Raw genomic sequence first — 113,252 nt, 5'->3', positions numbered from 1 at the left:
ACTCCTGGGTACGCTGGGCCAGGTTGCGTACCTCATCTGCCACCACGGCAAAACCACGGCCGGCTTCACCGGCGCGGGCCGCCTCGATGGCAGCGTTGAGTGCCAGCAGGTTGGTCTGTTCCGCAATCGAGCGGATCACCTCCAGCACCGAACCGATCTTCTCGCTGTTCTGCGCCAGGCCCTGGACTTCGGCCATGGCATTACTCATGTCGGCGGCCAGGGCATCGATGCTGTGGGTCGTGCGATCGATCACCGCCAGGCCTTCGCGGGTGGCCTGGTCGGCGTCGCGGGCGGCCTGCGCTGCCTGCGCTGCGCTGCGGGCGACATCCTGGGCGGTGGCGCTCATCTCGTGCGAGGCGGTGGCCACCTGGTCGACCTGACGGTACTGCTGCTCCATGCCGGCGCTGGTCTGCGTGGCAATTGCCGAAGACTGGTCGGCGGTGCCTCGCGCGGCCTGCACCGAGCGTTTGACCTCGGCGATGGTCGGCTGCAGCTTGTCGAGGAAACGGTTGAACCAGCCGGCCAGTTCGCCCAGTTCATCCTGCTTCTGGTAGGTCAGGCGGCGGGTCAGGTCACCTTCGCCGCTGGCGATGTCCTTGAGCATGCTTGCCACGCCGAGGATCGGCCGGGTAACGCCACGGGCCATCAGCCACACCATCAGCAGGCCGGCAATCGCCGCCGCCAGGCCCAGGCCAAGTTCCAGCAGGGTACCGCTGGTGTTCAGCGCGTCCAGTTCCTGTTTCAGCGCATCGGCCGGCCCGGTCAAGGCGTTTTCCGGCACGTCCAGCAGCACGCCCCAGGGCTGGGCGTCCGGGATCGGCCGGAACGCCGCCAGCACCTTCAGGCGCTGCTGGTCGTGCACGATGGTCAGCTTGCCATCGGCCAGCTTGCGCACCAGCTCGGCACCTTTGGCTGTGTCGACCTGGTCGAAGCGCTGGGCCAGCTTGCTGGCATCGGCGCTGTAGCCGGCCAGCAGGCCGACCGGGCTGAGGATGCCGACCGTGGTGCGGCCTTCGTACAGGCTGCGGCTGGCCTCTTGGCTCAGGGCCTGCAGGCTGTTGAGGTTGATGTCGATGGACAGGGTGGCGATCACTTTGCCGTCGACCGTCAGCGGGAAGACGATGCTGGTCATCAGCACCTGCTGGCCATCGATTTCATAGAAATACGGCTCCACCACGCACACCTTGCCGGACGTGCGCGGGCACACCCACCAGGTGTTGGCCGGCTGGCCGCTGGGGCCTATCTCGGTGTTGGCCATGTCATGCTCGGGCAAGGCCATGGCCGTCAGCTGGCCGACACGCGGTTGCGACCAGTACAGGGCGAAGCGCCCGGTTTCATTGCTGCCCAGCTCCGCCTTGCCGGCGAACAGGCTGTCCTTGTTGTCCAGGGCGTTGGGCTCGAACACCAGCGACAGGCCGAGCAGGTCGGGGTTGGCCTGCAAGGCTGCGCGCACCTGGCGGGTCATGTCCTCGCGCAGGTCGAAGGCATCGAGAAAACGCTTTTCCGCCTGCTCGCGCAGGAACAGCACCTGACGGGCGAAACCGGCGCCGTACTGGTAGGCGTCCATGAACTGGCGGCGGATGTTCAGCGCCTGCACCTCGCCCTGCGACTCGATGCGCGACTGCGCCGACTCGGTCAGCATCTGCATGCTGCTGGCCTTGACCAGGTCCGAGCTGTGGTCCATGCGGTACAGCGACAGGCCGACGAGCAGGGTGACGATGCCGGCCAGGCAGAGGCCGGCGAGCAGGGTGATCTTCCACTGGATGGAGAATTGTCGCAAAGGCATGGGGGCGTATCCCTTTTTTGGACAGTAAGGGTTATGGCTTTGGATCTGGGTTGGGCTGGGGCTTGGCTGGGGATGTGTGTCGCCTGGAAGATCGAGCGCCGCAACATGGCGCTTTTGACATCTGCCGCCCACTGCTTCAGAGTGCGCGCTTTTTTTCTGTCGCAATGAGGTAAGCCAACCATGAATGCAGTGATCGCCGCGGTCGGCATCATGCTGATACTCAGCCTGTCCCGCGTGCACGTGGTCATCGCCCTGATCATCGGGGCCCTGGCCGGGGGGCTGGTGGGCGGCCTGGGCATCGAGGGTACGCTCAAGGCCTTCAATGGCGGCCTCGGCGGCGGGGCCACGGTGGCCCTGTCCTATGCACTGCTGGGCGCCTTTGCCGTGGCCATCGCCAAGTCCGGTCTGGCCCATGCCCTGGCCGACCGCGCCCTGGCCATGATCGACCGTCAGGGCCATGCCAATGGCGGCAAGGTCAAATGGTTGCTGGTCGGCCTGATGCTGGTGGTGGCGGTATCGTCGCAGAACATCCTGCCTATCCACATCGCTTTCATCCCGTTGCTGGTGCCGCCATTGCTGTACGTGCTGACCCGCCTGCGCATCGACCGCCGGCTGATCGCCTGCGTGATCACCTTCGGCCTGATCACCCCTTACATGTTCTTGCCGGTGGGCTTTGGCAACATCTTCCTCAACGAAATCCTGCTGGCCAACGTTGCCCGCGCGGGTGTCGACGTGAGTGGTGTGAATGTCACCCACGCCATGGCCATCCCGGCCGCTGGCATGTTGGCCGGCCTGTTGCTGGCGGTATTCATCAGCTACCGCAAGAAGCGTGACTACGACCTGGCGCGCATCGAACAGGTGGAGCAGGTGAGCGTGCAGTACAACCCGCTGACCCTGCTGGTGGCCGGGCTGGCGATTGCCTCGGCGTTCATCGTCCAGTTGTGGCTGGACTCGATGATTATCGGCGCCATGGTCGGTTTCCTGATCTTCTCGCTATCGGGCATCGTGCGCTGGAAAGACACTGACGACCTGTTCACCGAAGGCATGAAGATGATGGCCATGATCGGCTTCATCATGATTGCCGCCTCTGGCTTTGCCGACGTGATGAAGGCCACCGGTGAGGTGAAGAGCCTGGTGGAAGCCTCGGCGCAGTGGATCGATCACAGCAAGGGCATCGGTGCGTTGCTGATGCTGCTGGTGGGCCTGCTGGTGACCATGGGCATCGGCTCGTCGTTCTCCACCGTGCCGATCCTGGCCGCGATTTTCGTGCCGCTGTGCGTGCAGCTGGGCTTCGACCCGCTGGCCACCGTGTGCATCGTGGGTACCGCCGGTGCCCTGGGCGACGCGGGTTCGCCAGCCTCGGACTCGACCCTGGGCCCGACCTCGGGGCTGAATGTGGATGGCCAGCACCACCATATCTGGGACACCGTGGTGCCTACCTTCATCCACTACAACCTGCCACTGCTGGCGTTCGGCTGGTTGGCGGCGATGACGCTGTAAGGCGGGGAGGGGCGTCAGCCCTTGTCGGGCGGCGGCGAGATGCGGTTGAGTACGGTGCTGCCGTCTTTGCTGCGGGTCAGGTAGACCGGCAGCACCTTGGGCAGGTTGTTGACCAGTCGCCCCACCTCTCGGGTGTTGTAGATGCCGCTGATGCGGATGCGGCCGGTGCTGGCATCGGCCAGCAGCAATGGCGCATCGAGGTAGCGGTTGATCATTGGCAGCGCCTGTTCCAGGCTCAGGTTGTCGAGGACCAGCTTGCCGTCGCGCCAGGCCAGGCTGTTGCTGTAGTCGTCGCTCTGCTCCAGTTGCGGCTCGAAGTCGCCCTTGTGATAGCTGGCCTGCATCCCTGGGCCCAGGCGGTAGCCACCGGCGCTGCCGGCGCTGGACACCAGTACCGAACCTTCTACCAGGGTGACCTTGACCTGGTCCTGGTATTTCCACACGTTGAACTGGGTGCCGGTGACGCGGGTCTGGCCACGACCGGCATGCACGATGAACGGGTGGCTGCTGTCGTGCTTTACCTTGAAGAATGCCTCGCCACGCTTGAGCGTGACCTGGCGTTGGTCCTTGTAGTTGAGGTAGGTGAGCTCGGAGTTCAGGTTGAGCTGTACCGTGCTGCCGTCGCTCAGTTGCACGGTCTGCATGTGCGCGCCGGCTTCGAAGTGCTGGTAGTGATTGGGCAGCCAGCCTTGTTCCCAGCCCACCCAGCCGGCCAGCGGCAACACCGCCAGGGCGATGGCGGCAGCAGACGCCAGCGGCCGCCAGTTGCGCGGGCGCGCAGCCGGGTGCACGGGCGGGTTGAAGTCGATGACGGTGGCGTTGCGCGGCAGCAGGTCGGCGGTTTGCCAGATTTCCAGCATCGCCTGGTATTCCTCGATATGCCGCGGGTCGGCCGCCAGCCAGCGGGCGAACGCCTCGCGCTCGGCCGCCGTGCAATCTTCGGCGTGCAGGCGCATGCACCAGTGCGCGGCGGCGTCGGTGATGGCATCGTCTGGGCTGGGATTGAGGCGGTCGTGGTTCATTGCGGCTCCGGGTTTTGCGCATTCTACCCTTGCAGGAGGGCTCCCGAGAACCGAGGTAATGGCGAATGACTATCAGTTGTGCCGGTTTTTCGTCGGATTGGCAATGGTTTTCCAGCGTTTGAGAACCCTTCGCGCACGCAAATTCAGGCTGAAATCGTTGGGGCTGCTGCGCAGCCCAGCGCGACAAAAGGCCGCTCCCACAGGTATCGCACCAACCCAACGGGCAGCGCTGTACCTGTGGGAGCGGCCTTGTGTCGCGAAAGGGGCGCACAGCACCCCCAGCGGCTCATCAGAACTGCGCCGCCTCCAAACCATAAAGGCTGCCACTTCCTGCCCGAATACTCGCTTCCAGCCCCAACTCCCGCGGCAAGACCCGCTGGAAGAAGAACTCGGCACACGCAAGCTTGGCCCCATGAAACGCGGCATCCTCGTCGCGCTTGGCCAATGCCACCGCCGCCATCCGCGCCCACATATAGGCATACGCAGTCAGCCCGAACAGCTGCAGGTATTCCACCGCCACCGCGCTGACCAGGTTGGCATCCTCGCCGGCACGCGCCCGCAGCCAGGCGCTGGTCGCCTCCAGCCGCGCCAGGCTCGCTTGCAGGGCCTCGCGGTGCAACGGTGCATCCACGCTGAAGGCCCGTACCTCGGCGGCAAAGCTGGCCAGCGCCTGGCCACCGTCGGCCAGCACCTTGCGCCCGAGCAGGTCGAGGGCCTGGATGCCGTTGGTGCCTTCGTAGATCTGCGCGATGCGCACGTCGCGCACCCGCTGCTCCTGGCCCCATTCGCGGATGTAGCCATGGCCGCCATACACCTGCTGGCCGAGCACGCAGCTTTCCAGGCCGTTGTCGGTGAAGAACGCCTTGGCCACCGGCGTCAGCAGTGCCACCAGGCGCTGCGCATGCTCACGTTCGCCGGCGTCTTCGGCGTAGCGCGCCAGGTCCAGCTGCTGGCCAACGTAGGCGGCAAACGCCCGGCCGCCTTCGGTGAGGGTGCGCATGGTCAGCAGCATGCGCCGCACATCGCCGTGGTGGATGATCGGGTCGGCAGCCTTGTCCTGTGCCTGCGGGCCGCTGGCGGCGCGGCTTTGCAGGCGCTCGTTGGCGTAGCGGGCGGCGCTCTGGTAGGACGCCTCGGCACAGCCGATTCCCTGGATGCCGATGGACAGGCGTTCGTAGTTCATCATGGTGAACATCGCCGCCAGGCCCTTGTTCGGCTCACCCACCAGGAAGCCGACGGCGCTGTCGAAGTTCATCACGCAGGTCGCCGAGGCCTTGATGCCCATCTTGTGTTCGATCGAGCCGCAATGGGCGGCGTTGCGCGCACCCAGGCGGCCATCGGCCTCGACCAGGTACTTGGGCACCAGGAACAGCGAGATGCCCTTGGCGCCGGTGGGCGCATCCGGCAGCTTGGCCAGCACCAGGTGGATGATGTTCTCGGTCAGGTCCTGTTCGCCACCGGTGATGAAGATCTTGCTGCCGCTGATGCGATAGCTGCCGTCGGCCTGGGGTTCGGCGCGGCTGCGGATCAGCCCCAGGTCGGTGCCGGCATGGGGCTCGGTGAGGCACATGGTGCCGGCCCAGCGGCCTTCGTACAGGGGCGGCAGGTAGGTGGCCTTGAGCGTTTCGCTGGCGTGGGCATCGATCGCCAGGCAGCTGCCAGCGCTCAACGCCGAATACAGGCTGAAGCTGCAATCGGCGGCGTAAAGCATTTCTTCGAACAGCACACCGAGCATTTTCGGCATGCCCATGCCGCCATGTTCGGGGTTGCCGCCCAGGCCGACCCAACCGCCTTCGCGGTAGGTGTGCCAGGCCTCGCGGAAACCGTCAGGGGTGGTGACTTCGCCTGCGTCGAAGCGCACGCCTTGCTCGTCACCGTTGCGGCTGAGCGGGGCAATCAGCTGGCCGGTGACTTTGGCTGCCTCCTCAAGGATGGCGTCGGCGGTTTCGGCGTCGATGCGCTCGGCCAGGGCCGGCAGGCGGGCCCACAGGGCCGGGGCGTTGAACAGGTCATGCAGGACGAAGCGCATGTCGCGCAGGGGGGCGGAGTAGGTGGTCATCGGTAGCTCTTGAAAAGTGGGAAATCCGGGCTGGCCTCTTCGCGGGTGAACCCGCTCCCACAGGGATCGCACCAAACCTGAGCCTGTTGCTGTAACTGTGGGAGCGGGCGTGCCCGCGAAGAGGCCACTACGGAATCAAAGGGCTTTGGCCCGGTCGCGCAGCACGTACTTCTGGATCTTGCCGGTGGAGGTCTTGGGTAGTTCGCCGAAGACCACGGTCTTCGGCACCTTGAACCCGGCCAGGTGCTCGCGGCACCAACTGGTGATGTCGGCTTCGCGGGTGTCTTCGCGGCCCGGCTTGAGGGCAACGAAGGCGCACGGGGTTTCTCCCCATTTTTCATCCGGGCGTGCTACCACTGCGGCTTCCAGCACCGCCGGGTGCTTGTAGAGGGCGTCCTCGACCTCGATGGTGGAGATGTTCTCGCCACCGGAAATGATGATGTCCTTGAGCCGGTCCTTGATCTCGACATAGCCGTCGGCGTGCCACACGGCCAGGTCGCCGGTGTGGAACCAGCCGCCACGGAAGGCTTCGGCAGTGGCCTCGGGGTTCTTCAGGTAGCCCTTCATCACCGTGTTGCCGCGCATGAAGATCTCGCCCAGGGTATTGCCGTCACGCGGCACCGGCTCGAGGGTTTGCGGGTCGGCGACCATCAGGCCGTCGAGAGTCGGGTAGCGCACGCCCTGGCGGGACTTGATCCGTGCGCGATCCTCCAGCGACAGTTCATCCCATTCGTCATGCCAGGCACACACGGTCACCGGGCCGTAGACTTCGGTCAGGCCGTAGGTGTGGGTGACCTGGATACCCATTTCTTCCACGGCGCCGATGACCTTGGCAGGTGGCGCGGCACCGGCGACCATGGCCTGCACCGGGTGCTCGATGGCCGCCTTGGCCGCCTCGGGCATGTTGACCAGGGCGTTGAGCACGATCGGCGCCCCGCACAGGTGGCTGACCCGGTGTTCGCGGATCAGGTTCAGAATCTTCTGCGGGTCGACCCGGCGCAGGAACACATGGGTGCCCGCCAACGCGGTGATGGTCCACGGGTAGCACCAGCCGTTGCAGTGGAACATCGGCAGGGTCCACAGGTACACCGGGCGATGGCCCACGGCCCAGACCATCTGGTTGCCCAGGGCATTCAGGTAAGCACCACGGTGGTGGTAGACCACGCCCTTGGGGTTGCCGGTGGTGCCAGAGGTGTAGTTGAGCGAGATCGCCTGCCACTCGTCATCGGGCCATTCCCAGGCAAAGTCCGGGTCACCCTCGGCGAGGAACGCTTCATAGTCCAGTTCGCTGACCGCACGGCCTTCGCCGTACTCCGGGTCATCCACATCCACCACCAGCGGCGGGTGTTCGAGCAAGGCCAGGGCCGCCTCGATGACAGTGTGGAACTCGCGGTCGGTTATCAGCACCTTGGCTTCGCCATGCTGCAGCATGAAGGCGATGGCCTCGGCATCCAGGCGTACGTTCAGGGTATTGAGCACGGCGCCGGTCATGGGCACGCCAAAGTGGGCTTCGAGCATGGCCGGAATGTTGGGCAACATCACCGCCACGGTGTCGCCACGGCCGATTCCCCGGCCCACCAGGGCGCTGGCCAGGCGCCGGCAGCGTTGGTAGGTTTGCTGCCAGTTGCGGCGGATGGCACCGTGGATCACCGCCGGATAGTTACCATACACGGCAGCGGTGCGTTCGATGAAACTCAGCGGGGTGAGGGCGACATGGTTGACGGCAGCGGGCATCAGGCCCTGGGCATAGATCGACATGCGGTAATCCTGTAAGGGAGGCAGGCACGACCTGTGCGCTTGGCCCCCGGTGGCTGATTGTTAGCTCTGTTCAGGGTGCAGGGAGGCGGACGGTGGGCCGCTCCCCTTGTCGCAGTTTTACGCGAGTCGCTATGGTATTAGGAATATCGACTATAGCAATATAGTAAAACTACTATAACAACGAGCCGCCTATTGTGGACAACACTGCCTATCCCTTGCTCGCCAAGGACCCACAACCCAGCCTGATGCTGGCCGGCGATGCCAGGCCGCTGGCACTCAACCCGGCGTTGCAGGCCTGGGTCGATGAAGGCCCGGCACTGGCCAGTTGGCTGCCGGGCAACTGTGCCGCCCTGGTGCGCGCCTGCCTGCGCCAGCACCGGGCGATTGCCGATGTCGAAGTGCAGGTCGGCGAACGCATCGTGCTGTGGAGCTTCATCCCTGACGACCAGCGCCAGCAGGTACTGGCGCGTTGCCGCGAAGCCAGTGACGAGCGCCGCGACGCACGTGAGGCCAGCCGCGCCCGGCGCCTGTACCGGCTGATCATCGAGAACACCACGGACCTGATCTCCCGACACAGCCCCGATGGCCGTTTCCTCGATGCCTCGCCGGCGGCATTTCGCCTGCTTGGCCTGTGGCCCGAGCAGTTGCGTGGCATGGCCGTGCATACCCTGCTGCATCCGCGCGAACGCCGCCAGGTATTGCGCCAGGCCGCCGCCGCCCTGGATCAGGACGGCTACCACACCATGACCTGTCGGGTGCGCCAGGCCACAGGCGGTTACCGTTGGTTCGAAATCGCCAGCCGGGCCATCCGCGAAACCTACACCGGCGCAGTGGTGGAGGTGGTCAGCGTGTCCCGCGACATCACCTTGCGCATCGAAGCCCAGGAAAGCCTGGCACACAGTGCCCGGTTGGCCACCCTGGGCGAGCTGGCTTCGGGCATCGCCCACGAGATCAACCAGCCGTTGGCCGCAGTGGTCAACTACGCCAACGCCAGCCAGCGCTACCTGCAGGGCCTGGAGCGCGACCCGCAGGCCCGAGAGCGGGTAGGGCAGGGCCTGCAGCGCATCAGCGAACAGGCCACCCATGCCGCCGAAGTGATCCGCCGCCTGCGCGCCTTTCTGCGCAAAGGGCCGCGCCGCCTGCAGGCGCTGGACGTGGCCGAAGTGGCGGGCGAAGCCATGCGCTTGTGCGCCTGGGAGGCCGCGCGTGACCAGGTGGTGGTCGAGCTGCGCATGAGCGCGCAACTGCCCTCGGTGTATGCCGACCGGGTACTGCTGGAGCAGGTGCTGTTGAACCTGCTGCGCAACGCCATCGATGCCAACCGTGAGCAGCATGGCGAGCGGCCGTCACGTATCCTGCTCGGCGCCGCACGCGATGGCGACGGCGTGCTGGTCGAGGTGGCCGACCAGGGCCCGGGCGTGGCGCCCGAGTGCCTGGATGAAATCTTCACGCCGTTCACCACCAGCAAGGCCGACGGCCTGGGCCTGGGCCTGAGCATGAGCCGCAGCCTGATTGAAGGCTTTGGCGGCAGCCTGTGGGCGCGAGCCGGTGACAACGGCGGTCTGGTACTGTGTTGCCGCCTGGCGGTCAGCAGGGGATAAGGGGAGATGGCGGTGCAAGCGAAAGTGTATGTGGTCGATGACGACCAGGGTATGCGGGATTCGACGGTGTGGCTGCTGCAGTCGGTCGGCTTGCAGGCACTGCCGTTCGCCAGCGGGCAGGCGTTTCTCGACGCCTGCGTCGACGATGGGCCGGCCTGTGTGCTGCTGGATGTGCGCATGCCGGGGCTGGGCGGGCTGGCGGTGCAGCAGGCGATGCGCGAGCGTGGCCTGGGGTTGCCGGTGATCTTCGTCAGCGGCCATGCCGATGTACCGATCGTGGTGCGGGCGTTCAAGGCTGGCGCCTGCGACTTCATTGAAAAACCCTACAACGACCAGTTGCTGCTCGACAGCGTACAGGCCGCGCTGGAGCGTGCCGGGCGGGCACGCCAGGGCGACCAGGCACTGGCCGAGGTGCAGTTGCGCATCGATGGCCTGACACCGCGCGAGCGTGACGTGTTCGTGCCTTTGGTCCAGGGCTTGAGCAACCGCGAGATTGCCGAACGGCTGGGCGTCAGCGTGAAGACGGTGGACCTGTACCGGGGGCGGGTGATGAAGCGGCTGCAGGCGGATAGCCTGGCCGAGCTGGTAGGCATGGCCATTGCCTGCGGGGCGGTGGAAGCATTGGGCCTGCAAGCGCGGCAGTGACAGCAGTCGCAGTTCCCTGTGGGAGATGACCCAGCCCTCTGGTTTGCGCTGGCGCGTAGATGACTGAAATCGCAAGCAGTCTGCGTTCCCTGCGGGAGCGGCTTTAGCCGCGAAGAATCCAACGCGGTGCATGGCACCGGCTGCGCCGGTGTTCGCGGCTAAAGCCGCTCCCACAAAAGCCTCCCTCGGCAAGCGAGAAAAGGAGAGAATCATGAAATTTTACATAGCAGCCTAATCAAGGCTTTGACATTCACTGCCTAAGCAGTAATATTTTTACACAAATACTCGAGCAGTCTCCCATGGCCCATTTCTCCCCCGAAAACTTCCAGACCTGCGCCATCGGCATGCTGCTCGGCCGCGCGGCGATCCTCAAGGACCGCATTCTCGACTGGCACCTCGAATCCGAAGGTGTCACCGCCGCGCAGTTCAAGGTGCTGATCATCGTCACCCAGTACCAGGTGGATACCCCGGCCGAGCTGTGTCGCTACCTGGGCCTGGACAGTGGGTCGATGACCCGCATGCTCGACCGCCTCGAGCAGAAGGAGCTGATCGTGCGCAACCGCTGCGCCGACGACCGCCGCCTGGTGCGCCTGGCCCTTACCGCCGATGGCCAGCGCCTGGCTGACCGCCTGCCGGAAATCGGCGCGGCGGCCATGAACGAGTTGTGCGGTGCGCTGGCACCCGAAGAGCTCAAGACCCTGGAAGGCCTGCTGGCCAAGGTCCTGCTTGCTGCCGGCGACCCGTTGACGATCCGCCGCTTCGGCGATCGTTGATCCCTGTCACGAATTATCCAAGGTATTGTCATGGCCACTCCCGCAGACACCCCGACTTCCTCCGCCGCGCCCGAGCCGTCGCGCAAGCGCAAGGCCTGGCTGCTTGGCCTGCTGTTGCTGCTGATTCTTGCCGGTGTCGGAGCCTGGGCCTGGTACAGCCTGGTCGGGCGCTGGCACGAAAGCACCGACGATGCCTACGTCAACGGCAACGTGGTAGAGATCACCCCGCTGGTTACCGGCACCGTCACCAGCATCGGCGCCGATGACGGCGACCTGGTCCATGCCGGCCAGGTATTGCTGCAATTCGACCCGGCCGACAGCGAGGTGGCCTTGCAGTCCGCCGAAGCCAGGCTGGCGCGTAGCGTGCGTCAGGTGCGCGGGTTGTACAGCAACGTCGACTCGCTCAAGGCCCAGCTGGAAACCCGCCAGGCCGAACTGCGCAAGGCCCGGCAAGACTTCAACCGACGCAAGGTGCTGGCCGACAGCGGTGCGATTGCTGCGGAAGAATTGTCCCATGCCCGCGATGACCTGAGCGTGGCCGAGGCTGCCGTCAACAGTGCTCGCCAGCAACTCAGCACCAGCAGCGCGCTGGTCGACGACACCGTGGTGTCCTCGCACCCTGAGGTGATGGCTGCCGCCGCCGACCTGCGCCAGGCCTACCTCGACCACGCTCGCACCACCCTGGTGGCGCCGGTCACCGGCTACGTCGCCAAGCGTACCGTGCAACTGGGCCAACGCCTGCAGCCGGGCACCGCGACCATGGCAGTGATCCCGCTGGACCAGGTGTGGATCGACGCCAACTTCAAGGAAACCCAGCTGCGCGACATGCGTATCGGCCAGCCGGTGCAAATCAGCGCCGACCTGTACGGTAGCGAGGTCAGGTACAGCGGTACGGTCGACAGCCTCGGCGCTGGCACCGGCAGCGCTTTCGCCCTGTTGCCGGCGCAGAATGCCACCGGTAACTGGATCAAGATCGTCCAGCGTGTGCCGGTGCGCATCCACCTCAGCCCCGAACAGCTCAAGGACCACCCGCTGCGTATCGGCCTGTCCACCGTGGTCGAGGTCGACCTGCACGACCAGAGCGGGCCGGCCTTGGCCCAGCAACCACCGCAGCAGGCCAGCTACACCACCCAGGTGTATGACCGCCAGCTGGTCGAAGCCGACAACCTGATCGCCCGGCTGATCCACGAAAACAGCGCACCCGGCAAGACGGTCCAGCGATGAGCAACAGTGCTGCTGCCCAGTTCACGCCGCCGAGCCTGCTGCTGACCACCATCGGCCTGTCGCTGGCGACGTTCATGCAGGTGCTCGACACCACCATCGCCAACGTGGCCTTGCCGACTATTTCCGGCAACCTGGGGGTGAGCTACGAGCAGGGCACCTGGGTCATCACCTCGTTCGCGGTGAGCAACGCCATCGCCTTGCCGCTGACCGGCTGGCTCAGCCGGCGGTTTGGCGAGGTGAAACTGTTCATCTGGGCCACGCTGCTGTTCGTACTGGCCTCGTTCCTGTGCGGTATTGCCCAGTCAATGCCGGAGCTGGTCGGTTTTCGCGTGTTGCAGGGCGTGGTAGCCGGGCCGTTGTACCCGATGACCCAGACTTTGCTGATCGCTGTCTACCCGCCGGCCAAGCGCGGCATGGCCCTGGCGTTGCTGGCAATGGTCACGGTGGTGGCGCCGATTGCCGGGCCGATCCTCGGGGGCTGGATCACCGACAGCTACAGCTGGCCGTGGATTTTCTTCATCAACGTGCCCATCGGTCTGTTCGCCGCTGCCGTGGTGCGCCAGCAGATGCGCACCCGGCCGGTGGTCACCAGCCGCCAGCCGATGGACTACATCGGCCTGCTGACGCTGGTCATCGGTGTCGGCGCCTTGCAGGTGGTGCTGGACAAGGGCAATGATCTGGACTGGTTCGAGTCGTCGTTCATCATCGTCGGTAGCCTGATCTCGGTGGTGTTCCTGGCGGTGTTCGTGATCTGGGAACTGACTGACCGTCACCCGGTAGTCAACCTGCGCCTGTTCGCGCACCGTAACTTCCGCGTCGGCACCATTGTGCTGGTCGGGGGCTATGCGGGGTTTTTCGGCATCAACCTGATCCTGCCGCAGTGGTTGCAGACACAGATGGGCTATACCGCGACGTGGGCAGGCCTGGCGGTGGCACCAATCGGCCTGTTGCCGGTGCTCATGTCGCCGTTCGTGGGCAGGTACGCGCACCGCTTTGACTTGCGTGTGCTGGCCGGGCTGGCGTTCCTGGCGATCGGCAGCAGTTGCTACATGCGTGCCGGGTTCACCAGCGAGGTGGACTTCCAGCATGTGGCGTTGGTGCAGCTGTTCATGGGTATTGGTGTGGCGCTGTTCTTCATGCCGACCCTGAGCATCCTGCTGTCCGACCTGCCTCCACACCAGATTGCCGATGGCTCCGGGCTGGCGACCTTCCTGCGTACCTTGGGCGGCAGTTTTGCGGCGTCGCTGACGACCTGGATCTGGATTCGCCGGGCGGACCAGCACCATGCCTACCTGAGCGAGCACATCAGCCAGTTCGACCCGGCCACGCGGCATGCCCTGGAGCAACTGGGCGGGGCCAACCCGCAGGGCTATGCGCAGCTGGAGCAGATACTCAACGGGCAGGCGTACATGATGTCGACGGTGGATTACTTCACCCTGATGACCTGGGTGTTTGCCGGGTTGATCCTGCTGGTGTGGTTCGCCAAACCGCCCTTTACCGCCAAGGCGGGGCCCGCGTCGGCAGGGCACTGAGCCGGGCCAGAAGCAGGCCCGGCAAATCCCGCGTCAGGTACTCGCTGCGTACCAGGGACGCTGTATGCGCAGCACCAACCGGTCGATTTGCGGCACCAGCAGGTTGGCGGCCAGCACGGCGAAGCAGAGGCCGTCGGCATAAAGCCCGAATTCGCGAATCAGTTCGGTGAGCGTGCCAACGGTCACGCCGAAGAGCATGCGACCGGCACGCGTATTGGGGCTGGTGACCGGATCGGTGGCGATGAAAAAGGCGGTGAAGAGGTAGCCACCGAGACTGAGGTTGTACACGGCTTCCTGCAGGCTATGGCCGGCGGCCATACACAGCAATACGGTGCTCGCGAGCATCGCCAGCGGAATCTCGATTCGGATCACCCGTAGCGAAGCCAGTATCAGGCCGCCGGCGATGTAGCCGTACCCCGACAGGTTGTGGGTGATATGGGTGAATTCGTTCTGCGCCAACTGGGTGGCGCCGGCGAACGCATCGAGATCAAGGCGTGGCACCAACTGTAGCTGTTGTAGAAGAACCGTCTTGGCGCCCAGGGTTGCGGTCCAGGGGGTATGGTTCGAGGGTGCAGGGTACAACTGCTGGTAGAAGCAGATGGCAACGATCCCCAGACCAACCATGGCAGGGTTGAGGCGGTTGCGGCCAAGGCCTCCACTGGCATGCTTGCATAGCGCAAGAGCGGCAAAGCTGGCCAGGGCGATCATCCACAGTGGCACCAGCAGCGGTAATGCCCGAGCCAGGATCAGGCCTAGCACCAGCCAGCTGAGGTCGCTCAAACCCTCGCGGACATTACGCCCGCGCAGGCGCAGCAGGGCAGCTTCGAAGCCCAGGGCGAACAGCACGCACCAGAAGGTCTGCAACCAGACCACAACGCCAAATTGCCAGGCATACAGGACGGTGCCCGGCAGGAGGCACAAAATGACCAGCAGCATCACCGTGCGCAGCCGCTGCGGAATGGGATGGCGTATCAGGCTCATGCGCGCATCTCCGTCTTGCTCTGGCGGAAGCGTTCGCGCAGCGGGATATTGCTCGGGCAGATGCTGCTGCAGCTGCCGCATTCGATACAGGCATCCAGGCGCAGTTCCTGCAGGCTGGCCTTGTCCAGGCGTTCGGCAGCAGCATAGAGATCCAGCGGCCTGAGCGACATCGGGCAGACATCCACGCAGCGCGTACAGCGAATGCAACTGCCTGCGGGGCGGGTTGCCGGCAGGTAGCGTTCAGCGCCGAATATCAGGCAACTGCTGGTCTTGCTGACGGCGGCGGTGGCGTCCGGTAGCGGCTGCCCCATCATCGGGCCGCCGACCTGGGTCAACTGTCCTGTGGGGGCCGCGCCAGCAATCGCGCGCAGTTCGCTGACCGGGTAACCCACCGGCACCCGGACATTGCCGGGGTGCTCGCAATCCCCGGTCAGCGTGAGCACGCGGCTTATCAGTGGTTCACCCTGGAAGACGGCCTGGCCCAGTGCATAGAGCGTTGCGACATTGAGTGCGAGGACGCCGATATCGGCAGGTCGGCTCCCTGGCGCCAGGTTGCGGCCACTGAGGCTCTTGATCATCAACGGCTGCCCACCTGCCGGGTAACGCTCCGGAAGCGGACATATCTCGACCTGGGTGTGCGCCTGGCGAGCGGCGGCACGTAACGTGGCCATCGCCTCCGGTTTGTTGGTTTCGATACCGAAGCGGGTCGTGGTTATTCCCAGCAGCGTGGCGACATAGTCGGCGGCCTCGATCAACGCTTCGGCATTTTCGCGCATGAGACGATCATCGCAGGTAAGGAAGGGCTCGCATTCGGCACCGTTGATCAGCAGCAGGTCGGGCTGCCGGGCGTCGGCCAGCTTGAGGGCCGTCGGGAAACCCGCCCCACCAAGGCCGACGATGCCCATCTGCAATGCGCGTTCGACCAGTGCCTCTGGCGTTTGCGGCAGCCCCTGCACCGGGCGTTCGACCCACTCATCCAGGCCATCTGCGTTCAGAATGACAGCCATGACTGGCTCGGCCGAGTCGGCCGCGAAGGCGAGATCAATCCGTTCCACGATGCCGGAAGTGCTGGCATGCACCCAAGCGGTGGTGTCGTCACCAATACCGATCACTTCGCCCTTGCGCACATGCTGTCCCGGCTGCACGCAAGGCTGGACAAACCGGCGACCCCGCCCGAGCGGAATCGCCAGCTGGATTTTTCCGACCGCGACCGGGGCAACCGGCGTGGCGTTGGACAGTTCCTTGTATCCCTTGAGCTCAATGCCTCCGTGCCAACTACGCTGAGACGATGAGGCGATGGCCAGCAGGCGCCGCCAGAGAGGTTTCTGTTGTGGCTGACGCTGGGCGCGGATGCGGCTCTGCAGGCGTTCGACGCTCTGCAACGAATGGCTAGACATATTCTGTCCTCCAATTTTGGGGCAAAGAACGCCCGTGTGCGCTTATGCGCACAATGGTTTTTATTGCTTCCGGGACGTTTAGCGGAAAGGGAGGGGGATGGTTGATCACCCGCGCACTTCTGAGTGTAAAACGAGGAATTTGTTCGGTTTTTAACCAGACTTGCTGATGAACGGTAGGCCAATTGCCATCTTGCAATTTCTGGTGAAATAGCCTGCGCCGCGAAAGGGCGGCCAGACTCTGCGAGGTGTCGAATGATGCGCGCAAGCCTGCTGGTGATGCTGTTGATGTTGTTGTATGGCTGCGGCGAAAGGATCGAGCGCTTTTCCGGGCCGACCATGGGGAGCACGTACTCGATCCAGTACGTACCCACCGCGCAGACGCCCGGTGCGCAGCAGGTAAAGGCCGAAGTCGAGATGATGCTCGAGGCGCTCGACAGGCAGTTTTCCAACTGGCGCGGCGACTCTGTGGTTTCCCGCTTCAACGCTCTGCCGGCCGGCGCCTGTCAGGCGGTGCCGGAAGAGATGCGGCACTTGCTGGTGTACGGTGAGTCGCTGTTCCGCGAGAGTGGCGGGGCTTTCGACCTGACGGTTTTGCCATTGTTGAACCTCTGGGGCTTCGGCCCGCAGTCACGAGGGCGGCAGGTGCCGGACGCCGAGGCGCTGGCACGGGAGCAGGCCCGGGTAGGGCTCCAGCACTTGCACCTGGAGGGAGAAAAGCTGTGCAAGGATGTCGCGGCGCAGCTGGATTTCGACAGCATGCTCGCCGGCTATGCCGTGGATCGGGTCGGCGAGAGGCTTTCGGCCCTGGGTATCCAGGCCTATCTGGTCGAGATCACCGGCGAACTCAAGGGGGTCGGCCGCAAGCCGGATGGCTCGCTCTGGCGCATCGCCCTAGAGGTACCGAGTGGCGAGGGCGAGCAGCAAGTGGAGCGCGCCATTGCCCTGGATGGCTACGGCGTTGCCACCGCCGGCGACTACCGCAACTACTTCGAGGAAGGTGGCCAGCGCTATTCGCACACCTTCGATCCACGTGTCGGCAGGCCGGTCAGGCACGCACTGGCGGCAGTGTCGGTGGTCGACCCTTCGGTGCTGCGTGCCGATGCCCTGGATACATTGTTGATGGTGCTCGGCCCGGAGGAAGGCTATGCCTTCGCCGAGCGGCATGACGTCGCCGCCTATTTCATCATGCACCAGGGCCTGGGTTTCGTTGCGCGGGCGACGCCGCGATTCGAGTCGTTGTTTCCGAGGCAGAGCCAGACCAGGCAGTAATTGAAGGAATACACATCGCCCAGGGGCAAAAGCCGATGGGGCGGCTGAGCTGACCTTGGTCATTCCCATGCGCAGCCTTTTCCCCTATTGTCGATGCTCCCTTCCCAAACGATTGGCATATCCATGGAGAAAGTCATCGTGATCACCGGTGCCAGCCGTGGCATCGGCGCCGCCACGGCACTGCTGGCCGCCCGCCAGGGCTACCGCATCTGCATCAACTACCACACCAACGACCAGGCCGCCGAGAACATCCTCGACCAGGTTCGTGCCCTGGGTGCCGAGGCCATCACCGTACGCGCCGACACCAGCGTCGAAGATGAGATCATCCAGCTGTTCCAGCGCGTGGACGAAGAGCTCGGCCCGGTCACCGCACTGGTCAACAACGCCGGCACCATTGGCCAGCAAAGCCGGGTCGAGGACATGTCCGAATTTCGCCTGCTCAAGGTCATGAAGACCAACATCGTCGGCCCCATGCTCTGTGCCAAGCACGCGCTGCTGCGCATGGCGCGCCGGCACGGCGGGCAGGGCGGGGCCATCGTCAACGTGTCGTCGGTAGCCGCACGCCTGGGCTCGCCCAACGAATACGTGGACTATGCCGCTTCCAAGGGCGCCCTCGACACCTTCACCGTTGGCCTGGCAAAGGAAGTGGCAGGCGAGGGCGTGCGGGTCAATGGCGTACGGCCAGGCTACATTCATACCGGGTTCCATGCGCTGTCCGGCGACCCCGACCGGGTCAGCAAGCTTGAGCCCGGCTTGCCCATGGGCCGTGGTGGGCGCCCCGAGGAAGTGGCCGAGGCGATCCTCTGGCTGCTCTCGGACAAAGCCTCGTACTCCACCGGCAGCTTCATCGACCTGGGCGGCGGGCGCTGAGCGCGCCCGTCAATCTTCCAGCAGCGAGCGTACCCGTTCGGCCAGCACTTCCAGCTCGAACGGCTTGGTCAGCACCTGTGTGCCTTGCAACAACTGGCCGTCACTGAGCGCCGCGCTTTCGTCGTAGCCAGTAATGAACAGCACCTTGAGGTCGGGGTAGCGCTCGCGGCAACGTTCAGCCAACTGGCGGCCATTCAGGCCGCCGGGCAGGCCGATATCGCTCAGCAGCAGGTCTGGCCGCTCGCCATTTTGCAGGTGGGCAAGGGCGGCCGGGCCATTCTCGAACGCGTCGACCAGGTAACCCAGTTCCTCCAGCACCTCGCAGACGACCACGCGCAAGGCAATCTGGTCTTCGATCAGCAGGATACGCTGTGCGGCCGTGCTGCCACTTTCCAGCAGTGTGCGCCGCGGCCTGGGTGCCGGGGCTTCGGGGAGCTCGTGGTGGCGGGGGAGCAGTAGCTCGATGCGGGTGCCTTCGCCAAGCGTCGACAACACCCGTAGCTGCCCGCCCGACTGGCGCACGAAACCGTAGGTCATCGACAAGCCAAGGCCCGTGCCCTGGCCCATCGGCTTGGTGGTGAAGAACGGGTCGACTGCGCGCTCGGCCACCTCCGTCGACATGCCATTGCCGTTGTCGATGATGCTCAGCCTTATGTATTCACCAGCTGGCAGTCCCAGTGCATGGGCTTGCTCGTCGTCGAGTAGCAGGTTGTCACCGAGGATATCGATCGCACCGCCAGCAGGCATGGCATCGCGGGCATTGATGCACACGTTGAGCAGGGCACTTTCCAGTTGCGGCGGGTCGATGAAGGTCGGCCACAGCGGGTAGGGGAACTGGCTGGTCAGGGTGATGGAAGGACCAATGGTACGGCGCAGCAGCTCTTCCATGCCGCCCACCAGCGTCGCCACCTGCGTGGAGCAGGGCTGCAGGGTCTGCTGACGGGAGAATGCCAGCAGCCGGTGTACCAGCGAAGAGGCCCGCTGCGCCGAGCCGCTGGACAGCTCCAGCAAGGGTTCCAGGCTGTCGAAACGGGATTGCTCCAGGCGTTGGCGCATCAGCTCCTGGGCACTCAGGATGGCGCCCAGCAGGTTGTTGAAGTCATGGGCGATGCCGCCACTGAGCTGGCCGACCGCTTCCATCTTCTGTGCCTGGCGCAGGGCCTCCTCGGCCTTGGCCCGTTCTGCCAATGCCGCATTCACCCGTTGTTCCAACTCCTCGTTCAGGCGTTGCAGGGCAAGCTCGGCCCGCCGTCGTTCGGTAACGTCCTTGAACAGTACCGCCACCTGGCGCTTTTCGGCAGGCTCCACCCGGAAGGTGGTCACCGACAACACATGGCCGGTGGCGACCAGCTCCTGCTCGAAATGCAGGGGCTCGCCCGTGCGCAGAACCGCGCCATAACGGGCGACCCAGTCATCGGCCTCATCGGGCACCATCTCACGCAGTTTCTGCCCGACCACATTGGGGATGCCGGCGTGCTTGGCATAGGCCGCATTAGCCAGCACATGCACATAGTCACTCAGCGGGCCGTGCGGGCCGTCGAAGAACTCGATGATGCAGAAGCCTTCATCCATGGTGTCGAAGAGCGAGCGGTAAAAGTCCTGGTCGTGTTCCTGATGGCTTGCCAGGCGGGCCTCCAGCAGCGCGTTCTGCCGCTGCAGGGCTTCGACTTGTTGGCGCAGTGAAAGCAGGTCACGGGAAGGCATGCCGAGGTCCGACAAAAGAGGAGACCCAGACTTTAACGTGTTCGCCAGCAGGCGAATAGCCAGTCAAGGCGAGTGCGGCGCAATGCCCAGCAGCCGCTCGACCCGTTCGCCGAGGGTGTTCAGGTCGAAGGGTTTGTGTAGCAGCTCCGTGCGCCTGTCGGGCCGGGCACAGGGCACCGTATCGATGGTGTCATAGCCGGTAATCAGTAATACCGGGGCATGCACCACGAGGTCCTGGTAGGCCCCTGCAAGCTGGTAGCCGTCGACCCGCCCAGGCAAGCCGACATCGGTAATCAGCAGGTCCGGTGGCGGCCCTTCCTGCAGCGCTTCAAGCGCCGGGCCGCCACCCTCGAAAGCCTGCACCTGGTGGCCCAGTTCCGTCAGCACTTCAACCAGTACCAGGCGCAGGGCCGGTTGATCCTCCACCAGCATGATCCGGCGCACGCGCGGCTGCACCGGCTCGGTGGGGGATGCGGCTGGCTCGTCGTGGCAGGTTGCGGTAGCGCTCTTGTGCTGGGGCAGGTACAGGTGAACGCAAGTGCCTTGCCCGACAACGCTGTCGATCAGCAACTGCCCCCCGGACTGGCGAACAAAGCCATAGGCCATGGACAACCCCAGGCCGGTGCCCTGGCCCAGCGGCTTGGTGGTAAAGAAGGGTTCGAGGGCGCGCTCCCGCACCGCACTGGACATGCCCAGGCCGGTGTCCTCGACACGAATGTGCAGATAGTGGCCCGTCGGCAGGCCCAGGCGCTTGGCCTCGGCCGCTGAGAGATTGGCGTTTTCACAGCCGATGCGCAGGGAGCCGCCCAGCGGCATGGCGTCACGGGCATTGATGCACAGGTTGAGCAAGGCGTTTTCCAGCTGTTGCGGGTCGATGAGGATCGACCATTGCGCGGCCAGGGTCTGGTCCTGGAAGTCAATGTGCGGGCCGGTCGAACTGCGGATCAGGTCATGCATGTCGGCCACCAGGCGCTGCACATCGACCGCTTGGGGCACCAGCATCTGCTGGCGTGAAAAGGCCAGCAACCGCTGCACCAGGGCAGCGGCCCGCAGTGCGTTGCTGCGGCTGAGTTCGAGCATGCGGGCGGTTTCGGCAAAGCGTTGCTGACCCAGGCGTTGCTCTGCCAGCTCCAGCGCGCCAAGCAGGCTGCCCAGCAGGTTGTTGAAGTCGTGGGCGATGCCACCGGTCAGCTGGCCGACCGCCTCCATTTTCTGTGATTGGCGCAGGGCTTCTTCGGCCTGGCGCAGGCGTTCCTGTTCGGCCATGCGCTCGGTGATGTCATAGGCGAACATGTACCCGCCCTGGATCCGCTGCTGCGCATCGCGCAGCGGGTGGTAGCGGATCTCGTAATGGCGAGGGGCGTCAGGCGGGCCGAAGGTGATGGTATCGATGAAAGCTTCGCCGGCCAGCACGCGTGGCCACACCGGTGCCAGGCGGCCCATGATGTCAGGCTGGTTGACCAGGAACTGCGGCACGTAATCGCCGATCTTCGGTACGAAACCACGGTAACGCTCAAAGGTTTCCCTGGCCATGCGGTTGATCGCCACCAGGCGCATCTTGCGGTCTGCGGCGAACACGTTGGCCAGGCTGTTGTCGAGCAGTTCGCCCAGCAGCTGGTTATGGGCCTGTGCAGTGTCTTCGCGCTCGGCCAGGCGAGCTTCCAGTTCTGCGACACGCGCTTGCAGCTGTGCCAATGACGGGAGCGAATCTGCTTGCATGGCGAGGGCCCGGTGAGAGGATCGGGCAACTATAGTCGCCCACCGGGTCATCAGCCATCAGAACGAGCGGATGATCCGCCCCAGGGTTTCCATGGCCCGTTCGGCATCCTCATGCCAGGGGCTGCCATAGTTCAGGCGAATGCAGTTGCCGAAGCGCCGGGTGGGCGAGAAGATCGGCCCGGGAGCGATGCTGATGCCTTGGGCCAGGGCCATGTGGAACAACTTGAGGGCGTCCATCTGTTCGGGCAGTTCCAGCCACAGGAAGTAGCCGCCGGACGGTTGGCTGACCCGTGTCTGCGCCGGAAAGTGCCGGGCAATGGCCGCCAGCATGTTGGCCTGCTGGCCTTCCAGGGCATAGCGCAGCTTGCGCAGGTGGCGGTCGTAGCCGCCGTGCTGCAGGTAGTCGGCGATCGCCGCCTGCGCCGGCATCGAGGCACACAGCGAGGTCATCAGCTTGAGCCGCTCGATCTTCTGCGCAAAGCGCCCGGCCGCCACCCAACCGATGCGGTAGCCTGGTGCCAGGCTCTTGGCGAACGAACCGCAGTGCATCACCAGGCCCTGGGTATCGAAGGCCTTGGCCGGCTTGGGGGCTTGCTGCGAATAGTACAGTTCAGCGTACACGTCGTCTTCGATCAATGGCACCTGATGACGCGCCAGCAGCTCCACCAATGCCTGCTTTTTTGCCTCCGGCATGCTGGCGCCCACCGGGTTCTGGAAGTTGGTCATGCACCACACGGCCTTGACCGGGTGCTTTTCCAGGGTCTGCGCCAGTACGCCCAGGTCCATGCCTTCGCGCGGGTGCACAGGGATTTCCACCGCCTTGAGCTTGAGCCGCTCCAGTACCTGCAGGCAGGCATAGAAGGCGGGGGCTTCGATGGCCACCAGGTCGCCGGGCTGGGTGACGGCCTGCAGGCACAGGTTCAGGGCTTCCAGCGCGCCGTTGGTGATCAGCAGCTCCTCCATCGGCAGCATCAGCCCGCCGACCATGTAGCGCAGGGCAATCTGCCGGCGCAGCTGCGGGTTGCCGGGTGACAGGTCGGTCACCACCATGCGCGGGTCCATGCTGCGGCTGGCGCTGGCCAGCGAGCGCGACAGGCGCTGCAGCGGGAACAGTTCGGGGCTGGGGAAGGCCGAGCCGAACGGCACGGTGTTGGGGTCCTTGATCGAGTCGAGGATCGAGAACACCAGCGCGCTGACGTCGACGTCGGTGGACTCGCTGACCGGCTGCAATGCCTGCGGTTCGCTGAACTGGCGCGGGGCGTGGGCGTTGACGAAGTAGCCTGAGCGCGGCCGGGCGCGGATCAGCCCGCGCCTTTCCAGCAGGTAGTAGGCCTGGAACACGGTGGACGGGCTGACCCCGTGGGTCTGGCTGGCATAACGCACCGAGGGCACCCGCTGGCCGGGGCCCAGCACCCCGGAGCGGATCAGTTCGGCAATATCGTCGGCAAAGCGTTCGTAGCGTTTCATTCTGGCCTTCTGTCGAAGCCTGGCAGGCAAGGTGGGATCAGTGTAAGGGATCAACGGTTCATCGGTGCGACGAAGCGGCTGTTGGCCACGCTGCGGATGGCGGGGTCGTCGCGTTCGCTGACTTCGAAACTCAGCGTCTGCGAGCTGCTGGCCGGGCGTTCGGCCAGCATCGCCACCGACACCGGCAGTTCACTCATTTCACCGGCCGGGATCATGAATGATGTCTTGCCCTGCAAGCTGAAACCGTCGGCGTCCAGCAGGCGCAGTTCGTAGTGCCGAGTGCGTTCGGTCTTGTTGATGACCTTGAGCAGGTAGATGTTTTCGATCTGGCCCTGGGCATTCTCGCGGAACAGGCCGCGGTCCTTGATCACGTCCAGCGACACCATCGGACGCAGTTGCAAGGCTATCACCAGCGCCGCGATCATTACCCCCAGCGCCGCGGCGTAGCCCAGCAGGCGCGGGCGCAGCCAATGGGTGGTGCCACCTTGCAGGCTGTGTTCGGATTTGTAGCCGATCAGGCCACGGGCGTAGCCCATTTTGTCCATTACCCCGTCACAGGCATCGATGCACGCCGCACAACCGATGCAGGCCATTTGCAGGCCATCGCGGATATCGATGCCGGTGGGGCACACCTGCACGCACAAGGTGCAGTCGATGCAGTCGCCCAGGCCCTGGGCGCGGGCGTCGCTGCCTTTCTTGCGCGGGCCACGGGCTTCGCCGCGACGCGGGTCATAGGCGACCGCCAGGGTGTCCTTGTCGAACATCACGCTCTGGAAGCGCGCATAGGGGCACATGTGCAGGCACACCGCTTCGCGCAGCAGGCCGGCATTGATGTAGGTGGCGGCGGTGAAGAACAGCACCCAGAACAGCGCCACGCCGCCCAGTTGCAAGGTGAACAGTTCTGCGGCCAGTGAGCGGATCGGGGTGAAGTAGCCGACGAAGGTCAGCCCGGTGAGCACGCCAATGGCCAGCCACAGGCTGTGCTTCAATGTGCGACGGGCCAGTTTGTTCAGGCTCCAGGGCGCGGCGGCCAGCTTGATGCGCTGGTTGCGGTCACCCTCGGTGACCTTTTCGCACCACATGAACAGCCAGGTCCAGGTGCTCTGCGGGCAGCTGTAGCCGCACCACACGCGACCGGCATACACGGTGATGGCGAACAGGCCGAAGGCGCAGATGATCAGCAGTGCCGACAGCAGGATGAAGTCCTGCGGCCAGAAGGTGGCGCCGAAGATGTGGAACTTGCTGTTGCCAAGGTCCCACAGCACGGCCTGACGGCCGTTCCAGTTCAGCCAGGCGGTGCCGAAGAACAGCACGAACAGGGCGCCGGCGAAGCCGATACGCAGGTTGCGGTACAGCCCGGTGAAACTACGGGTATGGATGCCATTGTCGGCGCGTCGTGGCTGGGGGCTGGCTGGGGCGGTGGCGATCTCTGTGAAAGGGATTCTATCGTTCATGGCTCGGTGCTCATCAGGCCTCGATCAGGCATGAGCACTATGGCCCTGAGGCTGTTATCAGCACAGGCTCAGATTTTGCGATAAAAACCATATCAGATTTTCGGGTAAGCCCCGCCAGGCCTCAGATTACCGAGCCTGGCGTGCTGGCCTTCAGATGCCTGCGGCTATCCACCGCACCCGCCACGGTCAGTGCATCGGCCTCGGCTTCGGTGATGGGCACACGCTGGCCCGCGAGCAGGGCCACTGACATGCGCAGCTGTTCGTCGGTGACGATTTCGATGGACGGGCCATCACCTTCGATGCGCAGGCCTTCGCCTAGCAGGGTGCAGCGGCGGGTGGTTTCGTCGATTTCAATGGGCATGGAGTGGTCCTCCTGGGGGTTACAGGGTGGACCACAGGGAGGGGCGGGTTGCTGCATCCGGAAGCTGAGCGGCACTTTGTCATTTGCTCGGAGGTCAACCCTTGCAGATGGCAGGCCCGGCCTTTTCGCGGGTAAACCCGCTCCCACAGGTACTGCATTGCATTGAAACTTGTGCAAACCCTGTGGGAGCGGGTTTACCCGCGAAGAGGCCGGCCCAGCCAACACAATGCTCAGCATGGGAATAACGCCATGGACCTCATCTGGCAAGCCATCCAGGCCGAATTCGCCGACATCACTGATGAGCGCGAGGTCACGCAAATCCTCGTACGCCTGCTGATGGCAGCCCTGCTCGGCGCCGTCCTGGGCTTCGAGCGCGAGCACAAAGGCAAGTCCGCCGGGGTGCGCACGCATATGCTGGTTTCGCTGGGCGCTGCGCTGTTCGTGCTGGCGCCGAGTATGGCCGGGGCCGATGAGCAGGCGCTGAGCCGGGTGATCCAGGGCATTGTCGCCGGCATCGGTTTTCTGGGTGCGGGCACCATTCTCAAGGGCAACGGCCAGGACACCAGCCATGTGAAGGGCCTGACCACAGCCGCCGGGCTGTGGATGACCGCCGCCATTGGTACGGCAGCCGGCATGGGCCGCGAAGCCACGGCGTTGATCAGCACGATACTGGCCCTGCTGGTGCTGGGCACGATGCCGTTGCTGGTGGACAAGCTTGAGGGGCAGGATGAGGGAAAGCAGAAGGAAGAAGAGGGCAGGAAGCACTGAGGGGAGCCGAAGCTCCCCTCAAAGCGTTGTTGCCTGCTCTTTTTTTATTATTGGGACCGGCCTTTTGTTGTTTTTGTCAGCCTGTCCTGGTGTTGCGGGCGACCCCCATGCGGGGTCAAGAGCAAACGTATTTTTTTGAGCGCTGACCTGCCTTCATCATTGCTGATCCGAACCTGGCTGCCGCTACCTGGAGGTAGTTTTATTGTTCTGTGCCAGACCGCGGGGCGTACCCCTGAAAAGCGTGTCGACTCCAAAAAAATCTGCTTGCTACGCCTCTGCCGTGTTGTTCTTGTTATGTCAGAGCCGTTACCTGTTGTTTTTATTGGGTGTCACATTTTTTTTGTTGTTGTACCAGAGATATAGCAGGGTGCGTGCCAACTTTTGAAAATCCTTTAAAAACAATAACTTGGAGATTTTCATCAAAATCGCCTGGCCTGAAATTCTGCCGATTTGTTTCCCTGTTACCCGATTTTTTGCTGTGAAACGTGGGGGCGGTAACACTCCACCCACACGTATGTGACACCCGTATGACTTAATGCGCGCTGCGCGCCCGTGCTACCCGCGACCCGTTGTCGCGGCCCAGCACGCTGCTGATGCGGCGGCCGGCGGCGATCAGCCGGTCCAGGTCAATGCCGGTTTCAATGCCCAGCCCCTGCAGCAGGTACACCACGTCTTCACTGGCGATATTGCCGGTGGCCCCTTTGGCGTATGGGCAGCCGCCCAGCCCGGCCACCGAGCTGTCGAATACGCTGATACCTTCGAGCAGGCTGGCATACACGTTGGTCAAGGCCTGGCCATAGGTATCGTGGAAGTGCCCGGCCAGTTGCTCGCGTGGCACCTGTGCCGACACCACCTCGAACAGGCGCCGGGTATCACCGGCAGTACCGGTGCCGATGGTGTCGCCCAGCGATACCTCGTAGCAGCCCATGTCATGCAGGGCGCGGGCCACCGGGGCGACCTGCTCGGCACTGACCTTGCCTTCATAGGGGCAGCCGAGCACGCACGACACATAGCCGCGCACACGCACACCGTGATTGCGCGCGGCCTCCATGATCGGCTCGAAGCGTTTGAGACTGTCGCTGATCGAGCAGTTGATGTTGCGTTGCGAGAAGGCTTCGGAGGCGGCGGCGAATACCGCCACTTCCTTCACCCCAGCGGCCAGGGCGTCCTCGAAACCGCGCAGGTTGGGCGCCAGCGCCGCATAGGTAACACCCGGGCGCTGGTGAATGCCGGCGAACACTTCGGCGGAGCCGGCCATCTGTGGCACCCACTTGGGCGAGACGAAACTGCCCACTTCGATATAGGCCAGGCCCGCCTCGGTGAGGTCGTCCACCAGGCGCACCTTGTCGGCGACGCTGATGGGCTGGGCTTCGTTCTGCAGGCCGTCGCGGGGGCCTACTTCGACCAGGCGGACGTGTTTGGGCAAGGACATGGCGGGTTTCCTGTGGCGTTCAGCGGTTGTCTTTGTTGTTCAGGGTGGCGGCCAGGGCTTGTTCGCAGCGCTCCTGGGCGGTGTCCAGCTCCAGCTGCATCTGGTGGATGTCGAGCATCTGCTGTTCCAGCTGGGCGCGGCGTTCGGCGATTTTCGCCAGCATGCTGTTGAGCTGCTTGAGGTTGCCGCTGGAGGGGTCGTACAACTCGATCAGCTCGCGGCATTCGGCCAGCGAAAAACCGATGCGCTTGCCGCGCAGGATGAGCTTCAGGCTGACCTTGTCACGCGCCGAATAGATGCGCTCCAGGCCTCGGCGCTCGGGGCTCAGCAGGCCCTGTTCCTCATAGAAGCGGATGGCGCGGGTGGTGATGTCCAGCTCGCGGGACAGGTCGGAGATGCTGTAGGTCTGGGTGCTCATGCTGGGGCTCGGCGTGGGGTATGCGGGTATCCTGAGGGCAGGTTGACGTATACGTCAAGCAGGGGTGCAGTTCAGGGACGGCGTGCACTACCTGTGGGAGCGGGTTTACCCGCGAAGAGGCCGGCACAGGCGAAAAAATTACTCAGACAACCCCGACCTGCGATACCCATTCGGCGTCTGCCCGCTCAACCGCTTGAACCACCGGGCAAAGTACGTCGGGTCGGTAAACCCCAGGCTATCCGACAACTGCCCGATACTCATCCGCGTATAGATCAGGTTGCGCCGCGCCTCCAGCAGCAACCGCTGGTGCACCACCTGCAGCGCAGTCTGCCCACTCAGCGCCCGGCACAGCTGGTTCAGCTGCAAACTCGGAATATTCAGCCGCGCGGCAAACTCCTCCACCGACAGGTGCTCACGGTAATGCGCCTCGACCAGGCGCAGGTACTGCCCCAGCAACTGGCGGTCACGCTCATCGCGGTTGCGCGGCGCCTGCCCCAGCTGCTGGCGGCGGCTGATCCAAACCATCAGCGCCGTCACCAGTGCCTCGAGCAAGGCAGCACGCGCCGGGGCGTTACCCTGGTACTCCTGCTGCAGAGTATCGATCAGGTTGCGCAGGCGTACCCGGTCCTGGCCCAGCGGGTAACACGCGGCTTTCGCCAGCACCGCCAGCGGTGCGCCCAGGCGCTGCTCCAGGTTCGCCACCAGGGCCGTGCCAAAGGTCAGCACATGCCCCTGGATATCGGCGCTGAAGCGAAAGCCGTGCACGGTCATCGGTGGCACTACCTGGATCGCCGCTTCGCTGATGGTGCTGCGCACCCCCTCGATCTCCACCTCGGCACGGCCGCGCTGCACGTACAGCAGCTGGAACAGTTCGGCATGCTGGTGCGGCTTGATCTCCCAGTGGTGCAGGCGGCTACGCGCCGGGATCGACTCGCAGTGCAGCAGGTCGGTGCCGGGCCAGGCCTGGTTTTCGCCATACAGCTTGAACAAAGGGACGCCGGGGAGGTTGGATTTCATGCGGGTTTACCTGTCCGGTAATCGAACGATTTTTGTAAAAGTGCAAGTTTTGCATGGAATAGCACACTTCAATGGCTGTTTTTGCCAGTAAAAATGCAAAGGCAAACCCTAACAGCAGATGTCGCCCCGCTGCCAGTCCAGGGGCGGCATCGTCCGCACAGAGACAACAACAATGAAAACTCAGGTCGCAATTATTGGTGCAGGTCCGTCTGGCCTGCTGCTGGGCCAACTGCTGCACAAGGCCGGTATCGATACGGTCATCGTCGAGCGGCAGACACCCGAGTACGTGCTCGGGCGCATCCGTGCCGGGGTGCTGGAGCAAGGCACCGTCGACCTGCTGCGTGAGGCCGGTGTGGCCGAGCGCATGGACCGTGAAGGCCTGGTACACGAAGGTGTCGAGCTGCTGGTCGGCGGGCGCCGCCAACGCCTGGACCTCAAGGCCCTGACCGGCGGCAAGACGGTGATGGTGTACGGCCAGACCGAAGTCACCCGTGACCTGATGCAGGCACGTGAAGCCAGCGGCGCGCCGATCATCTATTCGGCCAGCAATGTCCAGCCGCACGAGCTCAAGGGTGAACGGCCTTACCTGACTTATGAAAAAGACGGCCAGGTGCATCGGGTGGACTGCGACTACATCGCCGGCTGTGACGGCTTCCACGGTGTTTCGCGGCAGAGCATTCCGGAAGGTATCCTCAAGCAGTATGAGCGGGTCTACCCGTTTGGCTGGCTGGGCATGCTGTCAGATACGCCACCGGTCAACCACGAACTGATCTACGCACACCACGAGCGCGGCTTCGTGCTGTGCAGCCAGCGTTCGCACACCCGTAGCCGCTACTACTTGCAGGTACCGCTGGAAGAGCAGGTGGAGGCGTGGTCCGACGAGCGCTTCTGGCAGGAGCTGAAGGCACGCTTGCCGGAAGACGTGGCTGCGCGTCTGGTCACCGGCCCGGCTTTGGAAAAGAGCATCGCGCCGCTGCGCAGCCTGGTGGTCGAGCCGATGCAGTATGGCCACCTGTTCCTGGTCGGTGACGCCGCGCATATCGTCCCACCGACCGGCGCCAAGGGCCTGAACCTGGCGGCATCGGACGTCAATTACCTGTACCGTATCCTGGTCAAGGTGTACCGCGAAGGGCGCACCGACCTGCTGCAGCAGTATTCGCCGCTGGCCCTGCGTCGGGTGTGGAAAGGCGAGCGCTTCAGCTGGTTCATGACCCAACTGCTGCATGACTTCGGCAGCCACAAGGACGCCTGGGACCAGAAGATGCAGGAGGCCGACCGCGAGTACTTCCTGACCTCGCCGGCGGGGCTGGTGAACATTGCCGAGAACTATGTAGGGCTGCCGTTCGAAGAAGTGGCCTGACCCGCACGTGAAAGCCTGGCCAACGCGCAATATCTGCAGGAGCGGCCTTGTGTCGCGAAAGGGGTGCGAAGCGCCCCAGGGTCTTCGTATTCCTGCCATATTGCTGGGGCCGCTTTGCGGCCCTTTCGCGACGCGGTGCAGCGCAGGCATCCTGGAAAAACACGCCAGGGCTTGAAGTCAAGTTTGCGCATGACCGACAGTGCCTGGCTGAATAGGTAATGGCAGGAAGCACAACGATGACATTCTCCACACCCCTGATCGGCGCCTTGTGCCTGGTAGCTGCCAGCGGCTGGGCCTGCGCCGACCAGGTGCTGCCCGCGCCACCGGAACTGGCCTCCGGCTACCGCAGTGGCCTGCAGTCGGTGCATGCCAGCCGGCACATGGCCGCCGCCGCCAACCCGCTGGCCAGCGAAGCGGGGCGAGCGATGCTGCGTGCCGGTGGCAGCGCCATCGACGCGGCCATCGCCATGCAGATGGTGCTGACCCTGGTCGAACCGCAATCCAGCGGCATTGGCGGCGGGGCGTTCATCCTCTACTGGGATGGCCAGCGCGTGCAGGCGTTCGACGGCCGCGAGGCAGCCCCGGCGGCGGTGACGGAAAACCTGTTCCTGCAAGCCGATGGTTCACCGATGCCGTTCAGGGCGGCGCAGATTGGCGGGCGTTCGGTGGGCGTACCGGGGGTTCTTCGTGCCCTGAAGCTGGCCCATGAGCAGCACGGCAAGCTGCCCTGGCGCGACTTGTTCGCCCCGGCCATTGCGCTGGCACGTGACGGTTTCCCTGTTTCCGAACGCCTTCACACCCTGGTGGCGGGCGACCCGTTCATTGCCCGCTCACCGGCCATGGCCCGCTACTTTCTGGATGAACAGGGCAAGCCGCTGGCGGTGGGGGCTACCTTGCGCAACCCCGAACTCGCGCAAACCTTCGAGCAGATTGCCGCGCAGGGTCCCGAGGTGTTCTACAGCGGCGAGATCGCCGCAGCCATCGTCGCCAAGGTGCGCAGCCATGCCAATGCCGGCTATCTGTCGTTGCAGGATATGCAGCAGTACCAGGCCAAGGCGCGCGAGCCGCTGTGCGGCCCTTACAAGGCCTGGCGTATATGTGGCATGCCGCCGCCGTCGTCGGGCGGGGTGGCGGTGCTGCAGACCCTGGGCATCCTGGAAGCACTGCAGCAGGCTTCGCCACAACGCGACCTTGCCGTCATGCGACCGCTGCGCACTTCGTCCGTGGCCGGGCTGGAGGCCCCGCCGCTGGCCGTGCACCTGGTTGCCGAGGCCGAGCGCCTGGCCTATGCCGACCGCGCCCAGTACCTGGCCGACAGCGATTACGTGCCGGTTCCGCTCAAGGCCCTGACCGACTCTGCGTACCTGGCCAGCCGTGCCGCGCAGATTGGCGAGTACAGCATGAAGCACGCCCGCCCGGGCCAGCCGCAGGGCGCCGACCTGGCCCTGGCGCCTGACCGCTCGCCACTGCGTATTTCCACCTCGCACCTCAGCGCGGTGGATGACCGTGGCCAGGCCCTGGCCATGACCACCTCGGTGGAAGCAGCGTTCGGTTCGCACCTGATGGTCAAGGGCTTTTTGCTCAACAACCACCTGACCGACTTCTCGTTCATCCCCCAGGAGCAGGGCAAGCCCGTGGCCAACCGGGTGCAACCGGGCAAGCGGCCGCTGTCGGCAATGGCACCGACCCTGGTGTTCTCGCGAGCTTCCGGCGAGCTGGTGGCCAGCCTTGGCTCGCCCGGCGGTTCGCAGATCATCGGCTACGTGAACAAGGCACTGATCGGCCTGCTGGACTGGCAGCTTGATCCGCAGCAGGCCGCTGGCCTGCCCAACTTCGGCAGCCGCAATGCCGGCACCGAAGTAGAGGCGGGGTTGGCCAGCCCGGCGCTGATCCGGCAGTTGGCGGCCTGGGGGCATGAGGTGACGCCGATGACCATGACCAGTGGCATGCAGATCATCCAGCGCAGTGGCGAGGGCTGGTCGGGCGGTGCCGACCCCCGGCGCGAAGGCGTGGCACTCGGCGACTAGCCGGCGCATTGCGGTGCAGCAGGTGGCGTGATAGAAGTCAGTCTTGTCATTCAGAAGTCGAATACCAAGATGTCCATCAGCGTGAAATCGAATAGGGCCCTGTTCGACCTCGACCTGTTGCGCGCCATTGTCGTGGTGGCTGACTGCGGCAGCTTCACCACGGCTGCAGCCCGTCTGCACTCCACTCAATCGACCATCAGCCAGAAGGTGCGCCGCCTTGAGGATATGGTTGGCCACCGCCTGCTGGTGCGTGGCAATCGCGATGTGCTGCCGACCGATGCCGGGCAGACCCTGCTCGGCTATGCCCGGCACATGCTGGCCCTCAACGACCAGATGCTCGAAGCCTTGGCCGGGGCGATGGTTGGCGTGACCGTGCGCCTTGGCGTGCCCGAGGACTTCGTGGGCGGGCGTACCACCAATGCGCTGTCGGCGTTCAGTCGGCTGCACCCGCAGGTGAAGCTGGAAGTGACCAGCGGCCTGTGCCGCGACCTCAGCCAGGCCTACGACAACGGTGAGCTCGACCTGGTGTTGCTCAAGCAGCGGCGCAACAGCCGCGAAGGTGTGGCCTGCTGGCCCGAGCGCCTGCAGTGGATCGACAGTGCGCGCACGCCCGCCTTCGAGCTGGACCCGATCCCGCTGGTGACGTTCCCGCCTCGTGGCCTGTACCGCGACGACATGATAACGGCCATCGAAGGCATCGGCCGGCGCTGGCGTATCAGCTTCACCAGCTCCAGCCTCAGCGGTATCCAGGCGGCAGTCGCCGATGGCATGGGCGTCAGCCTGCTGCCGCCACGGGCGGCCACTGGCGAGCACCGGGTACTGGGGGCCGAACAGGGGCTGCCGGAGGTAGACAGCTATGAAATCGTCATTGTCCACCGGCCGACGGCGGATGTGATGGTCAAGGCGCTGGCCGAGGTGATGACGCAATTGCTTGCAGGCGGCGGGATCTGACAGGGTTGGGGCCGCTTGGCGGCCCATCGCAGATCGGCGTGTGCAGGGTCAGGCAACGCGTCGGATGCGGCTCTTGGCAGCGCGGCCGCGGGTATGGCTGAACAGGTCTTTCGGGTCATCTTCCACCCATGGCACCAGGTCGATCTTGCTACCCATGCCACGTTTTTCGGCTTGCTGTAGTACGTACCGTAGTACGGTGTAGTCTTCCAGGGCGAAGCCCACCGAGTCGAACACGGTGACCTGGTTGTCGCTCTGGCGGCCCTCGGCTTCACCGCGCAGCACGCGCCACAGGTCGACCACCGGGAAGTCCGCCGGCAACTGCTGGATGTCACCTTCGATGCGGGTTTGCGGCTCGTACTCGACGAACACCCGGGCGTTGCGCAGCACATCGGCATGCAGCTCGGTCTTGCCCGGGCAGTCGCCACCCACGGCATTCAGGTGCATGCCGGGTTCGAGCATGTCGGGGGTGATGATGGTGGCGTAGGCCTTGTCGGCGGTCACCGTGGTGATGATGTCCACGCCTTTCACCGCTTCTGCCACCGAACCGGCGCGGCGGATGGTGAGGCTGCTGTACTCCTTGAGGTTGGCGATCAGCTTGGCGGTGGCGAGCGGGTCGGTGTCGTAGGCGACGATTTCTTCGATGCCCAGGTGCTTGTGGAAGGCCAGTGCCTGGAATTCGCTTTGCGCGCCGTTGCCGATCAGCGCCATCCTGCGTGAGTTTGGCCGGGCCAGCGCCTGGGCTGCCATCAGCGAGGTGGCTGCGGTGCGCAGCGCGGTGGCGATGGTCAGTTCGGACAGCAACACCGGGTAGCCGGTGTCGACATCGGCCAGTACGCCGAAGGCCATCACCGTATGCAGGTCGCGGGCGGTGTTGGCCGGGTGGCCGTTGACGTATTTGAAGGCGTAGCGGCTGTTGTCGGCGACCGGCATCAGTTCGATCACGCCGACTTCCGAATGGCTGGCAACACGTGCGGATTTATCAAACTCCTGCCAGCGTTTGTAATCTTCACGAATGGCTGCGGCCAGTTCGCCAATGAACGGCGCTACGCCAATGTCATGTACCAGGTCCGACATGGTTGGAACATCAATGAAATACGTCATGCTCTTGCACCTTGTTATTGCGCCGTCACCCCGCTGACCTGGAGGACGAACGCCTGAGATTGTTGGAGTGACGTGAGCATTCTGATGACAGGCTGCGTCAAGATGAAGAGAGCAGGTTGCCAGTTTCATCAGCTTTCTAGACAATTTGTCACCCAAGCATGGCAATCTGATTATCTGGCAGGCATCCATGGATACTATCGATCGGGAATTGATTGCGCTGTTGCGCGACAACGCGCGCATCCCCGTGCTGACCCTGGCGAAGAAGCTCAAGGTGGCCAGGGCAACCGTGCAAAACCGCATCACCCGGCTCGAAGAGCAGGGCGTGATCATCGGCTACACGGTACGCCTGCGCGCCGATGCGCTGGAGCAGGGCGTGCGGGCAATCACCAGCATCGGCATCAGCGGCCACCACGCCGCAGAGGTCAAGCACGCGCTGCGCGGGCATCCCAACGTGGTGGCCATCCATAGCACCAATGGCCGCTGGGACCTGATGGCAGAGCTGCGTGCAGACACCCTGGAGGCCTTCGACCGGGCGTTGAACGCCATCCGCTCGATACCGCACATCGAAAACACCGAGACCAGTATCCTGCTCTCGACCTACAAGATGTGACCGCTGGGGCAAGCCTTCTGGCAGGTGCATTGCGCAAACTTTCACTTGCGGTGGAACGCGGGCCGGCGCAGGCATTTCAATACCCACTAGGGCTGGCGCTCGGCCACCGCCCGCAAGGTACGCAACGTCACCACTGGCGCATCCACCACAAACCGGTTGGCCAGCCACCCCGGCACATCTCCGGCAGGGTCGGCCTGCAGTTGGTAGGTCACTTCGGTCTTGCGCTCCCCCAGTGGTTTCATCCGCCACTCGCCGCTGAGCTGCTGTACCCGGATCAGTCCCTTTACCTTGGGGATCCTGCCGGGCTCGGCGCTCAGGTGGCGCAGCAGCGTGCCGTCGTCCAGGCGTTCGGTCGTGACCTTCAGCACGATGTCCCGCGGCATCGTCGGCCACGGCAGGTTGGTGGTCAGGTACACCCAGGTGTTTTCGCCTTGCACATCCAGCAAGCGCATCTCGGCGCAGGCGTACAGCCACTTGCAGGCCACCCGCAGGTTTTCCTGCAGGTCGGTGAGCGTACGAATGCTGGCTTTCATGGTGCTGACACCACGGAATTGCTGGTAGGGCGAGTCGGCCACGCCACTCAGGTACACGCGGATGCCTTCGCGGTCGTAGGCCAGGTTCCAGTCATCGGCGGCTGGGGCGGGGGGGCAGAGCAGCAGGGCGGCGAGCAGCAGGCAGCGGTTCATGGCTGGTACCGCGCGGGTGGCAGGATTTTCAGTATGCGGCTACTGGGGCGCTTTGCGCCCCTTTCGCGACACAAGGCCGCTCCCACAGGGTTCGGCATACACCGTACTTTTGTGGGAGCGGCCTTGTGTCGCGAAAGGGGCGCAAAGCGCCCCCCAATGCATCAACGCTTAGGGTTCAGCGTCAGGTGCACGTGACGGTTCACGTCCTTGTACAGCAGGTAGCTGAACTTGCCTGGGCCGCCGGCGTAGCAGGCTTGCGGGCAGAAGGCGCGCAGCCACATGAAGTCGCCGGCTTCCACTTCGACCCAGTCCTGGTTCAGGCGGTACACCGCCTTGCCTTCCAGTACGTACAGGCCGTGTTCCATCACGTGGGTCTCGGCGAACGGGATCACCCCGCCCGGCTGGAAGGTGACGATGTTCACGTGCATGTCGTGGCGCATGTCGGCCATGTCGACGAAGCGGGTGGTGACCCAGCGGCCTTCGGTGCCCGGCATCTCGATGACGGTGGCGTTGTCACGGTGGGTAACGAACGACTCGGGAACGTCCAGGCCTTCGACCTTCTGGTAGTGCTTGCGCAGCCAGTGGAAGGTGACGTTGGACTTGCTGTTGTTGCGCAGGCTCCACTCGGCGCCCGGGGCCAGGAAGGCGTAGCCGCCCGGTACCAGGGTGTGGTGCTTGCCTTCGACGGTGATGTCCAGTTCGCCTTCGACGATGAACACCACGGCTTCGGCGTTCGGGTCCAGCTCAGGGCGCTCGCTGCCGCCTTCCGGAGCCACTTCGACGATGTACTGGGAGAAGGTTTCGGCAAAGCCGGTCAGCGGGCGGGCGATGACCCACATGCGCATCTTGTCCCAGAACGGCAGGTGGCTGGTGACGATGTCACGCATCACGCCCTTGGGGATGACGGCATAGGCTTCGGTGAACATGGCACGGTCAGTCAGCAGCTCGGTCTGAGCCGGGTGCCCACCGTGGGGGGCGAAGTACGAATGGTTCGACATGGACGATCTCGACTTGTTGTTCTCTCCCCATGCCGTGAACCGCACCGGCCGGTGCGGCGCAGGGGATGTGGCGACAGAATAGGGTCGAGCGCGCGCCATCTACAAATTAAATGTTGGAATACCCGGTATTTGCTGGCTGAATGCGAACCTGGCGGCCAACGTGCCCTTCCTGCAAGCGGTCGCCCTGGCCGAACAGCTTGTGGCGCAAGGTGCCGTCGGCATAGCTCAGCGGGTAGCGACCACGGCGTTGCAGTTCGGGCACCAGCAGCTCGACCACCTGGGCCAGGTCGTCCGGTTGCACCGCGTAGGTCAGGTTGAAGCCATCGATGCCGGTCTGGTCCAGCCAGCTTTCCAGCTGGTCGGCCACCTCGCTGGCAGCACCCACCAGCACCGGGCCACGGCCGCCCAGGCCGACGAACTCGGCGGCTTCGCGCACGGTCCAGCGGCGGTTCGGGTCGGCAGCGGTGAAGGCTGCCAGGGCTGCGCGACCGGCATCGTTCTCGACGTATTCGATGGGCGCATCGGGGTCGAGGTCGGCAAAGTCGATGCCGGTCCAGCCTGACAGTAGCGCCAGGGCAGCGTCCAGGTCGACATAGCGGCGGTATTCGGCGAAGCGCGCCTCGGCCGCCTCCCGGGTGGGGGCGACAATCAACAGTGCCTGGGCGTAGATCAGCACCTCGTCCCGGCCACGCCCGGCCGCCTCGCTGGCCTCGCGGATGCCATCGGCGTAGCGGCGCAGTACCGTGGGCGTCGGCCCGCTGATGAACACGCATTCGGCATGTCGCGCCGCGAACTGCTGGCCGCGTGCCGAAGCACCTGCCTGGAACAGCACCGGCGTGCGTTGTGGCGAAGGTTGGCACAGGTGCATGCCTGGCACCTGGAAGTGCTCGCCCACATGGTTGATGGGGTGCACCCGGGCGGGTTCGATGTAGCGCCCGCTGTCACGCTCCAGCAACACAGCGTCGTCGTCCCAGCTTTTCTCCCACAGTTTGTAAAGCACCTGCAGGTATTCCTCGGCCAGGTCATAGCGCTGGTCGTGGCCCAGCTGGTGCGCCAGGCCCAGGTTGCGCGCGGCGCTGTCAAGGTAGCCGGTGACGATGTTCCAGCCGACCCGGCCATTGCTCAGGTGGTCGAGCGTGGACATGCGCCGGGCGAACGGATAGGGGTGTTCGTAGGTGAGCGAGAAAGTGACGCCGAAGCCCAGGTGCTCGGTAACCCCGGCCATGGCTGGTACCAGCAGCAGCGGGTCGTTGACCGGTACCTGCACGCCACCGCGCAGGGCGGCTTCGGGGCCGCCCTGGTAGACGTCGTAGATGCCCAGCACATCGGCGATGAACAGGGCGTCGAACAGGCCGCGTTCGAGCAGGCGGGCCAGGTCGGTCCAGTAACCCAGGCGGTTGAAGGCCACGCTGGTGTTGCGCGGGTGGCGCCACAGGCCGGGGGACTGGTGGCTGGCGGCGTTCATGCTGAAGGCGTTGAAGCGGATCGGGCGGGGCATGGGGGCGCTCCGCTCAAGGCAAGACGGAAGCCGGGTAGACCGCGTCGGCCACCTGCAGCTTGCGTGGAATCAGGCCCAGGTCCTGGAAGGTATCGGCCAGTTTCTGTTGCTCGGCAACGATCTGCGGGGTAATGGCCACGGCGTTGTAGTTGCGTCGTTCGCTGGCCACTTGCAGTACGTTGGCATTGATCCCCAATTGCGGGGCCAGCAGCGCGGCGACTTCCGCAGGCTTGGCATTGGCCCACTGGCTGACCTTGCCCAGTTCGGCAAAGAAGATCTTCAGCAACGCGCGGTGCTGGTCGGCGAAGCTGGCGGTGGACAGGTAGAAGGTGCGGTTGTTGGACAAGCCGCTACCGTCGCGCAGGTTCTTCAGGCCCGGCTGGCTTTCTGCGGCGGCGAGGAACGGGTCCCACAGGGTCACGGCCTGGACGCTGCCCGATTGCAGTGCCGCCACGGCATCGGCGGCGTTGTTGACGTAGGCCGGGGTGATGTCCCGGTAGCTGAGGCCGGCCTGTTCCAGGGCAACGGCCAGCAGGTACTGGGCGTTCCAGCCGCGGCCGGTGGCCACGCGCTTACCCTTGAGGTCTTGCACGCTGCTCAGGTGATCCTGCTCGCGCACCACCAGGCCGATGCCGCGTGGGTAGGGTTGCTCGGCGGCCAGGTACACCACCGGCTTGCCCGCGGCCTGGGCGAACACCGAGGGTGCATCGGCAGCATGGCCGAGGTCGATGGCGCCGGTGCTCAGGGCTTCGAGTAGTTGCGGGCCGGCGGCGAACTCGTGCCAGCTGACTTTCACGCCTTGCGGCGCCAGTGCCTTCTCCAGGGCGCCGCTGCCCTTGAGGATGTTGATACTGTTGAATTTCTGGTAGCCGATGCGCAGGGTCTTGGCTTCGTCGGCCAGGGCTTGGGACCAGGGCAGCAGGGTGCTGGCGACACTGGCCAGCAAGCCGCCGATCAACAGACGGCGCAGGGGGGAGAAGGCACGGGCGGACATGGGTATTGCTCCTTGAATCGGCTGGAAAACGATGTGCCCAGACTAAGGAGGTGGCGTTTGGCTTTCAATTTTTAATATGCATGTTTGTTAGACTATTTTGTTATTTTTATATCCTTTTGTTTTATCAGGGCCGTCGCCCAAAGGCGATTGCCCCCTGCGTTCAGTTGGGCAGGCGCCGTTTGCGTGTGGGCAGCAGGCCCAGTACCAGCATGCAGCCAAGCAGGATTACCAGGCCTCCGGCGGCCTGCAACAGGCTCACGGTTTCATCGGGAAGCAAGGCACCGACCAGCACTGCCACCAGCGTGACCACGTGTTCCATGCTGATGGCGCGGGTGGCGCCGGCAATCAGTGCCCGCTGGCTGACCGCGCCAACCCAGCCAAAGGCATGCCCCCCAGCAGCCGTGGGTGATGGCTACCCGACCAACAGCGCGCTTCCCTGCATGGCCGCGCTCGCGGATAATCCCCGTATTCCAATAAACAGCCTGTGAGTGGGTATGAGTGATTCCGTAGTCAGCCTCGGCCAGCCTGAAACCGAAGGGGGGCGCAAGACGCGCAAGAACAACCCCGAGAAAACGCGCGAGGACATCCTCCAGGCCGCCATCCACGAGTTCGTCCAGCAAGGGCTGGCTGGTGCCCGCGTCGACGCCATCGCCGAGCGCACCGCCACCTCCAAGCGCATGATCTACTACTACTTCGGCAGCAAGGAGCAGCTGTACTGCGAGTGCCTGGTCAAGCTGTACGGCGATATCCGCAAGACCGAGCAAAGCCTGGACCTGGAGTCGCTGCCGGCCGAGCAGGCGATTCGCCGGCTGGTGGAGTTCACCTTCGATCACCACGACCGCAACGTCGATTTCGTGCGGATCATCTGCACCGAAAACATCCACTATGGCGAGTACGTCAAGCAGTCGCCGGCCATTCGCGAAATGAGCAGCCTGGTGCTCGAGGCCTTGGGCAATACCCTGCGTCGCGGTGTACAGGAAGGTGTGTTCCGCGCCGGTATCGAGGTCATCGACCTGCACATGCTGATGAGCGCGTTCTGCTTCTACCGGGTGTCGAACCGCCACACCTTTGGCGAGATCTTCCAGATCGACCTGTCCGATGAGCAGGTCAAGCTGCGTCACAAGGTCATGATTTGTGATGCTGTGCTGCGGTACATCCAGATCGAGCGCCGCCCCTGAAGGTTTTCCAGTGCCTGGCTGGCCTCTTCGCGGGTAAACCCGCTCCCACAGGATCACCGCTGTCCCAAAGATTCGCACAGTACCTGTGGGAGCGGGTTTACCCGCGAAAGGGCCGGCCCAGGCGACACCTCAACAAGCCTTGAACCTCACTCGCCCAGCCGCTGCTCACGCGACGGCGGGTAGCCAAAGTACGCCGCATAGCATTTGCTGAAGTGCGACACCGAAACAAACCCGCAGGCCACTGCCACTTCCATCACCGACAGGTCGGAATACTGCAGCAGGCGGCGGCTTTTGGTAATGCGTAACTCCATGTAGTAGCGTCGCGGCGAAGTACCCAGCTGAGCCTGGAACAGGCGGTCGATCTGCCGGCGCGAGCGCCCGCTGTAGGCGGCCAGTTGGTCGAGGCTGAGGGTTTCCTCGAGGTTGTTCTCCATCAGCTCGACGATGGTGCGCAGGTGCAGGCTCATGGACTTCTTCGCGCCCGGGCCGACCTGGCGGTAGCGGGCACCGGAGAATGACAGGATCTCCTCGACGCCTTCGGCCAGGCCGTCGCCATACAGCCGGCGCACCAGGCCGAGCATCAGCTCCATGGCGCCATTGGGGCTGGCGGCGCTGAGGCGGTCGCGGTCGAGGGTGAAGCTGGCCGGGGTGATCCGCGTTTGCGGGCTGCGCTCGGACAGGCTGGCGCGCTGCTCGGGGTGGATACTGCAGCCATAGTCGTCCAGCACCCCGGCGCGGCCGAGGAACCACGCGCCATTCCACAACCCTCCCAGGGCCATGCCGTGGGCCGCGCAATCGTCCAGCAGCCGGTCAAGCTCCGGGTACTTCAAGGGCGTGCGCAAGCCGCCACAGATCACCAGCAGGTCCAGCTCCTTCAGCGCCTCGGCAGACAACTCGGTGGCTACCAGCTCCAACCCCAGGTCGCTGAGCACGCGGTCGCCTTCGAGCGACAGCGGGGTGAACTGGAAGCTGTCGGCGCGCAGCAGGTTGGCCGTGACCAGTACGTCCATGGCCACGGTGAAGCTGGCCATCGAAAAGTGTTCGAGCAATACGAAATCGACCCGATAGGGGGCCTGGGCATTGGCGCTGGTGGACTTCAGCCGCAGCATGTTGCTGGTGCTGGTCTTCTTGCTGAACTGGCGTGGCGTGGGCACTCTGGACTCCGCTTCCTGGCTGGCCTGGAGAGTGTGGCGGGAGGTCGGGGGAAAGACAATCTCCCGGGTGGCCATGTCGTATTCCAGGTCGTATTCAGGCAACCTGTCTGGCTTGGCACGTTGCCGCTATGCTGATGCTCCCGTCACTGAGGATGCCCCTGATGAAATACGCCGCTGCCCTGTTGCTTTGTCTGATGCCATTGCTGGCCAGTGCCCTGGAACCCGGCGACAAGCTCGCCCCGTGGACGCTGCTGGACCAGTACGACCAGGCCTACAGCCTCGACGCCGGTACACACATTCTGCTGGTGGCGCGCGACATGGACGGTGCCAAGCTGGTGAAGGCGGCACTGGCCGAACAGCCCAAGGGTTACCTGGAAGCGCGCGATGCGGTGTTTGTTGCCGACATCCAGCGCATGCCGGCACTGATCAGCAAGCTGTTCGCCATCCCCGCCATGCGCGATTACAACTACCGGGTGCTGCTTGACCGTGAAGGGCGGGTGGCCAGCCGTTATCCCGGGCAGGATGGCCAGGTGCAGTGGTTGCAACTGGAGCAGGGCAAGCTGGTGAGCCAGCGAGCGTTTGCCGATGCGCCGGCGTTGAAGGCGGCGCTGGAGAATGCACCACAGCATTGAGTGAAGCCCCTGCGTTGCGTCCTGTGGAGATGGCACTCATGTGCGCAACCTGTGGGAGCGCATACCTTGGAGCCGTACGATCAGCCAAATCAATCTGAACCCTCGGCAGCCTCTGCAACCCAACCCATTACATGCCAAATGGGAGAGCGCTCATGGAAATCGGAACGATCTGGATCGTCATCGCGGCCTTTGTGGTCCTGCTGGAAATCTGGGCCATCTGGCACATCATCGGCAGTGACCGGCGCGCCGAGCGCAAGATGCTGTGGATCGTCTTCGTGGTCTACGCGCCATTCCCCGGCTTGCTGTTCTGGGCCTGGCGCGGGCCTCGCGCGGTGAAGGGCAGGGCGGTACTGCAGGAAAAATGACGGTGTGCGGCATCAGGCTGTGGGCCTGATGCCGCTCATACGCTAGGCAATGTCGAAGCGGATTGCTGGCCCCAGCCCATCCACCATCAGGCAGCCGTAGAACTTCACTTTCGACAATACCCGCAGGCCCTTGAGCTCCTCGTGGATGCGATCACGGACAAGCCTCTCGGCTTCGAGGGCCTTGTCAGACTTTGAAATGGCGGCGAGTTCCACCAGCCCGAGCAGGGTGGTTTCGATGTGTTCCACGGTGTCCAGCCCGATGTTCTCGCGCAGATGCTGGCGCGCCTGTGCCGCATCGTATTCGTCCCGCTGCGGGTCGCGTGGCTTGATGGTGTAGGCGAGTAGAAATTCATGTTTGCTCATGGTGTTTTCCTTGTTGCATGCAGGCCTCCATGCCGGGCCTTGCAATCTAGCGCCTGATGGCCACTGCGCATACAGACGCGTGGTTCACGAAAGCCAGGGCGCTGTGCGAAACGTCCTACACTGCGGTGCCGCGCTTCGCGTTAGCCGTCTCTTTCGCGCTTGACCTCAAGTTAACTCAAGGTCCGATACTCCGTCGTTCTTTCAACTGATCGAGGGCTTACCGTGAGTCATTCAACCGCGTTCCAGCTGAGCAACCCCGAAGGCCTGTACGACCCCAGCGGCAATGCCTATTCCCATGTCGCCGAAGTTCATGCTGACAGCCGCCTGCTGTTCATCGCCGGTCAGGGCGGGGAGAACCGCAACGGGCAACTGTCGCCGCTGTTCGCCGAGCAGGCCCGCCAGGCGCTGGCCAACCTGGAGATTGCCTTGGCCTCGAAAGGCGCCAGCCTGGCCCAGGTGTTCAAGCTGACCCTGCTGATCGTCGAGCATTCCGAAACGCGCCTGCGTGAGTGGGTAATCGAGGCTGACAAGGCCTGGGGCTCGTCCATGAAACCGACCTGCACGCTGATACCGGTACCCCGGCTGGCGCTGGACGGCATGCTGGTGGAGATCGAGGCGGTAGCAGCGCTGTAGATGTAGGCGATTCGGTGGTGGCACCAGCTAAACACAGTGTTGTATATCGGTGCTGGCCCTAGCAGCATGGCCGCTATAACAACAATTGATCTCAGAGGTGACCACACCATGAGCACCGGCACCACCACGCTCGCTGACCGCAAGACCCGGGCCTGGGTCTGGCCTGCACTTTTCAGCCTGGTGGCCTTCGCTGCCAATTCGGTGTTCTGTCGGCTGGCGCTGAAGGATGGGGCCATCGATCCGGCATCCTTCACCGTGGTGCGCCTGGCCAGTGGTGCACTGTTCCTGCTGCTGTTGCTCCGCCTGCGCAAACCTGCGCTCGCCATGGGGGGCAGCTGGCGGGGCGGCCTGGCCCTGTTCCTGTACGCGTTCCTGTTTTCTGCGGCCTACCTGCAGCTGGGCGCAGGCGCGGGTGCGTTGCTGCTGTTCGGTGCGGTGCAGATCACCATGTTCGGCTTCGCCTGGTACAAGGGTGAACGCATCACCGCGCGGATGCTGCTGGGCATGCTGATCGCCTTTGCCGGCCTGCTGGTGCTGCTGTTGCCCGGTATCTCGGCGCCACCCTTTGCCAGTGCTTTACTGATGGCCCTGTCCGGCGTGGCCTGGGGCGTTTACACACTGCTGGGCAAAGGCTCACCCAGGCCGCTGGCCGATACTGCCGGCAATTTCGCACGGAGCCTGCCTTGCCTGGTGCTGCTGGTACCTATGCTGTTGCTGGGGGCCGGCTTGCACCTGACTCCGCCCGGTTTGCTGTATGCGTTGGGCTCCGGCGTGCTGGCCTCGGGTGCGGGCTATGCCGTGTGGTACGGCGTGGTCAGGCAGGTCAGTGCGCAGCAGGCGGCGACCCTGCAGCTAAGCGTCCCGGTGATTGCGGCGTTGGGCGGGGTTGGCCTGATCGGTGAGCCATTGTCGTTGCGCTTGCTGGTGGCGTGCGTGGTGGTGCTGGGCGGTATCGCCCTGGCACTGGCGCCGCGCCGTTGAAGGGGTGAGGAACGTGGCAGGGCATGGCTGTCGAGGCCCGCAGTGTATGGCTGACTATAATGGATCAACCTCACCTCGTAGCCCGTTACGGGAGGCATCCGCTGGCGATTCACTCAGCCTCTGGTCGAACGGTCAGCGTCGGTGGCTTCGGTCACCACAGGCAGGTTGCCGGCACGCTGGATCACCCGCCGTTGCTGCTCATAGTCGTCCAGCGACAGGCCGCGGCGTTGCAGCGCTTCCAGTTGCAGTTGACGGGTTTCTTCGGCGGTGTAGGGGCGCAGTTCGGGGTGGCTGGCACAGCCGCTGATGATGGCGATGGCAAAAACGGCAAGGGTGGCGGACAGCTGGCGGGCCAAGGTGTTCATCAGGTAGCTCCAGGGGCCGGGGTCGTGAGCGGCGAGTCGATGGAGCTAGGTTATTCGGCCATGTGGTTCGGCAGAAATTGCCATTCTCGATAGTGACTATCGATGGTTCCAGGGGAACCGGGAGGGTGCGATGGGGCAAGCCGAGCAACCGCGCAAATGGGGCGTACTGGAACCGATCGACCGTATCACCGAAGTCATCTTCGGCCTGTTGATGGCGATGACCTTCATTGGCTCGTTGAGCGTGGCCACGGCCGGGCGCGAAGATGCCCGGCTGATGCTGATCGCCGCGTTCGGCTGCAACCTGGCCTGGGGCCTGGCCGATGCGGTCATCTATTTACTGCGTACCTGGACCGAGCGCACCCGTAGCCGGACCCTGTTGGCCCGCCTGCAAGCCGGTGAAGCCAGCCAGGGGCGCAGGCTGATTGCCGATGCGCTGCCAGAGCGCATCGGCCTGGCACTGGATGAAGACGGCCTGGAGATGCTGCGCGGGCGGATGCTGCGTGATGCTGCCCGCCCGCTGCCGTTACGCCTGGGGCTGGATGATCTCAAGGCAGCCCTGGCCACTTTCCTGTTGGTGGTATTGGCAACCTTCCCGATGGTCATTCCATTCCTGCTGATCGAGACCACCGGTACGGCCATTCGCGTGTCGAACCTGGTCGCCCTGGCCATGCTCTTCCTTGCGGGCTGGTTGCTGGCACGCTATTCCGGTGGCCGCACCCTGTTGACCGGCGTGGTCCTGGCAGCGGTCGGGGCGGCGCTGATCATGGCGATCATCGCCCTGGGCGGCTGAGCATCGCCCGCTCAGTATTTTATGTCGCGGGCGCGCTCACGGCCTTGCTGCTTGGTGTGGCGTTTGTCCTGCCGGCAGCCGGCGTTGCTTTGCTGGTCGGCGTGGCGGCAGTCCTGTTTGGTCTGCCGCGCGTCCTGGCGGGTTTCCTGCCGTACATCACGGGCCTCGCGGCGCCGTTCGGCGCGGTCGGTGGCCGCCCAGGCCGAGGTGCAGAGCGCGGCGAGCATGATGACGGCGATGAGGCGGGGCGTGTTCATCGGGATGGGCTCCTTTTTGAATATGGCCTCGTGCCCGCGAAAGGGCCGGTACAGTCAATTACAGATGTCAGCCCAGTCCCGGTATAGATTCAAAAGCAGCAACCACCCCCACCCTTAGAGCGCGAACAGTTTGGCACCCGCATCTGGCCAAAAGCAGTGCCGTTGCTACCCTTAACCCACGTGCTCTGACCTCATGGGGAGAAGCGATGCGCATGCCATTGTCAGCGGTCCTGTCGGCGGTCCTGTATCTGAGCGCTATGCCCGGCCTGGTGCTGGCAGAAGACGTACCTGCCCCCGACCCGGCACCACAAGCCGACACGGTCGTAGCCAAGGACCCGGTGTTCACCCAGGAGCAACTGGACCAGATGCTCGCGCCCATCGCGCTGTACCCTGATGCGCTGCTGGCCCAGGTATTGATGGCCTCGACTTATCCGGGGCAGGTGAGCGAAGCGGTGACCTGGTCCAAGGCCAACCCCAAGGCCTCCGGCGACGATGCCGTCAAGAAGGTGGCGAGCCAGCCCTGGGACCCGAGCGTACAAGCGTTGGTGGCCTTCCCGCAGGTGCTGGCAACCCTGGGTCAGGACCCGGTCTGGGTACAGCGCCTGGGCGACGCCTTCCTCGCGCAGCCCGACGATGTCATGGGCGGTGTGCAGCGCCTGCGTCACCAGGCCCAGGCCGCCGGCAACCTGCAGAGCAACCAGTACCAGAACGTGACCGTGCAGACTGCGCCCGCACCAGCACCGGCCTCCGGCGGCAGCAGCACCCAGGTGGTCACTGCCAGCAGCCCGCCCACCACCATCATCATCGAGCCGGCCGACCCGCAGGTGGTGTACGTGCCCAGCTACAACCCGACCACCACCTACGGCACCTGGGCCTACCCGGCCTCGCCGCCGGCGTATTATCCGCCACCGCCCATGTACTACCCTGGTTCCGCGCTGGTGGCGGGCCTCGCCTTCGGTACCGGCGTGGCAATCGTCGCCTCGCTGTGGGGCGACTGTGACTGGGGCAACAACGACATCGACATCGACGTCAACCGCTACAACAACATCAACGGCAACAACCGCATCACCAACAACCAGAACAAATGGCAGCACAACGCCGCCAACCGCGACGGCGTGCCGTACCGCGACTCCCGTAGCCGCCAACAGTACGGCCGCCAGCTGGACGGAGCCACCCAGCGTACTGCCTTCCGCGGTGACGACGCCCAGCGCGCCCAGGCGCGGGACAAGGCCAGGGCGTCGATGGATCGGGCCGGCATCGAACGGCCGGCCACCAGCAACCGGCAGGCACGCCAGCAGATGCGCGAAGCGCAGGCGGGTAATTCGGTCGGCAACCGCATGCAGCCCCGCAGCGACAACCCGAGGGCAACCGACCGCCGACAGGAAACCCGCCATACCCAGGCACGGCAGCAGAACAACCAGGTGAATCAACGCAGGCAAGGCGAAGGCCAGGGGCGGCAGCTGGCGCAAAACCGGCCTTCCAATACCGCTGGCCGGGCGCGTAACAATGCCTTCGACGGTGTGCGTTCACCCTCGCGCACCAGCGCGCAGGCCAGCCGCGGCCGTACCAGCCAGTCGTTCGCCCAGCGCCCGAGCGCATCGCGTGCTGCCGGTCACCAGATTTCCCGGCCCAGTGCGCCCGCACGCCGCGGGGGAGGTGGCCGTCGATGAACCGTCAATCGATAGCGGCACTGGTACTCGCAGCCGGTATGGCCTGGTCGACCCAGGCCGCTGCGCAGGAAGCCTTCCCGACGCCGGAGAAGGCCGTGGACGCCTTTGTTGCGGCGCTGGGCCAAGAGAAGCCTGATGAAGCCCGCCTGGCCCAGTTGCTGGGCGATGACTGGCGTACCTACATACCGCGTGGAGGTGTGCAACGCAGTGACGTGGACACGTTCCTGGAACAGTATCGTGCGCAGCACAGCATCGACATGTCGGGGGCGAGCAAGGCCATTCTCGCGGTGGGCAGTGATCACTGGACGTTGCCCATACCGTTGACCAGAGGCAACCAGGGGTGGCGTTTCGACCTCAAGGCCGGCAGCGCCGAAATCCGCGCCCGGCGCATTGGCCGCAACGAGCTGGGTGCCATGCAGTCGATGCTGGCCTACCACGATGCGCAGATGGACTACGCCACCCAGGACCACAATGGCAACGGTGCGCTGGAATACGCGCAGAAGATCTTCAGCGAGCCCGGCAAGCATGACGGGCTGTACTGGGAGGACGACGGCGACGGCCAGGTCAGCCCGCTGGGCCCGCTGTTCGGCCAGGACATGGTCGGCGACGCCTGGTATGGCTATCACTTCCGCATCCTCGATGCTCAAGGCCCATCTGCCCCCGGCGGTGCTTATAGCTACCTGATCGGCAACCAGATGAGCCGCGGCTTCGCCATGGTTGCCTGGCCGGCCAAGTACGATGACACCGGGGTGATGAGCTTCATGATCAGCCATGACGGCGAGGTGTTCGAGAAAGACCTCGGGCCGCACGGGGACAAACTGGCCAAGGAGATGAAACGCTTTGACCCGGATGACAGCTGGAAGGTGGTGGATGTGGCGGCGGGGAATTGACCCTGCATGCTCAATGCGAAACGCTTTTGGTGCGTCTGCAGTGCACGGCACCGGCTGCGCCGATGTTCGCGGCTAGAGTCGCTCCCACAGGGTCCCTGCTAATTCAATGAGTTATGTACAGTTCCAGGAGCATGCCCGCGAGCCAAGCCATATCGGCCTGGCTCGAACGGGTTCTCTCAGGTGAGATCTTTTACGGTTGTCGAAGGGCCGTTGGTTTTCACCGAAGCAATACCGACAGCACGTGCCTGTGTGCTTGCGTACATTTGGCTGGTGCCAATGACTTGGTGATTGGCGGCTTTCAGGTTGAAATAAACTTTCCCGTTAGTGGAGACTCGCTCTTCATAACGCTCAGCCAGCGGGCTGTTGGCCTGAACGGACGCGATTCCATTATCCGCTGCCTGCCGGCTCGTATACAGCTCGCTGGTGAGAATAGTCTCACCGTTACCTGCTTTTAGAACAAACCGGTATTGTCCATTACTGCTTGTGCTCAGTTCAAACCAACCAGTCATACAGGCTCCCTATCTCACAGCTACTGTCTGATACATCGATGTAGGTGTTTTTTAAGCAGGGTCAGTATGAATGAAGTATGGGAACTTTTCATTGTATTGGGCTGACCTATTTGATCGAGTTCGGTCAGGACTTCAGCGACAAGGTGCTGAAAGCTTCCCGGTGTTACCTGGAAGAACGAGGTTCCTTGTTTGACCGCCATATGATCAGGGCCCGGTCAGTTCCGCCAGCAGTTCGTCCCGCAGCTTTTGCAAACGCGGCGCGTGCCGCTCGCGCGGATGCGGTAGCTCCACTCGCACCCCAGAATCGTGAAATTGAAAGAAGCCTACCGCCCCAACATCTGCCGCACCAGCCACTGCCCGGCTGGCCCGAGCGCGCGCCGGCTCGACCAGGCCACGTCCATGTCAACCCGTCGCGGGTACCCGGCCACCTGCAACTCCACCAGCCCACTGCCAAACCGTGCCACCAGCGCCCTGGGCAGTTCGGCCCAGCCGAACCCGCGCACGGCGAACTCCAGCAGGGTGAGGTAATCCGGTGCCGACCAGGCCTGGCCGCGACCGTGGTGCAGGCTGGGGGCATAGGTCTTGATATACAGCTGCCGTACGCTCTCCAGGTGCTGCATCTGCACCTGAGGCAAAGCTGCCAATGAATGCCCGCTGGCCACGTACACGCCAAACTCGGCCTGCTCGGGCAAGCGCGCCACGGCAACGTCTGCGGGGTAGCTGGGTTGCGTGGCAAGAATGCCGATGTGTGCCAGGCCCTGCTGGATCAGCTCGATCACATCGGCATCTTCCGACGGGCCGCAGCGCAGTTCGGTATGCGGATAGTGCTGGGCGAAGCGGGCCATCACCGCGCCCTGGAAGGTCACGCTGTAGCTGTCCGACATCACCACCGAGACCAGTGCCTCGACATTTTCTGCCAGGCGCACCGCCAGGGCATCGAGCCGGGCGCTGGCATCGAGGATCGCCTCGACATGGCTCAGCACCTGCCGCCCAGCCTCGTTCAGCGAGGGGTGGCGGCCGCCACGGTCGAACAGCGGGCAACCCACATCGGCCTCGAAATTGGCGATGGCAATGCTGATAGTGGACTGGCTTTTGCGCAGCTTGCGCGCCGCAGCGGAGAACGAACCCAGCGATGCGGCTTCGACAAAGGCGACCAGAGCTTCGGGTGAGTAGCGCATGCTATTGATAAAACCGATGGTAGCTATTTCGCGAGTATCGGTTCTGTCAAAGAAAATAGGAAGCACGTCTCACGCAATGGATGGAATTTGCAATGAAAAACGTGTCTTTCACCGAACGCCTGGTTCACGCCGTCGGTTATGAAGTGTTCGCCGTGCTGCTGTGTGCGCCGCTGTTGTCCTGGATCATGGGCAAGTCACTGGCGACGGCGGGGGCGCTGGCGGTGACCCTGTCGGTCATCGCCATGCTGTGGAACATGGTCTACAACGCGCTGGTCGACCGCTACGTGCGGGTCGAGCGCATACACTGGAGGGCTAGCGCACGCTTTGTGCACGGCCTGGGCTTCGAGGCCGGGCTGGTGGTGTGGTGCCTGCCGGTGGCGGCGTGGATGCTGGAGATTTCGTTGCTGCAGGCGTTCATGGTGGAGTTGGGCTTCTTCGTGATCATCTTGCCTTACACCGTGCTGTACAACTGGGCCTTCGACAAAGCCCGGCACCTGTTGATGCAGCGCCGCCTTGCATAAATGTTTTGCCGATGCAGGCCCCATTGTGGGAGCGGCCTTGTGTCGCGAAAGGGCTGCAGAGCAGCCCCAGAAATTTATGCAACTGCGCTGAATTCCGAGGGCCGCTTTGCGGCCCTTTCGCGACACAAGGCCGCTCCCACAATGGTGCCCGCGTCAACCAATGAAAAACGGGGCATGCCATTGCTGGCATGCCCCGTTTTTCAAACCGCTAAAGCGCCTCAGGCGACCTTGACGATCCAGCCTGCCGGTGCTTCCACATCACCGCTCTGGATACCGGTCAGCTCGTTGTAGAGCTTCTGGGTAACCGGGCCGACCTTTTCCAGGTCGTGGAACACGTGCAACTTGCCGTTGTACTCGATGCCGCCGATCGGGGTGATCACCGCAGCGGTACCGCAGGCGCCGGCTTCGACGAAACGGTCCAGCTTGTTGATTTCCACATCGCCTTCGATCACGGTCAGGCCCAGGCGCGATTGCGCCAGTTCCATCAGCGACAGGCGGGTGATGCCTGGCAGCACCGAGGCCGATTTCGGGGTGACGAACTCGTTGTTGGCGGTGATGCCGAAGAAGTTTGCCGAACCGACTTCCTCGATCTTGGTGTGGGTCAGCGGGTCGAGGTAGATGGCGTCGGCGAAGTTGGCTTTCTTCGCTTCAGCGCCCGGCTGCAGGCTGGCCGCGTAGTTGCCACCGACCTTGGCCGCACCGGTGCCTTGCGGGGCGGCGCGGTCGAAGCTGGAGATCTGGAAGTTGTGCGGCTTCATGCCGCCCTTGAAGTACGAGCCAACCGGGATGGCGAAGATCGAGAAGATGAACTCGGGGGCGGTGCGCACGCCAATGTTGTCACCGGTGCCGATCACGAACGGACGCAGGTAGAGGGCGCCTTTGCCGTGCGGTGGCACGAACTTCTCGTTGGCCTTGACCACTTGCTTGCATGCCTCGATGAACACATCGGTCGGCACCTGCGGCATCAGCAGGCGGGCGCAGCTGCGCTGCATGCGGGCAGCGTTCTGGTCCGGGCGGAACAGGTTGATCGAACCGTCCTTGCAACGGTAGGCCTTCAGGCCCTCGAAGCACTGCTGGCCATAGTGCAGGGCGGTGGAGCCTTCACTGATGTGCAGTACGTTGTCTTCGGTCAGGGTGCCCTTGTCCCACTCGCCATTGCGCCATACGGACAGGTAGCGTTTGTCGGTCTTGATGTAGTCGAAACCCAGCTTGTCCCAATTAATGCTTTCGTTGCTCATGACACCCTCATTGTCTTGCAAGTGCCCGATCGCTCGGGCTGCTGTTATATGCGCACCACGCCACCATAATACATCCGTGGCGGATCGGGAACGGCCAGTCACGAAACTCCTGCCGGCGGAGGTCTTCCAGGCGCTGAACATATCGAGGCAAGCACCAGCAGCAATGGTTGACCACCCGCCAGCCACTGCGTAGCCTTGCCAGTTCGAGGTTCTTCGGCCAGGCCGAAGCTAAGACGGGAACGCGGTACAAGCCGCGGCTGCCCCCGCAACTGTAAGCACCGACAACGGATCGACACAGCCACTGCGCCCGCGCGCGGGAAGGCGTCATCCCGCCAGCCTGCTGCACCAGCGGGCACATGGAACGGTGCGAGCCAGGAGACCTGCCTCGTCACGTTTTCGACTTTCAACCGGGCGGGGTGATCCGGTGGCGAACAAGCCCGGCCGGCCTGGCCTGCGGCTGTCGTCCTGCATGCCCGCGCCAATCTGCCAAGGGCAATGCGACATGAAAACACTGGCCAAGCTCCCCGTCACCATCGTCACCGGCTTCCTCGGCTCGGGCAAGACTACCTTGCTGCGCCACATGCTCGACAACGCCCAGGGCCGCCGCATTGCGGTGATCGTCAACGAGTTCGGCGAACTGGGCATCGACGGCGAAATCCTCAAGCAGTGCAGCATCGGTTGCACCGAGGAAGAAGCCAGCGGTCGCGTCTACGAGCTGGCCAACGGCTGCCTGTGCTGCACCGTGCAGGAAGAGTTCTTCCCGGTGATGCGCGAGCTGGTGGCACGCCGTGGCGACCTGGACCATATCCTCATCGAAACCAGCGGCCTGGCCCTGCCCAAACCGCTGGTACAAGCCTTCCAGTGGCCTGAAATCCGCAATGCCTGCACCGTCGACGCGGTGATCACGGTGGTCGACAGCCCGGCCGTGGCAGCCGGCACCTTCGCCGCCTACCCGGACCAGGTCGATGCCCAGCGCAAGCTCGACCCTAACCTGGACCACGAATCGCCGCTGCACGAACTGTTCGCCGACCAGCTGGCCAGCGCTGACCTGGTGGTGCTGAACAAGGCCGACCTGATCGACGCCGAAGGCCTGGCCAAGGTCCGCGCCGAAGTGGCCGAAGAACTGCCGCCGGCAGTCAAGGTGATCGAGGCCAGCAGCGGCAAGCTGCCGCTGGAAGTGCTGTTGGGCGTAGGCGCCGAATCCGAGGCGCACATCGATGGCCGCCGTACCCACCACGATTCGCACCATGACGACGATGACCATGACGATCATGACCACGACGCCTTCGATTCGATCTCCATCGACCTGCCCGAAGCTGACGAAAGCCTGCTGCTCGACGCTCTGACCCAGCTGGTAGTGGAGTTCGGCATCCTGCGCGCCAAAGGTTTCGCTGCCATCCCGGGCAAGCCGATGCGCCTGCTGGTGCAAGGCGTGGGCACCCGTTTCGACAAGCACTTCGACCGCGCCTGGCGCGCCGACGAGCCGCGCATCACTCGCCTGGTGCTGATCGGCCAGGACCTCGACGCTGTCCAGCTGGAAGCGCGCCTGCGCCAGGCCCTGGGCGCCTGACCCGTGCACCTGCTGCGGACCCAGCCCGGCGGCTTCGTGCCGGATGACAGCATTGCCGACCTCGGCCAGACACCCGCCGAGCTGGTGATTCTCTGCAGCGGCGATTCGCACCTGGCATTGCTCGCCGATACTGCCGAGCAATTGCCCGAGGATTACCCCAGCCTGCGCCTGGCCAACCCGATGCAGGTACAGAACCATGCCTCGGTCGACCTGTACGTCGACCAGGTACTGCGCCATGCCAAGGTCATCCTGGTGTCGCTGCACGGTGGCGTCGGCTACTGGCGCTATGGCGTCGAGCAGCTGGTCGAGCTGGCCGGCCGTGGCGTGCAACTGATCCTGGTACCGGGCGACGACCGCCCGGACCCGGAGCTGACCAGCCTGGGCAGCGTCAGCGGCGAGCAGGCCGAGCGCCTCTGGCATTACCTGCGCCAGGGCGGCAAGGCCAACGCCATCAACCTGTTCAATTGTCTGGCCAGCCAGTGGCTGGGCCGCGACTATGCCTGGGACGAGCCGCAGCCTTTGCCGCGCACCGCCGTGTATCACCCGGCCAAGGGCAGCGCCACGCTGGAGGACTGGTACCCGCAGTGGCACCCCGAGCAACCGGTGGCGCCGCTGCTGTTCTATCGCTCGCACTTGCAGGCGGCCAACACCGCGTTCATCGACGTGTTCTGCCAGCGCCTGCAGGCCGCCGGGCTCAACCCGTTGCCGATCGCCGTGGCCAGCCTCAAGGAAAGTGCCTGCCTGGAGCAGGTCGAAGGCTGGCTGGACGAGGTGGGTGCCGAGGTGCTGGTCAACACCACCGGCTTTGCCCTGTCCAGCCCCGAACGCCCCAACCTGCGCCCGTTCCGTCGCGACATTCCGGTGCTGCAGGCCATCTGCGCGCAAGACAACCAGCCCGGCTGGGAGGCCAGCGAGCAGGGCCTGGGGGCGCGTGACCTGGCCATGCACATTGCCTTGCCCGAACTGGACGGGCGCATCATCACCCGCCCGATCAGCTTCAAGGACATGGCCTGGCGCAGCGAGCGCAGCCAGTCCGACGTGGTCTGCTACCGCGCTCACCCCGAACGCATGGACTTTGTCGCCGAGCTGGCCCGTCGCTGGGTCGAGCTGGCGCGCCTGCCGAATGCCCAGAAGCGCGTGGCCTTGGTGCTGGCCAACTACCCGACCCGGGATGGCCGCATAGGCAACGGCGTTGGCCTGGACACGCCGGCGGCCGCGCTGAACATCCTCAAGGCCCTGCAGGCCGAAGGCTACCCGCTGGCCGACTTGCCGGGCAGCGGCACGCAACTGATCCACCAGTTGCTCGGCGGCGTGACCAACGACCTCGACCAGCTGGACCTGCGCCCCTGCGCGCAGAGCCTGAGCCTGGCCGACTACCAGGCCGCCTTCGAGCGCCTGCCCGAGGCCAACCGCCAGGCGGTGCTGGAGCGCTGGGGGCCGCCGCAGCAGGACCCGATGTACCGCAGTGGCCGGCTGATGGTGGCCGGCCTGCGCTTTGGCTTGACCTTCGTCGGCATCCAGCCGGCGCGGGGTTACCAGGTGGATCCCAGCGCGGTGTACCACGACCCCGACCTGGTGCCGCCGCACGGTTACCTGGCGTTTCACTTCTGGTTGCGCCATGCCTTTGCCGCCGACGCGGTGATCCACGTCGGCAAGCACGGCAACCTCGAATGGCTGCCCGGCAAGGGCGTCGGGTTGTCGGCGCAGTGCTGGCCGGACGCCTTGCTCGGCCCGTTGCCGAACATCTACCCGTTTATCGTCAACGACCCGGGCGAGGGGGCCCAGGCCAAGCGCCGCACCCAGGCGGTGATCATCGACCACCTGATGCCACCGCTCACCCGTGCCGAAACCTATGGCCCGTTGCGCCACCTGGAGCAATTGGCCGACGAGTTCTACGAAGCACAGCTGCTCGACCCGCGGCGGGCCCGCGAGTTGCAACGCGACATTCTCGAGCTGGTCAAGGCCAACCACATCGACCGCGAACTGCAGCTGGAAGGCCAACTGGACGATGCCGCCGTGTGGCTGCCGCGCCTGGATACCTACCTGTGTGACTTGAAGGAATCGCAGATTCGCGATGGCCTGCATGTGTTCGGCCAATCGCCTGAGGGCCGGCTGCGCCTGGATACCTTGCTGGCGCTGTTGCGGGTCGAGCGCGGCGACGGTCGCGGCGGCAATGCCAGCCTGCTGCGGGCCCTGGCCAAGGCGCTGGTGCCGGGCTTTGACCCGCTCGATTGCGAACTTGGCCAGCCATGGCAGGGCGCACGCCCTGAGCAGTTGCAGGCCATGAGCAGCGAGCCCTGGCGCACCTGTGGCGATACCCGCGAACGCCTCGAGCTGTTGGCGCTGCAGGTGATCGACCAGGCGCTGGGCGGAACCGCCCAGTTACCGGCCCTGAGCGAATGGCAGCCGGTACACGACGTGGTGCAGGCGCTGCGCGAAGCGGTGGCCCCCAGCCTGGACGCCTGCGGCAGCGCTGAAATGCATGGCCTGTTGGCGGCGCTGGCCGGGCGTTTCGTGCCCGCCGGTCCCAGTGGCGCGCCCAGCCGTGGGCGCCTGGACGTGCTGCCCACCGGTCGCAATTTCTACACCGTGGACGTGCGCAACCTGCCCACCACCACCGCCTGGCGCCTGGGCTTCGCCTCGGCCAACCTGATCCTCGAGCGCCACCTGCAGGACCACGGTGATCACCTGCGCCAGCTCGGCCTGTCGGTGTGGGGCACGGCAACCATGCGTACCGGCGGCGATGACATCGCCCAGGCCATGGCGCTGATGGGCGTGCGACCGGTGTGGGCCACCGGCAGCCAGCGGGTCGACGATTTCGAAATCTTGCCGCTCAGCCTGCTCGACCGCCCGCGGGTGGACGTGACCTTGCGCGTTTCCGGCTTTTTCCGTGATGCCTTCGGCAACCTCATCCGCCTGTTCGATGCGGCAGTGCAGGCGGTGGCCGCGCTGGACGAACCCGATGAGCTCAACCCCTTGGCCGCCCGCGTGCGTAGCGAGCGTGCCGCGCTGCAGGCGCAGGGCGTTGACGCCGAGCAGGCTGCGCGCCAGGCCGGCTGGCGGGTGTTCGGTGCCAAGCCCGGGGCCTACGGTGCCGGAGTGCAGAACGCCATCGACGGGCGCCTGTGGCACAGCCGCGACGACCTGGCCGAGGTTTACCTCAACCACGGTGGCTATGCCTACGGCGCCAGCGACGACGGTACCCCGGCACGCGCCCAGTTCGCCCAGCGCCTGGCCAAGGTGCAGGCGGTGCTGCAGAACCAGGACAACCACGAGCACGACCTGCTCGATTCCAACGACTATTACCAGTTCCAGGGTGGCATGCTGGCGGCATCGGAAACCTTGTCCGGTGCGGCAGTGGCCAGCTACCACGGCGACCACAGCCAGGCCGACCGGCCGCGCATCCGTACCCTCAAGGAAGAGTTGAACCGGGTCATCCGTGCCCGGGCGTTGAACCCGAAGTGGATCGACGGGGTCAAGCGCCATGGCTACAAAGGCGCCTTCGAGATGGCGGCGACAGTCGACAACCTGTTCGCCTTCGACGCCACCACGCAACTGATCGACGACCATCATTACCAGGCGCTGGCCGATGCCTACGTGCTCGACCCGGCGACCCGCGATTTCATGCGCGAGCACAACCCCGAGGCCCTGCGCGACCTTACCGAGCGTTTGCTGGAGGCCCAGCAGCGCGGCCTGTGGCAGGCGCCGGGCGAGTACCGCGAAGCCCTTGAGGAACAACTGCTCGACGGCGAGGAACAGGCTTGAAATGAGTGAACCCGTGCAATTTCCGCTGGCCGCCGTGGTTGGTGCGGACGACTTGAAACTGGCGCTGTGCCTGACCGCCATCGACCCGAAGATCGGCGGCGTGCTGATCGAGGGGCCGCGCGGCATGGCCAAGAGTACCCTGGCCCGAGGCCTGGCTGACCTGCTCGGTGAGGGACCGTTCGTCACCCTGCCACTGGGCGCCAGCGAAGAACGGTTGGTCGGCACCCTCGACCTGGATGCCGCGCTGGGGCAGGGCAAGGCGCAGTTTTCCCCGGGTGTGCTGGCCCAGGCCGATGGTGGCGTGTTGTATGTCGATGAAGTCAATCTGTTGCCTGACACCTTGGTAGACCTGTTGCTCGACGTGGCCGCCAGTGGCACCAACCGCGTCGAGCGTGATGGCATCTCGCACCGGCACAGTGCCCGTTTCGTGCTGATCGGCACCATGAACCCGGAGGAGGGCGAGTTGCGCCCACAGCTGCTCGATCGCTTTGGCCTGAATGTGGCGCTTGAAGGCTTGCCCGAGCCTGAGGCGCGTCAGCAGATCATTCGCCGCCGCCTGGCCTTTGACAGCGATCCGCAGGCCTTCTGCGCGCAATGGGCCGAGGCCCAGGCGCAATTGCGCGAGCGCTGCCAGGCGGCGCGCCACGCCCTGGCCGGCATTGCCCTGGACGACCAGGCGCTGGCCTGGATCACCGAACGCTGCTACGCCGCCGGGGTCGACGGCCTGCGCGCCGACCTGGTCTGGCTGCGCGCCGCACGCGCGCACTGTGCCTGGCGCGGCGGCGCGGCCATCGAAGAAGCCGATGTCGATGCAGTGGCCGAGTTCGCCTTGCGCCATCGCCGCCGCGTTACGCCCCAGGCCAACCCGCCTTCCGCGCCGCCGCAGCCTGAGCAGCAGCCCGGTCAGCAAGGCGCAGGTAACCCTGGCGAACAGGGTGGCCAGGGTGACTGGGGCGCAATGCCAGCGCAGCCGGTGGCCAGCGGCGCCCGCCGTGAGGTGCCGAACTGGGCAAAAAAGCCCTGAGCATCCCCCAGCCACCTGCCAAAGGGGCGGATGCCAAAGCAGGCACAGGTGAGCAGTACGGCGCCAGCCGGGGCCGGTCGCGCAGTGCCGCGGCCGGTCGGGTGGCCTGGCTGCCGACCCTGCTCAAAGGCCGGCCACGCCAGCGCCAGGACCTGTGCTGGCAGCAACGCCAGGCCAGGCCCGCAGAACTGTGGTTGGTCATCGTCGATGCTTCGGCCTCGACCCGCCGCCACCAGGCGTTGGCGCAAACCAAAGGGCTGCTGGCGGCGCTGTTCGACCAAGCCTACCGCCAGCGTGCCCGGCTGGCCCTGCTTACCGCCAGTGGGCGCACGCCGCAGTGGCAGCGCCACGGCCTGAAGGCCTCGGCCGCTTTGCAACCTTGGCTGCAAGCCTTGGGGGCCGGTGGCGGAACCCCGTTGATCGCTGCACTGGAACAGGCTCGGCACTGGTTACTGGCGCGGCAACGGGCCCACCCCGAAGAGGCGCTGCGCTGTCTGGTGTTTACCGACGGTCGCCTGCAGCACTGGAACGCCGTGCAGCCGATGCCGTGTGCCACGTTGCTGGTGGATATGGAACTGGCGCCGGTGCGCCTGGGCCGTGCGCAGCGCCTGGCGCAACAACTACAGGCCGATTACCAGCACCTGCAACAGTTCAGGCTGATGGATTGAAAAGTATCGATGCGACACTATGTCGCAATTAGGAAAGTTGCCAGAACAGCAACCCGGAAGTTGTACAAGTGCGTGGCTGCGCACGCACTTGGTTTGCCAGCCGATATTATTTCGGCATCGACCACGGTTGCAGGTCGTAACCTTTTTCGCACAGTTCGGCGCGCACTTCCTCGATCAGGCTGGCCCACTGGGCCGGGTCGGAGTAAATACGCGAGGACACTTGCTTGCTGCCGATGCGGGTGCTGGTCCGGTCGATCACTGCCAGGCTCAGTTCACCAGTACCGTTGGGTGCATCCCAGGCTACGCACTGGAAAGGTTCGAAGGCGTGGTCGGCAATCAGCAGTGCTTCGTTGACACGGAGCGGGGCATTCATGGTTCGGTCTCTCTATGGTCCCAAACATCGAAGTGAGTCCGCGTTGCTTCAAAGTCGCCTCGGTTATCGCGAAGTGCAGCGCGGGGTTATGTGTACTGATGCTCGTTGTCCGGGGGCAAGTCACACATTGGTTGTAAAAAATTTTTGCAGGGTCGAATCCGTTCTGGCCCACGCCGCCATGTGATGTCGATAAAGTGCGAAAATTCCCGTCACGTATTGTAAAAAAATGATTCGGCAGACAGACGGTACTGGGAACCGTCAAATTCGTTGCTACTGTTAATCGGGCGCCACAACTTACTGTTTTATTTCAAGAAACCTAAAACTGGCGCCAAGGATTGGTCATGCAGCAGCCTGCCGTCCAACGCCGTTTGCTCATTGTCGACCCCTGCGATGACTGTCACCGTTTGTTGCCTGGTTTGCGTAGCGCAGGCTGGGATGTGGACAGCTGCATGCTCGGTGCCGCGCTGGATCATCCTTGCGATGTGGGCCTGTTGCGCTTGCAGGCGTCGCACCTGAGGCGCCCGGACGGGGTCAAGGACTTGATCAAGCGCAGTAATACCGAATGGATTGCCGTGCTCAGTGCCGAACAGCTGCGCATGCCGGCTGTCGGCGATTTTGTTTGCGAATGGTTCTTCGACTTCCACACCCTGCCGTTCGACGTTTCCCGCGTGCAGGTCACCTTGGGCCGGGCGTTCGGCATGGCACGCCTGCGTGGCAAAGGGGCGGCGAGGGTGGATGAAGCGAGCCACGAACTGCTCGGCGAAAGCCGCCCGATCCGTGAGCTGCGCAAGCTGCTGGGCAAGCTGGCGCCCACCGAATCGCCGGTGCTGATCTGCGGTGAAAGTGGTACCGGCAAGGAACTGGTGGCGCGTACCCTGCACCGTCAGTCGCAGCGCAGCGAGCAACCGTTCATTGCCATCAACTGTGGGGCGATCCCCGAGCACCTGATCCAGTCCGAACTGTTCGGCCATGAGAAGGGCGCCTTCACCGGTGCTCATCAGCGCAAAGCCGGGCGCATCGAAGCGGCCCATGGTGGCACGTTGTTCCTCGATGAAATCGGCGACCTGCCGCTGGAGTTGCAGGCCAACCTGCTGCGTTTTCTGCAGGAAAAACACATTGAGCGGGTGGGCGGCAGCCAGCCGATCCCGGTGGATGTGCGGGTATTGGCGGCTACCCACGTAGACCTGGAGAGGGCCATCGAGCAAGGGCGCTTTCGCGAAGACCTGTACTACCGCCTGAACGTGTTGCAGGTAGTGACCGCGCCTTTGCGCGACCGGCATGGCGATCTGTCGATGCTGGCCAGTCATTTTGCCCATTTTTACAGCCTGGAAACCGGGCGCCGACCCCGTTCGTTCAGCGACCATGCTCTGGCGGCCATGGGCCGGCATGACTGGCCGGGCAATGTCCGCGAGTTGGCCAACCGGGTACGGCGCGGGCTGGTGCTGGCCGAAGGCCGGCAAATCGAGGCGCAGGACCTGGGGTTGCAGACCCTTGACCAGGTGCAGCATCCGCTGGGCACGCTGGAGGAGTACAAGCACCGGGCCGAGCGCCAGGCGTTGTGCGATGTCCTTAGCCGGCACAGTGACAACCTGAGCGTGGCGGCTAAGGTGCTGGGCATATCGCGGCCGACTTTCTATCGGTTGCTGCACAAGCATCAGATGCGCTGAGCAGTGGATGGCACCGGCTACGCCGGTGTTCGCGGGTAAACCCGCTCCCACAGGTGCGCGCAGTTCCTGTGGGAGCGGGCATGCCCGCGAAGAGGCCCCTACAGGCTACCGATCAATGCGGCCCGCGGGGAATGGTCTTCAGCAGGTCTTCCGGGCTGATGTGCCCCACCACCTGGGCCACCGCGCTGCCCGGGGTCGGCAGGTCGATGATGTGGCTTTTCATCTTGCCGATCACATGCATTTCGCACGGTTTGCAGTCGAACTTCAGGGTCAGCACTTCATCACCCTGGATCAGCTGCATCGGCGCCACCTTGGTGCGCACGCCGGTCACGCCCTTGGCTTGCTTGGGGCACAGGTTGAAGGAAAAGCGCAGGCAATGCTTGGTGATCATCACCGGCACTTCGCCGTGCTCTTCATGGGCCTCGTAGGCCGCGTCGATCAGCTGCACGCCGTGGCGGTGGTAGAAGTCGCGGGCCTTCTGGTTGTAGACGTTGGCCAGGAACGACAGGTGCGACTCGGGGTATACCGGCGGTGGGGTGGTCTCGGCCTTGCGCCCGCCACGCGGGTGCGCCTGCACCCGTGCTTCAGTCAGCGCCTCGACGGCTTCGCGGCGCAGGGCCTTGAGCTGCGAGTTGGGGATGAAGTACGCCTGCGGAGCGTCCAGCTCGATGCTGTCGGCGTGGTACATGGTGGTACCCAGCTGGCCGAGCAGGTCGTGCAGCTGGTCCAGCGCCTGCTGCGGCTTGTTGGCCGGGCCGAACGGGCCGTCCAGTGCCACTTGCGCGCTCACGCCTTCCTCGCTGGTGACAGTCAGCACCAGGCGTTGCTCGCGCAGTACCGCGTGCCATTGCACGCCGACGCGGCGTTCGGCCGAGGTGCGTTGCAGGGCCTGCTGCCAGTTGTGGTCGAGGTTGCGCGACAACGGGTGGTTGGGCCGCAGCTTGTGCAAGCCTTCGGGCATTTCGTTGGGCTCGACGCGGTAGCGGTAGCGCTTCTCGCCGTCTTCCTCGAACTCGCCACGCGGTTCGGCGATGTTGGCACGGAAGCCCACCACTTCACGCTTGACCAGCACATTGAGCCCGTCGCCGTTGGTCAGTGGCACCTCGGTGACGACTTGAATGTCGCGCTTGCCGACCTTTTCCACCACACCCACCGGCAGGCCGGTGAAGGTTGGCGAGTCGAAGGCACCGATGTCGACCTTGCGGTCGGTGACGAAGTAGTCGGTGCTGCCGCGGTGGAACGTCTTGTCCGGGTCGGGCACGAAAAAGTGCTCGGTGCGGCCGCTGGAGGCGCGGGCCAGCTCCGGGCGGCCTTCGAGGATGGCGTCGAGTTCCTTGCGGTAATGGGCGGTGATGTTCTTCACGTAGCCCACGTCCTTGTAGCGGCCTTCGATCTTGAACGAGCGCACGCCGGCATCGACCAGGTCAGCCAGGTTGGCGGTCTGGTTGTTGTCCTTCATCGACAGCAGGTGCTTCTCGAACGCGACCACGCGGCCTTGGTCATCCTTCAGGGTGTAGGGCAGGCGGCAGGCTTGCGAGCAGTCGCCACGGTTGGCGCTGCGGCCGGTCTGCGCATGGGAGATGTTGCACTGGCCGGAGAAGGCCACGCACAGCGCACCGTGGATGAAGAACTCGATGGCGGCGTCGGTTTCGGCGGCGATTGCGCGGATTTGCTGCAGGTTCAGCTCACGGGCCAGTACCAGCTGGGAGAAGCCGGCCTGGTCGAGGAACTTGGCTCGCGCCAGTGTGCGGATGTCGGTCTGGGTGCTGGCGTGCAGCTCGATCGGCGGGATGTCCAGTTCCATCACCCCCAGGTCCTGCACGATCAGCGCATCGACACCGGCGTCGTACAACTGGTGGATGAGCTTGCGCGCAGGCTCCAGTTCGTTGTCGTGGAGGATGGTGTTGATGGTGGTGAACACGCGTGCATGGTAGCGATGGGCGAACTTGACCAGCTCGGCGATATCGCTGACTTCGTTGCAGGCGTTATGGCGCGCGCCGAAGCTCGGGCCACCGATGTAGATGGCGTCTGCGCCGTGCAGGATCGCTTCACGGGCGATGGTCACGTCACGGGCAGGGCTGAGCAGTTCCAGGTGATTCTTTGGAAGGGACATGTCGTTATAGGTTCGGGCTGTCACGGTTTAGGCGGGCATTGTAGCGACGAAACGGGCTGGCGGCATCATCGGGGTGCCGAGAGGTGTACTGCCTGCACCGGCCCTATCGCCGGCAAGCCAGCTCCCACAGGGACTGCACAGGCCTGAGGGCCGCGCGGTCGAGATGGGAGCTGGCTTGCCGGCGATAGGGCCCTTGAAGGTGAATCAGCGCTTGGCGGCCATTGCCGTGACTTCCACGCGCATGCCTTCGAATGCCAGTGCAGCCACACCCACGGCGGCGCGTACCGGCCAGGGCTTGCTGAAGAAGCGCTGGTACACCTCGTTGAACGCAGCGCGGTCAGCCATGTCGGTCAGGTAGATGGTCAGGTGCAGCACGCGGTCCATGCCGCTGCCGGCCTTCTCCAGCGCCACTTTCAGCGCCTGCAGGGTGCACTCGCTCTGCTCGACGATGCCGCCCAGCTCCAGGCTGCCATCGGCGTGGGTCGGGATCTGCGTGGTGACCAGCACGCCGTTGTATTCGGCGACGTCGGAGGAAATCGACTCGGCGTCCGGGTCCGGGGTGTAGATGATGTCTGCTTGTGCCATGGTGTGTTTTGCCTTGCTACGGAAGGAAAGCGGCAAGCCTACGCGAGCGCGCCGGCCCGGTCGAGGGCGCCCCGGTGTTTGAAATGCGCGGCGTTCGCCGTCAGAATCGCGGCCGATTGCAAAGCAGGGGTTTACGTTGAACGAACAGACATTGTCCAGGCGCCTGGAGCGCGTGGCGGCACAAGTACCGCAAGGCGCGCGCCTGGCCGACATCGGCTCGGACCATGGCTACCTGCCGGTGGCCCTGATGCTGCGCGGGGTGCTGGAAGCGGCGGTCGCGGGCGAGGTGGCGCAGACGCCGTTCGCCTCGGCCCAGCGCAACGTGCGCAGGAATGGCCTGGAAGGCCGAATCGGCGTGCGCCTGGCCGACGGCCTGGCAGCGGTCGAGCCGGAAGATCGCATCTCGGTGATCAGCATCTGCGGCATGGGGGGCGACACCATGTGCGAGATCCTCGAGGCCGGCAAACAGCGCCTGGCGGGTGTCACGCGCCTGGTGCTGCAACCCAATGGCGCTGAGCGCGAACTGCGCCAGTGGCTGATGGGCAATGGTTACCGGATCGTCAGCGAAGAACTGCTGCGGGAAAACCGCTTCGACTACGAGATCATCGTCGCCGAGCCGGGCGGGGCGGTGTATACCGCTGAACAGCTGTACTTCGGCCCGGTATTGTTGCAGGAGAAAAGCGAGGCGTTTCTGGTCAAGTGGCGGCGCATGCTGCGGCAGAAGCAGCAGACCCTGGCCAACTTCGAGCGGGCCCGCGATGCGGTGCCTCAGGCGAAAATCGATGACTTCAGGCAACAGGTCGGCTGGATCACCGAGGCGCTGGCCTGACTCACTGCTGCGAGCAGTTGCCCATTTCCCGGTAGTCGACTTCGCGCTTCTGGCCCTGGTGGTCGACATACACCATGTGCGCGGTGCCAACCTGGCAGTCGGCAGCGTTGCTGGCCGGGGTGATGGAGATGACTTTGGCAATGTCCAGCGGCATGCCGTATTCGTAGTTGCCGCTGCTGACCGGTTGATTGCTGCTGGCGTCGGCCAAGGCACCGAACGAGGCGAGGGTAGCGGCAACGGCAAGGACAGCGATCGAACGTTTCATGGCAGGCTCCTTTTTTCAATGTATGGCTAATGATCCATTCATTGGTCATCCACAATAAATGGTCTAACCCGTGATAGATTCCTGCCTGTAACGCAAGAATAAGGCCGAACAAGGAGCACACCTTCATGGACATGCTGCATGCCATGCGTACCTTCGCCCGTGTGGTGGAATGTGGCAGCTTTGCTGCGGCCGCCAATGCCCTGGACATTTCTGCGGCGCAGGTTTCGCGCATCGTTGCCGAGCTGGAAAACCAGCTGCAGACCCGCCTGCTGCACCGCACCACGCGGCGTTTGCGCATGAGCGAGGCGGGCGAGCGGTTTCTCGAGCGCTCGCGGCAGATCATGCTGCTGACCGAAGAAGCGGTGGGCGAAGCCCGTGGTGCGCACCTCACGCCCCGCGGCCGCCTGCGTTTGCATTGCCCGCACGGGCTGGGCCTGTTGCTGATGCCGCTGGTGGCCGGCTACAACGCATTGTGCCCGGAAGTGGTGATCGAGCTGACCCTGTCCCAGCGCAACCCCGACCCGCTGGCCGAAGGGCACGATGTGGTGATTACCGTTGACGGGGCGTTACCGGACTCGCAGTTGATCGCCGTGCCGCTGGGCAACATATTCAGCATCCCCTGCGCGGCGCCGAGCTACCTGGTGGCCCATGGGGTGCCCGAGCGCCCCGAGGACCTGCACCAGCACCGTTGCCTGCGCATGGCTTATCCGGTGTACGAAGGTGACTGGGTGTTCCCGCAAGGTGTGGACCAGTGTGTGATCGCGCCGAACGACAGTTTCTCCACCAACGTCGCCGACGCCATGCTGGTGGCCAGCGAGCTGGGCATGGGCATTGGCCTGCTGCCGTTCTACACCGCCAGCCAGGCGATCGAGCAGGGGCGGTTGTGCCGGTTGCTGGCACCGTATCGCCTGCGTGAAAGCGCGCTGTATGCGATCTACCCGTCACGGCATTACCTGGATGCCAAGGTGCGCACCTGGATCGACTACCTCAAGGAACAACTGCCGGCGCTGTTCGAGGGGCATGCCAAGGTGGTGGATGATTCGCGCTATTGGCGATAGCCGAGTGTGGGGCGGTTAACGCTGGCCCTTGTAGGAGCGGCCTTGTGTCGCGAAAGGGCTGCGAAGCGGCCCCAGCAATTTTTGCATCTGCGCTAGAATCCTGGGGCTGCTGCGCAGCCCTTTCGCGACACAAGGCCGCTCCTGCAGGTATTGCGCAAGGCTTTAAAGCGGATAGTGCTTCAACTCCCGCGCAATCAGCATCCGCTGGATCTCGCTAGACCCTTCATAGATCTGCGTGATCCGCGCATCGCGGTAATAGCGCTCCACCGGGTAATCCTCCAGGTAGCCATAGCCGCCATGCACCTGGATCGCCATCGAGCACACCCGCTCGGCCATTTCCGAGGCGAACAGCTTGGCCTGCGAGGCCTCCGACAGGCACGGCTTGCCGGCGCTGCGCAGGCGCGCGGCATGCAGGATCAGCAACCGCGCGGCATTCACCTGCACCTGCATGTCGGCCAGCAGGTTGGCGATGCTCTGGTGCTCGTTGATCGGCTTGCCGAACTGCACCCGATCGCGCGAGTAGGCCAACGCCGCCTCGAACGCGGCGCGAGCAATGCCCAGCGCCTGGGCCGCAATGCCGATACGGCCGCCTTCGAGGTTGGACAGGGCAATGGCCAGGCCTTTGCCACGCTCACCGAGGATGTTGGCGGCGGGGATGCGGCAGTTGTCGAAGGTGACCGCGCAAGTGTCGGAGGCGCGGATGCCCATCTTGTGTTCGCTGCGATCAACCTTGAAGCCCGGGTTGTCGGTGGGTACCAGGAACGCCGACAGGCCCTTTTTGCCCAGCTCCGGGTCGGTCACTGCGAAGACGATCGCCAATCCGGCGCGGCGCGCGTTGCTGACGAACTGCTTGGCGCCGTTGATCACCCACTGGCCATCCACCAGTTCGGCGCGGGTGCGCAGGTTGTGTGCCTCGGAACCGGCCTGTGGCTCGGTCAGGCAGAAGCAGCCGATCACCTCGCCGGTGGCCAGGCGTGGCAGCCACTGCTGTTGCTGTTCGGCCGTGCCGTAGGCCAGCAGCGGGCCACAGCCCACCGAGTTGTGGATGCTCATCATCGCCCCGGTGGCGCCGCAGCCGGCGGCGATCTCTTCTACCGCCAGGGCGTAGGCGACGTAGTCGGTGTAGCTGCCGCCGAAGTCTTCCGGCACTACCATGCCCAGCAGGCCCAGTTCGCCCATCTTGCGCACCACGCCATCGTCGATCCAGCCGGCCTTTTCCCAGGCCTGGGCATGCGGGGCGATCTCGCCACGGGCAAAGTCCCGGGCCATGTCGCGGATCATGATCTGTTCTTCGTTCAGTTCCAGGTCTTGCATCTGTGTACTCCCGGGCTCACAGGCCTTCGAAGAATTGGTCGACCCGCTGGCGTTGCAGTGCGGCCAGGGTCGGCGGGTTCCAGCGTGGCTGCTTGTCCTTGTCGATGATCAGCGCGCGTACGCCTTCGATGATGTCGCCGTGCTGGAACCACTGGCGGTCCAGGTGCAGTTCCATGGCAAAGCACTCGTCAAGGCCCAGCTGGCGACCACGGCGCAGCATCTCCAGAGTAACCGCCATGGCCAATGGCGAGCGGCTTTCCAGCTGATCGGCGGTGGCCACGGCCCAGGCGTGGCTGTCGCCAATGCTCACTGCACGCAGTTGCTCGACGATGGCAGGCACGTCGGGCAGGGCGAAGAAGTGGTCGATGACCGGGCGCAGTTTTTCCAGCGGCGCATCGTCGAGCACCTGGGTGCCGAGCCTGGCCAGCAGGCTCTGCAGGTCCTTGAGTGGGTGGTCGCCAAAGCGCAGCTTGTCCAGCCCCTGGTCGAGGGCTGCCAGCTGGTCGCTGGTCAGGTACCAGTCGGCCAGGCCACAGTACAGCGCATCGGCAGCCTGGATCTGGGTGCCGCTGACGCCCAGATAGATGCCCAGCTCGCCGGGGACGCGCGACAGGAAGTAGCTGCCGCCCACATCCGGGAAGTAGCCGATTCCTACTTCGGGCATGCCCAGACGACTGCGTTCGGTGACCACGCGCAAGTCGCAGCCCTGGGCCAGGCCCATGCCGCCACCGAGGGTGAAACCGTCCATCAGCACCAGCACGGGCTTGTGGTAGCGGTGGATGGCCAGGTCGAGGGCGTATTCCTCGACGAAGAAGGTTTCATGCAGCGTATCGCCGGCCTTGAAGCTGTCGTGCAGCGAGCGGATATCGCCACCGGCGCAGAAGCCCTTGGGGCCCTCGCCACGCAGTACCACGGCGCGCACTTGCGGGTCTTCGGCCCACAGGTCGAGGTGCTGGCGCAGGCTGCGGACCATATCCAGGGTCAGGGCATTGAGGCCGGCGGGACGGTTCAGGGTCAGGTGGCCAATCTGGTTGCGGACCTCGGCCAGCACATGGTCGGTTGCCGAGGTATGAGCGTGCGCAGTCATTGCGTTCTCCCTGCTTTGTTATTGATTTTCCAAGTGAAGTCTGGAGTTCGCTGGAGGATCGCAGGATCCTGTCATGCGAATTTGCCTTGCACAATCGACAAATCTGCAGGGGGATTCTGCATTTTTGCCTTGGGCGGCGATATCGCCACTCTAGCAAGGTTTCAGGTTGGCAGGGCTGGCCCTATCGCCCTTGTACATCAGCTAGATCGTTAACCTGGTCGTAACGATCCGCGACTGAGCTTGATTGATAGCCCAACCCCCCAGCCCTAAGGTGACCCCACGACAGCGAACCCGTGGAGTCACCATGACAACAACCAAGAATCCACCGCCGCAATGGTCCCGGCGACGCGCCGAAAAGCTGCGTCGCCTTGACCGGGTCCGCCACCTCGCCGACGGCGTGGTGCTGCCCACCGAGCGTATCGTCGAAGCCCTGGAACTGCTGCTCGCACCCGGCGACCGGGTAGTGCTCGAAGGCAACAACCAGAAGCAGGCAGATTTCCTCTCGCGCGCGCTGGCCAGGGTCGACCCGGGGCGCCTGCACGACCTGCACATGATCATGCCCAGCGTCAGCCGCGCCGAGCACCTGGACCTGTTCGAACGTGGCATTGCCCGCAAGCTCGACTTCTCCTTCGCCGGCCCGCAAAGCCTGCGCATTGGCCAACTGCTGGAAGACGGCCTGCTCGAGGTCGGTGCCATCCACACCTATATCGAGCTGTACTCGCGGCTGCTGGTCGACCTGATCCCCAACGTCACTCTGGTGGCTGGCTTCATGGCCGACCGCGATGGCAACCTGTTCACCGGCCCCAGCACCGAAGACACCCCGGCACTGGTGGAGCCGGCCGCGTTCAGCGACGGTATCGTCATCGCTCAGGTCAACCAGTTGGTGGACCGCGTGGATGACCTGCCCAGGGTCGATATCCCGGCGTCCTGGGTCGATTTCGTGGTGGTTGCCGACCAGCCTTTCTATATAGAGCCGCTGTTCACCCGCGACCCGCGTCATATCAAGCCGGTGCACGTGCTGATGGCGATGATGGCCATTCGCGGGATCTACGAAAAGCACCAGGTGCAGTCGCTGAATCATGGCATTGGCTTCAACACCGCTGCCATCGAGCTGATCCTGCCTACCTATGGCGGGTCCCTGGGCCTGAAGGGCAAGATCTGCCGCAACTGGACACTCAACCCACACCCGACCTTGATCCCGGCCATCGAGACCGGCTGGGTGGAAAGCGTGCACTGCTTCGGCACCGAACTGGGCATGGAGGACTACATCGCCCAGCGCCCGGACGTGTTCTTCACTGGCCGTGATGGCTCGCTGCGTTCCAACCGCATGATGTGCCAGCTGGCCGGGCAGTACGCCGTCGACCTGTTCATTGGCGCCACCCTGCAGGTAGATGGCGATGGCCATTCCTCGACCGTGACCCGCGGCCGTCTGGCCGGCTTCGGCGGAGCACCGAACATGGGCCACGACCCGCGTGGCCGACGCCACGCGACCCCGGCCTGGCTCGACATGACCGTGCCGGAAACAATGCTCGAACGCGGTCGCAAGCTGGTGGTACAGATGGTCGAGACCTACCAGGAAGGCGGCAAGCCCACCTTCGTGGAAACGCTCGATGCCGTGGACGTGGCAAAGAAAGCCGGCATGCCGCTGGCCCCAGTGATGATCTATGGCGACGACGTCACCCACCTGCTGACCGAGGAGGGCGTTGCCTACCTGTACAAGGCCCGCAACCTTGCAGAGCGCCAGCAGATGATCGCCGCCGTGGCCGGGGTTACCGCCATCGGCCTGCGGCACGACCCCAAGGACACCTTGCGCCTGCGTCAGCAAGGCCTGGTCGCCTTGCCCGAAGACCTCGGCATCCGCCGCACCGATGCCAGCCGCGAACTGCTGGCTGCGCGCAGCATCGCTGACCTGGTCGAATGGTCCGGCGGCCTCTACAACCCGCCTGCACGGTTCAGGAGCTGGTGATGAAAGCACTCGACTTGCAACCGCATGGGCTTCTTCGCAAGCACAGGAATAGTGACGCATTTGAACATCGCACGATCCTTGTGGGAGCGGGTTTACCCGCGAAGAGGCCTGCACAGGCAACCGAATTACCCCTGGCCGACCACCTGGCCGACCTGGCCGTGGAAGCCCTGATCGACGAAGCCGACCTGTCCCCAAAGCCCGGCCTGGTCGACCGCCGTGGCAACGGCGCCCACCGCGACATGACCCTGGCCCTGATGCACGCCTCGGCCCTGGCCCTGTGGCCATGCCTGCGCAACATGGCCGAAGCCGCCAAGGCCATCGGCACCATCGGCCAGCCCCTGCGCGCCACCCTGGGCCAGCTCGGCCGCGAAGGCGAGGCGGCGATGCTGGCCGCCACCGGCGGGGTCAACACCCATCGCGGCGCAATCTGGGCCCTCGGCCTGCTGGTAGCATCCAAGGCCCTCGACACCCAGGCCGATACCAACACCCTGGCTGCCCGTGCCGGTCGCATCGCACTGTTCGACGACCCCGCCATGACCAGCCAAGACAGCCATGGCCTGCAGGTACGCCGCCGCTATGGCACTGGCGGCGCCCGCGAGCAGGCGCAACAAGGCTTCCCCGCCGTCATCGGTCACGGCCTGCCGCAACTGCAGCGCAGCCGCGCCGCCGGTGCCAGCGAGCCGAACGCCCGGCTCGACGCGCTGCTGGCGATCATGGCCGTGCTCAGCGACACCTGCGTGCTCTGGCGCAGCGGCCCGACCGGGTTGGCTGCCGTCCAGCAAGGCGCGCGTGCCGTGCTCACCGAAGGCGGCAGCGCCACACTGGCCGGGCGCCGGCAACTGCGCCGGCTGGACCAGCACCTGCTGCACCTGAATGCCTCACCGGGCGGCGCCGCCGATCTGCTGGCCGCCTGCCTGTTCCTCGACAAAGCCGGGAGCCAGTGACATGGAAACCCTGACCTTTAATTTCCCCGCCGCCGAACCGGGGCGCGGCCGCACGCTGGTGGGTTGTGTCAGCTCCGGCGACCTTGAAGTGCTGATCGAACCCGGCAGCGCCGGCAACCTGCAAATACAGGTAGTGACCTCGGTCAATGGCAGCGCTGCACGCTGGGCGCAGCTGTTCCAGCGCCTGTTCGAGGGCCGCACCTGGCCGGCGGTGAACATCGACATCCATGATTTCGGCGCCACCCCAGGCGTGGTGCGTCTGCGCCTGGAGCAAGGCTTCGAGGAGATTGCTCATGACTGACACCGAACGCTTGCTGCGTAGCCGCAGCTTTGTCGAACTGGGCGCCCGCCAGCGCGCCCGCGCCGTGCTCGACCCGGGTAGCTTCCGTGAACTGCTTGGCCCGTTCGACCGGCTGATGTCGCCGTGGCTGCCGCGCCAGGGCATCGTGCCCCAGGCCGATGATGGCGTGGTCATCGCCAAGGGCCTGCTGAATGGGCGCAACGCTGTGGTCGCTGCCATCGAGGGCGGCTTCCAGGGTGGCAGCATGGGCGAGGTGGGCGGTGCCAAGATCGCCGGCGCGCTGGAGCTGGCCATTGAAGACAACCGCAACGGCATCCCCACCTGCGCCGTATTACTGCTGGAAACCGGTGGTGTACGCCTGCAGGAGGCCAACCTGGGCCTGGCGGCGATTGCCGAAATCCAGGCGGCGATTGTCGAACTGCGGGCCTGGCAGCCGGTGGTCGGCCTGGTCGCAGGTTCGGTCGGTTGTTTCGGCGGCATGTCCATCGCCGCTGGCCTGTGCAGCCACTTGCTGGTTACCCGCGAAGCGCGCCTGGGCCTTAATGGCCCGCAGGTGATCGAACAGGAAGCGGGCATTGGTGAATACGATGCCAAGGACCGCCCCTTTATCTGGAGCCTGACCGGTGGCGAGCAGCGGCACGCCAGCGGGCTGGTCGATGCCTATGTGGCTGACGACATCGAGGCTTTGCGCGAACGCTTGCTGCAACTGCTCGACGAACCTTCAAGGGATCGTGCCAGTCAACACGCCTGGTTCCTCGAACGCCTGGCCCGGCTGGGCGATGGTTGCCCGCAACTGGATGCCGCTGCCGTGCGCGACCTTTACCAAGGAGAAGCCAAATGAACCGTGCCTTGAACTGGCTGCCGGGCCTGGCCGGCGGGCAAGCCTTGCCGGGTTATCCCGCGTCGTTGCGGGTAATCGATGGCGAACTGGACAACCGCCTGGCGCGCTTCATCGCCGTGGTCCCGGATGCTGGCAACCCGTTCCCCCGTGCGCGCTCGGGCGAAGTCGGCCTGCTGGAGGGCTGGGGCCTGGCCAAGGCCGTGAGCGAAGCGGTCGAGGCTGACCGCCAGGGGCAGAAGCGGGCGATCGTCGCGGTGATCGACGTACCCAGTCAGGCCTATGGCCGCCGCGAGGAGGCGTTGGGCATTCATCAGGCGCTGGCCGCTGCGGTGCAGGCCTATGCCCAGGCGCGGCTGGCCGGGCACCCGGTGATCGGCCTGCTGGTCGGCAAGGCCATGTCTGGTGCCTTCCTGGCCCACGGCTACCAGGCCCAGCGTCTGATCGCCCTGGACGATGCCGGGGTCATGGTGCACGCCATGGGCAAGGCGGCAGCGGCGCGCATCACCTTGCGCAGCGTCGAGCAGCTGGAGGCCTTGGCCGCCGAGGTGCCGCCGATGGCCTACGACCTGGCCAGCTACGCCTCGCTGGGCCTGCTGTGGCGCCGCCTTAAGGTGGACAATGCCGAGACGCCGAGCAGCTCCGACATTGCCCAGGTACGTGCCTGCCTGGCTGAGGCGGTGCGCGACATCGGCAGCTCGAGCGATTTGTCGTCGCGGCTGGCCGGCGAAAACCGCAATGCCTCGCGCCACGTGCGCGAACAGCTGCGCCGTCAATGGCAGGGCGCTTGAGATGAACGCGCCAAGGCCGCACGACCTGCTCTGGGGGATGCCTGTGTCGGGCTTGCCTGCCGATGCGCCGCAGTGGGCGCAGGACGTGTTGGTCAGCGGTCAGCCGGTAGTGGTACGCCGTGCCGTCTGTGAGGGCGGTTGGGTAGCTGTCGGGTTGCGTGGTCAGAGCCGGGCGCAGCGCCTGGGTGCGTTGATGTGCCTGGCCGATATCCAGCGTCAGCAAGGCCCCGAAACGCTGCACTGGCTAGCCGAAAGCCCTTGGCCTGCGTTGCAGGCCCTGGCCTCGGTCGCGCCGGTACTGGATGCCAGTGGCCTGGCCTGGGGGCCGACAGGCGGGGTGGGGTACCAGATCGCCACTGGTATGGAGGTGGTGCACGCCGAGAGCGACCTGGACTTGCTGCTGCGTACGCCGCAACCGCTGGCCCGGGCGCGGGCACGTGAGCTGCTGGATATCCTCGATTGCGCACCTTGTCGTATCGATCTGCAGCTGGAGACTCCGGCGGGTGCTGTTGCCCTGCGTGAGTGGGCCGGTTTCGCCCGTCGCGTGCTGCTCAAGTCGGCCCATGGCCCACGCCTGATCAGTGACCCTTGGGCAGCGATGGAGCGTGCCGCATGAGCAGCCTGTTCGCCTTCCCCGGCCAGGGCGCCCAGCAGGTGGGCATGCTGCAGCGCCTGCCGGAGGGGGCCGGGCAGCTGCTGGAAGAGGCCAGTGACACCCTCGGCCAGCAGGCCCAGGCGCTGGACAGCCAGCAGGCCCTGCAGACCACCCGTGCCGTGCAGCTGTGCCTGCTGCTGGCTGGCGTGGCCTGGGCGCGCTGGCTGATGCAGCGCAGCCCCGCGCCGGATTACGTGGCCGGCCTGTCGATCGGTGCCTATCCGGCAGCCGTTACGGCGGGCGCCCTGGCATTTGCCGATGCCGTGCGCCTGGTTGCCCTGCGTGGCGAACTGATGCAGCGCGCCTATCCGCAAGGCTACGGCATGACCGCGCTCAGTGGCCTGGACCTGGCCAGCGTGGAACGTTTGCTGAGCGATGTGGGCGGCGAGGTGTATGTCGCCAACCTCAACAGCGAGAACCAGATCGTCATCGCCGGTAGCGATAGCGCGATGGCCGCGGTTGCCACCAGAGCACGGCGCCTGGGCCAAGGTGCGGCCCGGCGCCTGGCGGTCAGCGTGCCGTCGCATTGCCCGTTGCTGGATGGTCCGGCGGCCGAACTGGCCAGTGCCTTCGCCACGGTCGAGCTGCAGCGACCGCGTATCACCTACCTGAGCGGCAGCAGCGCACGGCCGGTATTCGACCCGCAGCGTCTGCGTGACGACCTGGCCGGCAACATGGCGCGGGTGGTCGACTGGCGTGCCACGTTGCGCAACGCCTACGAGCGTGGCGTGCGCCTGCACCTGGAACTGCCGCCCGGCAACGTGCTCAGCGGGCTGGCCCGGCCGGTGTTCGAGCAGGGCAGGGTGGTAGCTGTTGAAGGCACCCGTTGGGACAGCCTGGATGCGCTGCTGCGCCAGGAGGTGGCCAACGATCGATGACGGCAACACCGCGGCGGATGGCACGGGCTGCGCCCGTGTTCGCGGGTAAACCCGCTCCCACAGGAATCAAACAGGGCTCAAGGTATTTGCAGTACCTGTGGGAGCGGGTTTACCCGCGAAGAAGCCAGCGCGGTGCTTGCAGGTTTACTGATGGCGAAGAACAACAACAAGCAACTTCGACACTACCTGAGGACAACAACAATGATCATCTATGGTGTGGCACTGCTGGCGGTCTGTACGCTTGCCGGCGTCATCGTCGGCGACTTCCTGGGCGTGCTGCTGGGCGTCAAATCCAATGTGGGCGGGGTCGGCATCGCCATGATCCTGCTGATTTGCGCACGCCTTTACATGCACCGCAACGGCGGCATGAGCAAGGAATGCGAGTTCGGCGTGGGCTTCTGGGGCGCCATGTATATCCCGGTGGTGGTGGCCATGGCCGCCCAGCAGAACGTGGTCACTGCCCTGCACGGTGGCCCGGTAGCACTGCTGGCGGCGATAGGTGCGGTACTGGTGTGCGGTGCGACCATTGCCCTGATCAGCCGCAGCCACCGCGGCGAACCCCTGCCGGCGCTGGAAGCCGGCCCCGAAACCAAGGTGCAGGCTGCCCCTGCAGGAGGGCGTTGATCATGTGGCCGATCATTGACAATGCCCTGGAACATAACGGTTTGATCACTGCCTTCGCAGTGGTGGGCGCGATCATGTGGTTGTCGGTGGTGCTGTCGAAGTACCTGACCTTCGGCCGCGTGCACGGCTCGGCCATCGCCATCGTCATCGGCCTGGTGCTGGCCTGGGGCGGTGGCACCATAACCGGTGGCCAGAAAGGCCTGGCCGACATGGCGCTGTTCTCCGGCATCGGCCTGATGGGTGGGGCCATGCTGCGCGACTTCGCCATTGTCGCCACGGCCTTCGAGGTGCAGGCCACCGAGGCGCGCAGGGCCGGGATGATCGGCGCGGTGGCGCTGCTGCTCGGCACGGTGCTGCCGTTCATTGTCGGCGCAGCGGTGGCCTATGCCTTCGGTTACCGTGATGCGGTGAGCATGACCACCATCGGTGCGGGTGCGGTGACCTATATCGTCGGGCCGGTGACCGGGGCGGCGCTGGGGGCCAGCTCGGACGTGATGGCGCTGTCGATTGCCACCGGGCTGATCAAGGCGATCCTGGTGATGGTGTTCACCCCGGTATCGGCGCGCCTGCTGGCGCTGGACAACCCACGTTCGGCGATGGTGTTCGGCGGGTTGGCGGGGACGGTATCGGGGGTGACGGCCGGGCTGGCGGCGACCGACCGGCGCCTGGTGCCGTACGGGGCGCTGACAGCCACCTTCCATACCGGGTTGGGCTGCCTGATGGGGCCGTCGATCCTGTACTTCTGCGTACGTGCCCTGGTCGGTTGACGGTAAACGCAAACCTGGAAGCCAGCGCAGATCCCTGTGGGAGCTGGCTTGCCGGCGATGAGGCTGGTACAGGTAGCGACTTGTTGTTTGTGAGGTGCAGGGTGGGGGATTGGGTTAGGGCCGCCATGGGCTCGCCACCACATTGTCGGTGCCTGTGAGATCGAGCGCCGCCCGCGCGGCGCATCGCGAGCGAAGCTCGCTCCTACATCTGTTTCCGGCCAGTAACGCCTGCACCAGCGCGCGCGACCGCCTTGTTTGTTTCACACGATATCGAGGTGGACGCCAAAGGGTCGCGCACCTCTGCCTCAGGAATAATTGGCCCGAAATAGATGTAGGAGCGAGCTTCGCTCGCGATGCGCCGCGCGGGCGGCGCTCGATCTCACTGGCACTGAAAATCTTGTGACGAACACCTGCAAGCCGCCCCCCGATTCGGGGAAAACCGCTGGGGGATCCTCCCCAATCTGTTTCGTTTGCAACTGCAACCAATTGTAAATAAAAGAAATTTTCGCCTGGCATACACCTTGCTCCAGCTCCACGCAGAGATCCTGTGTCCCGGAGGTGCGGCATGTCTACGCCACTCAAAGGCCCCATCCTGTCATCACTCGTTCTGGCTTTGCTCGGCTGGCAGTCGACCAGCGAAGCCGCCGTGCAGTGCCAGCGCACCTTGGTCGCCAACGTGGTGGCGCTGGACCAGCCCCTGATGTTCAACCGCCTTGGCGCGCAAAACGCCAATGGCATGATGTTCGCCCTGCGCGAGGATGTGGTGGACGACAAGAGGGTCCCCCTCAGCATCGGCGGGGCGGCGGTACCGGGCAAGGTCACCCTGCGCCCGGACAAGCGCCCTCGGCCCATCGTGCTGCGGGTAGCCGCCGGTGACTGCCTGACGGTCAACCTGACCAACCTGCTCGACTACCAGGCCAACCCCAACAAGCACGGCATCGAGGCGCAAGAGCCTGAGGGCGAAGAGGAGGGGCCGGAGCTCGAAAATGAAGCCGCTGAAGGCTTCGTCGCCGACGAACAGGTGGCCGAGCGCATGGTCGGCTTCCAGGTCAACGGCATGCAGGCGGTCAACAGCATCGCCGACATTTCTGCCTACACCGGGCGCAACGGCAACTTCTTCGTCAGCCCCGGCAGCACCCGCAGCTACACCCTGTACGCCGAACGCGAAGGCGCCTTCGCCGCCACCAGCAAGGCCGCCACCTTCGGCGGCGAGGGCACTGCGGGGAACGTTGCCAACGGCCTGTTCGGCCAGGTAGTGGTGGTGCCCAAGCTCGGTCGCACCTACCGCAATACCCTTACCGAAGAAGAAATGCGCCTGGCCACCACCGGCCGCACCGCCACCGGCCAGCCGGTGATCGACTACGAAGCCCGCTACCCGCAAATGCAGCCCTGGATCGCCGAAGGCAAGGCCGGCAAACCGATCATTGCCATGGTCGACGGCAACGAAATCATCAACAGCGAAACCGATGCCATCGTCATGGGCCCCAACCCGGATGGCAGCTTCCCCAAATCCACTTACCCGCTGGAAAGCCTGGGCAAGCGCAACCCGGCGCTGCCCAACCGCCTGGAGGCGTTCCGTGACTTCGCCTCGCAATTCGCCGACGAGGTCGCTGGCACCCAGGCGTTCCCTGGCTACTGGGCCGACCCGGTGATGGGCCATGTGCTGGAACCCACCCGCGACTCGTTCATGATCAACTACGGTTCCGGTGGCATGGGCGCCGAAGTGGTGGCCAACCGCCTGGGCGTGGGACCGATGCACGACTGCCTGTCGTGCGCCTATGAGGAGTTCTTCCTCAGTGCGCACACTGTCGGCGACGTCGGTACCCTGGTGGACGTGCCGGCCAACGTCGGCCTGGAGCACATCCGCCCTGGCGAGGTGCCGCCGGCCAGTGCCGTCGGGGTCAAGGCCAGCATGGCCCTGTATCCGGCCGAACCTGCCAACGTGCACCACAGCTACATTGGTGACTTCACCAAGTTCCGCAACACGCACAACGGCCATGAGCAGCACATCTTCCACCTGCATGGCCACCAGTGGCTGTTCAACCCCAATGACGACAATTCCGACTACATCGATGCCCAGGGCATCGGCGCGGGGGTCGGCTACACCTACGAAATCGCCAACGGCGGTTCGGGCAACCGCAACCGGGTGGCGGGCGATGCCATTTACCATTGCCACTTCTACCCGCACTTCGCCCAGGGCATGTGGGCCATGTGGCGGGTGCACGACGTGTTCGAGGAAGGCACCCGCCTGGAGGTGAGCGGGCAGGGCGAGAATGGCTTCCACAGCACCCCGTTCGCCCTGCGCAGTGGCAAGCCGGCGGTTGGCGCCCGGGCCTTGCCCGATGGCGAGATCGTTGCCGGCACGCCGATCCCGGCCATCGTGCCGCTTCCCGGCAAGGCCATGGCGCCGATGCCAGGCAAGGTGGTGGTGGTACCGAAGCTGTCCGAAGCGCTGGTTGCCGCCAATGATGACGACGAGCCTGATGAAGACGAGGATGAAGAGCCAGCCAACCAGGTGCCGGTACGCAAGGCCATCGGCTCGCTGGCGCTGGTCGATCGCAGCGACGCCAACCGCAACGCCGACGGTACCCTGAAGAACCCTGGCTACCCGTTCTGGATCGGCGGTATGGAAAGCAGCGTGGGCAACCGTCCACCCACCCCACCACTGGACATGCTCGACCCGGCCATGGCGCGCCAGCTCAAGGAAAGCGGCAAGGCACTCTGGGCCAACCTCGACCCGAACCAGGTCGATGGCTGGGACGGTGGCCTGGGGCGCCACGCGCTGGACGGTGTATCCGCCGGCGGCGAAGCCGAAACCACCACCACCAAGCTCGATTTCACCAAGGTGGTACACAAGGCCAAGCCGATCTACCTGCCCGAAGAGGGCACCGATGTCGAGCAGGCGGCCATGCAGTTCCACGCCCTGGCCGAACACCCCAGTTTTGCCCTGATCCCGGGCAGCGAGCCGGTGGCCAAGGCGTTCCGCACCAACGGCGCCTTGCCGACTGCCGGCGCGCCGTTCTACGAGCCGTGCATGGATGACCGGGGCAAACGCCTGACCCAGTCCTCCGGGGTAGGTGAGTTCTTCAGCGGCGAGAGCCTGTCGGGCCTGAACTTCCGTGGCTCCTCGGCCTTCACCGCCGACCGCCCACGCATCTACAAGGGCGCCAACATCCAGTTCGATGCGGTGTACAACAAGGTCGGCTACCACTTCCCGCAAGCCCGTATCATCGCCTTGTGGGAAGACGCCTGGCCGGTGATCACCAAGCAGCGCCCGCCAGAGCCGCTGGTGATGCGCATGAACACCTTCGACTGCACCATGTACCAGCACACCAACCTGATCCCGAACATCTATGAGATGGACGACTACCAGGTGCGCACCCCGACCGACGTGATCGGCCAGCACATCCACCTGCCCAAGTGGGACCTGACCGCTGCCGACGGCTCGGCCAACGGCTGGAACTACGAAGACGGCATTCTCTCGCCCGGCAGCGTGGTCGAGCGGATACAGGCTATTCGTGCCTATAACGGCTGCACCCAGGGCGATAGCCGCGACGGCACCGCCGCCTGCCCGCAAGCCCGGCAGCACCCGTACTTCGGCCGCTTCGGCCGGGCCGACTGGCTGGGCGCACGCACGGCCATGCAGCGTTGGTTCGCCGACCCGCTGGTCAACGTGTACAACGTCGACCGCGGCCTGGGCACCATCTTCACCCATGACCATCTTGGCCCATCGACCCACCAGCAGCTTGGGCTGTATGCCACCGTGCTGGCCGAACCGGCCAACTCCACCTGGTATCACGCCGAAACCGGCGAGAAGCTGTACAACCCGGCCACGCGCCAGGACGGAGGCCCGACCTCGTGGCAGGCGGTGATCCAGACCGGCGACCACGATGGCGACGGCAAGAACGACAGCTACCGCGAGTTCTTCCTGGAATACAGCGACTTCCAGCACGCCTATGAAGCCGGTGTGTACGTCGGTGCCGGGCCGGACGGCATTCCCAATGCCCAGTCGTACCCGGCTACCGCCGACAGCTTCCGCTACGCCATCAACCCGCCGGTGCGCGGCAAGGCGTCGAACCTGCTGGAGGCCATCGTCGAGGAACGCGGCGGCATCAACCCAGGCTGCCCAAGCCGGCCCTGCCCGCAGGCAATCTCGGTGGATGACCCGGGCATGTTCGTCGTCAACTACCGCAACGAGCCCCTGGCCCTGCGTGTGTTCGACCCGAACAAGGTCGGCCCGGATGGCAAGCGTGGCATGCAGGCCGACGGCCTGGCCGGCGACCTCAGCCATGCCCTGCAAACCCGTACCGACCGCGCCATCCCGGCGCTGAACCTGGCGCCGTCGGCGATCACCTCGGCGGTCGGCCCCACCGGCGGCACCACGCTGTTCCCGCCGCACATCAACAAGGCCGGCAGCGAACCGGGCGACCCGTTTACCCCGATGCTGCGCACCTACTCCGGCGACAACGTGCGCTTGCGCATGCACGCCGGCGGCCATGAGGAGGAGCACAACGTCACCCTGCATGGCGTGAAGTGGCTGCAGAACGGCACCGGCTATGGCAACAGTTCCAACTCGGGCTGGAAGTCATCGCAGATGATCGGTATTTCCGAGCAACTGGGCTTCATGGCGCCGGTGTCGATGATCTCCAGCTCGGCAGCCACCAATGGTGACTACCTGTATTCGCTGGATGCGGCCCTGGAAGGCTACTGGAACGGCATCTGGGGCATCATGCGCAACTACACCACGCAGCGTGCCGACCTGTTCCCGCTGCCCAACAACCCACAGCCGGTGGCCATGCGCAACACCGTGAACTTTGATGGCATCTGCCCGAAAACCACGGCCAATCCCAATGGCATCGGCAGCCGCCCCACGGTCAAGCGCAGCTACGAGATCGTCGCGGCACTGGCCAACGACATCCTCGAGAACCGCAACGGGGTCAGCATCAACGACCCGGCCGGTGTCGGCCAGCATGTCGGCGGCCCGCTCAAGGCCAACGGCGGCACCCTGGTGTTCAACAGCCGCAAGACCACCATCCCGCTGGTCAGTGGGGTAGACCCCGAAGATGGGGAACCCTTCACCATCGGTGGCCACAGCGCGCCGCTGCACGACCCGACCGCAATCCTGTATGTGCGCAAGGCCGACCTGGACGTCACCACCGGCAAGCTCAAGGCGGGCGTGCCCGTGGAGCCGCTGGTGCTGCGCGCCAACGCCGGCGAGTGCATCAGCATCACCCTGGAAAACCGCCTGCCACTGGTAATGCCGGACCTGCCCAGCACTGCGGTGATGCACAACGTGGTCAAGCGCGACCGCTTCGACAGCGAGGGGGCCACTGCTTTCGCCAACAACCTGATGCGGCCGTCCAGCCACGTGGGCCTGCATGCGCAGCTGCTGGCCTACGACATCACCAAGTCCGACGGTGCCAACGTCGGCCTCAACCCGGTGCAGACAGTGGCCCCGCGTGCCGGTACCAGCGGCGCCTGGCCGACCCGCACCTACCAGTACTATGCGGGCCACCTGGAGCGTGAAGGCAAGCCGGTGTCGCAACTGGGCCGCACGGTGGACAACATCAACACCACGGCCATCGAGTTCGGCGGCCTCAACCTGACCCCGTCGGACTTCATCAAGCAGCCGCAGAAAGGCCTGGTGGGTGCCATGAGCATCTTGCCGCAGACCGCCACCTGGACCGAGGACACCGCTACCCGTGCCCAGGCCACGGTCAAGGTCACAGGCCAACCGGACTACCGCGACTTCGTCACGGTCTGGCAGCGTGCGCTGAACATGCGCTGGGCCGATGGCCGACCGGTGGAGGGCATCAATACCGAAGGCAACGGCGCCACCGGCGACCCGCAGGACAACGGCAACATGGCAGTCAACTACAAGACCGAACCCCTGTGGCTGCGCTTCGGCATGGCCCCCGACTCGCCATTCGGCCGCGCCGCTGGCCTGGGCTTTGGCGATGTGCCCAACGCCCATATGGCCTATGCCAACGCCCTGGTCGGTGGTGATCCGCAAACCCCGGTGCTGTACGCCAAACCTGGCCAGCCCGTGCGTAACCACATCGTGATGCCCAGTGGTGGCAGCCGCGGCATGGTCTACCAGCTGGATGGCCACGTCTGGCCACTGCACAACTACCAGGCCGAGAAGAATGACGTTGACGGCTACCCGCTGAGCCTGCCCGGCATCGGCTCGGTGCGCTTCGGCTACAACCCGATGGCCATGTTCATCGGTGCCCAGGAAAGCGTGCTGCCGGCGGCGCACTTCAGCTTCATGCTGCCGAGTGCCGGGGGCGCCAACGCGGTGACAGGTGACTACCTGTTCCGCGACTACGCCGCCTACGGCAACCTCTCGGGGCTGTGGGGGATCTTGCGGGTGACCAATGAAGCGCCACCGGCAACGGCCCCGGCGCAGTGACGGAAGGGGTGTGCGAGCATGAACAAGAAGACTCGCCCTGCTTACTTGGGGGTAGCACTGGGAGTTGCGCTGATCGGCCTGGGCGTGGCGTATGAAAACCTTTGGTGCGATCCGCGTGAGCTGTTGCAGGAGTCTGCCGACCCGCAGGCCTTGCACCGGCTCAGCCGGGACGGCGTGACCGTGGAGTTCGAGGCCCGGCCGCTGGCGGGGGGCGAGTTGCAGGAAGGCAGTTTCGCCAACATCCGTTTCAAGGTCAGCGACCAGGCCAGTGGCCAGCCGCTGTCGGGTATGGCCCCGGGGGCGTGGATCGACCCGACGCAGTCGGCCCCGGAGGGCGACCGCGACCAGAGCTGCAAGGCCCGTGTCGCGCTGTTCCTCAAAAGCAGCATCGGCGCCCGGCCGTTGCTCGACCTGAACAGCTACTTCCTGTTGATGATGAACAAGGACGCCAGCCTGACGGTAATCGACCCGACCGTATCGGTGGGGGGCGTGACCAGCACCCTGGCCCGCATCGACCTGCCTGGGCGGCCCATGGACTGGGTGGCCACCGGTGACGACAAACAGGTGTTCGTGTCCATCCCCGAGCGCGGCAAGGTCTCGGTGATCGACACCGAAACCTTCACCCGCGTGGCTGACCTGGACGCCGGTGACCAGCCGCTGCGCGTGGCCCTGCAGCCGGACCAGCACCGGTTGTGGGTGGGCAACAACAGCAGTGATCCGGCCAAGGGCGGCGTAACGGTGATCGATGTGCCGGGGCGCAACACCCTGAAAACCTTCAACACCGGCAGCGGGCACCACGAAATCGCCTTCAGCGCCGACTCGCGCTACGCCTATGTCAGTAACCGCGACAGCGGCACCCTGAGCGTCATCGACATCCCGGAAATGCGCCTGGTCAAAACCATCAAGGTTGGCCCGCACCCGCTGTCGGTCAGCTATTCGGCGCTGTCCCAGGCGGTGTACGTGGTCGATGGCGAGGAGGGCAGCGTGCGGGTGTTCGATGCCCGCAACCACCAGCTGCGCCACATGGTCCAGGCGGAGCAGGGCCTGGGGCCGATGCGCTTCAGCAGCGATGGCCGCTACGGCATCGTGCTCAACACCCTGGAGAACCAGGCCCTGGTGATCGACGCCAGTACCGACAAGCTGATCCACCATATCCCGGTAGCGGCCGAACCCTACCAGCTGACCTTCACCAAGGGCTATGCCTACGTGCGCGGCCTGGCTTCGCCGAAGGTGAGCATGATCAACCTGGCCAGCCTGGGCGAAGGGCGCTCACCGATCGTCCAGGGCTTCGAGGCCGGCCCGGCGGCGCCACGCCAGGCCGGTGACCTGCCGCTGGCCCAGGGGCTGTCGGTGTCGCGTGACGACAATTCGGTGTTCGTGGTCAACCCGGTGGACAACACCACCTACTTCTACGCCGAAGGCATGAACGCGCCGATGTCCGGCTACAACAACCGTGGCCACCAGGCCCGCGCCGCCATCGTCGTCGACCGCAGCCTGCGCGAGCTGGCGCCGGGCGTGTACGGCTCGACGGTGAAGATGCCCGCGGCCGGCAAGTTCGACGTGGCGTTTCTGCTCAACCAGCCGCAGATCATCCACTGCTTCAGCACCGACGTGGCCGAAGCGCCGAATGCCGGCAAGCGCAAGGGCGCGCACGCCGAGTTCATCGGCCTGGACCGGCCGTTGGCGCAGCACAGCTCGATTACCGCCCGGGTGCGCATTGTCGGCGACGACGGCCTGCCGCGCCTGGGCCTGAGCGACCTGAGCCTGCGCTACTTCCTGGCGCCTTCGTCGATGCCGCGCAACCTGCAGCTGGAGGAGGTGGGCGAGGGCATCTATCAAGCGGCCCTGACCCTGCCCGAAGCCGGCGCCTGGTACCTGCATGTGCAGTCGCCGTCGCTGGGGCGCAGGTTCGCCGAAGAAAACTACACCAGCCTGCGTGTCCTGCCGGCCACAACGTCCAACGCTTCCGAGACTGACGTGAGGAATCTGCGATGAACGCCAAGCATGCTTGCAAACTGTTGGCCCTGAGCCTGGCCTTTGCCAGCAACCTGGCCCTGGCCCATGGCGGCCACGACCACAACGGCCACGCCGAACAGCCGCCGGCGGCGCGCCAGGAAAAGGCCAGCGTGCGTTTTGCCGATGTATCGTTGCTGAACCAGGACGGCATGCCGGTACGCCTGGAAAAAGACCTGGTGGGCGACCACCTGGTGGTCATGGGCTTTATCTACACCAGTTGCACCACGGTGTGCCCGGTGGTGTCCTCGATCATGGGCAAGGTCCAGCAGCAACTGGGTGGCCGGGTAGGGCAAGAGATTCATCTGGTGTCGATCAGCGTCGACCCGCAGCGTGACGACGCCAAGCGCCTGCAAGACTACGCCAAGGCTTTCCAGAAGGGGCCGGGCTGGAGCTGGCTGACCGGCACGCCGTACGCCATCAGCGAAACCCTCAAGGGCCTGGGCAGCTTCAGCGCCGACCTCAGCCAGCACCCGCCGCTGATCCTGGTGGGTGACGGGCGCACCGGGCACTGGACGCGCTACTACGGGTTTACCGACCCGGCGGTGCTGATCGACGAAATCAACCGCCTGGGCGCCCGCCGGGTGCATGCCAAGAGCACGGCCATTGCCGACCATCACGAGGTGCAACCATGAGCCAGGTAAGCTCCCGCCGCGTCGGGATGCGCGGTTTTGACTGGCTGGTGCTGGGTGGCTGCCTGTGGATCCTCGCTTCGGTGGCGTTCGCCCATGAGGGCCATGCCCCGCAGGCGCCCGAACCGCAGCCGGCACCGCAGGCGATGACCAGTGGCGGCGGCACCCGCGATGCCCGGACCTGGTTCACCGACACTGTGGTCAAGGACCAGAACGGCCGCGAGCTGCGCTTCTACAGCGATGTGCTCAAGGACAAGGTGGTGATGCTCAACGTGATCTTCACCCACTGCACCGACGCCTGCCCGCTGATTACCCGCAAGTTGCGCGAAGTACGTGAGGCCATGGGGCCACAGCTGGCCAGCCAGGTGACCTTCGTGTCGATCAGCAGCGACCCGCTCAACGACACCCCCGAGGTGCTCAAGGCGTTTGCCGAGAAGCAGGGCGTGGATGGGCCCAACTGGTTGTTCCTGACCGGCGACAAGGCCAATGTCGACCTGGTGCTTGGGCGCATTGGCCAGTTCCTGCCCAGCCCCGAGCAGCATTCCACACAGCTGATTGCCGGCGATGTGGCCGGCAAGCGCTGGAGCAAGATCCGCCCGGATGCACCGCCCGCGGCGATTGCCCAGCGCATGCAGTTGCTGGCCCTGCCTTTGGCAGACCGGTGAGTATCATGCGATCCCTGCGGCATTGGCCTCTGTGGCATCTGCCACTCTGGGAACTCCCTTTGTGGATGCGGTCTTTATGGGAGCGGCCTTGCGTCGCGAAAGGAGCGCGCAGCGCTCCCCGTTTTCTGGGCTGGTGCAACTATCGCTGGGGCTGCTGCGCAGCCCTTTCGCGACGCAAGGCCGCTCCCACAAAGACCGCTCCCACAGGGCTTGCGATCTGGTTGGCGTTCGTGCTCGGCATGGCACCCTTATTTTCTGCCTTTGCCCTGGACCTGACCGAACATGAACAAGCCGGCAAACGCCTCTACCGCGAGGGCGTCTCCAGCAGTGACGCGCAGCTGCAAGCCCGGGTCGGCGCCAGCGACATGACGGTCCCCGCCAGCGTGCTGCCCTGCGCCAGCTGCCACGGCAACGATGGCCGCGGTCGTGCCGAAGGTGGTGTGCGGCCACCCAGCCTAGACTGGCAGCGCCTGGCGCAAGGCCAAGGCGAACGCGAAAGCAACGGCCGCCGCTACCCGGCATACACCGACAGCAGCCTGGCCCGGGCCATTCAGCAAGGCGTCGACCCGGCCGGCAATCGCCTGGACCCGGCCATGCCGCGCTTCGAGCTGACCCTGGCCGACCAGCGCAACCTTACGGCCTACCTCAAGCGCCTGGCCCAGGACCGCGACCCTGGCGTGGAGGAGGGCGTGCTGCGCCTGGGTACCTTGCTGCCGGCGTCTGGCCCGCTGGCCGAGGCCGGGCAGGTGGTGCGTGCGGTGCTGGAAGACGGCCTGGCGCAGCTCAACCAGCAGGGCGGCATCCACGGGCGACGCCTGGAACTGGTAGTGCTCGACCCGGGCTTCGACCCGGCCAGCGCCGAACGGGCGCTGCAGCAGTTGCTGGAGCAGGAGCAGGTGTTCGCCCTGATCGCGCCATTGGCGCCCATGCTCGACCAGCGCCTGACAACCTTGCTGGCGCCACAGAATGTACCGCTGATCGGCAGCACCCCACGTAGTGGCGGCAGCGTACAGATCTTTGACCCCTTGCCCGGCTTGCCCGCGCAACTGCTGAGCCTGGCAGGTCACGCCCGTGCGGCGTTGGGCCTGGCAGCGGGCGACCTGCGTGTGGTGTATGCCGGCAATGAGCAAGCGGCGTTGGCCGAGCAAGTGCGCGAACGCCTGCTTCAGCAGGGCTGGGCACTACCCGCCGTCCAGGCCTTTGCTGGCCAGGTAGTGGACGGGCAGGGCATTGTCTTCCTCGGCCGTGCCCAGGCCTTTGCCGAATTGGCCTCGGCGCTGCATGCAGCTGGCCGCCAGCCGTACCTGTTTGCCGCCTCCAGCCAGGTGACCAGCGCCGTGGCGCACTTGCCCGAGGCGTGGTCGCAACGGGTGTTCCTGGCGTATCCCTACGTGCCCGAGGACTGGACCGGGCAGGGCCTGGCCGCGCTGGCCGGCCTGCAACAGCGCCAAGGCCTCGACCCACGCCAGGCGTCGTTGCAGGTCAACACCCTGTGCGCCCTGCGGCTGTTGAGCGAAGCGTTGAAGCAGACTGGCCGTGACACCAGCCGCGAGCAGCTGATTGCCGCGCTGGAAGGTCTGCATGATGTGCCCACCGGCCTGACCCCGGCCTTGGGCTTCGGCCCCGGTCGCCGCCAGGGCATGGCCGGTGCCCATGTGGTGGCGGTGGCCCTGCCCGGGCCGCGCTTCACCGCGGTCACCCCCTACCGGCCAGTGCCGGACAGCCCTTGAGCGGAGGTTGCCATGCGTGTTCTGTTGTTGTGCCTGTTGCAGGTATTGGCCAAGGCAAGCTGGGCCGATGTGGCGGCGGCGCGGGTCAACGGTGTGGAGATCGAAGTGGCGCGCCTGGAGCGCTATTTCAGCGAGTACCTGGACGCCCAGGGCCGCACGGTGGCCAGCATCCGCAACCCGACGCTGTACAAGCGCCTGCGCGACCAGGCCCTGGATGAACTGATCGACAAGGAGCTGTTGTGGCAGGAGGCCCAGCGCCGCGGCATAGCCATCAGCGACGAGCAGGTGTCGGCGCATGTCGGCGAAGTCGAGGCCGCGTCTGGCAGCCCGGCAATTTTTGAACGGCGGCTGGCGGAAGCGGGTTTCGATAGGGCACAGTACAATGACTACACCCGGCACGAGCTGGCCGCGCAGCAGGTGTATGCCCTGCTCAGCGCGGTCGCCGCGCCCAGCCAGGCCGAAGTCGAGGCATTCTATGATGCCAACCGGGAAACCCTGCAAGGAGCGCAGCAACAAAGTGACAAGCCTTCGATCATACGCGAACAGGGTCTGGTCCTGGCCAGGGCCACACTCATCGGGCAGCGGGAGGCGCAGGCGCGCCAGTCCGTGCGCCAACGTTTGCGTGCGTCCGCTACCGTGGAGATTGCCGACTGAGGCCCGTGATGGCGTTTCCCCAATGCTGGGGAATAAAGAAATGGCAGTGTGCCATCATTTTCCCCGCATATGGGGAACCGGGCGGGTGTGCCTGCCCGCCGCCTTATGGGTGTTGATCGGCGCCCTTGGTAAATCAATGACTTACAGTGGTGCAGCATGACTATTCACGCCTGGCACGAAGCCTGCTCAAGCCTGTACAGGGGCGCACTTCGCAAACCGGGTAACCGGGCAGTTCTTGGGAGTCGACCTTGGTGAACAGAGTATTGGTAGTCGATGACGAACAGACTCTTGCGCAGAACCTGCAAGCGTACCTGCAGGCGCAAGGCCTGGAAGTTCATGTTGCCCACGACGGTGCCAGTGGTATCGAACAGGCTGCAAGCCTGGCACCGCAAGTGATCGTGCTGGATTACCGCTTGCCCGACATGGAGGGTTTTCAGGTTCTGGAGACCGTACGCAAGAACAGGCAGTGCCACTTCGTGCTGATTACCGCCCACCCCACCGTCGAAGTGCGTGAGCGGGCCGCCGAACTGGGTGTGAGCCATGTCCTGTTCAAGCCGTTCCCGTTGGTGGAACTGGCCCGTGCGATCTTCGACCTGATGGGCATCGAGCGCCGGCGCAGGGCCACGGACAACCCGGCTGAAGGGTTTGTCGAACGACGCCAGAACAGGAACGAATCGTTCCCCCTGCAGTTGTACGATGGAAGCTGGGTTTTGGCCGACCGCCGCCGTAATGGCGCCAAGCCCCCAGGGCCCGACGACGATCAACTGCTCACAGGGGAATAGCGGCGCCCGCACCCCTGGCCGAGCCAGCCTGCGACGCGCCCCTGAGCGGAGTCGCAGGCCATGCCAGAAGCATTCGATGCAACCCAGGAAGCTCTACCGCCTGCACCGGCCTCTTCGCGGGTAAACCCGCTGCCACAGGTACACTGCAATCTTGAAGGCAGCGGGAATCCTGTGGGAGCGGGTTCACCCGCGAAAGGGCCAGCTCAGGCCACAGAACATTCAGCCTACCCCCGCGACCTTTTGGCCCAGGCCCGCCTGCAAACCAGCGACGAACGCCTGCTCACCCGCCTGGAACAGCTGGCCTGCGACACCCCCGATACCTTCACCCAGCGTCTGGGCCTGACCCTGCATTACCCGGTGCTGGACAGCCAATCGCTGCTGGCCAGCACCCCACGCTTCGACAAGGTCAGCCTGGCGATGTGCCTGAAGCGTGAATTCGTGCTGATCGAGCAGGGCGGTCAACTGCTGGGCGTGTTCGCCGACCCCTTCGACCACGCCCGCCTGGCCTGGGTCGACGATGTGCTGCAAGGCGCACCGCTGTACCTGGCCCATGCCGCAGACCTGGCCACCTTCCTGGCCCGCCACGAAGAAAGCTTCCACGCCGTGGACGCCCTAGACCACGACACCGAAGCCAGCAGCGAAAGCGACCCGCTACAACGTCTGTCGCTGGCCAGCATCAGCGAGGACCAGAGCCGCGTGGTCAAGCTGGTCAACTCCACCCTGTACGACGCCCTCAAGCTGCACGCCAGCGACATCCACCTGGGCATGACCGGCCAGGGCCTGACCATCAAGTACCGCATCGACGGCGTGCTCAACGGCGCTGGCAAGGCCAGCGGCAGCGCCTTCGCCGACCAGGTGATCTCGCGCATCAAGGTAATGGCCGAGCTGGACATCGGCGAAAAGCGCGTGCCCCAGGACGGCCGTTTCAAGGTTGCCGTGGGCGACCGGCAAATCGACTTCCGGGTATCGATCATGCCCAGCATCTTTGGCGAAGACGCGGTGCTGCGGGTACTCGACAAGCAGGACCTGTCCGACCGGGTCAGCGGCGTGCAGCTGCAGGCCCTGGGCTTTGCCGAGGAAACCCTGCGCGCCCTGCGCCGGCTGGCGGCCGAACCCTACGGCATGATCCTGGTCACCGGCCCCACCGGCAGCGGCAAGACCACCACCCTGTACGCCATGATCAGCGAGATCAACCACGGCGTGGACAAGATCATCACCATCGAGGACCCGGTCGAATACCAGCTGCCCGGCGTCCTGCAGATTCCGGTCAACGAGAAGAAGGGCCTGACTTTCGCCCGCGGCCTGCGCTCGATCCTGCGCCACGACCCGGACAAGATCCTGGTCGGCGAAATCCGCGATCCGGACACCGCGCAGATTGCCGTGCAGTCGGCGCTCACCGGCCACCTGGTGTTCACCACCATCCACGCCAACAACGTGTTCGATGTGATCGGCCGCTTCAGCCAGATGCAGGTCGACCCCTACAGCTTCGTTTCCGCGCTCAATGCGGTGTTGGCCCAGCGCCTGATCCGCCTGGCCTGCCCGCACTGCGCGACGCCGTGCGAAGTGGATGACGAAACCCTGTATGGCGCGGGCCTGACCCGTGAGGGCGTGGCTGGCTGGAGGTTCGTCCGCGCCCAGGGCTGCGGCCAGTGCCGCGGCAGTGGTTACCGCGGCCGCAGCGCCATCGCCGAACTGCTGCACCTGGACGACGACCTGCGGCAGATGATCGTCGAGCGCCGCCCCCTGTCGCAGATCAAGACCCTCGCCTGCCAGCGCGGCCTGCGCTTGCTGCGGGCCTCGGCCCTGGACCTGGTCCGTGATGGCCGTACCACCCTCGAGGAGATCAACCGTGTCACATTCATCTGATCGTGGCTCTTATAGATACAGCGCCGTACTCGGTGCCGAAGGTGTAGGCCTGGGTAGCTGGCACGCCAACCACCACCAGTGGCTGGGCAGCCGTGACTTCACCTGTGATGCCGCCCAGCCGGCCTGGGAAGCCGCCGTCGACGCCCTGGCCACGTTGCTGGCCGAGCATGCCGTGCGCGGTGCCCAGTTGCGGGTGCTGCTGTCGGCCCGCTACAGCCGGTTCTGCCTGGTGCCCTGGAGTGATGCCATCAGCCACCCGCGCGAACTGGATGCCTACGCCCGGGCCTGCTTCGAAAACCTCTACGGTCAGCCGCTGGACGACTGGCGCATCGTGCTCTCGCCCGAGCCGGCCGGTGCCGCACGCATCGCCACGGCGCTGCCCGAAGCCCTGCTGCAGCGGCTGCAGGCGCTGGGCCGGGAAAGCCACCTGAGCCTGCGCTCGGTGCAGCCGTACCTGATGGCTGCCTACAACCGCTGCTCGGCACAGCTGGAGCAGGGCGACTTCCTGTTCGTCCTGGCCGAACCGCGCCGCAGCGTGCTGCTGCTGGCTGCCGGGGGGGCCTGGCAGCAAGTGCTGGCGCAAGGCTGCGCCGATAGCGACCAGGCCCTGCAAGCACTGATCGAGCGTACTTGCGAGCTGTACGGCGAGCACCTGCCACGGGTCTACCTGCATGCCCCGGGCCGGGGCGACGTGCCGCAACTGGCGGCGGTGCAGCTGTGCCAGCCGGCCACCGACGCCGACCCGCTGTGCGCCATGTGGCGGGCGGTGGCCTGACATGCGCCGCCTCGACCTGGAATTCCAGCCCCGGCGCAGCAGCCCGTTGGCCTGGTCGCTGCTTGCAGTGGGGAGCGCCATGGTCGCAGGCCTGGTGCTGCTGCAACAAAGTTTGCAGGCCGAGCAGGTCGAACGGGAGGCCAGCGTGCACAGCCTGGAGCAGCAACTGGGCCGTCGCCCGGCCACCGTCGCACCGCTGAGCAGCGCCGCCAGCCGCGAACAGGCCGAGCGCCTGGCGCAGATGCAAAGCGTCTCGCAGCAGCTGCAACGGCCCTGGCAGCAACTGTTCGCCATGCTCGAAGCGCAGCCGCAGGACGACGTGGCGCTGCTCAGCCTGGCCCCCGACGCGCGCAAAGGCCAGCTGCGCATCACCGCCGAGGCGCGCAACCTGGAAGCGATGCTGCAGTACCACCAGCGCCTGGAGGCCAGTGCCGAGCTCAGCGATGTGTCGCTGCTCAACCATGAGGTGCTGGCCGCACAGCCCGAGCACCCGGTGCGTTTCACCCTCACCGCCACCTGGGAGACCGGCCATGCGCGCCCGTGAATCGCTGAACAGCCTGATCCTCCAGGAGCGCCTGCGTCGCGTCGGCCCGGTTGGCCTGGCTGCGGTTGCGGTGGGCCTGCTGGCCGTGGGCGTGCTGTGCGTCGGGGTGTTGCCGCAATGGCAGAACCTGCGCGAACTGCGCGCCAGCGAAGCGGACGCCAGGGTGCAGGTCGAGCGGGTCAGGCGTGGCGAGTTGAAGATTGCCATCAAACCCGAGCAGCAGGCCCTCGACAGCCTGCGCCAGCAACTGCCGGGGCAGCCCCAGGCCAGCGCGCTGATCGAGCGCCTGTACCACCTGGCCAGCGCCGAGCACATCAGCCTCGCGCGTGGCGAATACGCCCTGGGCATCGACCCCAAGACGCAACTGGCGCGCTACCAGATCGTGCTGCCGGTACGCGGCAGCTACCCGCAGATTCGTGGCTTCCTCAAGGGGCTGCTCAAGCAGTTGCCGACCCTGGTACTGGAAGACCTGGAGCTGCAACGCAAACGCATTGGCGACAGCGAGCTCAACGCCCGCCTGCGCATGACCCTTTACCTGTCGAGGTCGTGATGAACACACAACGTGCTGTCATCTGGGTTGGCTTCCTCGGCGTGAGCGCGGCGCTGGCCTGGGCCCCGGGGCACTGGTTTGGCCGGGACGACGGCGTCACGGCCTTCGCGGGTAAACCCGCTCCCACAGAACCGGCGGTATCCACGGTCCCTGTGGGAGCGGGTTTACCCGCGAATAGACCGGAACAGGCCTCAAGAGATCTCTTCCCAACCCAGCAATGGACCAAACCCCAAGCCCTGGCCACCGTCACCGAACAACCCGTGGTCACCGCGCCCGCCGTAGCCGCAGCCCCGACCGCCCCGGACCTGCCATTCCAGTTCATCGGCCGCATCGGCGACCGCGACGACCTGCAGATCTTCCTGCAGAGCGGCGAAAAACTCTACGTCGTGCGCCAGGGCGACGTGATCGAAGACACCTACCGCCTCGATCGGGTATCGGCCAGCGAGCTGCACCTGGTCTACCTGCCTTTGCATCAGTCGCAGACTTTGTCTGTAGGGAGCGCACCATGAAGTCGTCAAAGCTGTGCAACCCGGCTCCGTTCCTGCTTGTGGCGCTGTGCGTGGCCATTGCCGGCTGCGGCTCCAGTGCGGTACGCGAGGACAGCGACCAACTGATGAAGGAGGGCCAGTACGAAGCCGGCATCGCCCGCCTGGAAGAAGCCCTGCGCGAGGACCCGCGTGACACCGAGCTGAACATCGCCCTGGCCCACAGCCGCCAGGCCGCGGTCGAGGCACTGCTGACCCAGGCCGATGCCGGCCGCATTCGTCACGACTTCGCTGGCGCCCGCATGGGCTATGGCCGGGTGCTGACCCTGGAGCCGAACAACCGTCGCGCCCAGGAAGGCATCCGCCAGCTGGAGCTGATCCGCACCCTCGACGAGCGCGTGGCGCTGGGCCAGGCGGCGCTGCGCCAGGGCGACCTGTTCGGTGCCGAGCGCTACATGCGCGAAGTGCTGCGCCTGGACCCGCAGAACCAGAAGGGCGTGGCCCTGCGCAGCGACATCGAGAATGTCCAGGCGCGCACCGCGCAACCCTTCCCGCAGCTGCGCAGCAAGCTGGAACGGCCGGTGACCCTGGAGTTTCGCGATGCCAACCTGAAGACCATTTTCGAGGTGCTGTCCCAGGTCGCCGGCATCAACTTCATCTTCGACAAGGACATGCGCCCGGACATGAAGGCCACCATCTTTGTGCGCGACTTGCGCATCGAGGACGCCGTGGCGCTGCTGCTGGAGCAGAACCAGCTGCGGCAGAAGATCGTCAATGAAAACACCCTGATGATCTACCCCGACTCGCCGCAGAAGACCAAGGACTATCAGGAACTGGTCATGCGCACTTTCTACCTGACCAGCATCGACTCCAACACCGCGCTGAACATGGTCAAGACCATGCTCAAGACCCGCGACGTGTTCGTCGACGAACGCCTCAACACCCTGACCATGCGCGACACCCCCGATGCCGTGCGCATGGCCGAGAAGCTGCTGCAATCGCAGGACCAGTCCAACCCCGAGGTGGTGCTGGAAGTGGAGGTGATGGAAGTGGCCACCTCGCGCATCCTCGACCTTGGCCTGCAATGGCCCAACACCTTCGGCGTGCTGAGCTCCGACGGCCAGCCGGTCAGCGTGCTCGACCAGCTCAAGGGCATCGACTCCAGCCGCATCAGCATCGCGCCGGCGCCGCAGGCCAAGATCAACGCCCAGGACAAGGACATCAACACCCTGGCCAGCCCGGTGATCCGCGTCAGCAACCGCGAGCAGGCGCGCATCCACATCGGCCAGCGGGTACCGATCATCAGTGCCACCTCGGTGCCGTCCACCCAGGGCCCGGTGATTACCGAGAGCGTGACCTACCTGGACGTGGGTCTGAAGCTTGAAGTGCAGCCTACCGTACACCTGAACAACGAAGTGGCGATCAAGGTAGCCCTGGAGGTGAGCAACGCCACCCCGCTGGAAGCCACGCGCCAAGGCACCATCCCGGTCCAGGTCGACACCCGCAACGCCCAGACCACCCTGCGCCTGCACGATGGCGAAACCCAGGTGCTGGCCGGCCTGGTGCGCAACGACCACAACGCCAGCGGCAACAAGATCCCGGGCCTTGGCGACATCCCCGGCCTGGGCCGGTTGTTCGGCAGCAACAAGGACGACATGAGCAAGTCGGAGCTGGTGCTGGCGATTACTCCGCGCATCGTGCGCAACCTGCCGTACCAGAGCCCGTCGGACATGGAGTTCGCCACCGGCACCGAGTCGGCCATGCAGGTGCGGCAAATGGCGCCGCTGCCGCCGGCAGATGTACCTGGCAATGCCCCGACCACCGATACCCCGGTGGCAGACAGCCAGATGGCGGTCGCCCCGGCCAAAGGGAGCCCACGGCCATGATCGCGCAGCGCCGCATGCAGGGGTTCAGCCTGATCGAGGTGGTGCTGACCCTGGCACTGCTCGGGCTGCTCGCCAGCATGGCTGCGCCGCTGACCGAAACCGTGGTGCGCCGCGGCAAGGAACAACAGTTGCGCGAGGCGCTGTACCAGATTCGCGACGCTATCGACGCTTACAAGCGAGCGTTCGATGCCGGTTACATCGAGAAGCGCCTGGACGCCAGTGGCTACCCGCCGAACCTGCAGGTGCTGGTCGACGGTGTGCGTGATGTGCGCAGTGCCAAGGGCGCCAAGTTCTACTTCCTGCGGCGCATCCCGCACGACCCGCTGGTGGCGGCCAAGGGTGAGGACGAAGGCGGTTGGGGGCTGCGCGCTTACGACAGCAGCCCGGACAACCCGCGTGAAGGCGAAGACGTGTTTGACGTGTATTCCAAGGCCCGCGGCAAAGGCCTCAACAACATCCCCTACGGGCAATGGTGACAGCCATGAAACGCCGCCAAGGCTTCACCCTGATCGAACTGCTGGTGGTGCTGGCGATCATCGCCACGCTGATGACCATCGCCATGCCGCGCTATTTCAACAGCCTGGAAAGCTCTCGCGAAGCCACCCTGCGCCAGAGCCTGGCGGTGCTGCGCGAGGCGCTGGACCACTACTACGGCGACACCGGCCACTACCCTGACTCGCTGGAACAGTTGGTGGAGCAGCGTTACCTGCGCAACACCCCGGTCGACCCGATCACCGAGCGCAGCGATGCCTGGCAGCTGGTACCACCGCCCGAAGGCGTGGCCGGTGGCGTAGCCGATATCAAGAGCGGTGCCACAGGGAGGGCGCGGGATGGCAGCCTGTACGCGGAATGGTAAGGCCAACGGTGGCTTCACCTATCTGGGCGTGCTGCTGCTGATTGCGGTCAGCAGTGTGGCCCTGGCCGCCACCGGCACGCTCTGGACCAGTGCTGCCCAGCGCGACCGCGAACGCCAGCTGTTGTGGGTGGGCAGCCAGTACGCCCAGGCCCTGCGCAGCTATTACCGCGCCTCGCCGGGGCTGGCCCAGTATCCGCAGGAGCTGGCCGACCTGCTGCAGGACAACCGCTTCCCGCAGGCCAGGCGGCACATTCGCCGGCTGTACCCCGACCCCATCACCAACAGTGACGAATGGGGCCTGCTGCGCTCGATCGACGGCCGCATTACTGGTGTGCACAGCCGCTCGGACGCCACCCCGTTCAAGCGCAGTGGCTTCAGCGCCGAATGGAGCGGTTTTGAAGGGCTGGAGCACTACAGCGACTGGCAGTTCGTCGCCGAGCAGGCTTTTACCGAAAGTGCCGGTGGCGTGCAGACCCATGCCGGCCCGGGAGACACGCCATGAGCCGCCTGGCCGTGCAGTGCCTGGGCCTGCTGCTGGTGGCCGTGCTGGCCACCTCGGCCAGGGGCGGGAACGAGGACGAGATGCAGGGCTTCATCGTCGACAACACCATCTCGCACATCGGCCACGACTTTTACTACTACTTTGCCGACCGCCTGCGCGCCACCAGCCGCCTGGACTTCAACCTGGTGGTGCGCGAACGCCCGGATGCCCGCTGGGGCAGCCTGGTCACCGTGGAATTCGAGCGCGAGGTGGTGTACCGGCGCTTTCTGCCACCGAACACCACCGAGCTCAAGGACGAGGCCGTTGCAGCAGCCGACCTGGTCAAGCAGCAAATCATTCAGCGCAAGTTGCAACGCCTGCTGCAGGACACCACCGATCTGGAGAGGGACGAGCTATGAAGCACCACATACCCCGTTGCATCGCCGCCTGCCTGTTGGCCAGCGCATGTGCCGCCCAGGCCACCGAGCTGGTGTACACCCCGATCAACCCGGCCTTTGGCGGCAACCCGCTCAATGGCACCTGGCTGCTGAACAACGCCCAGGCGCAGAACGACTACGACGACCCCGACCTCAAGGACCGTGCCTCGGCCTTTACCGGCACCACGGCCCTGGAGCGCTTCAGTAATCAACTGGAGTCGCGGATGTTGTCGCAGTTGCTGGACAACATCAGTAACGGCAACACCGGCAGCATGGCGACCGATGCGTTTCTCATCGACGTCATCGACGATTCCGGGGCCTTGAGTATCAAGGTCACCGATCGCGCCACAGGAGAAATTTCGATCATTGAGGTCAGTGGCCTGAACCCTTGAGGGGGAAAGGCTTTTTGTTGGGGAGAGAACACCATGAAACGTCTGCTGAGCACGCTGCTGATCCTCACCGCCCTGGGTTTGCACGGTTGTGGCCTGCGCGAACCGATGCCCGCCGAACAGGACTCGGAAACCCCGACCCTGACCCCACGGGCGTCGACCTACTACGACCTGATCAACATGCCACGGCCCAAGGGCCGGTTGATGGCGGTGGTGTATGGCTTCCGCGACCAGACCGGGCAGTACAAGCCGACCCCGGCCAGTTCGTTCTCCACCAGCGTCACCCAGGGCGCGGCAAGCATGCTGATGGACGCCCTGAACGCCAGTGGCTGGTTCGTGGTGCTGGAGCGTGAAGGCCTGCAGAACCTGCTGACCGAGCGCAAGATCATCCGTGCTTCGCAGAAAAAGCCCGACGTGCCGGAAAACATCATGGGCGAACTGCCACCGCTGCAGGCCGCCAACCTGATGCTGGAGGGCGGCATCATCGCCTACGACACCAACGTGCGCAGTGGCGGCGAGGGCGCTCGTTACCTGGGCATAGATATCTCCCGCGAGTACCGCGTCGACCAGGTGACCGTGAACCTGCGTGCGGTTGACGTGCGCACCGGGCAGGTACTGGCCAATGTGATGACCAGCAAGACCATCTACTCGGTCGGCCGCAATGCCGGGGTGTTCAAGTTCATCGAGTTCAAGAAGCTGCTGGAGGCCGAGGTGGGGTACACCACCAACGAACCGGCGCAGCTTTGCGTGCTGTCGGCGATTGAAGCGGCGGTGGGGCATTTGCTGGCGCAGGGGATCGAGCGGCGGCTGTGGCAGGTGGCGGGGGATGCGGGGGAGGGGCAGGCTACGGTGGACAAGTATCTTAGCCAGAATGAGCAGCCGTGATTGGCTTTGAGGGCCTCTTCGCGGGTGAACCCGCTCCCACAGGATCAGCGTCAACTCGAAGCCTGCGCCGTCCCTGTGGGAGCGGGCGCGCCCGCGAATGGGCCGGTGCAGGCGACACAACATGGTGATCACTGCTGATTCGCCGGCCGGTGATGAGTGAGAGGCGCCAACGGAAGTGTTACTGCACATTCCCTTCGCTTGAAACGCTTCCCCGACATCGGTAGTCTTTGCCCGCTGCTGTAAATCCAGCAGCCGGGTTTGGTAGCCCGCGATCAATCAAGGCGCACAAGCGCCCGCTATGCGATACAGTTGGCGCTTTTTTTGTGCCCGGCTGTTTCGTGTTATGGCGGCTGTGCGTAGGGCGCCTCCGTGCGCGCCGGTTTCCTTGATTCCCGGTCTACCAACCTGCGTACAGCCGTCACCATCTCGTTTGGTAGCGATTTGTGGCGGCTCCAGTGAATCAAGGAGCGACACAATGATAAAAGGCTTACCTGATCCTCCCGTACGCGCCACCACGGCATCCTCCAGTTTCTCCACCTGCGAATGCAGCCATCCGCCGTTGTTTGCCGTGCACTCGGGGGTGGACTACGAAGATGCGCTGGTGCACCTGTCCACGCTGCTCAAAGGGGCATTTGCGACCAATCTCAAGGCACTGGAGCTGGCCAAGGGGACCTGCCGTGATCTGTTGTTGAGCAATGACCATGGGCTGGATTCGGCCAAGGCGGTGGTGGAAGCGTTGCTGGATGGGGTAGAGAGGCAGCAGTTGGCCAAGCGGCAGCCGTGATTGACCTTGAGGGCCTCTTCGCGGGTAAACCCGCCTCCACAGGTACCGCGTCAATTCGCAGCTAGCGCAGTACCTGTGGGAGCGGGCGTGCCCGCAAAACAGGCGACGCGGTGGATGGCACCGGCTTTGCCGGTGTTCGCGGGCATGCCCGCTCCCACAAAGATGGCGCAAGCTTGCAGATCTTGAGCAGGACGGTGCTCCTGCGTGTCCCTTTACGTAAACGTCACCATATGCCACCTTCTACCGCAGCTTGATGACGGCCAGGGATTTCTCCCGCACACTGCGGAAAATTCCCAAGCCCGTTCCCCGCCACCTTGGCGGGGCACAGCCGGAGCAGAAAATGGCGCGACAACTAATAACAAACGCCCACGACCCGCTGCACGAATCCCGCCAGGCCCGTCTGAAACTGGCCAGCGAAGGCGAGCTGCCGCTGGGCATGCTGCGCGACGAGATCGACGCTTCCTGGCGCCGCAGCCTGGGCCATGGCCTGGATTGCCTGCAAGGTGAACAGGTCGGCCTGGGACTGGAGCAAGGTCACGACCTGCGCATGCTGCTGGAGCGCAACCGCCTGCTGGTCGACGCCGTTACCCCCGAACTGGACTACCTGGTCGCGCGCCAGGGCAAGGCCGGCATCGTCATCCTCGGCGATGCCCAGGCCAACGTGCTGGCCATCGAAGGCCAGACCCACGTGCTCAGCCGCGAGGGCCTGCGCGACCTGCACCCGGGCAGTTGCTGGAGCGAGTCATTGCGTGGCACCAACGCCATCGGCACTGCCGTGGTGGAAGGTCGGCCGACGCTGATCAATTGCGGCGAACACTACCTCGACCGCCTCAGCCCGTTCTCCTGCACCTCCGTGCCCCTGCGCGACCCGCGCGGCGAAGTGATCGGTGTGCTCGATATCACCCGCGAAGGGGTGATGGCGCAGCCACAGGACAGCCTGTCGACACTGATGCTGGCCGCCGGCAACATCGAAAGCCGTCTTTTTGGCCTGTGCCACCCGGAGCAATTGGTGCTGGCCTTCCACAGCCGCCCGCAATACCTCAACAGCGCCTGGCATGGCCTGCTGGCGCTGAGCCTGGACGGTGAAGTGCTGGCCGCCAACGACAGTGCCTGCCAGCTGTTGCAGGTGCCGCGCCATGAGCTGTTGGGCCGGCGCAGCAGCGACTTGCTGGGTGAACGATCACCGGCCTTCATCGCGCGTCTGTGGCAGGGTGGGGTGAGCAGCGTGCAAACGGCCAAGGGCGAGTTCTACTTCCGCGCCCTGCAGCTGCCGCGCCATGGCCGGGTCAACGGCAGCACGCCGGTGAGCAAGCCGGCGCTGGGCAAGCAGTCGCCGGCACTCGACGCCCTGGCCGGTGGTGACCCGCGCCTGGCGCGCAACCTGCGCATGGCCCGCCAGGGGCTGGGCAATGGCCTGCCGGTGCTGCTGCTGGGCGAGACCGGTACCGGCAAGGAGGTCGTCGCCCGAGCCCTGCACCAGGCCAGCCCGCGAGCCGACAAGCCGTTTGTGGCAGTCAACTGCGCGGCCATTCCCGAAGGGCTGATCGAGTCCGAGCTGTTCGGCTACCGTGAAGGTGCGTTCACCGGTTCGCGCCGGGGCGGCATGGTCGGGCGGCTGATGCAGGCGCATGGTGGCACGCTGTTCCTCGATGAGATCGGCGACATGCCGCTAGCGCTGCAGGCGCGCCTGTTGCGGGTACTGCAGGAGCGCCGTGTAGCGCCGCTGGGCGCCGGCGACGAGCAGGACATCGACGTGGCCTTGATCTGTGCCACGCACCGCGACCTCAAGCGCCTGGTGCAGGAACAGCACTTTCGCGAAGACCTGTACTACCGGGTCAACGGTGTGTCGCTGCGCTTGCCGGCGCTGCGCGAGCGCGATGACCTGGCGGCGATCATCCAGGGGCTGCTGGACAAGTCCGATGCCCGGGGCGTGACCCTGGACCCGGCCCTGACCGCGCTGCTCGAAGGCTTCGACTGGCCGGGCAACATCCGCCAGCTGGAAATGGTCGTGCGCACGGCGCTGGCCATGCGCGAGGACGGTGAGCAGGTGTTGACCCTCGACCACCTCACCGACTGCCTGTTGGACGAACTGGCCAGCGGCACGGCACCCTCCGGTAGCCTCAAGGACAACGAACTGGAGCTGATCCGTGGCGCCTTGGCGCGCCATCAGGGCAACGTGTCCGCGGCGGCCGAGGCGCTGGGTATCAGCCGGGCGACGCTGTACCGCAAGCTAAAGCAGTTGCGCGGCTGACATGGGCGGCCTGTTCGCCCGGCTGGTGGAATCCAGCGACCCTGTACTGATGCGCCAGGCGTTGGCCTGGCTGTATGGCTTCGTACGCCCCCATCGGCGCGCCATCGGCCTGTTGCTCGGTTTGTCGCTGGGCGCCTCGTTGCTGGCGCTGGCGCAACCCTGGCTGGTCAAGACGCTGATCGACGAGGGGCTGCTGGCCAAGGACTACCAGACCCTCTGGCACATGGCGGCAATCATGATCGCTGCGGGCCTGCTGGGTACCGTGCTGGCCGGGGTCAACCGCTACCTGCATACGCGCTTGTCGGGGCGAATCCTGTTTGCCCTGCGCGATGACCTGTACCGCCACCTGCAGCAGTTGTCGCCGACGTTCTACGGGCGGCGGCGCATCGGTGACATCCTTTCGCGGCTGGATGGCGATGTGGCGGAAATCCAGCGCTTTGCCGTGGATTCGCTGTTTTCGGCGGTGTCGGCGGTGATCGGCCTGGTGGGCGCGGTGGTGTTGATGCTGATGCTGTCGTGGCAACTGTCACTGCTGCTGGCGCTACTGGTGCCGATCGAAGTGCTGTGGTTGCGCTGGATGCGGCGCAAGGTGGAGCGCGAAGTACGCAGTCTGCGCGAACGCTCGGCGGATGTGTCGTCGTTCCTGGTCGAAACCCTGCCAGCGATGAAGTTCATCCAGGCCGCCGGCCAGCAAGGCCGTGAGGCGGGGCGCCTGGACCAGCTGGGCCAGGGCTACATGCGCCAGTTGCTCAAGGTGCAGGTGACCGAATTCTTCACCCAGGCCATTCCCGGCACGCTGACCTCATGGTGCCGCGCCTGCGCGTTTCTGGTCGGCGGCTGGTGGGTGATCCAGGGTACCTGGCAACTGGGGGCGCTGATCGCTTTTTCCACCTACATGGGCATGGCGGTAGGGCCAGTGCAGAGCCTGCTGGGCCTGTACGTGGCGGTGCAGCGCATGGCGGTAAGCCTGGGGCGGGTGATGGAACTGAAGCAGGAGGCCGTGGCTGTGCGCCCTGCAGTCAACCCGCAGCCCATGCCCGATGGCCCGGGCGAATTGCGTCTGGAGGGGGTGAGCTTTGCCCATGAAGGGCGCCAGGGCGCGGTGCTGAACAACGTGCAGGTGTGCGTGCCGGGTGGCCTCAAGGTAGCCATCAGCGGTGCCTCGGGGGTAGGCAAGTCGACCCTGATCGACCTGTTGCAGCGCTTCTACGACCCGGACGCCGGGCGCATCCTGCTGGATGGCACCGACCTGCGCGAGCTGGACCTGGCCGCGCTGCGTCGGCGCATCGCAGTGGTCAGCCAGGATATCGTGCTGTTCCGTGGCACCCTGGCGCAGAACCTGACCTACGGCGTGCCCGAGGCCAGCCGTGCGGAACTGCAGCGGGTGGTGCGCCTGGCGCGGCTGGACAGCCTGGTCGACAGCCTGCCGCTGGGCCTGGACGGCCTGCTGGGCGAGCGCGGCCAGCAGCTGTCCGGCGGGCAGAAACAACGCATTGCCATCGCCCGCGCAGTGCTGCAGGCGCCGGCGATCCTGGTGCTGGACGAGGCCACCTCGGCGGTGGACGAAGCCACCGAGCGCGAAGTGATTGCGGCCATCGACCAGCTATTCGCCGGCCGCACGCGCATCCTGATCAGCCACCGTGCTTCGACTCTGGCCGATGCCGACCTGCACCTGCAGCTGCACGATGGCCAGTTGCAGGTGCTGCCCAGGGAGGTGATCAAGCATGGGCACTGACTTGCGCGTTGGTGTCATCGACAGTGGCTGCTCGCCGGAGCAGGCCAGCGCCTTGCTGGGCGCGCGTCGCTTCTGGCTGGAGGACGGCCAGCTGCGCGAAGGTGAAATGCTGCCCGACCAGCTTGGGCACGGTAGCGCGGTGCTCGCCGGCTTGCAGCGGGAGGCCGGGCCGGTGCCCGTGCTGCTGGCCCAGGTGTTCAGCGCCCAGGCCAGCACCAGCGCCTTGCAGGTGGCGGCCGCGCTGCTGTGGCTGGTGGAGGCGGGGGCTACGCTGGTCAACCTCAGCCTTGGCCTGCAGCAGGACCGGCCTGTGTTGCACCAGGCCTGCGCCGAGGCTTTGGCCGCGGGTGTGCTGTTGTGCGCGTCCAGCCCGGCCCAGGGCGGGCCAGTGTATCCGGCCAACTACCCCGGGGTGATCCGGGTCACCGGCGATGCCCGGTGCGCGCCGGGCCAGTGGTCTTGGCTGGGTAGCCGACAGGCAGACTTTGGCGGTTATGTGGGGACGGGCGACAGGGCGGGCGCGAGCCTGGGGTGCGCGGCCTTGAGCGGCAGGATTGCGGCGTTGTTGCGTGAGGCGCCAGGCATGGACTGCCAGCAGGTGCATGACTGGTTGCGCCACCACGCGGCGTTTGCCGGCCCCGAGCGACGAGGTGCCGGCCATGGCTGAACCGCGCATTGTGGTGCTGGGGGCAGGCCCTGCGGGGGCGACCACGGCCATTGGCCTGCGGCGGCTGGGTTACGCGGTCACGGTGGTGTCCGAGTGGCGCCGGTTCGCGGCGGTCGAGGGGGTATCGCAACGGGTGCTTGAAGGCTTGCGTCATGCGGGGCTTGGAGGTGCCTTGAGCCAGGCGGCCATACCGGCCACTCGGCAGGTGCACTGGAACGGCCAGCAACTGCAACTGAACCAGGAGTTTCTGCTCGACCGGCAACGTTTTGATCGGGCGCTGCGCGACGACCTTCAGCGGGCGGGTGTGAGCGTGATCGAGGGGCGGGTACGCGAGGTCGCGCACGAGGGCGGTCATCTTGTTCGCCTGGACGATGGGCAGGTACTGCAGGCCGATTTCCTGGTCGAAGCCCGAGGCCGCCAGGCCCCGCTTGCCGCAGATCGCCTGCGCGGGCCGGAGACGGTCAGCTTGCTGAATGTCTGGCAGGCCAACCCTGGTGCGCCAGCGTCGGCGGTGGAGAGCCTGGAGGATGGTTGGGCGTGGATGGCGCGCCTGGAAGACGGCCGCTGCTACTGGCAAGTCACCCTGGACGCCGCCGGGCTGCCGGGCAAGGCCGGGTTGGCGGACTTCTGTGCGGCACGGCGTGCTCGCAGTGCACTGGTGGCCGAGCTGTTCGATGCCCAGGCGTTGGTACCGGCACAGGTGCATGCGCGCAGCAGCACCGCGATTCTGGCCGGTGAGTGCGTCGGGCAGGACTGGATACGCGTGGGCGATGCCGCGATGGCCGTTGACCCGCTGTCGGGCAACGGGATCTTCCAGTCGCTGTCTTCGGCGTTGCAGGCGCCGGTGGTGATCAATACCTTGCTGCGCAGGCCCGAGCGGGCAGGGGTGGCGCGGCAGTTTCACCAGCAGCGGATCGAGCAGCTGTTTTTGCGCTTTGCCCGGATCGGGCGCGATTTCTATGGACAGGAGCAGGGGCGGGTGGGGCAGCCGTTCTGGGCGCGGCGGCAGGGGTGGCCGGACATGCAGGCATTGCACGTGGCGGCGGACTGGCGCGCGGTGAGGGTCGAGCGGCGGCCGGTGTTGCGTGACGGGCTGGTGGATGCGGCCGAGGTGGTGGTGACGGCGGATCAGCCGTTGGGGGTTTGGCATTTGCAGGGGTGGAGCTGGCGCCGGTGGTGCTGGAGTTGCAGGCTGGTCGGCCTCTTGAGGCAGTGGTGTCTGGCCTGTCGGGGGAGCAGCAGAGAATGGTGCGGCGGTGGTTGTTGGAGCAGGGCCTGGCTTGAGATTGCCGGGGCCGCTTTGCGGCCCTTTCGCGACACAAGGCCGCTCCCACAGGTTAACGCAAACCTTGAGGGCAGCGCTGTACCTGTGGGAGCGGCCTTGTGTCGCGATGGGCTGCGCAGCAGCCCCGGGATCTCGAATCAGAAGAAAGTCCCGACGATCAACTGCATGTAGGTCCCGGCATCCCGCCCACCCAGCTGCGTGCCGCCATCGGCCGCACTGCGCTCCGGTTTGTAGAACCCTACCAGCGGGCTGATCAACAGGTGGTCGTTGACCATCCATTCCACATACAGGTCCAGCTCCCGCCCACCCAGGTTGCCCTGGTCGGTGTCCAGCGTATCGAAGTCGAAATACAGTGCGCCCACGGTCAGGTTGTCCCGTGGTTTGCCCTTGAGCGCCACATGGTGCACCTGGCTGTTGCTGTTGAACGGCCCGGCATAGTTGGCCGCCACTTCACCCTGGAACCAGGTGCCATAGCCACGGCTCAGGCCATAGAACAGCGGGTCGAAATCCTCGGAAAAACGGCTGTAGCGGTAGGTGGCGGTGTGTGACCAGGGCAGTTCGGAGAAGGTCCAGTTGCCCTCCAGGTACCAGGCGTTTTCCCGCCCGCCGGTTTTGTCCTGGGTCACGTACTCGGCGGCCAGCTCCAGGTCTTTCACCCCCAGGTTGCCGCGCCCGCGCAAGCTGGCGGTGTCCATGCCGTCGCGGTGTTCCAGGCCCATGATCTGCGCGTAGCGCTGGTCCACGTCGAGGCCGCGGATCCAGCTCAGGCCCACGGTGCCGGCGTCGGTGACGTGTTCCAGGTTGGCCACCGCCAGCGAGGTGTCGGCCTGGTAGTGGTTGTCGGACTTCAGCCACATCAGGTCGCTGCGCCAGCCTTGCTTGCCGCCCAGGCGCAGCACGGCCGTGCGGTCGAAGGCCTTGCGTGCGGCCAGGTAGTAGGCGCCGCCGCGGTCGAAGTTGGCGCCCAGGTCGACCTTGCCCAGGTTCACCGGGTCGCCCTGGATCAGGAAACCGTCGCCCAGGGTCACCACTTGGCGGCCGCCGGAAATGTCCACGCCGTCTTCACCCAGGGCCGGGAACAGGTTGGCCGAGCGCCAGCCCAGGTACAGGTCTTCGACGGCGGTGCGGCGCTCGTCACCCAGGGTCAGGCCGGCGGCGTCGCCATCGCCCCAGGTAGCGGAGCTGAGCAGGTTGAAGGCGCCGTAGAGCGCGCCGCTGTCGGCCAGGGCCTGGCTGCCGCTGAGGCCGTACTTGACGTAGCCTTCCTGCCAGGCGGTGCTGCCGGGCTTGCGGTTGCCGGCCAGGTTGAAGCTTTCGTCGCTGTGGAAGGCGCCGAACAGGGCTTCGAGGTCGGCGTTGAGGGTGGTGCCGTCGTGGTTGTACAGCTCGTAGGCCTGGGTGACGGGGGCGGCGAACAGCAGGGCCAATGTGCAGGCGAGAGTGTGCCTCATGGTGTGCTCCATGTTTTTGTTGTTGTTTTCGGGGTTGCCTGTACCGGCCTCTTCGCGGGTAAACCCGCTCCCACAGGGATCGCACAAGGTTCAGGCTTGTGGTGATCCTGTGGGAGCGGGTTTACCCGCGAAAGGGCCGGTACAGGCTGAAGATCAGAGCTTGATCAACACCGACTTCAGCTCGGTGTAGTGCTCGATGGCAGCGGCCCCCATCTCACGGCCGACGCCGGACATCTTGTAGCCGCCAAACGGCAAGGCAGGGTCGAGGGCGCTGTGGCAGTTGACCCACACCGACCCCGACTTGATGCGCGGGATCATCCGGTGCACGGCGGCCAGGTCGTTGGACCAGATACTCGCACCCAAGCCATAGGGGTTGTCGTTGGCCATGCCGATCACTTCGTCGATGTCATCGAACGGCATTGCCACCAGCACCGGCCCGAAGATCTCTTCCTGCACCAGGCGGTGGCGCTGGTCGACATCGACGATCACCGTCGGCTTGACGAAGTAGCCCGGCCCGAAGCCCTCGCCACCGCAGGCGATGGTCGCGCCCAGCTCGCGGCCAAGCTCGATGTAGCCGGTGACGCGGTCCTGCTGCTTGGCCGAGATCAGCGGGCCCATCTGCACCGCCGGGTCCAGGCCGCTGCCCAGCTTCATGCCGTTGGCGATGCCGGCGATGTCGGCCACCACATTGTCGAAATGCTTGCGGTGCACATATAGCCGCGAGCCTGCGCAGCACACCTGGCCCTGGTTGAAGAAGATCGCCGTGGCCGCGCCGGCGGCGGCTTCCTGCAGGTTGGCGTCGGGCATGACGATAGTCGGCGACTTGCCGCCGAGCTCCAGGGTGACGCGGGTCATGTTGTCCATGGCCGCCTTGCCGATCAGCTTGCCGACCTCGGTGGAGCCGGTGAAGGTCAGTTTGTCCACGCCAGGGTGGCGGCTGAGCGCGGCGCCGGCGTTCAGGCCGGTGCCGGTGACCACGTTGAACACACCAGCCGGGTAGCCGGCTTCGTCCACCAGCTCAGCCAGCTTGAGCACGCTCAACGGTGTTTCGTCAGCGGGCTTGAGCACCACCGTGCAGCCGGTAGCCAAGGCCGGGCCGAGCTTCCAGCAGGCCAGCAGCAACGGGAAGTTCCAGGCGACGATGGCACCGACCACACCCACCGCCTCGCGGCGGACGAAGCCGTGGAACTGGTCGTTGGGCATCAACGGCATCGAAGCTTCAACGGTGCTACCTTCGATCTTGGTGGCCCAGCCGGCCATGTAGCGCAGGAAGTCGATGGCCAGTTGCACGTCCATCACCTGGGCCACGGCGGCGCTCTTGCCGTTGTTCAGGCATTCCAGCTCGGCCAGTTGGCGGGCGTCGCGCTCCATCAGGTCGGCCAGGCGCCACAACAGGTTCTGCCGTTCGCGCGGGCGCAGGCGGCTCCACGGCGAATCATCGAAGGCCTGGCGTGCGGCACGCACCGCGCGGTCGACATCTTCGGCCTCGGCGGCGGGCACTTCACCCAGCACCTCGCCAGTGGCCGGGTTGCGGAACGACAGGGTGCGACCGCTGGCGGCGTCCTGCCAGTCGGCGCCGATGCGCATCTTCAGCTTGCGTTCGAGAAAGGCGCGGGTGGCGGGCAGGATGGGCAGTTCGGAAAGCATGGGACGGTGCCTCTTGTCATTGGATGTGACGGGCACAGGCGCAATGGGCGTGCCAAGGTCGGCAGATGGCCGCAAGCCGTTGAACGGGTTGGGTTTTGTCCTGGTGCAAGGTCGGGATTGCAGGGTTGCGCTGTTGCACATTGAGACGCTGTGAGACGGTGGTGAAACAGTGGCTGTTCCGGCCTCTTCGCGGGCACGCCCGCTCCCACAGGGAATGCGCAATGCCTAGGGCCGATGCGATACCTGTAGGAGCGGGCAAGCCCGCGAAGGCCTGCGCAGCAGGCCCCTGTCTCAGGATGAAACACCCTGTCGCGAAATGGCACGCTGCAATTGGCCATCTCTGCTGGCAGCAAAGCCCGGAAAACCAGCTAAAAGCTTGAAAGGAAACATTTTTACAGCACCTGGCACAGTTCCTGTATCGCAACTGTCACATGCACACCTGCTGTACCAAAGCGTGCGACAACGATAAGAACAACAACCGTGGAGGTCTGACCTTGAAGACGACTCGACTCCGGCGGCATGCGGGCAAACTGGCGCTGGTCGCCGCCGCGCTGCTGAGCACCCAGGCCATGGCGGCCGAGCAGGGCCCGAGCCTGTTGCAGAACAAGTGCATGGGGTGCCATATCCCCGAAGGCAACGACACCTACAGCCGTATCAGCCACCAGCGCAAGACCCCGGAAGGCTGGCTGATGAGCATCGCCCGCATGCAGGTGATGCACGGCCTGCAGATCAGCGACGATGACCGCCGCACCCTGGTCAAGTACCTGGCCGACAAGCAGGGCCTGGCGCCCAGCGAAACCGATGGCGTGCGTTATGCCATGGAGCGCCGGCTGAACACCGTCGAGCAGTTCGACACCCGGCTCAGCGAAACCTGTGGCCGTTGCCACTCCGGTGCCCGTGTCGCCTTGCAGCGGCGCCCGGCCAAGGAATGGGAGCACCTGGTCAACTTCCATCTCGGCCAGTGGCCATCCCTCGAATACCAGGCCCAGGCGCGTGACCGCGACTGGTTGCCGATCGCCCTGCAGCAAGTGGTGCCCGACCTTGCCAAGCGCTACCCGCTGGAAAGCGCGGCGTGGGCGGAATGGCAGAAGGCCAGGCCCAAGGCCGATGCGCTGCCGGGCCAGTGGGCATTCAGCGGCCACATGCTGGCCAAGGGCGATGTGCGCGGGGTGATGAGTGTCACGCCTGACCAGGGCGACACCTTCAAGGTCGAGGTCAAGGGCGCTTATGCCGACGGCACACCGTTCAATGGCAGTGGCTCGGCGATCCTCTACAACGGCTATGAATGGCGTGGCAACGTCAAGGTCGGCGACGCCAACCTGCGCCAGGTGTTCGCCGCGCTGGATGGCGAAATGAAGGGCCGCATGTTCGAGGCCGACCACGATGAGCGTGGCCTGGACTTCACTGCAGTGAAGGAGGGCAAGGCGCGCCTGCTGGCGGTACAGCCGGCATTCATCAAGGTCGGTGGCGAAAGCGAAATCACCCTGGTCGGCAGCGGCCTGGCCGGCAAACCGGACCTGGGCGCTGGTGTGGAGGTGACCGAAGTACTGGAGCAGACCCCGACCCTGGTACGGGTGAAGGCCCGCGCTGCAGTCGATGCCAAGCCTGGCCAGCGCGAAGTCGCCGTAGGTGCGCTCAAGGGCGTCAACCTGGCGGTCTACGACAAGGTCGAGGAAGTGAAGGTGGTGCCGGCATTCTCCATCGCCCGCATCGGCGAAAACGGCGCCTCGGTGCCCAAGGTGCAGGGCCGTTTCGAGGCCGAAGCCTGGGGCAAGGACGCCAATGGCCAGCCGCTGCGCATCGGCTACCTGCCGGCCAGCTGGAAGGTCGAGCCGTTCAACGAGCGTGCGGTCGAGGACGAAGACGTCAAGTTCGCCGGGAAGATGCAGGCTGATGGCGTGTTCGTGCCCGGCGGCGCTGGCCCCAACCCCGAGCGCAAGATGATGACCAACAACGCTGGCAACCTGAAGGTCATCGCCACCCTGGCCGACGGTGGCCAGACGGGTGAAGGGCACATGATCGTCACCGTTCAGCGCTGGAACAACCCGCCGCTGCCGTAACGGCAGGGGGCTTACGGTTTTCCAACGGATCGATTATCGGGAGGTCGCCATGGGCGCACTACTGAACCTGGTCGAACGCAACCTGCATGAAGTGCAGGTCGATGCCGACCGCATGCTGTTCCATATCCCCAGCAGTTCGCTGTTCACCGCCGACGCGGTGACCGGCGGCATCATCGACACCCTGCGCCAGCAAGGCTGCTCGGCCGAGGAGCTGATGCAGCGCCTTGGCCAGCAGTTTGCCGGCGACGATATCCAGGACACCCTGCGCGAACTGATCGCGCTGGAACTGGTCAGCGACGGCTCGCCGCTGACCCCTGAAATCGCCCTCAAGCAGGTCGAGCGCACTGCGCTGAACACCGTGGTGCTCAACGTCAACACCGGCTGTAACCTCAGCTGCACCTACTGCTACAAGGAAGACCTGGACAAGCCGTCCGCAGGTAAGAAGATGAGCACCGCCACCGCTGAAGCCTCGGTGGAGATGCTGCTCAAGGAGTCGCCCGACGAGGAGCGCTACAGCGTGGTGTTCTTCGGTGGCGAGCCGCTGTCCAACCGGCCGCTGATCGAGCACATGGTTGCCTACTGCGAGCGGCGCTTCGCCGAGGCGGGCAAGCAGGTGGAGTTCATCATGACCACCAATGCCACGCTGCTCACCGAAGAGATCATCGACTGGCTCAACGCCCACCGTTTCGGCCTGTCGATCAGCATCGACGGCCCCAAGACCGTGCACGACCGCAACCGCATCACCGTGGGCGGGCAGGGCACCTATGACGTGGTGCGGCGCAAGGTCGACATGCTGCTGTCGCGCTACCACAGCCGCCCGGTGGGGGCGCGGGTCACGCTGACCCGTGGCATCACCGACGTCGAGACCATCTGGAACCACCTGTTCAACGAGCTGGGCTTCGCTGAAGTCGGTTTTGCCCCGGTTACCTCCGGCGACATGGCCAACTTCAACCTTACCGGCGAAGAACTGGTGCAGGTGTTCGCCAACATGAAGGCGCTGGGCCGACGCTACCTGGAGGCTGCGCTGGAGCACCGCAACATCGGCTTCTCCAACCTGCACCAGTTGATCACCGACATCCACGAAGGCCACAAGAAGGCCCTGCCGTGCGGCGCCGGGCTGAAGATGCTGGCAGTGGACCACGAGGGCGAGCTGAACCTGTGCCACCGCTTCACCGGCTCCAGCCTGCCGACCTTCGGCAACGTGCACCAGGGCGTGAAGCAGGCACAGCTCAACGACTTCCTGTCGCAGCGCCTGGACCGCAGCAACACCGGCTGCGACAGCTGCCGCATCCGCAACCTGTGCTCCGGTGGCTGCTACCACGAAAGCTATGCCCGCTACGGCGACCCGCAGCACCCGACCTACCACTATTGCGAACTGATGCGCGACTGGGTCGACTTTGGCATTGAAGTCTACAGCCGCATCATGGCCGCCAACCCGGCCTTCATCGATCGCTACATCACCCCGCGGAAGGCGCACTGACATGAAGCACTTGAAGCCCCTGAACAACAAGGCGCGCATCCTCGAGCAGGCCGCCGCCGAAGACCGCGTCGAAGAAGTCATGGCCATGAGCGCGGTGGCAGGCTGCACCGCCACCACCGACCCGGGCTGGGAAGTGGACGCCTTTGGTGGCGTGAGTTCGCTGTGCCAGCCGATGGAGGCCGACCTGTATGGCTGCTCCGACCCTTGCTGGTGGCCGGCCCAGGTGCCGGACATGATGAGCACCTATCAGGACTGGAACGCCCAGGCGAGCAACTCCGCCGAAGACTGGCGCAACCTCGGCACCGTGTTCCCGAAAGACAAGTGACCGGCCCAACAAGAACGACAAGGGGAAACCGCATGAAAGCTGGACGCTGCGCGTCACTCGCGCTCACCATCGCCGCCACGGCCTGCGCCGGGCTGGTACAGGCCGCCGACACCGGGCCGGCGCTGAAGGCTGGCCACGAATACATGATCGTGACCAACTACCCGAACAACCTGCACGTGGTCGATGTGGCCAGTGACACGGTGTACAAGAGCTGCGTCATGCCCGACAAGTTCGGCCCCGGCACCGCGATGATGGCGCCGGACAACCGCACCGCCTACGTGCTCAACAACCACTACGGCGACATCTACGGCATCGACCTGGACACCTGCAAGAATACCTTCCACGCCAACCTGTCCAGCGTGCCGGGTGAGGTGGGCCGGTCGATGTACTCGTTCGCCATCAGCCCGGACGGCAAGGAGGTGTACGCCACGGTCAACCCGACCCAGCGCCTGAACGACCACTACGTGGTCAAGCCACCACGGCTGGAGGTGTTCAGCACCGCCGATGGCCTTGAGGCCAAGCCGGTACGCACCTTCCCGATGCCGCGCCAGGTGTACCTGATGCGTGCGGCGGACGATGGCAGCCTGTACGTCGCCGGGCCGGACATCTACAAGATGGACGTGAAGACCGGCAAGTACACGGTAGCCTTGCCGCTGCGCAACTGGAACCGTAAAGGCTACAGCGCCCCGGACGTGCTGTATTTCTGGCCGCACCAGAGCCCGCGCCACGAGTTCTCGATGCTGTACACCATTGCCAGGTTCAAGGATGACAAGCAGGACCCGGCCACCGCCGAGCTGCTGTATGGCTACCTGAGCGTCGACCTGAAGACCGGCAAGACTCACACCCAGGAGTTCGCCGACCTGACCGAGCTGTACTTCACCGGGCTGGTTTCGCCGAAAGACCCGAACCAGATCTACGGCGTGCTCAACCGCCTGGCCAAGTACGACCTCAAACAGCGCAAGCTGATCAAGGCGGCGAATCTGGACCACACTTACTACTGCGTGGCCTTCGACAAGAAGGGCGACAAGTTGTACCTGGGTGGCACCTTCAACGACCTGGCGGTGTTCAACCCGGATACGCTGGAGAAGGTGAAGAACATCAAGTTGCCGGGTGGCGACATGTCCACCACTACGCCGCAGGTGTTCATCCGTTAAACCGGTGTTGCTTTCTTCGCGGGTAAACCCGCTCCCACAAGGAGCTCCACAGGGGCTGAATGTGGTGCGGTCCCTGTGGGAGCGGGTTTACCCGCGAAGAGGCCCGCTCAATCAACACAAGAACAACAAGAGACCGCCCATGCCCCAGCCAAGCTACTCCCAGGGCAATCAGGACAAACCCCTGCTTACCCAGTGCATCGGCGACGCCTTCGACACCACCGTCGCCCGCTTCCCCGACCGCGAAGCCCTGGTAGTCCGCCACCAGGCCCTGCGCTACAGCTGGCGGCAACTGGCCGCAGCCGTCGACCAGCACGCCCGCGCGCTGATGGCGCTGGGCGTGCAGCCCGGTGACCGCCTCGGCATCTGGGCGCCCAACTGCGCAGAGTGGTGCATTACCCAGTTCGCCAGCGCCAAGGTCGGCGCAATCCTGGTCAACATCAACCCGGCCTACCGCTCCAGCGAACTGGACTACGCCCTTGGCCAGTCCGGCTGCCGCTGGGTGATCTGCGCCGACGCATTCAAGACCTCCGATTACCACGCCATGCTGCTGGGCCTGGTCCCGGGCCTGGCCAGCGGCCAGCCG

Annotated in this window: 101 protein-coding genes, 2 pseudogenes and 1 riboswitch (2 of these 104 only partly in view); of the genes and pseudogenes, 67 read left to right on the top strand and 36 right to left on the bottom strand. The window is 65.1% G+C overall.

Features of this window, described 5'->3' with window-relative positions; translation table 11 throughout:
• Together MKK04_RS26700 and MKK04_RS26695 are read right to left on the bottom strand one after the other, a co-directional pair.
• Positions 1-397, bottom strand: partial view of a methyl-accepting chemotaxis protein gene (locus MKK04_RS26700; protein WP_370464244.1) — the 5' portion only. 359 nt of this gene lie to the left of the window's left edge; 397 of the gene's 756 nt are visible here — the first part of the coding sequence; it begins with the start codon at positions 395-397; its stop codon lies off the left edge, out of view.
• 102 nt (positions 398-499) lie between these two features.
• Positions 500-1,465, bottom strand: a pseudogene (locus MKK04_RS26695) (PDC sensor domain-containing protein); the annotation flags it as partial.
• A gap of 501 nt (positions 1,466-1,966) precedes the next feature.
• Here MKK04_RS26695 and MKK04_RS15065 point away from each other — a divergent pair.
• On the top strand, positions 1,967-3,286 hold the full coding sequence (locus MKK04_RS15065) for a Na+/H+ antiporter family protein (RefSeq protein ID WP_063914345.1): 1,320 nt from the start codon (positions 1,967-1,969) through the stop codon (positions 3,284-3,286).
• Positions 3,287-3,300: 14 nt separating this feature from the next.
• Here the strand turns inward: MKK04_RS15065 and MKK04_RS15060 are convergent, their stop codons facing one another.
• From MKK04_RS15060 to MKK04_RS15050, 3 genes are all read right to left on the bottom strand, one after another.
• Positions 3,301-4,308: a FecR family protein gene (locus MKK04_RS15060; protein ID WP_233694448.1), complete on the bottom strand. Its 1,008-nt coding sequence runs from the start codon at positions 4,306-4,308 to the stop codon at positions 3,301-3,303.
• A gap of 289 nt (positions 4,309-4,597) precedes the next feature.
• Positions 4,598-6,367 carry an acyl-CoA dehydrogenase C-terminal domain-containing protein gene (locus MKK04_RS15055; RefSeq protein ID WP_233694449.1) on the bottom strand — a complete coding sequence of 590 codons (1,770 nt, stop codon included), beginning with the start codon at positions 6,365-6,367 and terminating at the stop codon, positions 4,598-4,600.
• Positions 6,368-6,502: 135 nt separating this feature from the next.
• Positions 6,503-8,125 carry an acyl-CoA synthetase gene (locus tag MKK04_RS15050; protein ID WP_207833199.1) on the bottom strand — a complete coding sequence of 541 codons (1,623 nt, stop codon included), beginning with the start codon at positions 8,123-8,125 and terminating at the stop codon, positions 6,503-6,505.
• 194 nt (positions 8,126-8,319) lie between these two features.
• Between MKK04_RS15050 and MKK04_RS15045 the strand changes: the two genes are divergently transcribed.
• The 5 genes from MKK04_RS15045 to MKK04_RS15025 all read left to right on the top strand — a co-directional run bounded on the left by MKK04_RS15045 (position 8,320) and on the right by MKK04_RS15025 (position 13,900).
• Positions 8,320-9,726, top strand: a complete 1,407-nt coding sequence (locus MKK04_RS15045) for a sensor histidine kinase (protein WP_207833201.1) — start codon at positions 8,320-8,322, stop codon at positions 9,724-9,726.
• A gap of 6 nt (positions 9,727-9,732) precedes the next feature.
• Positions 9,733-10,371 carry a response regulator transcription factor gene (locus MKK04_RS15040; RefSeq protein ID WP_207833202.1) on the top strand — a complete coding sequence of 213 codons (639 nt, stop codon included), beginning with the start codon at positions 9,733-9,735 and terminating at the stop codon, positions 10,369-10,371.
• Positions 10,372-10,670: 299 nt separating this feature from the next.
• Entirely contained in the window at positions 10,671-11,144 is a 474-nt protein-coding gene (locus MKK04_RS15035; protein WP_207833204.1) for a MarR family winged helix-turn-helix transcriptional regulator, read from the top strand.
• Between the two features lie 30 nt (positions 11,145-11,174).
• Positions 11,175-12,368: an HlyD family secretion protein gene (locus MKK04_RS15030; protein WP_207833206.1), complete on the top strand. Its 1,194-nt coding sequence runs from the start codon at positions 11,175-11,177 to the stop codon at positions 12,366-12,368.
• Positions 12,365-13,900, top strand: a complete 1,536-nt coding sequence (locus MKK04_RS15025) for a DHA2 family efflux MFS transporter permease subunit (RefSeq protein ID WP_241105621.1) — start codon at positions 12,365-12,367, stop codon at positions 13,898-13,900. The genes MKK04_RS15030 and MKK04_RS15025 overlap by 4 nt, the downstream gene beginning before the upstream one ends.
• 33 nt (positions 13,901-13,933) lie before the next feature.
• On the opposite strand, the gene MKK04_RS15020 is transcribed toward MKK04_RS15025, so the two are convergent.
• Both MKK04_RS15020 and rsxC read right to left on the bottom strand, forming a co-directional pair.
• Positions 13,934-14,881, bottom strand: coding sequence for an RnfABCDGE type electron transport complex subunit D (locus MKK04_RS15020; protein WP_207833210.1), 948 nt, complete (start codon positions 14,879-14,881; stop codon positions 13,934-13,936).
• Positions 14,878-16,278: an electron transport complex subunit RsxC gene (gene rsxC, locus MKK04_RS15015; RefSeq protein WP_241105620.1), complete on the bottom strand. Its 1,401-nt coding sequence runs from the start codon at positions 16,276-16,278 to the stop codon at positions 14,878-14,880. The genes MKK04_RS15020 and rsxC overlap by 4 nt, the downstream gene beginning before the upstream one ends.
• A gap of 252 nt (positions 16,279-16,530) precedes the next feature.
• Here rsxC and MKK04_RS15010 point away from each other — a divergent pair, with 252 nt between their 5' ends.
• Together MKK04_RS15010 and MKK04_RS15005 are read left to right on the top strand one after the other, a co-directional pair.
• Positions 16,531-17,547 (top strand): FAD:protein FMN transferase, encoded by a 1,017-nt coding sequence (locus MKK04_RS15010; protein WP_207833214.1) that lies wholly within the window; start codon positions 16,531-16,533, stop codon positions 17,545-17,547.
• Between the two features lie 123 nt (positions 17,548-17,670).
• Positions 17,671-18,417, top strand: coding sequence for an SDR family oxidoreductase (locus tag MKK04_RS15005; RefSeq protein ID WP_207833216.1), 747 nt, complete (start codon positions 17,671-17,673; stop codon positions 18,415-18,417).
• A 9-nt stretch (positions 18,418-18,426) separates the two neighbouring features.
• On the opposite strand, the gene MKK04_RS15000 is transcribed toward MKK04_RS15005, so the two are convergent.
• The 5 genes from MKK04_RS15000 to MKK04_RS14980 all read right to left on the bottom strand — a co-directional run bounded on the left by MKK04_RS15000 (position 18,427) and on the right by MKK04_RS14980 (position 25,122).
• On the bottom strand, positions 18,427-20,121 hold the full coding sequence (locus tag MKK04_RS15000) for a response regulator (RefSeq protein ID WP_207833218.1): 1,695 nt from the start codon (positions 20,119-20,121) through the stop codon (positions 18,427-18,429).
• A 63-nt stretch (positions 20,122-20,184) separates the two neighbouring features.
• Positions 20,185-21,840 (bottom strand): PAS domain-containing sensor histidine kinase, encoded by a 1,656-nt coding sequence (locus MKK04_RS14995; protein WP_241105619.1) that lies wholly within the window; start codon positions 21,838-21,840, stop codon positions 20,185-20,187.
• Positions 21,841-21,897: 57 nt separating this feature from the next.
• A complete protein-coding gene (gene mapR, locus MKK04_RS14990) occupies positions 21,898-23,307 on the bottom strand; it encodes a GntR family transcriptional regulator MpaR (protein WP_025338884.1) in 1,410 nt (469 codons plus the stop codon).
• Between the two features lie 50 nt (positions 23,308-23,357).
• A complete protein-coding gene (ccoG, locus tag MKK04_RS14985; protein WP_241105618.1) occupies positions 23,358-24,761 on the bottom strand; it encodes a cytochrome c oxidase accessory protein CcoG in 1,404 nt (467 codons plus the stop codon).
• 121 nt (positions 24,762-24,882) lie between these two features.
• Entirely contained in the window at positions 24,883-25,122 is a 240-nt protein-coding gene (locus MKK04_RS14980) for a DUF3203 family protein (RefSeq protein ID WP_207833225.1), read from the bottom strand.
• A gap of 249 nt (positions 25,123-25,371) precedes the next feature.
• On the opposite strand from MKK04_RS14980, the gene MKK04_RS14975 reads away from it, so the two are divergent.
• A complete protein-coding gene (locus MKK04_RS14975; protein ID WP_233687634.1) occupies positions 25,372-25,890 on the top strand; it encodes an MgtC/SapB family protein in 519 nt (172 codons plus the stop codon).
• 532 nt (positions 25,891-26,422) lie between these two features.
• Here MKK04_RS14975 and MKK04_RS14970 read toward each other — a convergent pair.
• From MKK04_RS14970 to MKK04_RS14960, 3 genes are all read right to left on the bottom strand, one after another.
• Positions 26,423-27,322, bottom strand: a complete 900-nt coding sequence (locus tag MKK04_RS14970; protein ID WP_207833229.1) for a hydroxymethylglutaryl-CoA lyase — start codon at positions 27,320-27,322, stop codon at positions 26,423-26,425.
• A 19-nt stretch (positions 27,323-27,341) separates the two neighbouring features.
• Positions 27,342-27,740, bottom strand: coding sequence for a MerR family transcriptional regulator (locus tag MKK04_RS14965; RefSeq protein WP_013972930.1), 399 nt, complete (start codon positions 27,738-27,740; stop codon positions 27,342-27,344).
• Between the two features lie 138 nt (positions 27,741-27,878).
• Positions 27,879-28,757 carry a helix-turn-helix domain-containing protein gene (locus MKK04_RS14960; RefSeq protein ID WP_233687636.1) on the bottom strand — a complete coding sequence of 293 codons (879 nt, stop codon included), beginning with the start codon at positions 28,755-28,757 and terminating at the stop codon, positions 27,879-27,881.
• 172 nt (positions 28,758-28,929) lie between these two features.
• Between MKK04_RS14960 and pobA the strand changes: the two genes are divergently transcribed.
• The 3 genes from pobA to MKK04_RS14945 all read left to right on the top strand — a co-directional run bounded on the left by pobA (position 28,930) and on the right by MKK04_RS14945 (position 33,095).
• The gene (gene pobA / locus MKK04_RS14955) at positions 28,930-30,117 is read left to right on the top strand and encodes a 4-hydroxybenzoate 3-monooxygenase (protein ID WP_133972016.1); all 1,188 of its coding nucleotides are present in this window, start codon (positions 28,930-28,932) and stop codon (positions 30,115-30,117) included.
• A 236-nt stretch (positions 30,118-30,353) separates the two neighbouring features.
• Positions 30,354-32,144 carry a gamma-glutamyltransferase gene (gene ggt, locus MKK04_RS14950; RefSeq protein WP_241105617.1) on the top strand — a complete coding sequence of 597 codons (1,791 nt, stop codon included), beginning with the start codon at positions 30,354-30,356 and terminating at the stop codon, positions 32,142-32,144.
• 69 nt (positions 32,145-32,213) lie between these two features.
• On the top strand, positions 32,214-33,095 hold the full coding sequence (locus tag MKK04_RS14945; RefSeq protein WP_063914323.1) for a LysR substrate-binding domain-containing protein: 882 nt from the start codon (positions 32,214-32,216) through the stop codon (positions 33,093-33,095).
• Positions 33,096-33,143: 48 nt separating this feature from the next.
• Here the strand turns inward: MKK04_RS14945 and MKK04_RS14940 are convergent, their stop codons facing one another.
• Positions 33,144-34,196 (bottom strand): ornithine cyclodeaminase, encoded by a 1,053-nt coding sequence (locus MKK04_RS14940; RefSeq protein WP_233694461.1) that lies wholly within the window; start codon positions 34,194-34,196, stop codon positions 33,144-33,146.
• 187 nt (positions 34,197-34,383) lie between these two features.
• Here MKK04_RS14940 and MKK04_RS14935 point away from each other — a divergent pair, with 187 nt between their 5' ends.
• A complete protein-coding gene (locus MKK04_RS14935; protein ID WP_207833240.1) occupies positions 34,384-34,806 on the top strand; it encodes an Lrp/AsnC family transcriptional regulator in 423 nt (140 codons plus the stop codon).
• Between the two features lie 86 nt (positions 34,807-34,892).
• On the opposite strand, the gene MKK04_RS14930 is transcribed toward MKK04_RS14935, so the two are convergent.
• From MKK04_RS14930 to MKK04_RS14910, 5 genes are all read right to left on the bottom strand, one after another.
• Positions 34,893-35,492: an START domain-containing protein gene (locus MKK04_RS14930; protein ID WP_207833242.1), complete on the bottom strand. Its 600-nt coding sequence runs from the start codon at positions 35,490-35,492 to the stop codon at positions 34,893-34,895.
• A 161-nt stretch (positions 35,493-35,653) separates the two neighbouring features.
• Positions 35,654-36,490 (bottom strand): bifunctional allantoicase/(S)-ureidoglycine aminohydrolase, encoded by an 837-nt coding sequence (locus MKK04_RS14925; RefSeq protein WP_013972924.1) that lies wholly within the window; start codon positions 36,488-36,490, stop codon positions 35,654-35,656.
• A 106-nt stretch (positions 36,491-36,596) separates the two neighbouring features.
• Complete coding sequence (locus MKK04_RS14920) at positions 36,597-37,988, bottom strand: LLM class flavin-dependent oxidoreductase (RefSeq protein ID WP_233694462.1); 1,392 nt, start codon at positions 37,986-37,988, stop codon at positions 36,597-36,599.
• Positions 37,989-38,001: 13 nt separating this feature from the next.
• On the bottom strand, positions 38,002-38,982 hold the full coding sequence (locus MKK04_RS14915; protein ID WP_207833246.1) for an aliphatic sulfonate ABC transporter substrate-binding protein: 981 nt from the start codon (positions 38,980-38,982) through the stop codon (positions 38,002-38,004).
• 160 nt (positions 38,983-39,142) lie between these two features.
• Positions 39,143-39,301: a hypothetical protein gene (locus MKK04_RS14910; protein WP_442964538.1), complete on the bottom strand. Its 159-nt coding sequence runs from the start codon at positions 39,299-39,301 to the stop codon at positions 39,143-39,145.
• A gap of 175 nt (positions 39,302-39,476) precedes the next feature.
• On the opposite strand from MKK04_RS14910, the gene MKK04_RS14905 reads away from it, so the two are divergent.
• Positions 39,477-40,160, top strand: coding sequence for a TetR/AcrR family transcriptional regulator (locus tag MKK04_RS14905; protein ID WP_207833248.1), 684 nt, complete (start codon positions 39,477-39,479; stop codon positions 40,158-40,160).
• Positions 40,161-40,306: 146 nt separating this feature from the next.
• Here MKK04_RS14905 and MKK04_RS14900 read toward each other — a convergent pair whose 3' ends face one another.
• Positions 40,307-41,314, bottom strand: a complete 1,008-nt coding sequence (locus MKK04_RS14900; protein WP_063914310.1) for a GlxA family transcriptional regulator — start codon at positions 41,312-41,314, stop codon at positions 40,307-40,309.
• Between the two features lie 161 nt (positions 41,315-41,475).
• On the opposite strand from MKK04_RS14900, the gene MKK04_RS14895 reads away from it, so the two are divergent.
• The gene (locus tag MKK04_RS14895) at positions 41,476-41,946 is read left to right on the top strand and encodes an FAD/FMN-containing dehydrogenase (protein WP_207833250.1); all 471 of its coding nucleotides are present in this window, start codon (positions 41,476-41,478) and stop codon (positions 41,944-41,946) included.
• Between the two features lie 152 nt (positions 41,947-42,098).
• On the top strand, positions 42,099-42,311 hold the full coding sequence (locus MKK04_RS14890) for a PLDc N-terminal domain-containing protein (RefSeq protein ID WP_063914308.1): 213 nt from the start codon (positions 42,099-42,101) through the stop codon (positions 42,309-42,311).
• Positions 42,312-42,353: 42 nt separating this feature from the next.
• Here the strand turns inward: MKK04_RS14890 and MKK04_RS14885 are convergent, their stop codons facing one another.
• Positions 42,354-42,674: a hypothetical protein gene (locus MKK04_RS14885; RefSeq protein ID WP_207833252.1), complete on the bottom strand. Its 321-nt coding sequence runs from the start codon at positions 42,672-42,674 to the stop codon at positions 42,354-42,356.
• Positions 42,675-42,896: 222 nt separating this feature from the next.
• Here MKK04_RS14885 and MKK04_RS14880 point away from each other — a divergent pair, with 222 nt between their 5' ends.
• Both MKK04_RS14880 and MKK04_RS14875 read left to right on the top strand, forming a co-directional pair.
• Positions 42,897-43,307 carry a RidA family protein gene (locus MKK04_RS14880; protein ID WP_063914306.1) on the top strand — a complete coding sequence of 137 codons (411 nt, stop codon included), beginning with the start codon at positions 42,897-42,899 and terminating at the stop codon, positions 43,305-43,307.
• 108 nt (positions 43,308-43,415) lie between these two features.
• Positions 43,416-44,288 (top strand): DMT family transporter, encoded by an 873-nt coding sequence (locus MKK04_RS14875; RefSeq protein ID WP_241105616.1) that lies wholly within the window; start codon positions 43,416-43,418, stop codon positions 44,286-44,288.
• A gap of 113 nt (positions 44,289-44,401) precedes the next feature.
• Here the strand turns inward: MKK04_RS14875 and MKK04_RS14870 are convergent, their stop codons facing one another.
• Entirely contained in the window at positions 44,402-44,653 is a 252-nt protein-coding gene (locus MKK04_RS14870) for a hypothetical protein (protein WP_207833256.1), read from the bottom strand.
• 130 nt (positions 44,654-44,783) lie between these two features.
• On the opposite strand from MKK04_RS14870, the gene MKK04_RS14865 reads away from it, so the two are divergent.
• Positions 44,784-45,443 (top strand): VIT1/CCC1 transporter family protein, encoded by a 660-nt coding sequence (locus MKK04_RS14865; protein ID WP_207833258.1) that lies wholly within the window; start codon positions 44,784-44,786, stop codon positions 45,441-45,443.
• Between the two features lie 11 nt (positions 45,444-45,454).
• On the opposite strand, the gene MKK04_RS14860 is transcribed toward MKK04_RS14865, so the two are convergent.
• Positions 45,455-45,700 carry a hypothetical protein gene (locus MKK04_RS14860; protein ID WP_207833260.1) on the bottom strand — a complete coding sequence of 82 codons (246 nt, stop codon included), beginning with the start codon at positions 45,698-45,700 and terminating at the stop codon, positions 45,455-45,457.
• Between the two features lie 206 nt (positions 45,701-45,906).
• On the opposite strand from MKK04_RS14860, the gene MKK04_RS14855 reads away from it, so the two are divergent.
• Together MKK04_RS14855 and MKK04_RS14850 are read left to right on the top strand one after the other, a co-directional pair.
• The gene (locus tag MKK04_RS14855; RefSeq protein WP_241105615.1) at positions 45,907-47,370 is read left to right on the top strand and encodes a DUF3300 domain-containing protein; all 1,464 of its coding nucleotides are present in this window, start codon (positions 45,907-45,909) and stop codon (positions 47,368-47,370) included.
• Positions 47,367-48,260, top strand: coding sequence for a DUF2950 domain-containing protein (locus MKK04_RS14850; protein WP_233694466.1), 894 nt, complete (start codon positions 47,367-47,369; stop codon positions 48,258-48,260). Before MKK04_RS14855 ends, MKK04_RS14850 begins: the two co-directional genes overlap by 4 nt.
• 176 nt (positions 48,261-48,436) lie before the next feature.
• Here MKK04_RS14850 and MKK04_RS14845 read toward each other — a convergent pair whose 3' ends face one another.
• Both MKK04_RS14845 and MKK04_RS14840 read right to left on the bottom strand, forming a co-directional pair.
• A complete protein-coding gene (locus MKK04_RS14845; protein WP_241105614.1) occupies positions 48,437-48,769 on the bottom strand; it encodes a YegP family protein in 333 nt (110 codons plus the stop codon).
• A gap of 323 nt (positions 48,770-49,092) precedes the next feature.
• Entirely contained in the window at positions 49,093-49,947 is an 855-nt protein-coding gene (locus MKK04_RS14840) for a LysR family transcriptional regulator (protein WP_233687642.1), read from the bottom strand.
• 92 nt (positions 49,948-50,039) lie between these two features.
• Between MKK04_RS14840 and MKK04_RS14835 the strand changes: the two genes are divergently transcribed.
• Entirely contained in the window at positions 50,040-50,468 is a 429-nt protein-coding gene (locus tag MKK04_RS14835) for a multidrug/biocide efflux PACE transporter (RefSeq protein ID WP_233687643.1), read from the top strand.
• Between the two features lie 218 nt (positions 50,469-50,686).
• On the opposite strand, the gene MKK04_RS14830 is transcribed toward MKK04_RS14835, so the two are convergent.
• Positions 50,687-51,706, bottom strand: coding sequence for a branched-chain amino acid aminotransferase (locus tag MKK04_RS14830; RefSeq protein ID WP_046614378.1), 1,020 nt, complete (start codon positions 51,704-51,706; stop codon positions 50,687-50,689).
• Positions 51,707-51,895: 189 nt separating this feature from the next.
• Positions 51,896-52,108, top strand: a riboswitch (cobalamin riboswitch).
• 100 nt (positions 52,109-52,208) lie between these two features.
• Here MKK04_RS14830 and cobW point away from each other — a divergent pair.
• The 4 genes from cobW to MKK04_RS14810 all read left to right on the top strand — a co-directional run bounded on the left by cobW (position 52,209) and on the right by MKK04_RS14810 (position 58,733).
• Positions 52,209-53,276 carry a cobalamin biosynthesis protein CobW gene (gene cobW / locus MKK04_RS14825; protein WP_207833274.1) on the top strand — a complete coding sequence of 356 codons (1,068 nt, stop codon included), beginning with the start codon at positions 52,209-52,211 and terminating at the stop codon, positions 53,274-53,276.
• Positions 53,277-53,279: 3 nt separating this feature from the next.
• Positions 53,280-57,041 carry a cobaltochelatase subunit CobN gene (gene cobN / locus MKK04_RS14820; RefSeq protein ID WP_233694467.1) on the top strand — a complete coding sequence of 1,254 codons (3,762 nt, stop codon included), beginning with the start codon at positions 53,280-53,282 and terminating at the stop codon, positions 57,039-57,041.
• 1 nt (position 57,042) lies between these two features.
• Positions 57,043-58,065 (top strand): ATP-binding protein, encoded by a 1,023-nt coding sequence (locus tag MKK04_RS14815; protein WP_207833278.1) that lies wholly within the window; start codon positions 57,043-57,045, stop codon positions 58,063-58,065.
• 101 nt (positions 58,066-58,166) lie between these two features.
• Positions 58,167-58,733: a vWA domain-containing protein gene (locus MKK04_RS14810; protein ID WP_207833280.1), complete on the top strand. Its 567-nt coding sequence runs from the start codon at positions 58,167-58,169 to the stop codon at positions 58,731-58,733.
• 106 nt (positions 58,734-58,839) lie between these two features.
• Here MKK04_RS14810 and MKK04_RS14805 read toward each other — a convergent pair whose 3' ends face one another.
• A complete protein-coding gene (locus tag MKK04_RS14805; protein ID WP_013972506.1) occupies positions 58,840-59,106 on the bottom strand; it encodes a hypothetical protein in 267 nt (88 codons plus the stop codon).
• A 341-nt stretch (positions 59,107-59,447) separates the two neighbouring features.
• Here MKK04_RS14805 and MKK04_RS14800 point away from each other — a divergent pair, with 341 nt between their 5' ends.
• Positions 59,448-60,773 (top strand): sigma-54 dependent transcriptional regulator, encoded by a 1,326-nt coding sequence (locus MKK04_RS14800; RefSeq protein ID WP_207833282.1) that lies wholly within the window; start codon positions 59,448-59,450, stop codon positions 60,771-60,773.
• A gap of 112 nt (positions 60,774-60,885) precedes the next feature.
• On the opposite strand, the gene MKK04_RS14795 is transcribed toward MKK04_RS14800, so the two are convergent.
• Both MKK04_RS14795 and MKK04_RS14790 read right to left on the bottom strand, forming a co-directional pair.
• Positions 60,886-62,886, bottom strand: coding sequence for a peptidase U32 family protein (locus tag MKK04_RS14795; RefSeq protein ID WP_233687645.1), 2,001 nt, complete (start codon positions 62,884-62,886; stop codon positions 60,886-60,888).
• 204 nt (positions 62,887-63,090) lie between these two features.
• Positions 63,091-63,471 (bottom strand): RidA family protein, encoded by a 381-nt coding sequence (locus tag MKK04_RS14790; RefSeq protein ID WP_015270613.1) that lies wholly within the window; start codon positions 63,469-63,471, stop codon positions 63,091-63,093.
• 136 nt (positions 63,472-63,607) lie between these two features.
• Between MKK04_RS14790 and MKK04_RS14785 the strand changes: the two genes are divergently transcribed.
• Complete coding sequence (locus MKK04_RS14785) at positions 63,608-64,300, top strand: tRNA (adenine(22)-N(1))-methyltransferase (protein WP_207833317.1); 693 nt, start codon at positions 63,608-63,610, stop codon at positions 64,298-64,300.
• Between the two features lies 1 nt (position 64,301).
• Here MKK04_RS14785 and MKK04_RS14780 read toward each other — a convergent pair whose 3' ends face one another.
• Positions 64,302-64,565, bottom strand: a complete 264-nt coding sequence (locus MKK04_RS14780; RefSeq protein WP_233687646.1) for a DUF2790 domain-containing protein — start codon at positions 64,563-64,565, stop codon at positions 64,302-64,304.
• Positions 64,566-64,690: 125 nt separating this feature from the next.
• On the opposite strand from MKK04_RS14780, the gene MKK04_RS14775 reads away from it, so the two are divergent.
• Positions 64,691-65,623 carry a LysR family transcriptional regulator gene (locus MKK04_RS14775; RefSeq protein WP_207833321.1) on the top strand — a complete coding sequence of 311 codons (933 nt, stop codon included), beginning with the start codon at positions 64,691-64,693 and terminating at the stop codon, positions 65,621-65,623.
• 162 nt (positions 65,624-65,785) lie between these two features.
• Here the strand turns inward: MKK04_RS14775 and MKK04_RS14770 are convergent, their stop codons facing one another.
• Together MKK04_RS14770 and MKK04_RS14765 are read right to left on the bottom strand one after the other, a co-directional pair.
• Entirely contained in the window at positions 65,786-66,937 is a 1,152-nt protein-coding gene (locus MKK04_RS14770) for an acyl-CoA dehydrogenase family protein (RefSeq protein WP_207833323.1), read from the bottom strand.
• Positions 66,938-66,953: 16 nt separating this feature from the next.
• Complete coding sequence (locus MKK04_RS14765) at positions 66,954-68,024, bottom strand: enoyl-CoA hydratase/isomerase family protein (protein WP_233694481.1); 1,071 nt, start codon at positions 68,022-68,024, stop codon at positions 66,954-66,956.
• 304 nt (positions 68,025-68,328) lie between these two features.
• Between MKK04_RS14765 and mdcA the strand changes: the two genes are divergently transcribed.
• The 33 genes and pseudogenes from mdcA to qhpG all read left to right on the top strand — a co-directional run bounded on the left by mdcA (position 68,329) and on the right by qhpG (position 104,551).
• Positions 68,329-69,990 (top strand): malonate decarboxylase subunit alpha, encoded by a 1,662-nt coding sequence (gene mdcA, locus MKK04_RS14760; RefSeq protein ID WP_241105613.1) that lies wholly within the window; start codon positions 68,329-68,331, stop codon positions 69,988-69,990.
• Complete coding sequence (locus MKK04_RS14755) at positions 69,990-70,934, top strand: triphosphoribosyl-dephospho-CoA synthase (protein WP_241105612.1); 945 nt, start codon at positions 69,990-69,992, stop codon at positions 70,932-70,934. The genes mdcA and MKK04_RS14755 overlap by 1 nt, the downstream gene beginning before the upstream one ends.
• A 1-nt stretch (position 70,935) precedes the next feature.
• Entirely contained in the window at positions 70,936-71,235 is a 300-nt protein-coding gene (locus MKK04_RS14750) for a malonate decarboxylase subunit delta (protein WP_207833328.1), read from the top strand.
• Positions 71,228-72,076: a biotin-independent malonate decarboxylase subunit beta gene (locus tag MKK04_RS14745; RefSeq protein WP_207833330.1), complete on the top strand. Its 849-nt coding sequence runs from the start codon at positions 71,228-71,230 to the stop codon at positions 72,074-72,076. The genes MKK04_RS14750 and MKK04_RS14745 overlap by 8 nt, the downstream gene beginning before the upstream one ends.
• Positions 72,073-72,864 carry a biotin-independent malonate decarboxylase subunit gamma gene (gene mdcE, locus MKK04_RS14740; RefSeq protein ID WP_241105611.1) on the top strand — a complete coding sequence of 264 codons (792 nt, stop codon included), beginning with the start codon at positions 72,073-72,075 and terminating at the stop codon, positions 72,862-72,864. The genes MKK04_RS14745 and mdcE overlap by 4 nt, the downstream gene beginning before the upstream one ends.
• A gap of 1 nt (position 72,865) precedes the next feature.
• On the top strand, positions 72,866-73,480 hold the full coding sequence (locus tag MKK04_RS14735) for a malonate decarboxylase holo-ACP synthase (RefSeq protein WP_207833334.1): 615 nt from the start codon (positions 72,866-72,868) through the stop codon (positions 73,478-73,480).
• Positions 73,477-74,397, top strand: a complete 921-nt coding sequence (gene mdcH, locus MKK04_RS14730; protein WP_241105610.1) for a malonate decarboxylase subunit epsilon — start codon at positions 73,477-73,479, stop codon at positions 74,395-74,397. Before MKK04_RS14735 ends, mdcH begins: the two co-directional genes overlap by 4 nt.
• A 201-nt stretch (positions 74,398-74,598) precedes the next feature.
• Complete coding sequence (gene madL / locus MKK04_RS14725) at positions 74,599-75,021, top strand: malonate transporter subunit MadL (RefSeq protein ID WP_207833338.1); 423 nt, start codon at positions 74,599-74,601, stop codon at positions 75,019-75,021.
• A gap of 2 nt (positions 75,022-75,023) precedes the next feature.
• Positions 75,024-75,788, top strand: coding sequence for a malonate transporter subunit MadM (madM, locus tag MKK04_RS14720; RefSeq protein WP_046614357.1), 765 nt, complete (start codon positions 75,024-75,026; stop codon positions 75,786-75,788).
• A 565-nt stretch (positions 75,789-76,353) separates the two neighbouring features.
• A complete protein-coding gene (gene mnxG / locus MKK04_RS14715; RefSeq protein ID WP_233687649.1) occupies positions 76,354-82,200 on the top strand; it encodes a manganese-oxidizing multicopper oxidase MnxG in 5,847 nt (1,948 codons plus the stop codon).
• A gap of 18 nt (positions 82,201-82,218) precedes the next feature.
• Entirely contained in the window at positions 82,219-84,195 is a 1,977-nt protein-coding gene (locus MKK04_RS14710) for a YncE family protein (protein ID WP_207833344.1), read from the top strand.
• The gene (locus tag MKK04_RS14705) at positions 84,192-84,848 is read left to right on the top strand and encodes an SCO family protein (protein WP_207833346.1); all 657 of its coding nucleotides are present in this window, start codon (positions 84,192-84,194) and stop codon (positions 84,846-84,848) included. The genes MKK04_RS14710 and MKK04_RS14705 overlap by 4 nt, the downstream gene beginning before the upstream one ends.
• Entirely contained in the window at positions 84,845-85,510 is a 666-nt protein-coding gene (locus MKK04_RS14700; protein WP_207833348.1) for an SCO family protein, read from the top strand. Before MKK04_RS14705 ends, MKK04_RS14700 begins: the two co-directional genes overlap by 4 nt.
• A 239-nt stretch (positions 85,511-85,749) precedes the next feature.
• On the top strand, positions 85,750-87,240 hold the full coding sequence (locus MKK04_RS14695; protein ID WP_241105609.1) for a cytochrome c/ABC transporter substrate-binding protein: 1,491 nt from the start codon (positions 85,750-85,752) through the stop codon (positions 87,238-87,240).
• Between the two features lie 12 nt (positions 87,241-87,252).
• Positions 87,253-87,894 carry a SurA N-terminal domain-containing protein gene (locus MKK04_RS14690; RefSeq protein WP_207833351.1) on the top strand — a complete coding sequence of 214 codons (642 nt, stop codon included), beginning with the start codon at positions 87,253-87,255 and terminating at the stop codon, positions 87,892-87,894.
• 248 nt (positions 87,895-88,142) lie between these two features.
• The gene (locus MKK04_RS14685; RefSeq protein WP_063914269.1) at positions 88,143-88,676 is read left to right on the top strand and encodes a response regulator; all 534 of its coding nucleotides are present in this window, start codon (positions 88,143-88,145) and stop codon (positions 88,674-88,676) included.
• A 60-nt stretch (positions 88,677-88,736) separates the two neighbouring features.
• Positions 88,737-90,542, top strand: a complete 1,806-nt coding sequence (locus tag MKK04_RS14680; RefSeq protein ID WP_233694490.1) for a GspE/PulE family protein — start codon at positions 88,737-88,739, stop codon at positions 90,540-90,542.
• Positions 90,526-91,317, top strand: coding sequence for a hypothetical protein (locus MKK04_RS14675; protein WP_207833353.1), 792 nt, complete (start codon positions 90,526-90,528; stop codon positions 91,315-91,317). The genes MKK04_RS14680 and MKK04_RS14675 overlap by 17 nt, the downstream gene beginning before the upstream one ends.
• A 1-nt stretch (position 91,318) precedes the next feature.
• Positions 91,319-91,861: a PilN domain-containing protein gene (locus tag MKK04_RS14670; protein ID WP_233687652.1), complete on the top strand. Its 543-nt coding sequence runs from the start codon at positions 91,319-91,321 to the stop codon at positions 91,859-91,861.
• On the top strand, positions 91,848-92,411 hold the full coding sequence (gene pilO, locus MKK04_RS14665; protein ID WP_207833356.1) for a type 4a pilus biogenesis protein PilO: 564 nt from the start codon (positions 91,848-91,850) through the stop codon (positions 92,409-92,411). Before MKK04_RS14670 ends, pilO begins: the two co-directional genes overlap by 14 nt.
• On the top strand, positions 92,411-92,920 hold the full coding sequence (locus MKK04_RS14660; protein ID WP_063914369.1) for a hypothetical protein: 510 nt from the start codon (positions 92,411-92,413) through the stop codon (positions 92,918-92,920). Before pilO ends, MKK04_RS14660 begins: the two co-directional genes overlap by 1 nt.
• Positions 92,917-94,782, top strand: coding sequence for a secretin N-terminal domain-containing protein (locus MKK04_RS14655; protein WP_241105608.1), 1,866 nt, complete (start codon positions 92,917-92,919; stop codon positions 94,780-94,782). The genes MKK04_RS14660 and MKK04_RS14655 overlap by 4 nt, the downstream gene beginning before the upstream one ends.
• Positions 94,779-95,258: a type II secretion system protein gene (locus MKK04_RS14650; protein WP_015270589.1), complete on the top strand. Its 480-nt coding sequence runs from the start codon at positions 94,779-94,781 to the stop codon at positions 95,256-95,258. The genes MKK04_RS14655 and MKK04_RS14650 overlap by 4 nt, the downstream gene beginning before the upstream one ends.
• Before the next feature lie 5 nt (positions 95,259-95,263).
• Entirely contained in the window at positions 95,264-95,638 is a 375-nt protein-coding gene (locus MKK04_RS14645) for a type II secretion system protein (RefSeq protein ID WP_063914263.1), read from the top strand.
• Complete coding sequence (locus MKK04_RS14640; protein WP_063914262.1) at positions 95,613-96,140, top strand: type II secretion system protein; 528 nt, start codon at positions 95,613-95,615, stop codon at positions 96,138-96,140. Before MKK04_RS14645 ends, MKK04_RS14640 begins: the two co-directional genes overlap by 26 nt.
• Positions 96,137-96,538 carry a curli production assembly/transport protein CsgE gene (gene csgE / locus MKK04_RS14635; protein ID WP_207833361.1) on the top strand — a complete coding sequence of 134 codons (402 nt, stop codon included), beginning with the start codon at positions 96,137-96,139 and terminating at the stop codon, positions 96,536-96,538. The genes MKK04_RS14640 and csgE overlap by 4 nt, the downstream gene beginning before the upstream one ends.
• Positions 96,535-96,948: a curli assembly protein CsgF gene (locus MKK04_RS14630; protein WP_087501724.1), complete on the top strand. Its 414-nt coding sequence runs from the start codon at positions 96,535-96,537 to the stop codon at positions 96,946-96,948. The genes csgE and MKK04_RS14630 overlap by 4 nt, the downstream gene beginning before the upstream one ends.
• Before the next feature lie 33 nt (positions 96,949-96,981).
• Positions 96,982-97,830: a CsgG/HfaB family protein gene (locus MKK04_RS14625; RefSeq protein WP_063914259.1), complete on the top strand. Its 849-nt coding sequence runs from the start codon at positions 96,982-96,984 to the stop codon at positions 97,828-97,830.
• Positions 97,831-98,389: 559 nt separating this feature from the next.
• Positions 98,390-98,614 (top strand): hypothetical protein, encoded by a 225-nt coding sequence (locus tag MKK04_RS14620; RefSeq protein ID WP_336247165.1) that lies wholly within the window; start codon positions 98,390-98,392, stop codon positions 98,612-98,614.
• Between the two features lie 340 nt (positions 98,615-98,954).
• Entirely contained in the window at positions 98,955-100,865 is a 1,911-nt protein-coding gene (locus MKK04_RS14615) for a sigma-54-dependent Fis family transcriptional regulator (protein WP_063914257.1), read from the top strand.
• A gap of 1 nt (position 100,866) precedes the next feature.
• Entirely contained in the window at positions 100,867-102,600 is a 1,734-nt protein-coding gene (locus tag MKK04_RS14610) for an ABC transporter ATP-binding protein (RefSeq protein ID WP_233687655.1), read from the top strand.
• On the top strand, positions 102,590-103,267 hold the full coding sequence (qhpE, locus tag MKK04_RS14605; protein WP_207833375.1) for a subtilisin-like serine protease QhpE: 678 nt from the start codon (positions 102,590-102,592) through the stop codon (positions 103,265-103,267). The genes MKK04_RS14610 and qhpE overlap by 11 nt, the downstream gene beginning before the upstream one ends.
• Positions 103,260-104,551 (top strand): annotated as a pseudogene (gene qhpG / locus MKK04_RS14600) (flavin-dependent monooxygenase QhpG). The gene qhpE and the pseudogene qhpG overlap by 8 nt, the downstream one beginning before the upstream one ends.
• Positions 104,552-104,689: 138 nt before the next feature.
• Here qhpG and MKK04_RS14595 read toward each other — a convergent pair.
• Positions 104,690-106,003, bottom strand: a complete 1,314-nt coding sequence (locus tag MKK04_RS14595; RefSeq protein WP_241105606.1) for a hypothetical protein — start codon at positions 106,001-106,003, stop codon at positions 104,690-104,692.
• A 153-nt stretch (positions 106,004-106,156) separates the two neighbouring features.
• Positions 106,157-107,650: an aldehyde dehydrogenase family protein gene (locus tag MKK04_RS14590; RefSeq protein WP_046614337.1), complete on the bottom strand. Its 1,494-nt coding sequence runs from the start codon at positions 107,648-107,650 to the stop codon at positions 106,157-106,159.
• Positions 107,651-108,144: 494 nt separating this feature from the next.
• On the opposite strand from MKK04_RS14590, the gene peaA reads away from it, so the two are divergent.
• The 5 genes from peaA to MKK04_RS14565 all read left to right on the top strand — a co-directional run.
• Positions 108,145-109,710 (top strand): quinohemoprotein amine dehydrogenase subunit alpha, encoded by a 1,566-nt coding sequence (gene peaA / locus MKK04_RS14585; protein WP_207838209.1) that lies wholly within the window; start codon positions 108,145-108,147, stop codon positions 109,708-109,710.
• Positions 109,711-109,759: 49 nt separating this feature from the next.
• Positions 109,760-111,190: a quinohemoprotein amine dehydrogenase maturation protein gene (gene peaB, locus MKK04_RS14580; protein WP_025339352.1), complete on the top strand. Its 1,431-nt coding sequence runs from the start codon at positions 109,760-109,762 to the stop codon at positions 111,188-111,190.
• Between the two features lies 1 nt (position 111,191).
• A complete protein-coding gene (gene qhpC / locus MKK04_RS14575; protein ID WP_004375838.1) occupies positions 111,192-111,515 on the top strand; it encodes a quinohemoprotein amine dehydrogenase subunit gamma in 324 nt (107 codons plus the stop codon).
• A gap of 32 nt (positions 111,516-111,547) precedes the next feature.
• Positions 111,548-112,669 carry a quinohemoprotein amine dehydrogenase subunit beta gene (gene peaD, locus MKK04_RS14570; RefSeq protein ID WP_063914252.1) on the top strand — a complete coding sequence of 374 codons (1,122 nt, stop codon included), beginning with the start codon at positions 111,548-111,550 and terminating at the stop codon, positions 112,667-112,669.
• Between the two features lie 139 nt (positions 112,670-112,808).
• Positions 112,809-113,252 carry the 5' end (the start) of a fatty acid CoA ligase family protein gene (locus tag MKK04_RS14565; protein WP_241105605.1) on the top strand. 1,230 nt of this gene lie beyond the right edge of the window, so only the first 444 of its 1,674 coding nucleotides appear in the window; it begins with the start codon at positions 112,809-112,811; its stop codon lies off the right edge, out of view.

This window comes from Pseudomonas sp. LS.1a (genome assembly GCF_022533585.1).
Classification (GTDB): Bacteria; Pseudomonadota; Gammaproteobacteria; order Pseudomonadales; family Pseudomonadaceae; genus Aquipseudomonas.
This window is presented reverse-complemented; position numbering and strand designations above follow the sequence as displayed.

What these genes read in the sequence shown, in the direction of transcription:
- MKK04_RS15065 (WP_063914345.1), top strand. Translation starts at nt 1,967, where the DNA reads ATGAATGCAGTGATCGCCGCGGTCGGCATCATGCTGATACTCAGCCTG.
- MKK04_RS15060 (WP_233694448.1), bottom strand. Translation starts at nt 4,308, where the DNA reads ATGAACCACGACCGCCTCAATCCCAGCCCAGACGATGCCATCACCGAC.
- MKK04_RS15055 (WP_233694449.1), bottom strand. Translation starts at nt 6,367, where the DNA reads ATGACCACCTACTCCGCCCCCCTGCGCGACATGCGCTTCGTCCTGCAT.
- MKK04_RS15050 (WP_207833199.1), bottom strand. Translation starts at nt 8,125, where the DNA reads ATGTCGATCTATGCCCAGGGCCTGATGCCCGCTGCCGTCAACCATGTC.
- MKK04_RS15040 (WP_207833202.1), top strand. Translation starts at nt 9,733, where the DNA reads ATGGCGGTGCAAGCGAAAGTGTATGTGGTCGATGACGACCAGGGTATG.
- MKK04_RS15035 (WP_207833204.1), top strand. Translation starts at nt 10,671, where the DNA reads ATGGCCCATTTCTCCCCCGAAAACTTCCAGACCTGCGCCATCGGCATG.
- MKK04_RS15030 (WP_207833206.1), top strand. Translation starts at nt 11,175, where the DNA reads ATGGCCACTCCCGCAGACACCCCGACTTCCTCCGCCGCGCCCGAGCCG.
- MKK04_RS15025 (WP_241105621.1), top strand. Translation starts at nt 12,365, where the DNA reads ATGAGCAACAGTGCTGCTGCCCAGTTCACGCCGCCGAGCCTGCTGCTG.
- MKK04_RS15020 (WP_207833210.1), bottom strand. Translation starts at nt 14,881, where the DNA reads ATGAGCCTGATACGCCATCCCATTCCGCAGCGGCTGCGCACGGTGATG.
- rsxC (WP_241105620.1), bottom strand. Translation starts at nt 16,278, where the DNA reads ATGTCTAGCCATTCGTTGCAGAGCGTCGAACGCCTGCAGAGCCGCATC.
- MKK04_RS15010 (WP_207833214.1), top strand. Translation starts at nt 16,531, where the DNA reads ATGATGCGCGCAAGCCTGCTGGTGATGCTGTTGATGTTGTTGTATGGC.
- MKK04_RS15005 (WP_207833216.1), top strand. Translation starts at nt 17,671, where the DNA reads ATGGAGAAAGTCATCGTGATCACCGGTGCCAGCCGTGGCATCGGCGCC.
- MKK04_RS15000 (WP_207833218.1), bottom strand. Translation starts at nt 20,121, where the DNA reads ATGCCTTCCCGTGACCTGCTTTCACTGCGCCAACAAGTCGAAGCCCTG.
- MKK04_RS14995 (WP_241105619.1), bottom strand. Translation starts at nt 21,840, where the DNA reads ATGCAAGCAGATTCGCTCCCGTCATTGGCACAGCTGCAAGCGCGTGTC.
- mapR (WP_025338884.1), bottom strand. Translation starts at nt 23,307, where the DNA reads ATGAAACGCTACGAACGCTTTGCCGACGATATTGCCGAACTGATCCGC.
- ccoG (WP_241105618.1), bottom strand. Translation starts at nt 24,761, where the DNA reads ATGAACGATAGAATCCCTTTCACAGAGATCGCCACCGCCCCAGCCAGC.
- MKK04_RS14980 (WP_207833225.1), bottom strand. Translation starts at nt 25,122, where the DNA reads ATGCCCATTGAAATCGACGAAACCACCCGCCGCTGCACCCTGCTAGGC.
- MKK04_RS14975 (WP_233687634.1), top strand. Translation starts at nt 25,372, where the DNA reads ATGGACCTCATCTGGCAAGCCATCCAGGCCGAATTCGCCGACATCACT.
- MKK04_RS14970 (WP_207833229.1), bottom strand. Translation starts at nt 27,322, where the DNA reads ATGTCCTTGCCCAAACACGTCCGCCTGGTCGAAGTAGGCCCCCGCGAC.
- MKK04_RS14965 (WP_013972930.1), bottom strand. Translation starts at nt 27,740, where the DNA reads ATGAGCACCCAGACCTACAGCATCTCCGACCTGTCCCGCGAGCTGGAC.
- MKK04_RS14960 (WP_233687636.1), bottom strand. Translation starts at nt 28,757, where the DNA reads ATGAAATCCAACCTCCCCGGCGTCCCTTTGTTCAAGCTGTATGGCGAA.
- pobA (WP_133972016.1), top strand. Translation starts at nt 28,930, where the DNA reads ATGAAAACTCAGGTCGCAATTATTGGTGCAGGTCCGTCTGGCCTGCTG.
- ggt (WP_241105617.1), top strand. Translation starts at nt 30,354, where the DNA reads ATGACATTCTCCACACCCCTGATCGGCGCCTTGTGCCTGGTAGCTGCC.
- MKK04_RS14945 (WP_063914323.1), top strand. Translation starts at nt 32,214, where the DNA reads ATGTCCATCAGCGTGAAATCGAATAGGGCCCTGTTCGACCTCGACCTG.
- MKK04_RS14940 (WP_233694461.1), bottom strand. Translation starts at nt 34,196, where the DNA reads ATGACGTATTTCATTGATGTTCCAACCATGTCGGACCTGGTACATGAC.
- MKK04_RS14935 (WP_207833240.1), top strand. Translation starts at nt 34,384, where the DNA reads ATGGATACTATCGATCGGGAATTGATTGCGCTGTTGCGCGACAACGCG.
- MKK04_RS14930 (WP_207833242.1), bottom strand. Translation starts at nt 35,492, where the DNA reads ATGAACCGCTGCCTGCTGCTCGCCGCCCTGCTGCTCTGCCCCCCCGCC.
- MKK04_RS14925 (WP_013972924.1), bottom strand. Translation starts at nt 36,490, where the DNA reads ATGTCGAACCATTCGTACTTCGCCCCCCACGGTGGGCACCCGGCTCAG.
- MKK04_RS14920 (WP_233694462.1), bottom strand. Translation starts at nt 37,988, where the DNA reads ATGCCCCGCCCGATCCGCTTCAACGCCTTCAGCATGAACGCCGCCAGC.
- MKK04_RS14915 (WP_207833246.1), bottom strand. Translation starts at nt 38,982, where the DNA reads ATGTCCGCCCGTGCCTTCTCCCCCCTGCGCCGTCTGTTGATCGGCGGC.
- MKK04_RS14910 (WP_442964538.1), bottom strand. Translation starts at nt 39,301, where the DNA reads ATGGAACACGTGGTCACGCTGGTGGCAGTGCTGGTCGGTGCCTTGCTT.
- MKK04_RS14905 (WP_207833248.1), top strand. Translation starts at nt 39,477, where the DNA reads ATGAGTGATTCCGTAGTCAGCCTCGGCCAGCCTGAAACCGAAGGGGGG.
- MKK04_RS14895 (WP_207833250.1), top strand. Translation starts at nt 41,476, where the DNA reads ATGAAATACGCCGCTGCCCTGTTGCTTTGTCTGATGCCATTGCTGGCC.
- MKK04_RS14890 (WP_063914308.1), top strand. Translation starts at nt 42,099, where the DNA reads ATGGAAATCGGAACGATCTGGATCGTCATCGCGGCCTTTGTGGTCCTG.
- MKK04_RS14885 (WP_207833252.1), bottom strand. Translation starts at nt 42,674, where the DNA reads ATGAGCAAACATGAATTTCTACTCGCCTACACCATCAAGCCACGCGAC.
- MKK04_RS14875 (WP_241105616.1), top strand. Translation starts at nt 43,416, where the DNA reads ATGAGCACCGGCACCACCACGCTCGCTGACCGCAAGACCCGGGCCTGG.
- MKK04_RS14870 (WP_207833256.1), bottom strand. Translation starts at nt 44,653, where the DNA reads ATGAACACCTTGGCCCGCCAGCTGTCCGCCACCCTTGCCGTTTTTGCC.
- MKK04_RS14865 (WP_207833258.1), top strand. Translation starts at nt 44,784, where the DNA reads ATGGGGCAAGCCGAGCAACCGCGCAAATGGGGCGTACTGGAACCGATC.
- MKK04_RS14860 (WP_207833260.1), bottom strand. Translation starts at nt 45,700, where the DNA reads ATGAACACGCCCCGCCTCATCGCCGTCATCATGCTCGCCGCGCTCTGC.
- MKK04_RS14855 (WP_241105615.1), top strand. Translation starts at nt 45,907, where the DNA reads ATGCGCATGCCATTGTCAGCGGTCCTGTCGGCGGTCCTGTATCTGAGC.
- MKK04_RS14850 (WP_233694466.1), top strand. Translation starts at nt 47,367, where the DNA reads ATGAACCGTCAATCGATAGCGGCACTGGTACTCGCAGCCGGTATGGCC.
- MKK04_RS14845 (WP_241105614.1), bottom strand. Translation starts at nt 48,769, where the DNA reads ATGACTGGTTGGTTTGAACTGAGCACAAGCAGTAATGGACAATACCGG.
- MKK04_RS14840 (WP_233687642.1), bottom strand. Translation starts at nt 49,947, where the DNA reads ATGCGCTACTCACCCGAAGCTCTGGTCGCCTTTGTCGAAGCCGCATCG.
- MKK04_RS14835 (WP_233687643.1), top strand. Translation starts at nt 50,040, where the DNA reads ATGAAAAACGTGTCTTTCACCGAACGCCTGGTTCACGCCGTCGGTTAT.
- MKK04_RS14830 (WP_046614378.1), bottom strand. Translation starts at nt 51,706, where the DNA reads ATGAGCAACGAAAGCATTAATTGGGACAAGCTGGGTTTCGACTACATC.
- cobW (WP_207833274.1), top strand. Translation starts at nt 52,209, where the DNA reads ATGAAAACACTGGCCAAGCTCCCCGTCACCATCGTCACCGGCTTCCTC.
- MKK04_RS14815 (WP_207833278.1), top strand. Translation starts at nt 57,043, where the DNA reads ATGAGTGAACCCGTGCAATTTCCGCTGGCCGCCGTGGTTGGTGCGGAC.
- MKK04_RS14805 (WP_013972506.1), bottom strand. Translation starts at nt 59,106, where the DNA reads ATGAATGCCCCGCTCCGTGTCAACGAAGCACTGCTGATTGCCGACCAC.
- MKK04_RS14800 (WP_207833282.1), top strand. Translation starts at nt 59,448, where the DNA reads ATGCAGCAGCCTGCCGTCCAACGCCGTTTGCTCATTGTCGACCCCTGC.
- MKK04_RS14795 (WP_233687645.1), bottom strand. Translation starts at nt 62,886, where the DNA reads ATGTCCCTTCCAAAGAATCACCTGGAACTGCTCAGCCCTGCCCGTGAC.
- MKK04_RS14790 (WP_015270613.1), bottom strand. Translation starts at nt 63,471, where the DNA reads ATGGCACAAGCAGACATCATCTACACCCCGGACCCGGACGCCGAGTCG.
- MKK04_RS14780 (WP_233687646.1), bottom strand. Translation starts at nt 64,565, where the DNA reads ATGAAACGTTCGATCGCTGTCCTTGCCGTTGCCGCTACCCTCGCCTCG.
- MKK04_RS14775 (WP_207833321.1), top strand. Translation starts at nt 64,691, where the DNA reads ATGGACATGCTGCATGCCATGCGTACCTTCGCCCGTGTGGTGGAATGT.
- MKK04_RS14770 (WP_207833323.1), bottom strand. Translation starts at nt 66,937, where the DNA reads ATGCAAGACCTGGAACTGAACGAAGAACAGATCATGATCCGCGACATG.
- MKK04_RS14765 (WP_233694481.1), bottom strand. Translation starts at nt 68,024, where the DNA reads ATGACTGCGCACGCTCATACCTCGGCAACCGACCATGTGCTGGCCGAG.
- mdcA (WP_241105613.1), top strand. Translation starts at nt 68,329, where the DNA reads ATGACAACAACCAAGAATCCACCGCCGCAATGGTCCCGGCGACGCGCC.
- MKK04_RS14755 (WP_241105612.1), top strand. Translation starts at nt 69,990, where the DNA reads ATGAAAGCACTCGACTTGCAACCGCATGGGCTTCTTCGCAAGCACAGG.
- MKK04_RS14750 (WP_207833328.1), top strand. Translation starts at nt 70,936, where the DNA reads ATGGAAACCCTGACCTTTAATTTCCCCGCCGCCGAACCGGGGCGCGGC.
- MKK04_RS14745 (WP_207833330.1), top strand. Translation starts at nt 71,228, where the DNA reads ATGACTGACACCGAACGCTTGCTGCGTAGCCGCAGCTTTGTCGAACTG.
- mdcE (WP_241105611.1), top strand. Translation starts at nt 72,073, where the DNA reads ATGAACCGTGCCTTGAACTGGCTGCCGGGCCTGGCCGGCGGGCAAGCC.
- MKK04_RS14735 (WP_207833334.1), top strand. Translation starts at nt 72,866, where the DNA reads ATGAACGCGCCAAGGCCGCACGACCTGCTCTGGGGGATGCCTGTGTCG.
- mdcH (WP_241105610.1), top strand. Translation starts at nt 73,477, where the DNA reads ATGAGCAGCCTGTTCGCCTTCCCCGGCCAGGGCGCCCAGCAGGTGGGC.
- madL (WP_207833338.1), top strand. Translation starts at nt 74,599, where the DNA reads ATGATCATCTATGGTGTGGCACTGCTGGCGGTCTGTACGCTTGCCGGC.
- madM (WP_046614357.1), top strand. Translation starts at nt 75,024, where the DNA reads ATGTGGCCGATCATTGACAATGCCCTGGAACATAACGGTTTGATCACT.
- mnxG (WP_233687649.1), top strand. Translation starts at nt 76,354, where the DNA reads ATGTCTACGCCACTCAAAGGCCCCATCCTGTCATCACTCGTTCTGGCT.
- MKK04_RS14710 (WP_207833344.1), top strand. Translation starts at nt 82,219, where the DNA reads ATGAACAAGAAGACTCGCCCTGCTTACTTGGGGGTAGCACTGGGAGTT.
- MKK04_RS14705 (WP_207833346.1), top strand. Translation starts at nt 84,192, where the DNA reads ATGAACGCCAAGCATGCTTGCAAACTGTTGGCCCTGAGCCTGGCCTTT.
- MKK04_RS14700 (WP_207833348.1), top strand. Translation starts at nt 84,845, where the DNA reads ATGAGCCAGGTAAGCTCCCGCCGCGTCGGGATGCGCGGTTTTGACTGG.
- MKK04_RS14695 (WP_241105609.1), top strand. Translation starts at nt 85,750, where the DNA reads ATGGCACCCTTATTTTCTGCCTTTGCCCTGGACCTGACCGAACATGAA.
- MKK04_RS14690 (WP_207833351.1), top strand. Translation starts at nt 87,253, where the DNA reads ATGCGTGTTCTGTTGTTGTGCCTGTTGCAGGTATTGGCCAAGGCAAGC.
- MKK04_RS14680 (WP_233694490.1), top strand. Translation starts at nt 88,737, where the DNA reads ATGCCAGAAGCATTCGATGCAACCCAGGAAGCTCTACCGCCTGCACCG.
- MKK04_RS14670 (WP_233687652.1), top strand. Translation starts at nt 91,319, where the DNA reads ATGCGCCGCCTCGACCTGGAATTCCAGCCCCGGCGCAGCAGCCCGTTG.
- pilO (WP_207833356.1), top strand. Translation starts at nt 91,848, where the DNA reads ATGCGCGCCCGTGAATCGCTGAACAGCCTGATCCTCCAGGAGCGCCTG.
- MKK04_RS14660 (WP_063914369.1), top strand. Translation starts at nt 92,411, where the DNA reads ATGAACACACAACGTGCTGTCATCTGGGTTGGCTTCCTCGGCGTGAGC.
- MKK04_RS14655 (WP_241105608.1), top strand. Translation starts at nt 92,917, where the DNA reads ATGAAGTCGTCAAAGCTGTGCAACCCGGCTCCGTTCCTGCTTGTGGCG.
- MKK04_RS14650 (WP_015270589.1), top strand. Translation starts at nt 94,779, where the DNA reads ATGATCGCGCAGCGCCGCATGCAGGGGTTCAGCCTGATCGAGGTGGTG.
- MKK04_RS14645 (WP_063914263.1), top strand. Translation starts at nt 95,264, where the DNA reads ATGAAACGCCGCCAAGGCTTCACCCTGATCGAACTGCTGGTGGTGCTG.
- MKK04_RS14640 (WP_063914262.1), top strand. Translation starts at nt 95,613, where the DNA reads ATGGCAGCCTGTACGCGGAATGGTAAGGCCAACGGTGGCTTCACCTAT.
- csgE (WP_207833361.1), top strand. Translation starts at nt 96,137, where the DNA reads ATGAGCCGCCTGGCCGTGCAGTGCCTGGGCCTGCTGCTGGTGGCCGTG.
- MKK04_RS14630 (WP_087501724.1), top strand. Translation starts at nt 96,535, where the DNA reads ATGAAGCACCACATACCCCGTTGCATCGCCGCCTGCCTGTTGGCCAGC.
- MKK04_RS14625 (WP_063914259.1), top strand. Translation starts at nt 96,982, where the DNA reads ATGAAACGTCTGCTGAGCACGCTGCTGATCCTCACCGCCCTGGGTTTG.
- MKK04_RS14615 (WP_063914257.1), top strand. Translation starts at nt 98,955, where the DNA reads ATGGCGCGACAACTAATAACAAACGCCCACGACCCGCTGCACGAATCC.
- MKK04_RS14610 (WP_233687655.1), top strand. Translation starts at nt 100,867, where the DNA reads ATGGGCGGCCTGTTCGCCCGGCTGGTGGAATCCAGCGACCCTGTACTG.
- qhpE (WP_207833375.1), top strand. Translation starts at nt 102,590, where the DNA reads ATGGGCACTGACTTGCGCGTTGGTGTCATCGACAGTGGCTGCTCGCCG.
- MKK04_RS14595 (WP_241105606.1), bottom strand. Translation starts at nt 106,003, where the DNA reads ATGAGGCACACTCTCGCCTGCACATTGGCCCTGCTGTTCGCCGCCCCC.
- MKK04_RS14590 (WP_046614337.1), bottom strand. Translation starts at nt 107,650, where the DNA reads ATGCTTTCCGAACTGCCCATCCTGCCCGCCACCCGCGCCTTTCTCGAA.
- peaB (WP_025339352.1), top strand. Translation starts at nt 109,760, where the DNA reads ATGGGCGCACTACTGAACCTGGTCGAACGCAACCTGCATGAAGTGCAG.
- qhpC (WP_004375838.1), top strand. Translation starts at nt 111,192, where the DNA reads ATGAAGCACTTGAAGCCCCTGAACAACAAGGCGCGCATCCTCGAGCAG.
- peaD (WP_063914252.1), top strand. Translation starts at nt 111,548, where the DNA reads ATGAAAGCTGGACGCTGCGCGTCACTCGCGCTCACCATCGCCGCCACG.